Raw genomic sequence first — 90,522 nt, 5'->3', positions numbered from 1 at the left:
CACGTTCGCCGGAATACGCAAACACTTCCACGCTTGAGGTCAATTGGTTCTTTGGCGCTAGCTCGATGACTGATTGCAGTTGCTTTAGCTCTGCTTTGACCGTTTTGAACTCGTCAATGGCCAATACAAATGCGCGCTTGAAGTCCAGCGGCGAACGTCCTACCGGCTTGCCCTCGAACATGGCCTCGACTTCTTTAACGCTTAGGTTCACGACTAGGCCGATCTGTGACAATGCCCCCAGCAATAAACCTTTGCCCCAATCGGTCGAAGCGAACAGCCACAAATAAGCCTTTTTCCGATCCCCTGCAAAGCGGGCCGCAACTAGCAGTTCAATAAATGCGTCTAGCTTTGGGAAGTGCTGAAGGTAGTCCGCGACGATTGCGGCATGATCGGCAGGCCGTCGCGGCAGCTTCAGCGGCTTGTGAGTGAGTACGATTCGCGCCTTATCCTCTTGAAGCTCCAGGCGGCTGAACTTGGCGAACATATCCACGCGCCACTCCACGCTTTCGCGCTGGTTTGCATATTTCAAGTGGTCGAGGATAGCTGTCAGGGCAATAGCCATGCAGCCGCTTATAAACTTGGCTCTGGCGCTTTCCTCGGCAGCGTCTGAAGTGCATCCAAACGCCAGCGATTTAGCCAGATCCGTGACTGCCTGTTTGTCGATAATGGTGCCAAAGGTGCGGCACAGGAACTTATAAGCATCAGTTTCCTTGAACTGCACCAATGACTCGTCATGGTTGAGCAAAAAAATCTTGCTCTTGGTCCCAGACCAGAACGCGCCATTGATCATCCTGGTGATGTTCTCGCCATTAGGTAGAAGGCTTTCGGCTGCGTCTGGGTCATCTGCGGGATCAATGCCAAAGCGCTCCAGCAATTGCTGGTGGATATAGTCAGCAATTTTCTGCGCTTCAGGCGTGACCGATGCGCCGAACTGGTCAATGGTTTCTTCTCGCGCCTTCTCCTTTGCGTACTCTTGTCGCCTGCGCTTCTGGCCATCTGGATCTAGATCATCAGCGAAAGCACGCACAGCCCGGCTAAAATCTCCGCCGTATTTCAGGGCTACCAGAACATCAAACAAATCAAGCGAATGACCGTCGTGATTGAGGTTCGATAAAGGGTCCGATTCCCCGTGGTGGCTATACAGTCGCTTTTTGCCGTCTGGGCCTGTCAGGATATGAACGCCAGCACTCCCGGTTGTGCTGTTTGGTGACAGCCATGCGCGACCGATACGGCGATAACCTTCAGCCTCGATTACGCTGTCGATGTCATAGGCGGCAACAGCTTTATCAATGACGCCAGCATCCTCTGCTCTAACGCTGCGGGGCTTTGGCATCGCTGGGCGTGCCTCTGCTTCGGCTGTTGCTTGCGCGTCCTCCAGCGCCGTCAAGGCCGCTTTGGTGAGGGGTGCATTGTCATCGCTTGCATCAAGCAAAGGGCTATCGGTACGGTCTATATATTCATAGGCTGCGCCAGCCTCTATGACGTTGGGCGCATAAAAAACCTGCTGTACTCTGGCCTGCGCTCTATCGGCATTCCCAAGCATCGCAAGCCCGTTGCAGATTGTGCCGTACCTGCTTGAGTCAATGGGTGTCAGCAACGGAATGACTACTTTCCAGCGGTTCGCTGTGACGCCTTTTTTGTTTTGCTGGTGACTGCTTGTGGTGAAAGCCAGCCATGCACAGCCATAGCTGTCATATATCGCGCTGATTTCTTCGCGGTCGCGGCTGTCATCGTCATGATCACAGACTAAAGCCCAATACGACGATTCGAGTGCATAGGGCTTGGTCTTGCCTTCTGCATCAAACGGCGTCAAGCAAGCGGCCTTGTCCTTTGGCCTGGTGGTGGGGTTCATCGCCATCGTGAGAAGTGTAGTCAGGCTAATGTGTTTAGCCGGGCTGTTCTCATTGTGCGAGGCGTACAGGGGCAAACGGAATGCGGCGCTCATAATTTCACCTCCGCACGAATGCGGCAGACACAATATGCAACTAGGAAAAGAGTAAGGGTCAGAGTGTTCATATTTTACCCCCTGCCAACTTCACCAGTACGCGAACAGATGCCGAACGCGCAGTATTACCCGGCATTTCCCGATTCTGATATTCCAGCAGACCATCAGCCACTAACTCGTTTATGTGGGTGATAACTTCCTGCCGGGTGTATCCTTGATTGCGAAAAATATCTTGCAAAGTGGCAAAGAGAATCGCATTTCCCCGATGCTGCATATCTTGATAGATAGCAACTTTCAGTTGATCCAAATGTGGGTTAAACTTGCCGTGTGATGTTTTGGGGCTGCTCTTCGGGGTGGCCTTTTCTTTTTTCATGTTATGCGGCCCCCTGCAATTGCTTGATTTGATCCAAGCGCCAGCGGGTGCAGCCGGGGGAAAGTTTTAGGGGTTGAGGCAGAATCCCGGAAGCGGCCCAGCGCCAAATGGTTGCGCGGGAAACGCTGAATATCTCAGCCAGTTGAACGTCTGAAATGTATTGAGCGACCATATCGGTTGTGATTTTCATGACATTACTCCAGTGCAACGAGGTGTAATGCCAACTTGAGCTTGGGCACATCCTTGGCCTTTGCCATCGGCGTGACTAACTGCGCTTGCCTTATTCATGCTGAACCGTCCTGTACTTGATTGCGACGGTTCGGAGTTATCTGACGTGTGCATCAGTCTCGCGCATACTGCGGAGGGTGTTACTAGTGTTGCTTGCTTGTTCATTGGTTGTGCCTCTTGCAATTGAATGACACAACCCATTTTTCACACGCGGTATTAGTTGCGGTTAGCGCAATCCCGCTTTTCTTATCCAGCCTCGCACTGTGCTTTCCTCGAAACCCATACGCTGGGCAATAACCGCCACACGCTCACGCTCGGGCCTACCATTAGCCGCTAGTTCCACCCAAATAGTTTTGGCCGCTTCAATATTGGCGCTCGCGCTTGCCTTTGATTCTATATTGCGTTTTTCTGCCGCCTTTCTGCGGCCATGCTGAACTGCGATCCCATGCGGCACATAAGGCTCTAGGCTTGCTCTGTGTATATGCATGCTGGCCGCTTGCCTCATATCCTCGAACTCTGGCAAGTGAGACTCGGGCGAGTAATACCAGCGCAAAATGGCAAAGTCGATTAGGGGCGCTATGTGCTCCGGGGCAATGGTGCCGGTCCAGCCTAAAAGCGCCCCGCCGATATCTAACGGGTTCTCGGGCAGGTCTAGCCGAACCTTCATTATTTCATCAAAGCTCAGCCCGGTTAATTTCATCGCGTGTTTGGTTATCGGGTCTTCTCGCAAGGCTTGCTCTGGCGTTTTCATTGGCTGGCACCTCCAATGCTGACAACGTTGTCACCGCTTACTTTTGCGCCCTTGCCGTTGCAGTAGTCGGCCCAATCATTCATCAACAGACGGCGCTTGTTCAGCAGACCATCACGCGCATAGGCGGCGCGGGTCTTGTCGCTGTTGACGTGCGCAATAGCTAGCTCCGACACCTCGTCTGGGTAGGCGGTATGCAGCCTGGCCCAGTCTTTGAACGTGGATCTGAAGCCGTGCGCGGTTACGTTGTGGCCCAATGCCTTGGGCACCTTGGAAACCATCACATCCGATATTTGCCCACCACGGCCACCAGTGAACAGGTATTTACCAAGGCGCGGTGTTTGCTCTAGTAGATTGATAGCATCAGCGGTCAGGGGTACGACATGAACTTTTTTCCCCTTCATGCGCTCGGCGGGGACGGTCCAGGTCTTTTTGGTGAAGTCGATTTCATCCCATGTTGCGCCCCGTGCTTCACCAGAACGGCAAGCGGTCAGGATGATGAATTGTAGCGTTCTGGCACCCATGCCTCTGGCCTTTTGCAGCTTGGCCCAAAAGGTGGGCATATCGTCCACAGCCAGAGCGGCATGATGCGTAACCTTGGACACCTTGCCCGGCGCTGGCAAGCTGCTGTGTTCTAGCACTCCTTTCCACTTTGCCGGGTTGTTCCCGCTACGCTTTTTGTCAGCAATGGCTATGTCTAGGATCTTCTCGACACTGAGCCGAACGCGGGTGGCGGTCTCGGTCTTGGTTTCCCATATAGGCTCAAGCATCGCGACAACGTGTGCCATTTCAATGTCAGAGACCAGCATTTTGCCAAGGTAGGGCAGGGCGTAGCGTTCCAGGTGTCCGGCCAGCTTTTGAGTCTGCTTTGCGGTCTTGAATTCTTTGCTTTTGCGCTGAGTATAAACCTGCGCCAGATCCGCAAAAGTAACGGCTTTACTCTGTTCGCGGATCAATGCCGAGCGGTTGGCTTTGCGCTGCAATACCGGATCAACTCCCTGCTGAATCTGTTCCTTGATCTCGCGAGCTTTTTCGCGGGCTGCCTTCAATGGCACATCAGGAAAGCCACCAAGGCCAATATCTCGGCGTTTCGCGCCCACCATTGTGCGCAAGATCCAGGAACGCGCTCCAGCCGCTGATACTTGCAGCAAAAGCCCAGCGGTTCCTCCTACCGCGTGCAAGCCGGGCTTGCTCAAGTTGCGAACCTCGGTGGCGCTTAGCTCTTTGGCTTTCTTCGGCATAACATCCTACCCAACATAAACAATGTCATTGGATGTTAAGGCGTGCGACAGGTTAAGGCAAGGTAATTGTGCTGAAGCCCAGTAATAACGGGCGTTTGGCGAAGGATTGCGACAGGGTGAGACGGGAATATGGGTTAGGCTCCGGGCACCATTCGAGTAGCGAGCTCCGCTTCATTTCATCAGCGCATTTCGCAGATTTCTCGCTTCTTCGCTTCCCCTATTTTTTTGCCATGCGCAAAATGAACACCCCCATTGAAAGTGTGCCCATCCACTCGGTTAATTTCCATGCCGTGACTGGATCAGGCAGTGATGCAACGGTCACTAACTCCAAGCGGCAAAAAAATCGCCCCGGCACCTTGTGCTCCGGGGCGTTTTCGTTTCAGCCGCGACCATAGGCCTGAAGCCTTTTGACCAGATATCACTGCAAGGAGTCTGCAGCCCCAGGTTGCGCTAACTGCGGATGGAAAACATTAAAACGACAATTTGCTTTTATTTTCGAATCAAAGTCGAAAAATAGGCAGAATTGTCCGCGAAATAACGTCAACACACGCCATCCTGTAGCCGGCCGGATTTGACGCTCGTCAAATCCGCCAGCTCAATTGAGGCCTACACTAAGCCCAAACCCCGCAAGCCATCTCTTTAGCACCCGGAGCCCCGTTAGATGACAAACCCAATCAGTGCTGTATGGGTCTGCAGAGCTATTTTCTGCATTGTCCTAGCGCTGGGCGCTATGCAGACGGTGCAGGCTCAAGATCATGCTGAGCTTGTGCAGCAGCGAATTGACGCCGCATTGCCTGCTGCTGATAGCGTTTCCGAGCCTGAGGGCGAGTACAACGTCAGTACTTTGTATGCAGGCGAAGAGGTGGTCGGTTATGCCTACGAGAGCATTGACGTCACTACCATTCCTGCCTATTCAGGCAAACCCATCAACCTCCATGTGATCCTGGATCCGCGAGGCGTGATCCGTGATGCCTATGTGCTGGAGCATCATGAACCCATCCTGCTGATCGGTATTCCTGAGCATAAACTGCATGACTTCACCGCCAAGTATGACGGCATCTCCGTCAATCAGCGTGTTGTGGTCGGCCGGTCGAGGGATGAGAACGCGGTCACTGTGGATGCGGTGAGCGGCGCGACTGTGACCGTCATGGTGGTCAATGAAATCGTCATGGGTACTGCTCATACTGTGGCGGTATCGCTGGGGCTGGTCGAAGAAACAAGTGGTGTTGGAACCAGGCCGGCTATCGTACGGGATGATGTATACCAGGAGGCAGACTGGGCGACTCTGACCGGGAATGGTTCAATTCGCCGCCTACACCTCACCCATGGGCAGATCGATGAAGCCTTCCTCGGTACCGAGGCAGAGGGAATAGACGAGGCGGCCCCTGATCAGGTCGACGCAACGTTTATCGACTTGTATGCAGCACATCTCAACCCGCCGACCATTGGTCGCAACCTGATGGGTGACAACCAATACCGATTTCTGATGGAAGACCTCGAACCTGGCGAGCACGCCATCGCGGTAATGGGCAGTGGAGACTATTCGTACAAAGGTTCCGGCTATGTACGCGGCGGCATCTTCGATCGGGTGCAGTTGCGGCAGTTTGGCGAGATGATCAGCTTCCGGGATATGGACCATGATCGGTTGTCGGACGTGTTCGCAGCCGGCATGCCCGCCTTTAATGAAATGTCGATCTTCATTGTGCGCGAAAACCATCGTTTCGATCCGGGTACACCCTGGACCCTGGAACTGCTGGTTCGCCGTCAGACCGGTCCGGTCAGCAGCATGTTCACCAGCTTTGAGCTGCCATACCAACTGCCTGAGGATTACCTTGAGCGGCCAGAGCCTACTGCGCAAGAGTTGGCCGCCATCGAAGAAGCCAACCGGCCAATGTGGGTGAATATCTGGTATCAGCAAAGCTGGAAGATCGGCGTTGTCGTAACAGCACTGCTGGTGCTGCTCGGCATCCTGTTCTTCCAGGACAAGCTCACCAAGCATCCGACCCTGTTGCACTGGCTGCGTCGCGGCTATCTGATCTTCACCGTGGTATTTCTCGGCTGGTATGCGCTGGGGCAGCTGTCGATAGTCAACGTACTGACCTTCGTGCACGCGGTGTTCGACGACTTTCGCTGGGAGCTGTTTCTAACCGATCCAATCATCTTCATCCTGTGGGTCTTTACAGCAGCCAGCATTCTGCTTTGGGGGCGAGGGGTGTTCTGCGGCTGGCTATGCCCCTTCGGCGCTCTACAGGAGTTGATCAACGAAGCAGCACGTAAGTTGAAAGTGCCGCAGTACGAGCTACCTTTTGCGGTCCACGAGCGTCTGTGGGCGGTCAAGTACATAGTGCTCATGGTGCTCTTTGCCATATCGCTGGAATCCATGTCTGTCGCCGAGCAGGCGGCTGAGGTAGAGCCGTTTAAGACGGCCATCACCCTGAAATTCGATCGTCAGTGGTGGTTTGTGTTGTATGCGGTGATCTTGTTAGTGATCAGTATCTTTACGCGCAAAGTCTACTGCCGCTACATCTGCCCACTCGGCGCCGCGCTGGCTATTCCCTCAAAATTTCGCCTGTTCGACTGGCTGAAGCGCCGTAAAGAATGTGGCGACCCCTGCCAGCTATGCGCCAAGGAATGTGAAATTCAGGCTATTCATCCAGATGGCCATATCAATCACAACGAATGCCATTACTGCCTGGACTGCCAGATGACTTATCACAACGACGAAAAATGCCCGCCCTTGATTCTCAAGAACAAGCGCGCCCGAAAAAGCAAAAGGGAGCCCGTTCCCGAGTTGATCCCAGTACACGTGGTTGAACCCTGAACGACCGTATACCGGCACGTTCAATATCCGAGTCAGAAGTTGAAGCCGTATCCAAGGAGCTAGAATATGAGCGACAAAGAAAAGAAAACCACCGAAATACTCGAGGCCAAAGGGCTAAGCCGTCGCGGCTTCCTCGGCGCGAGCGCCATGACGGGTGCAGCGGTCATGGGGGCTACGGCGCTGGGTAGTTCGATCATGAGCCGTGAAGCCTTTGCCCAGGCCGCCAAGGAAACCAAGTCCAAGATTCATGTCGGGCCGGGCGAACTGGATTCCTACTACGGTTTCTGGAGCGGCGGGCACCAGGGTGAGGTCCGGGTAATGGGGGTTCCGTCCATGCGCGAGCTGATGCGCATCCCCGTGTTCAACGTCGATTCGGCAACCGGCTGGGGCTTGACCAACGAAAGCCGGCATGTCATGGGTGAGAGCGCCAAGTTTCTGAACGGCGATTGCCACCACCCGCACATCTCCATGACCGATGGTAAATACGACGGCAAGTATCTGTTTATCAACGACAAGGCCAATAGCCGCGTGGCGCGGATTCGCCTGGATATCATGAAGTGCGACAAAATCACCACGATTCCCAACGTTCAGTCGATTCACGGTCTGCGCCTGCAGAAAGTGCCGCACACGAAATACATCTTTGCCAACGCTGAATTCTTTATTCCGCACCCGAACGACGGCACCAGCTTCGGTTTGACCGGCGATGACGTCTTCACTATGTTCAACGTGATTGATGCTGAAAGCATGGAAGTCGCTTTCCAGGTGATCGTGGACGGCAACCTGGACAACACCGATGCGGACTACACGGGCAAGTACGCAGCGTCTACCTGCTACAACTCCGAAGAAGCGACGGATCTGGGCGGCATGATGCGTGCCGAGCGCGACTGGGTTGTGGTTTTCAATATCGCTCGCATCGAAGCAGCGGTCAAAAAGGGCGAATTCACCACCCTGGGCGACTCCAAAGTGCCGGTTGTTAATGGCCGTGCTGGCTCAAAGTTGACACGTTACATCCCCATTCCGAAGAATCCCCACGGCTGTAACACTTCCCCCGATGGCAAATACTTCGTCGTGGCCGGCAAGCTGTCGCCTACGGCCAGCATGATCGCTATCGACCGGCTCGATGATTTGTTCGACGACAAGTTCGAGGATCCACGTGAAGCGGTTATTGCTGAAGTTGAACTGGGCCTGGGACCGCTGCACACAACCTTTGATGGCCGTGGTAATGCCTATACCACCCTGTTTATCGATAGCCAGGTGGTCAAGTGGAACATGGCAGATGCAATTCGTGCTTATAACGGCGAAGACGTCAACTACATCAAGCAGAAGATTGATGTGCATTACCAGCCCGGACACAACCATGCATCGTTGGCTGAATCATCCGAAGCGGATGGCCAGTGGATGGTAGTACTCAGTAAGTTCTCCAAAGATCGCTTCCTGCCGACCGGACCGCTACACCCTGAGAATGACCAGTTGTTTGACATCTCCGGCGATGAAATGAAGCTGGTGCACGACGGTCCTGCGTTCGCCGAACCTCACGACTGCATTCTGGTGCGCCGTGATCAGATCCGTACGAAGAAAGTCTGGGACCGCGATGATCTATTCTTTGCCGAAACGGTCAAGAGGGCGGACAAGGATGGCATTAATCTGACTGCGGATAACAAGGTGATCCGCGACGGCAACAAAGTGCGCGTCTATATGACTTCCTTCGCACCGGCTTTCGGTCTGACCGAGTTTACCGTCAAGCAGGGTGATGAAGTCACTGTGACCATCACCAACATCGACCAGATCGAGGACGTAACCCACGGCTTCGTTATGGTTAACCATGGTGTGAGCATGGAGATCAGCCCGCAACAGACCTCTTCCATTACCTTCACGGCCGACAAACCCGGTGTGTATTGGTACTACTGCAGCTGGTTCTGCCACGCATTACACATGGAAATGACCGGCCGGATGATGGTCGAGCCTGCCTGATAGAAGTGTTGTCAGTCCTTGTGACAACCCGGTGAATCTCGCCGGGTTGTCTTCCATAAGTATCCGAAGAAGGTAACAGCAGTGCTTAAAAGACCGGCGAGAGCGGTATCGCGCCTTAGTGCAGCCTGTGCCTTACTGTATTTTTCAGGAGTTGCCCAGGCGGCTCCGCAGAACATCACCGAGCTGCCATTGTCTGCCGAGAGTGACAACCGTTGGTCTATCCCCGCAGGGGAATATCAGGGCCAGTTTCTCATTGACCAGCCTATCCATCTGCGCTGCGAAGACGGCGCGATATTGAGTGCGCAGGGCACAGGTCACGTTGTTGAGATAAAAGCGCCAGACGTTACCCTCGAGAACTGTAGCTTGCTTGATTGGGGACAGAACCTGACAGATCTGGATTCAGGGATTTTCATTCACCCGCAAGCCGAACGGGCGACGCTGCGCGGCAACAGTCTGCAGGGACCGGGTTTCGGAATCTGGATCGATCGCGCCAGTGATGTCAGCGTGATCGGCAACAACATCCAGGGCGATGAGAATCTCCGCTCGCAAAACCGAGGCAACGGCATTCATGTATTCAGTACCAAAGGCGCGCGGATTGTCGACAACCATGTGCGTCATACCCGGGACGGCATCTACATCGGCAATGCCAATGGCAACCAGATCGAGGGCAACACACTAGAAGATCTGCGCTATGGCGTGCACTACATGTTTTCCCATGACAACACGGTCATCGGCAATATCACGCGTAACACCCGTACCGGCTATGCATTGATGCAAAGCCGCCAGTTGACGGTGACGGGCAACCGCTCCGAGCACGATCAGAACTACGGCATTCTGATGAATTACATCACCTATTCAACGGTCAGCGATAACTTCGTTACCGATGCACATCAGGGGTCCACTGGTGACGCCATGATCTCCGGCGCTGAAGGCAAGGCGCTCTTTATCTATAATTCCCTGTTCAATACCATTGAAAATAATCATTTTGAAAACAGTGGCTTGGGTATTCATCTTACTGCTGGTTCTGAGGATAACAAGATCAGCCGTAACGCCTTTGTCGGCAACCAGCAGCAGGTCAAATACGTCGCCACGCGCACCCAGGAATGGTCGGTGGATGGGCAGGGTAATTATTGGAGTGATTACCTGGGTTGGGACCGCGATAACGACGGAGTCGGCGACGTTTCCTACGAACCAAACGACAATATCGACCGCTTGCTTTGGCTTTACCCGCAGGTGCGCTTGCTGATGAACAGTCCCGCGATTGAATTGCTGCGCTGGGTGCAACGTGTTTTCCCAGTGATCAAATCGCCGGGTGTACAGGACAGTCATCCGTTAATGAAACTACCGGCCGACAGTCCGGCGCTGGCTCAGGAAACCACCCGATGAATGCAGTAGAAATCCACCACCTCACCCAGCGCTACGGCGCCTTGACCGTACTCGAAGACCTTAGCCTTACTCTGGGTAAGGGCGAAGTGCTTGGCTTGTTCGGTCACAACGGTGCCGGCAAGACCACCACGATGAAACTTATCCTCGGCTTGCTCAATGCGACTGAAGGCCAGGTGCGCGTACTGGGTCGTGAGCCGAATGATCCGCAGGTGCGCCGCACGCTCGGCTATCTGCCGGAGAACGTGACCTTTTATGCACAGCTTAGCGGCCGCGAAACACTCCGGCACTTCGCGCGCTTGAAGGGCGCCGCGGTCAGCCAGACCGAACAGTTATTGGAACAGGTCGGTTTGAGCCATGCGGCAGATCGCAAGGTGCGTACCTACTCAAAAGGTATGCGCCAACGTCTGGGGTTGGCGCAGGCACTGCTGGGCGAGCCCCGACTGCTGCTGCTGGATGAGCCCACGGTGGGCCTGGACCCGGTCGCCACTGAGGACCTGTATAGCCTGATCGATGGGCTGCGCCAGCAGGGTTGCAGTGTGATCCTTTGTTCCCACGTACTGCCGGGGGTCGAGCGGCTTATCGACCGTGGCGCCATCCTTGCCGGGGGGCGCTTGCAAGCGGTGGGCACGCTGACCAGCTTGCGAAACGAGGCGGCACTCCCCGAGCGTATCCGAGTCAGCGGCGTGGTCGACCGGGAGTCCTGGATGCAACGTTGGAACGCTGCCGGGCATAGCGCCACGCCGCTCGGCAAAGACGGTATCGAAGTGGTCGCACGGGGTGATCAGAAGCTTGATCTATTGCGCGAGTTGCTGGCCGGAGAAAGACTGACTGACATCGAAATCCACCAGCCCTCGCTTACCGACCTGTATCGCCACTACATGGACCAGGCCAGCGAGGTACCGGCATGAAGCAGATCTGGAATATTGCCCGCAAGGAGCTCAGCGACGGCCTGCGCAATCGCTGGTTGCTGGCGATCAGCCTGGTGTTCGCACTGTTGGCCGTCGGCATAGCCTGGTTTGGCGCTGCCGCGTCGGGGCAGGTTGGCTTTACCTCGATTCCGGCGACCATCGCCAGTCTCGCCAGTCTGGCAACCTTCCTCATGCCGCTAATCGCGTTGATGCTGGCCTACGATGCGATCGTCGGCGAGGAGGAGGGCGGTACGCTGATGTTGCTGCTGACCTATCCGTTGGGTCGCGGGCAGATCCTGCTGGGCAAGTTCTTTGGCCATGGGCTGATTCTGGCTCTGGCCACACTGATCGGGTTCGGCAGCGCCGCGCTGGCCATCGCAGCGCTGGTCGAAGACGTCGAGCTGAGTCTGTTGGTATGGGCGTTCGGACGTTTCATGCTCTCTTCGACGCTACTGGGTTGGGTGTTTCTGGCGCTGGCCTATGTACTGAGCAGCCTGGCTCGGGAGAAATCCACCGCAGCCGGGTTGGCGCTTGGTCTGTGGTTTCTGTTTGTGCTGGTCTTCGATCTGGCGTTGCTGGCTGTGCTGGTCATCAGCGAGGGCAAGTTCAACCCTGACCTTCTACCCTGGGTATTGCTCTTCAACCCCACCGATATCTACCGCCTGATTAACCTTTCAGGCTTTGATGTTGGCAGCAGCGCCGTCGGCGTACTGACGTTGGGAGATGATCTGCCGATATCGGGCTGGCTGTTATGGGTGTGTCTGGTTGTCTGGGCGAGTATTTCCTTGCTTCTGGCTTATTGGTTGTTCCGTCGACGGGTCGTGTGATCCTAAGGATGTTTAGATGATGAATTGTTTTCAAGAGCGCGGCGTGCGTCTGGTCGCAATCACCCTGATGAGCTTGGGTCTGTTGGCCTGCGGCAAAGAGCAAGAGACGCAGGTAGTGCGTGAGCCGGTGGCCTTCCATCCTGATGACGAATGCCATGTCTGCGGGATGGCAATCACGGAGTTTGACGGTCCTAAAGGCCAAAGCGTCGGTAATGCTGGCGTGCGCAAGTTTTGCTCAACTGCCGAAATGCTCGGTTGGTGGTTGCAGCCGGAGAACCGTATCAGCGACGTTTCGCTGTTCGTCCATGATATGGGACAAAGCGAATGGAGCGCACCGGATGACGCGCACCTGATCGACGCGACCACTGCTTATTATGTCACCGGCATTTCGCTGAAGAGCGCTATGGGAGCGAGTTTGGCCAGCTTCAAAGATGAGGCCGCAGCGCAGGCGCTCGCCGACGAGCACGGTGGACGAGTGTTGCGCTTTGAGGACATTGATCAGGAACTATTACAGCAGGCCGCGTCCTCACAGCACGGTCATGGCATGCATTGATCCTGCCGCATCCAGGTCAGTCATAAAGCTACGCGGAGGTTGGCTTAAGCCCCCGCCTCATGGCCGCGCCAGTAGAAAGCTGGCGATGGCCGGCGACACCCGCTGTATATCAAATTGCTGGTAATGCACCTCACCGTTCTTGCTTTCCACTGTTAGCCAGATGCCGTCGTTGAGACTGATGGCGTCGGGTAGCGAAATGATAGCGGTCTTCTCCCGCCCCCTGCCGTCAAAGGACGTTCCTGCGGCGCGCAGAGAACGGGGCTTTCTTACTTTAAGATAGGCGGTACGAATATCCTGATCACAGCCTTCGCAAAAACGAATGACGAAGGCTTTGAGTGGGACGCCCATGGCGACAATCTCTGGCGGCTTCTGATCCTTTTCTGCCAGGGAAAATGCCCAGGGCCCTATCTGGCCGTGAATGGCGTCCTCGCGTAACAAGGGTGCTTGCGGAGCGCCAAGCAGCTGCCAGGTAAAGGCAGACAGCGGTAAAAGCAGGGCCGCAGCGGTGAACCCGGCACGGAGCAGAGTGGCGCGGCGTGATCGGATTGCCGGTGGTGCTGCTACAGCATCGCCGTTGCGGAGCTTTTCCCTGCGCGGGCTGCTCGGCCGAGTTTGCGGTTGCCAAGGCCATTTGGGCAGATAGAAGACCAGTCCCAGGCCGGCCACGCTTAGCCAGCCAAACCAGACAACAGAGCCCATAGCAAACTGCCATTGCGCTATCGCCAGGCCCAGAGCCACTGCTAGCAAGCACCAGCCCAGAATACGAAGCAGAAACCGTCTGGAGTCGGGCAGCGCTTTGCTTATCAAATGTTTGCTGTGCTTAGGCATGGCCAGCGCCAAGGCGACAAACCCTGCGAGGCTGGTGGTGAAAACCGAGAGACTCATCCAGGTCATAGCGTGCCCCCGGGGACCGCGCCCGGCAGCAAAAGCCAGCATAGTGCCGTGCATACAGCCGTTGTCAAAATCAGGCCCAGCCACACTACCCACAGCCGCCGTGCGGCAAAGACCCATACGATAATCGCAGCATACAAAGCAAAGCTCAGCATGGTACTGGCCGCCAGCGCGTAGGCTTGGGGCAGAGGCCAGGTCAGCGCCAGCAATACTGTCAGGGCCGAGGTAAGGAGGTAACCGCCTAGCGCTGCAGCCGCTATCCGGGATGCCACCATCCAACGGTAGCGTGCAGGATCCTTGAGCAGCGCGATCATGCCATCTCTCCACTGGGGCTGCCGGCATGTGCCGGCGATTCCTCTGCGGCTTTTTTCAACCAGATTCTTTTGATCCTGAGGGCCAGATAGGCAAAAGCCAGCCCCAGAGCCAGCATGCTAAGATCAAATCCCGCCAGCACCCAGTCGCCGACGGCCAGGCTGGCACCGAGATGTTTGTCGGTGGTGAGGGCGTTAAGTATGGGCAGTAATAGAAAAGCGGCGGCGGCAAGCCATGAAAGCTCTACCCAGGCCTTGCGGATGTCGCGGAAAAAGGCATAGATCAGGGTTTCGCCCCAGACCAGAAAGAGGACATTGGCTTCCCAGTTAGCACGGTCGGCAATGTCCAGTGGTAGCAGACGGTTGGCCCAGAAGTAGGCCGCCACCGCTGCCGGTAGACCGACAATAGTCGCCACATTCAGGGCCTCGACCAGCCTCAGACCGAAGTGCCCACCCGTCGCATCATGGTTTCTACGACGCTTGATCGTCCAGAGCACCAGACCGGTGCCGATCATTCCGCAGCCGAGGATTCCAGCTATGAAGTACAACCAGCGTAGCCATGGATCGGCAAAGTGTCCCTCGTGCAGGGCAAGCAGCGTCTGGTAAGTCTCGACCACGGCGTGATCGCCTGGTTTGGGCGGCAGGAGCTCGCCGGTGTGGGCGTGAAAGCGCATTGTTTCACCTTCACGCACTCGCAACTTGGTGCTGCTTACCTTGCCGATCTCGACAAGGGGCTCCTGGCCCACTTCGTGCTCCAGCATCAGCGAGCGAACCTGGCCCTTGCCCCAGACGTCTTCAGCGTTGGCAAGCATTGTGGGTACGGATGCCTCGGGGCGGCTGACCGGCTCATGCTTAGGGTCACCCAATAGCTCGTTGAAAAAGCGCATCTGGCTTGGCCTATCGACACCGTAAAGGGTGGCGATACCGGCGGGCATGTAGGACGCGGCGAAGAACACCAGTCCGCTGTAGGTAATCATCAAGAAGAAGGGGAGCGCCATCACACTGATCAGGTTATGGGCATCCAGCCAGGAGCGCTGGCCCTTGCCCGGCCTAAAAGTAAAAAAGTCCTTGAAGATCTTTTTATGGGTGATCACCCCACTGACCAGAGCCACCAGCATCAGCATGGTGCAGATGCCGACCAAGTAGAACGCCAACTGACGGTCGATGTAATGCAGTGAGTAGTGCATGCGGTACAGCAGCCTGCCACCGCCCGTTTCACGAGGCTCTATTTCGGTGCGCAGGCCGCCGGTATGCGGGTCCACTTTTTCACTACCCCGAACACCGCGCTCATGACGTTCCAGCGGCATGGTTTCCCAGCTAATCTCGAAGTTCTCCCAGCTCCGCGAGGCTTGCGAATGGTGGGGCAGGGTGATGTTCCATGACCTGGCGCCAGGCGCAACCTGTTCCAACCGCTGCAGGGCCATGTCGGCCAGCGCCCCATTGTCGTACTCGGGTGCAGCCCCCAGAAATGGGCGTTCCGGCTCCATCCAGCGGGTGATCTCGAAGGTAAAGTAGCCTGCCGTGCCGGTGACGAACACGAAGAACAGTACCCACCCCACGACCAGGCCGCACCAGGTGTGCAGCCAGGCCATACTCTGGCGAAAACCTTCTTTCATCAGTAACGATCCTTCAATTCAAACAGCTCCCTGCAGAGCCACAGGGGAGAGGGCGAACTGCCTTATGGCGGTAATATCAACTTACAGGATACGAATGTTAATGCTTATCAGATAGTTCTGCAAAGAATGCTTGGCAGATCATGCCGGAGCGTTCTGTGATCCCGGCCCGCGCAGCGCAAAACCTGCTCTATCTCGCATCTGAGCTCCTGTTAACGTAACCTTTTGATAACGAGTGCTGGGCTGTCCGTTGAACTCAGCATGTAGCGCATCGCTCAAAAGCGACTGATCCGTCAAAAAGGATGAGGTATGAAGTATCTGGGGTTGCGTGGTGTAAAGCCGTTAACGATTGCAAAACGAACCGTCAAAGAGTTTGACGAAGACGACATGTCTACCTACGCCGCAGCGCTGGCGTTTCGTGCGCTGTTGTCACTATTCCCGTTCCTGCTGTTTCTCACAGCCACGCTGACCTTTTTCAACATGCCCGAATTCTTCGGTTGGCTGCGTCAACAGGCGGCGCTGGCTCTGCCGCCCATGGTTGTTGAGATGATCAATCCGATCATTGATCAGTTGCAGGAGGACGACAACAGCGTTCTCTCGGTCAGTATCGTGCTGGCCATTTGGGTGTCGGCTACCGGCATGCGCTCACTGATGAATGCCATGAACAATGCCTACGATGTCCGCGAGTCGCGACCTGCATGGAAGCTGTTCCCGCTGTCCATCCTGTATACGCTGGGTATCGCACTGATGTTGATTGCGGCTGCAGGTCTCATGCTGCTAGGGCCAACAACATTACAATGGCTGGCAAACACCGTAGGTATGAGTGGGCTGGCAGACCTTTCCTGGGACTGGTTGCGCTGGCCGGTAGTGGTACTGCTGCTGATGTTTGTGGTGGCGATGATTTACTACGTAACGCCTAACGTGGAGCAGACGTTCCGCTTCATAACACCCGGATCGGTGCTTGCCGTGATCGTCTGGGTGGCGGCCTCGTTGGGCTTCGGTCTGTATGTGCGCAACTTCGGCAACTTTCAGCTGTTCTATGGCAGCATCGGCGCGGTCATCATTCTGCTTCTGTACTTCTACATTTCAGCGTCTGTACTGCTGTTCGGCGCCGAGCTCAACGCGGTAATTGAGCATGCCTCCACCGAGGGCAAGGATCCGGGCGACAAGACCATCTAAATCAACACTGGCATATTCAGCAACTTGCCAGGCCCCAATCCAGGGCGGCGATGCGGTATGCTTAAGGCTAATATTCGCGTAAGGCATACATACGATGAGTCAGTACGATTTTGATCTTTTTGTTATTGGCGCCGGATCAGGGGGCGTACGGGCCAGCCGTATGGCAGCGGGCTTCGGGGCCCGCGTAGGTGTGGCTGAGGATCTTTATCTGGGTGGCACCTGCGTGAATGTGGGCTGTGTACCGAAAAAGCTATTTGCCTATTCTGCACACTACTCAGAGGACTTCGAGGACGCCAAGGGCTTCGGCTGGAAGCTGCCCGAAGCTGTTTTTGATTGGCCTACGCTGGTACGCAACAAGAACCAGGAAATCGAGCGTCTCAACGGCATCTACCGCAATATGCTCAAAGCATCGGATGTCACCATCATCGATGCGCGCGCGCAATTTATTGATTCTCATACACTTCAGGTCGGCGACAAGCAGGTCACGGCTGAACGTATTCTGATTGCGACCGGTGGCTGGCCACATATCCCCGATTTCCCCGGCAACGAGCACGTGATCAGCTCAAATGAGGTTTTTCACCTCGAGAGCTTACCCAAGCGAACGTTAGTGGTGGGCGGTGGGTATATTGCGATTGAGTTCGCCAGTATTTTCCATGGCATGCAACGTGAGGTGAGCTTGCTCTATCGCGGCGAGATGTTCCTGCGCGGGTTTGATAGCAGCCTGCGCGAGCATATGGCGGCGACCATCAAGCAGAAGGGCATTGACCTGCGCTTCAATGCCAACGTCAAGGATATCCAACGCCAGGCGGACGGCAGCTTGCAGGTAAACCTGACGGACGGTACTGCGCTGGAAACCGATCTGGTGCTCTACGCTACTGGCCGCAAGCCCAACCTCAGGGGGCTTGGGTTGGAGAACACGGCTGTGACGCTGGATGACAAAGGCTTTGTAGCGGTTAATGGCGACTACGAAACCCAGGATCCCAGTATCTACGCCATTGGCGACGTCACCGATACGCTGCAGTTGACGCCGGTTGCGCTGGCTGAAGGTATGGCGTTGGCCCGCCGGTTATTCCGGCCAGATGACTATGTACCCGTGGATTACCGCGACATAGCTACAGCCGTTTTCTGTATTCCGAATATCGCTACACTGGGGCTAACCGAAGAACAGGCTCGGGAAGCGGGTTATGGCTTGAAGGTCTACGAAAGTCGTTTCAGACCCATGCGCAATACCCTCGCAGGGCGGGGCGAAGAAAGCTTGATGAAAATGATTGTCGACAAGGTCAGCGACCGAGTGCTCGGCGTGCACATGATTGGCCCGGATGCCGGCGAAATCATCCAGGGGTTGGCCGTCGCGCTAAAGGCCGGAGCGATCAAGGCCATGTTCGACGCAACCCTAGGCATTCATCCCACTGCCGCTGAAGAGTTTGTTACCATGCGTACCCCAACGCGGACCGACTGATTCCGCAGCAGCTCGGAGAGGGACGGCATGACCTGGTTTTATGCTTTTGATCTGTTTGGTGTGGCGGTCTTCGCCATTTCTGGTGCGTTGGTGGCGGGTCGTAAATCCATGGATCTGTTTGGTGTCCTGGTCATTGCCATCATCACCTCATTGGGCGGCGGTACGCTGCGTGACACGATTCTAGGTCACCATCCGGTCAGTTGGATCAGAAATGATATCTATATTCTGGTCGCGGTACTGGCTGCGATAGCGACCATCGTCTGGGTTCGTTTTACTCGGCCGATTCATGAAACAGGTCTACTGGTGGCCGACGCTTTTGGTCTGGCGATTTTTACCGTCATTGGCACTCAGGTTGCCATGCAACATGAAGTGCCAATCAGTGCAGCGGTGATTATGGGGATGATGACGGGCGTGGCCGGTGGCGTGATGCGGGATGTCATCTGTAATGAGATTCCGCTGATTTTTCACAAAGAAATCTACGCCACAGCCTGTATTGCGGGATCACTGGTCTATATCGTTTTGCATCAATTGAACACGACGCCCAATCTGGACGTCACTGTCGCGGTGTTAACGGTGCTGGTCATTCGTCTTGCCGCCATTCGCTGGCATCTCGGGTTGCCCCGATTCCATCTTCTGGACCGGGAGCCGCCTGACCGCGATTAATGATGGTGCCCGCTCTTTTCCACCGCGGGCGCATCTTCTTCAATGGCTATTTCCACATCTACCTGTCCAGCCTGCTGGAAGTAAAGCGTCAGCGGAAAGCGTTCGCCAGCTGTCAAGGGCTGCTTCAGATTGAATAGCATGATGTGATAGCCGCCAGGCTTGAAGCTAACACTCTCACCCGCAGGCAAAATCAGGTTTTCGACCTGCTGCATTTTCATCAGACCATCTTGGTGAATGTGCTCATGGATTTCCGCATGACCTGCAACAGGGGTGCGCACATCTGTCAGTGTGTCAGCCCGTTCGCCGCGATTTTCAATTATCATGTAAGCCGCGCCGGTCGGCGCCACGGGGGGGAGGGCGCGAGCCCAGGGATGGATGATATGCAGGTCGGCAATATCATACTCGTGGGCAAAGCTCTGGCCGGCGAATAATGTGCCCAGTAGGGTAGCGCAGAGAGCTAAGGTCCGTGGTTTCAGCGTCATATCAATGCTCCTGATTACAAAGCAGCCAGATTACCTTGCGGCAGGACCGCGTGCCATAGCGGTAATGGCAGCAAAGGTAGATAATGGTCCGGCTACCGGTGATATTAAAACGATACTATCGATTGAAGCAGTAACAGTGATCCTGTAACCGCGTCAGTAATGGCTGTAAACCAACATGTATTTTCAGCAGACTGTCAGGACGGACATGTCATAAGACGTTAGGGATGCATCCTTCAGTTAATGAGCCAACTATGTATGAAAAGCGGCGGCTGGAACGGCACAAAATAACTACCAGCCTTGAAGTCTATGATCTGGATAGTGGCCAGCATCTGGGCCGGGTAGTGGACCTGCATGCTGAGGGTCTGATGTTATTGAGTGAACAGCCTATGGAGCTGTTCAGACGTTATGCGCTGCAGGTAAGCCTACCGATGATCCTGAATGGCATGACAGAATTTTTCGTTGACGCCGAAAGCTTGTGGCAACGTGAAAGCATTGCTGGCGGCCAACATTGGACCGGTCTGCATTTTGTGCGGTTGCCGGATGAGGCGAAGCAGTGCATTGACAAGATGGTTGCCAGCCGCTGAAGCCTAATCAGCAGCTGAGCGCCGTTAGGTGGTTATCCCAACGCAGTTTCTCTGCACTGAGATGAGTAACAGCCAATGTGCGCTCATCAATATGATAGATGCCACCGACACCGGAGGTGACCAAAAATCCGCCCTGGTCAGCCGCCAGTACACCTGCGGCATCAGGCAGTTCTATATCTTGCACATAGCGCCCCTGCACATAATCGACTATCACTACACGGTTTCCACGCGGCGCGGTGATGGCTGCCAGCGACCCACCAGGGCTGATAGCCACACTGGCTACGTAATTTCTCATCGCAGCCTGACGATCTAGCGGCAACTCAATTTCGCTGAACCGTCCTGACGTCGTGTCCAGCCGTGCAATCAATGGCGGATGCTCCCAGGCAGGCCCTTCAAACTGATAACCCGCTATTACGATGCCGTCAGAGCTGATTGCCAGGTGGTGGCAGCTCAGTTGATGGTGCGACGGTTCGTGCTTCTGCTCTAACGCCCCCGTCTGGCTATTCATTAGCACCAGAGCAGGGCGCATGCTGTCCAGATTCAGCTTGATTCGATCATAATCAGGGTGGGTGAGGATGCCGCCCATGGCGATCACCAGCGTTGTGCCGTCAGGGTGCAGTCGCAGTTCGTGCGGATCCATACCGCCCACCGAAAAGTCCGCAATCCAGCGATATTGCTGCTGGGCGTCATAAACCCGAATATGCCCCTGTCCATCACTGAAATGATTGGCGGTGGCATACAGGTACTGCCCATCCTGACTGAACACGCCATGGCCGTAAAAGTGGTGTTGCTCGCCGGAGCTCAGTTGATGTTGCAGGGTGCCATCCTGGCTATCCAGGATGTACAACGCACGGCCGGGACGTCTTGCGAACACCGCCACCTGAGTGGAGCCCGGCCGGATGCAGCCGCCATGGCAGCGCTCGGCTACTGGCACGCTAGCGAGAATGCGTCCTTGATTATCGGCCAGCATAATGAAGTGCCGACCATCTACCGTGTCGACAGCGCTGAGAAAACGCTGAGGCTGATTTCCTGCTGGCAAGACAGCACAGCCCACCAGCGGGCTAGTTAATACCAGGCCAGCGAGACTAAGCTTGATGAAGTGACGCCTGTCCATCAGTCACCGTCGCTGGAATTGAAGCCCTTAACGATCCCAAGCTCGCTGGCAATCGGGCCTTCGAGCAGGCTGGCGAGACGATCAATATCGACGAATAACAACTGCAGACTCCTGTAACCCGAATCGTTGTTCAGCGACTCTGACATGCCAGCAGGCAACTGCTCCAGTCTATCCAGGCTCGCGGCCAGCGCGTGCTCGAACTGAGTCAGTAACTGATCCTGACCGGCCGCATGCATCAGTGTTGCAAAGCCAGGAAGAAAATCGCTCTGCAATCCCTGCAACGATGCCTTGAGGGTGGTCAGCGATTGTTCGCTTCGCCATGCATCAGCCAAGTAGGGATTACGACGCTTCTTGCCCTGCAATCCCATCGGCGCACCCAGCCGTGCGTTACGCAGAATATCCAGAGCGTGCATTGCTGCACTGATCGTAGTGAAGTCGTAACTAGCCTCGGTGAGGTAATGCGGTTTGAAAGCAGCCCATTGGCTGGCCACAGCGGTTGCATTGGCGCTGATCTGGCCGCTGATGGCCACCAGCAGGTCGCACACCCGCGGGGCAGCGCTGGTGGCGTTCTCATCAAAGAGCAGATATTCCATCGCCGGAAAACCCTTCACGGCGACGCTAGCAGTAGCGAGCGTTTGAGCCGACAGTGAACCCGTATCCTTCAGCAGGCCATCGACCTGGCGAGCAATCAAGTTTTTGCTGTCAGGCCAGAATTGAAACTGCCAGGCCATGCTGTTCTGTTCGATCGGTCCAAAGTCGATAAACCGGATCCTTTGCCAGGCCAGAAACGCGGTCAGCCAGTCGTTCCGCAATGCCTTTAACGCCGGCCCTTTGTCCGCATTGTCGGCAGTGCAGTGCTGTACAACCTGTTGGTGCAGCGCGCTGCTGGTCTGCGCCAACGCGTCATAACCCTGGGTCAGCTGCGCATGCCATTGCTCGCGCGGCGAGTCTGCCTGGGCTGCATTGGCGCACAACAGCAAGAGCAGTCCGCCGGACTGCAACAGCGCACGCCACCTATACCGATTTAAAAAAGGCATCAATACTCTCCGCTCATAGGGATTCCAGGAAAAGAATCAATGCCCCGCGTTGCTCGTTGGACAGCTGCCGATAATGCTCGACAGCTTGCTCAGCTTCACCGCCGTGCCAGAGAATGGCTTGCTCCAGCGTCTCAGCCCGACCATCGTGTAGAAATCCCGCCCGAGGATTGATCTGTTGTGCCAGCCCGATACCCCAGAGTGGCGGAGTACGCCATTCATTGCCGTCGGCCAGGAATTCGGGCCGGCCATCGGCCAGTTCGGGGCCCATGTTGTGCAGTAGCAGATCAGTGTAGGGCCAGATGGTCTGGTTGCTCAGATCCGCGCGGCCGGCCACCTCGCCGGTCACATGGCGTGGCGTATGGCATCCAGCGCAGCCGCTCTGATTGAACAGCTGCGCCCCCCGGGTTACGTCTGCGTTATCCAGGTCCCGGCGCGCCGGAACCGCAAGACTGCGGGCATAGAACGCAACAAAGTTGGCCACCGTATCGCTGACTTCCGGCTCACCACCGTGGGCAAAGCGCCCGCAGTCCTGCACTGCGGTGCAGTCGGTGTGCGGGACCAATGTGGACGTCAGGCCCATATCGCCAGCGAAGGCCCCCATGCTTTGCTGCATGACATTAGGCTCCGCGGCTTTCCAGCCAAAGCGGCCCAGCACGGTGGTTTCTGTTGCTCTGTTCCAGACATAGTTTGCGCGTCCGGATATCCCGTCTGCGTTGCTGTCATCCGGATCAACAGCAGCAAGAATGTCTGCCTCGGGGATCGCCTCAAGCAGGCCAAGACCAATCATGGGCGGCGCGACCCGGGGTGACACCAACAAGTTCGCGGGCAGAGGTCCGTAGGCTGGGTTTTCGATACGGTAGGTGGGCTCGCGTAAGCTGACGCTAGTGCCATCAGCTAGCATTTTTTCACGTTCAGCCCATTCGATAATCAGATCTGCCTCAGGCTGCATGCCGGGAATAGCGGCGGTTTGCAATTGGCTGCCATAGACAGGGGCCGGCAGGAAGCCATGTTGCTTGAGAATCAATGCATCCGCTTTGGCGTCGGCAGGTACCGACAAGCGCAAGAACAGTGACACGGCCGTTTCACCGCGGGCAGGTGGATGGCCGCGGCCATCCTTGATATGGCAGCCTTGGCAGGAGTTGGTATTGAACAGCGGGCCGAGACCATCGCGCGCATCAGTACTGGAAGGCGCTATTACCCAGGGATTGCGGAAAAAACTATTGCCTACGCTAAAATCCAGGCGGCTGGTCATGGGCAAATTCGATTGGGGCAGGGAGTAGGCGTTGTGGTCGGCCTGTTCAACCGTGCCTTCGCCTCCCGTATCGGGCGTAGTTTGCAATGGGTATTCGACCGATGAATCGCAAGCAGTCAGCAATAGCTGTATTGCCAGCAACAAGCAAATAGCGCCGGGGCAAGTGAATGGCTTCATGAACGCCTGTTTATGTCACGGGTGAAACCAACGAAAGCCCGACCTGGCGGGCGGGCTTTCAGCGTATTAGTTACCAGTAACCATCGGTTGCTGGTAGTCCTGTGTTTACCGCTTAGAACGCATGGCCAGCATCATCAGGTTCCAGTGACGCGAGGCCTAACTCGCCAGCTACTTTCTCGATGGAGCCCGTCTGGATAACCAGCGCGTTGATTGCTGCATTGATGATCTCGTGTCCTTGCTGGTTGTCCGGCGCGATCATCATATCGAAAGCCATCGGATTGTCCTCAGCTTCAGCGGCATCCTTCATCGCTTGTACCGCAGCCATAGTGCTTTCCAGCTCGGCGCGTAGTTGCTGATCCAGTTCGGGATTGCTCTGGGCAACCAAGGCCGAGAGGGAAGGGCCAGTCATCACGTTGCCACCGGTGGGCTGATATTCACCGAGGTAAACATTCTGAATGCCCTTGGCGTTATAAAAGTGCGAGTTATGCGTGTTGTCACTGAAGCAGTCATGCTCGTCTTCGTAGGAGTTGGCTTCCAGCGCAACCTTCATGCGCTCGCCTGCCAACTCACCCAACGACAACGAGCCCATACCGAATAGCATTTTTTGCATGACGTCCTCGCTGGGCATGGCCAGTAGTTCGGCACGGTAGTTACCAGCAGAGTTACCGGACTGATCTTCCGCCCACTGCTCGGTCATCCATTGCAGATCAGTGACCAGCAGGTCCGTCACCGCATCCAGATATTCGGCGCGTCGATCACAATGTCCATTAGTGCACGCGTCATTGCTTGCATAATCAGTAACTGGGCGTTCACCGCTGCCCGCAGCGTAGCCGTTCAAATCCTGGCCCCATAGCAGGAATTCGATGGCGTGATAACCGGTCGCTACGTTGGCCTCCGAACCACCTATTTCATTCAAGTCGGCCAGCAGCTCCGGGGTCAGATCAGACACATCCAAGGTCTCGCCACCGATATTGATACTGGTATTGGCAATAATATTCGCGGTGGCGCCTTCGTTACCCATTTCGTGCTGGTAATCGTCGGCAGCCACGTAATCGATCATGCCTTCATCCAGAGGCCAGGCGTTAAGTTGACCTTCCCAATCATCAACTACCGCATTGCCGAAGCGAAACACCTCAGACTGCTGGTACGCAACACGCGCATCCAACCAAGCCTGTTTGGCGGCTGCCAGATTGGCTTCGGTGGGCTCGCTAATCAGCGCATCGACAGCCTCATTCAGCGCTTGGGCTGTTGTCGCCGCATCCTTATAAGTAGCATGCGCAAGATCGGCATAATGCTTAGCGACCGCCGCGCTGTCCACGCTGGCTGCAGCGCTAGCCTGACTTTCGTTGTCATTTTCTACGGCTTCAACCACGGCCTCGCCAGCAGCCTGTTCTGCAGGCGCTTGGGTTTGCACCTCGTCACTGTTATCGCAAGCAGTCAGAAATAAAGCAGCGGATAGCGCAAGGGTCAACGCCTTGAGAGGGAAGTGAACGACCATGTAGTTGAACTCCTGATTACCGTAGAAGAATGTAATGATACTGATTTGCGTTCACGATTATAGGCTTGTATCGAGATATTGCAACGCCCAGATGGCGGTGGAACTTAGCAGGCCATCTTGTGCCTTATGAATAACGTTCATAAAAAGGAGCACGACATGTCGGATCAGCATGTGTACAAGAAGGTTGAATTGGTTGGATCGTCTACCGTCGGGATCGAAGATGCGATCAATAACGCTATTGCCGAGTGCGCAAAAACCGTCAAGAACGTTGAATGGTTTGAAGTGCAAGAGACTCGTGGCCATGTGGTAGAGGGCAAAGTTGCGCATTACCAAGTGGTCTTGAAGGTCGGTTTTCGTATTGAAAGCAACTGACAGGTCCTAGCCGTCGCGACCAGACTGGGGGCCAGCGTGGCCTCCACGTCGCTAAACGCATGCCAAGCCTGCCATTGATGAATATCGCCTCGCGCCCCCCTTAAAGTCTGAACCCTATCCGGCAGCCTGCTGGATCGCGTGTCTGCTATCTTATTGTGAATACCAGTCAGGCAGCCGTCTTGGCTACCGAAGCCATGACTAACCGGAGCGCAAGAACGTGCAAAAGGAACATTCCTTATTAGCTAGCCCGGTGCTGCTACCGGAAGGCATTTGCCTGATCAGAAACCAGCATGGCCGCGCATTTCTGCAAATTGAACACCCTGCCGTCAGCGCCCGAATTGCCCTGGAGGGCGCGCATATTACCCACTGCCAACCAGCGGGGCAGGGGCCGTTATTGTGGATGAGCCCCGATGAACCAGAACTACCTGGCAAGGCATTGCGTGGAGGCATTCCAATATGTTGGCCCTGGTTTGGCAGCAAAGACACCAGGCCAGTACATGGAATAGCACGCACCAGTCTGTGGGAGCTAACAGCGGTAACCAGTGAAGGAGCTCAGGTAAGTGTTTTTATGAGCCTAACTGCCTTGGTGCTCGAGCAGGCCCTGCCAGGCGAAAAGTGGCAGCTGGATGTGGAGTTTGTCATGGGCACCGATCTGCTGGTGACATTAATCACCCGTAATATCGGTACCAGACCCCAAGCGTTGAGCCAGGCGTTGCATAGCTACCTGCCGGTGTCGAATATTGATGAAACGGTGATTAAAGGGCTGGAAAATTGCAGTTATTTTGATCAGCTAACCGGCCGGCAGCAGCGACAGCACGGCCCGCTGCGCTTCACTATGGAAACAGACCGAATCTATTTCAACCACCCAGGCAAAGTCAGCCTGCTGGACGGCACCGAGGCAGCGCTGATACTCCGTCGGGAGGGTAGCGAGTCGTTGGTGGTGTGGAATCCCTGGATTGAAAAGTCACGCACGTTGGGCCACTTTCCGGCTGATGGCTACCAGACCATGCTCTGTCTTGAGTCCGCAAACGCTGGCCCGGACGCCCGCGTGCTCGATCCAGGTGAAACACACAGGCTGAGCAGCAGAATCACGCGGGTCAATAGTTTAAAGCTCAATAGCGCCGAGGCCTGACCGCGGCAATCAACAGACAGACCAGGGTGGACGCTAGCAGTGCACCGGCAAACGGGGCCAGAGTCGGAATGCTGCCAGGGAACGACGCAGCTAGGACGCCACCGGACAAACTCCCGGTAGCCCACCAACCGGGCAGTATCGCGCCGAAGATACCTGCCAAAGAGCCGCCGATGGCGGCGCCGGTACCCATGCGCGACCACAAACCCAACAAGACCGGCACAATCGCTGTAGCGCAGAGCAGGTCGGCAATTAGAAACAGACGCAGCACCGAAATGCCTTGCAAGGCTACGAAGATGACCGGGATCATCAACAGGCAGGTTATCCAGCGTGCGGCTGACAAAGAAAGACTGCTGCTTTCGGTGACTGCCAGGGAGGCAAGCGCGTTCTGCAGCGTATCTACAGACGACGCCACCAGCGTCATCGCCAGTACCAGTGCAGGAATAGTCAGCCACGCGGGGGCGTCGGCGAGTAGGGCAAAAAAGGGAATGGGTGGGCTACCCAGATTCGTTCCACTCATGGCTGCAATGATTCCCAGACCGCCAACCACCGCTACCACCAGAATAGTAATCAGCCCGCCGAACATTGCGCCACGCCCGAGGGCCTGACCGTCGCGCGCAGCCCAAATACGTTGCCAATAGCCCTGATGGAACAAGTTGGCAGCGGTCACCGCAATGATCAGTGTCAAGGCGATGGACAGCGAGCTGCCCAGAGGCATAGAGGGCATTGGCTGGCTATGGGTAGCCAGATTCGGCAACCGCTGCAGCGCCACCCAGCCCACCACAATGAGCAGCACCAGTAACAGCCATGCCTGCCACCGATCCGTGATCAGGCTGGCTCTGAGCCCGCCCCAGGCGGTGTATAGCAGGGTGGTCAGGGCTACGGCGATGATCACCATGTTGCCATTAACATCAGACAGCATGCTGGTGATGGCGCCAATTGCGGTCAATTCGGCAATTAAAAAGCAGAGCATGTAGAGCAGCGATATCAACGCCACCCACCGGCGTACAGCCACGCCGTAACAGGCCTGGGCAAACTCACCGATACTGCGACCTTGCGGCAGATGGCGGCGTATGGCCGGGCCACACCAGGCAAATACCATGAACGGCAAGGCAGCCCCTAGCGCGTAGCCGACAAGCGCTACGGGGCCGGCAAATGCGCCTATTTCTGGCGGCGCAAAGAGGATCCAGCCACCCATGCCCGAGGCCAGAAAAGACAGCCCAAGCGCCTGAGCACCTTGACTGTTACGTGCCGTGCAATAATCGTCCAGGCCAGTAGCCGACTGGCGTTCACGCAGCCCAAGCCAGGCAAACAGCAACAGCGCAGCCGCCAGCACGGCCAGAGTCAGGTAAAGCATGTCGCGCTTCCTCCGCCGGTATTATCCGGATCAGGTTCCAGGGTTTACGCCCGCTGAAAACAGCAGGCGATTCTCAGTCCGGTGGGGGACTCCCCTGGCGACGTATGGGTAAGGCCAGCAATAGTGCCAAAAAAAACCAACCTTGCCTATGATTGGGTGTGAGGGGGAGAGTGATGTTAGGCCGCTACGGGTGCGGTCTGCTTGGTATTAGCTGGCTTGGCCGCAAGGTCAGGCGGGTCGAACGCCAGAATGCCGTCCTCCAGGCTTTCCTTCAGCATTTGTGAATCCTTGAGGTAATCGTTCAACACCTGCCAAGGGCGGGTCTTGCCCTGGCGCGGCAAAACGCTGTTGGCTCGTTGCACATATCCAGCCTCCAGCGAGCCCATAATAGAGGAGGGCAGCGCACTCTCATCGTCGCCAAGGGGAACGGCTACCTGATAGTTGTGCTGATCCATGTGTTTTAGCAGGCGGCATAGATACTGCGCTGCAATGTCCGCCTTGAGCGTCCAGGAGGCGTTGGTATAGCCGAGAATCCAGCCCAAGTTCGGCAGGTTCTGCACCATCACTGCTTTGTAGGTCATCTGTTTCTGTATGGCAAAAGGTGTTCCATCCAGCGCCAGTTGCATGCCACCTAGCACTTGTACCTGCAGGCCGGTAGCGGTGACGATGATGTCCGCTTCTATTTCCTTTCCCGAGCGCAATAGCAGACCTTTCTCGGTAAAAGTCTCGATCTGATCGGTTTCTACCGAGGCCTTTCCCGCATTGATGGCATGGAACAAATCCGCATCCGGAACCGCACACAGGCGCTGGTCCCAGGGCATGTAGTCCGGGGTAAAGTGACGCATATCATCTGGATTGTTCAGCTGTTTACGTACTTGCTTGAGCAGAAAATCACGCGTGCGATTGGGCCAGCGTTTTGCCGCGCGGTACATCCAGCGTTGGATGCGAATATTGCGCTGCCGTGTGAGGTGATAGACCCAGCTGTCCGGCATTAGTTTCTTCAGAAATCCGGCCAGTGCGTCACGAGAAGGCACCGAGAAAATGTAGGAGGGTGAGCGCTGGACCATGGTGACATGCGCCGCCGTATCGGCCATCGCCGGCACCAGGGAAATAGCCGTTGCACCGCTGCCGATGATCACCACTTTTTTGCCACGGTAATCCAGGTTTTCAGGCCAGGATTGCGGATGAATACAGCGCCCCTTGAACCGTTCTGCGCCGGGGAACTCCGGCAAGTAACCCTGATGATAGCTATAGTACCCTGTACAGCTGATCAGGAACCGGCAAGTAAACTGCCGAGTCTCGCCTGAACTGAGCTGCGTAGCTGTCAGCGTCCAGCGTTTGTCTGTACTCGACCAATTGGCCTGGGTAATGTCCAAACCGAAGCGAATCTTCTCGTTGATCCGGTACTCGGCAGCGGTATCACTGATGTAACGCCGAATGGACTCGCCATCAGCCAGTACCTGCAGATCGTTCCAGGGCCGGAACTGGTAACCGAAGCTGAACATGTCGGAGTCAGAGCGCACACCGGGGTAACGGAACAGATCCCAGGTCCCGCCAATGGCGTCACGCCGTTCAAGAATAGCGAAGCTGTGGTCAGGACAAGTTTGGGACATATGGCAGGCCATGCCGATGCCGGAAAGGCCAGCGCCGATAACGATAACGTCTAGGTGTTCTGCAGGCATTTTATTATTCTCTTCAGGTGAGCTTTCTGCACACCTGTAGACTGCCTGTTTAATTCTGCACTGCGACTGCCATATCACGTCAATTAGTGATCAATTAATGCCATTTGTTTTCAGTGTGCATGGCAGGCGGGGCTGACTAGGTGATTCTAAGGTCATGGTTTCTAGTCAGCCTAAAGCCAAGTTCATTGATCAGCGGTTGCTGCCCTTACCATCGCCTGGCATACCTCCTTGGCCCATCCCGCTTCCTTGGCCCATGCCACCTCCCTGGCCTTGCCCCATGCCGCCGCGCGCAGGCAGTTCTTCCGGCAGGGTGATGCCTCGTTCGAGAGCTCGCTCACGCATCTGTTCATGATGCTGACTGCGTATTTGCTCTCGCTCCTGCTGGGTGGTCGCCTGGCGCATGCGGCTGCGAAACTCCGTGCGTTCCTGCTGGGTCATGATCTGCGAACCGTAGACGGGCTCGTTGTTGTCTTCGGCCGGTTGTGCCAAGGCTACGCTAGACAGCAGCAGCGCACCGAAAGCAAGAGTCAGGGTCATCTTTTTCATCTGTAAGTCCTCGTGGGTGTATACCGCTCAGGATCTAAACTAACTTGGGCTACCGTTATCGCATTGATCAAAGTCAAGCAACCTGTTGTTGCAGGCTAGTTGGTGTCGCGTCAGCCATGTTCCCAAAGCTGCCATGTCAGGGCAGGCTATACTGTAAACATCCATCCTATTTAACATAATATAGATTATGCGAACTTATGTGCCAGACAACATCCAACCGCATGTGCTCTGTTTCTGATCTAAATCAAACAACCTGCGTGGTCGCTCCCGTACAAAGTAACAGTCAACCTTCGCACCATCGAATCGTTGATGGTGTGCGTTCGTAGTTTGCACTCTACCTAGGAGGAGTAATGAGATGAGCAACTCTGAGAAAAAAGTGTCGGTAACTACCGAAGAGAAAACCAACCAGCATCCGGCCGTCGCTGACATTTGGCGTCCCTTTGAAAAATTGCGGCAACAGGTCGATCACCTGTTCGATGAGTTCAATCGCGGCTCAGGGCTTTCACCCTTCAGCCGAGGGCTGTTCGATGTTGAGCCACTGTGGGGCCGGGAGCTGAAGAGTCGCGGCATGCCTGCCGTGGATATCGCCGAAAAAGACAAAGGCTACGAAATTACGGCCGAACTGCCCGGTATCGAGAAAAAGAACATCGAGGTCAAACTGTCCAACGGCAGCCTGATCATCAAGGCCGAAAAGAAGGAAGACAAGGAGGAAAAAAGAAAAGGCTATTTCCTGAGCGAGCGTCACTATGGTTCCTTCGAGCGGGTATTCACCCTGCCTAAAGGGGTCGACGCAGAGAAGATTGAAGCTGGCTTCAGCAATGGCGTGCTCAGCATCTCGTTGCCGAAAAAACCCGAGGCCATGAAAGCGGATAAAGTTGTACCAATCAAAGCTGATTGATGGCCCGCCACCCTGCCCCAGGCCGATAACCGGCCGGGGCTTTAGGGGAGTGGCTTGACGATAATCAGACTGCAAGGCGCTTGATTCAACACCTGCTCGGTGGTACTACCAAGGTACCTGCCGGCCGCATGCTGGTAAGCCGTGCCCAACACCAATATGTCGAAAGCCTGCTGTCGTGCGAAATGGATTAGCACCTGGTGCGGAACGCCGACCAGGTGATGTCGACGCTTTTTCTCGATTTCATAGCGTTCGGCAAGCACACCGAGCGCCTCGTCCTGTACGTCATTGACCGCGTCTCTCAAACTGGTCTGTAGTGTCGATGTTGGCACACTCGTTCCGTTACCGCCCAATACGGCCCAGGCGCTGACGTTGAGCAGGTGCAATGCTGCGCCACAGCTGGCCGCCAGCGTCGAAGCCACATCAAGAATTCGATCATTCAACCCTTGAGAAAGCTCTTCCAGGTGAGACAGATCAATAGCCGCGAGGATCTTCAGCGGTTTCGGGTTTTTGCCATCGGTAACTAGATGCAAGTGAGCGGGACAGTCGCGCAATAACAGCCAGTCTAAGGTGAGATGGAAGTCGCGCTCGGGCGCAGGAACATATTGACTGTCCTTAATCACCATGTCGGCAGGAAAATCACGCACGCGCTTGGGCACACAATCTAGGGTAGATCTGGGTTCTATCACTTCCACCGTAGGCTGTAACCCGAAGCCTTGTTGATGCCGCGCTTGCTGCTCCAGCCAGTGCCTGTGCAATTGCACGAATGGGGACGAACGCGGCTGCGCTTGAGTCTGCGCCTCGCTGCGAAACCGTTCGGATCCCGCCTGCGTGTGGGTATTATCTAATGCCATGATGTGCAACATCGCACCGGTAGCGCTGGCCAGTGCATCCGCCCGATCAAAGGCTGGGGTACGGGTCATCTCGATGGGAGCGATTAATAGAAGGCGGTTGAATTTCGACATCTCACTAGCCTCGGCCTGACAATGCTGACCTGTCTTGCTGTAAACACGATAAGTATCCATGCCCCTCGCGCTTGCGCTCTGATTTTTGTCAAATAATACAACCTGACCCACTTTGGCGGGGCTCAGCGTAATCCAGGTCTTTTCCGCCCCTACTCCCCCATGAGCTACACTGAGAAAACAAACTGTACATCAAGGCTGATTGATACGTGGATTGACAGGATAAGCCCCCTGCCCTCACTGGCTTTAGAGCTCTGCAAATTCATTGACCAGGTCTTTAGGCGTGTCTGCGGCTTTTTGTCGGCTCGTTGGCACTAACATGAACAATTGTGGTCGATCGGTTGTGGACTAGGAAAGTAATCAACCAACAGGGCGCGTGGCATGTCGTATACAGGATTGTATCAGAGCCAACATCTCAGGACTGCCTGTTCCAACTGCAGCGTCTCGGAGTTATGCCTGCCATTCGGTCTGACCGGTCCGGAAATCCAGCAGCTGGACAAACTGATCGTGCAACGTTTCAAGGTGAAAAAAAACCTCGCCCTTTACCGCACGGGCGATCCGTTGCGCTCGCTGTACGCGGTCCGTATCGGCTCATTCAAAACCAATGTGATCTCAGTCAATGGTCGTGAACAGGTTACCGGGTTCCAGATGCCTGGCGAGCTGCTCGGTCTTGACGCCATCAGCACCGAAATCCATGGCTGCAATGCCTTTGCCCTGGAGGACAGCGAGGTGTGCCCGATCCATTTCGCGCACCTGGAGAAGCTCGCTGGGGAGTTACCATCATTGCAGCATAATTTGAACAAAATACTCAGCAGGGAGATCGTTCGCGATCACGACATGCTGATGACGCTGGGTAACATGAACTCGGAAGAACGCCTGGCGGCCTTCCTGCTGAACCTATCGCAACGCTTGAGCATGCGTGGTTACTCGCCCACTCATTTCTTATTGAAAATGCGTAGGGAAGAAATCGGCTCCTACCTGGGGCTGCGCTTGGAAACCATTTGCCGCAGCATTGCGCACCTGCGGGATCGTGGACTGGTTGAAATATCAGGCCGAGACGTTGAAATTCATAACCTGAAAGGGCTTAACCAATTAGTTGCAGGCTGTCATCGCCTGCGGCTCGGCTAATACCCAGCCACCCTGATAGTCGCCATTCTTACCGTGATGGAGGTGTGGCGCACTCGCCTTTCTCTTTGACAAATATCAAGCCCTCCTTCCCGGTTGCTAGCACAATAGGAAGCTGAATTTCACGCCCCTTGTACCGCTGCCATTGCTTGGTGCACTTGAACGATTCTCTATTGGAGGTTTGTCATGTCGGCACAGTCGCGTTTCTTGTTGGTTGCCTCGCCCTTAATGGACTGCAGTTGCGCTTTCGATCGAGCCACAGCGATGGCCAGGGCGCTGGACGAGACCCTGCATAGGGTCGCGTTTGATTACCTGGAAAGCCTGGCCACCCCGCGGCTGGTTAACTTTCCCGCACTGGAGCAGATACGCCTGAGCTATATCGAGCGTCATCGCCGTTGGCTAGAAATGTAGGTGTGTCCATTGCTCAGAATCGGATGATGCTTATGCACACACCTGCTCACGTGGCTTCCATCGATGCACTGCTAAGGCAGTTCGCTGAGCCTCTGCCAAAACTCAATTCACCAGCATTTGGTGAAATGTTCGACCGCTACGCAGATGCTCAAGTGGTCGTGATTGGGGAAGCTAGTCACGGTACCAGCGACTTTTATCGGACTCAGGTAGCGATCACCCAAAGACTGATCGAACAGCACGGATTCATTATTGTCGCGGTTGAAGCTGACTGGCCTGATGCAGGGCACGTTGACCGGTATGTCCGCAGTCTGGTGCCCTCAGTGTGCAAGCGCCACATCTCAGGAAGCTGGAATCAGAAGACGATACCTTTCCGTTTGGTCTGTGAGGCAAGCCAAGTGGGCTTCAGTCATCCTTATCCCGGCTGCGGGCTTCTCGCTGCCAGGCCCGCTGCAATAGATCGATGACCTGTCCATCCGAGGTCTGGGAAAAATTCTCGTACCAGTAACCAATCGACATCAACCACTGCGGAGCCAGCGGGCAGATTATCTCATCAACTTCGAACTGCAATTGCTCCATCGTGTCGCGTGCTGCCACCGGAACGGCTACGACAATGCGCGACGGTGAGTACTCGCGCACCGCCCGAATTGCAGCCATCATCGAGGCGCCTGTTGCGAGGCCGTCGTCTACCAGTATCACCACCTGATCCTTAAGCATTAAGGGCCCGCGGCTTCCCCGGTACACCTGCTCACGCCGCTGTAGTTCTCGTGTCTCTCGTGCCACCACACTGTCGAATGTGGCCTTATCAATCGGGTGAGCACGTAACACCTCGTCATTGCAGACTTGTATGCCCCCACTAGCAATGGCGCCCATAGCAAACTCTTCGTGGCCCGGCACGCCAAGCTTGCGTACCAGCATCAGATCCAAACGCACATCCAGTGCAGTCGCTACCTCATAGGCTACCGGAACCCCGCCCCGGGGCAGCGCCAGGACAATCACCTCCGATCTATTGGCGTACTTTTGTAGCGGTTCTACCAAGCGTTGACCGGCATCAACCCGGTCGCGCAACATAGTGTACGTTGACGGGTTGCGATCCATTTATCCCTCCTCGAACTGAACTGCCAGTACATTGCAAGGCACCTGGTACAGAGTGTGTTCGATGGTACTGCCAAGAAACTTTTCCACACCATGGTATTGCACCCTGCCCATCACGATCACATCCACGTCGTGCTCTTCGGCGAACTCGCTGAGTGCCGAAACGGGATGCCCTGTGACGAAGTGCCGGCGATCAGAGGACACACCGAACCGACCGGCTAGCTCAAGAAACGATTTCCCCCTCTCTTTGCGCACCTGCTCAGTCAATGCGGAGAGTGTTTGTCCATCGATATCGGCCAGATAGGCGGCCGACGTATTGCAAACATGCAGCAAGTGCAATTCGGCATCACACTGCAAGGCCAGGCTGGAGGCCTGCTGGATGATACGGTCATTAAGTTTGCAACTATAAGGTCCGGTATCCGACACATCAACCGCCGCCAGGACCTTGCGTGGCAGGGCATGGCCACTGGCGCCGACCATATAGACCGGTACCGGGCAGCGGCGTAACAGTTGCCAATCCAGTGGCGTAAAAAAGGCGCGCTTTAACGCTGACTCATGCTGAACTTGCTTGATCAGCAGATCAGGATGCAGCTCCGCAACGTGATCAAGGATCTCCTGCTGCAGATCATCGGCCCACGACACTTCCGCCGTCACCTCCAAGCCTTGAATACGGATCGTTTTAACCAGATTGTTTAACCAATCTCGATGCTCCTGCCAGTAACTATCGAGGGCCTTTCCCCGATCAGCCGGGTTCAGCACGGAGAGAACCCCCAACGGTTTCATCAAGGCGGCAATATGCAAGCTTGCTCCGCTCACCTTGGCCAGGGCTGCAGCATGATGTATTGCGTGGGAGTCGCGCAAAAGCGGGTTGATGATAAGTAACAGGCGTTGATACTGGCTCATGTTCTGCCTCCGGAAAGATTGCTGGCTGTCAGCGCTCTTTCAGACTGCTCCATTGGCATTATTTGGCGTTGATTTATGTCAAATGCATGGATAAACCCTGCGCCGAGCGTGTTAACCACGCACACCTTGGTGATTTCCGCTACTGCAGTTGATCAATATCAATCAGGCCGGGCACTAACTGGGTATGTTGGGCTAGGTGGGCAGGGCTAAAGCGTCAGGCTAAAGAGTTTAATACTCGCCGGTGACCTGTTGATGTTATGCCCGACATTGCTCTCCAGCATCAATGGGAGATATCTATGCCGATACGGCTCCAAAGTCAGCGGTTGCGCCTGTACGACAGTGATGAACTCGACCAGGTGCTGCAAGCCATGGCGCGCCAGGCCGCCGCGCTTTTGCCGTCCGAGCACGTGGCGCTAATTGGCGTCCAACGCCGCGGCGAACCTCTGGCACAGCGTTTACAGCAATACCTGGCGCTTCAAACCGGTAAGCCAGAACTACCGCTCTATCCGCTGAAGGTCAAGCGCTATGCCGACGACCTCAAAGTGTTGCATACGCTCACAGAGTTGACTGAGAACCCCATTTTAGGCGATTTGCGTCTGGCCAACACCACAGTGCTAATTGTCGATGATGTGCTTTTTGAAGGCCATTCGCTGTTACGTGCCTGTGCGTATCTGGCTCAACTCGGCGCGCGTAGGGTTTGTACTGCCGTTTTGGTTGATCGGCATGTCAGTCAGCAGCCGATCCACGCCGACATTGTCGGCGTGCATCTGCAAGTTGCTGACAATGACATAGTCGAATGCAACGTACCGCCCTATGAAAAAGACTTTTGCATCGAGATTGTGCGTCATGGTGCCGTGTGATGATCGGGTCACTGCCAGCCTGTTAACTGAAACCGGCTCTTTTGATGCCGCCAGACATATCCTAAATATCGTTTTTCCCGATATGTTCGCGCGGTATTTTGATTTTTTTATCGCATAAATCTGATGCATGATGACTCTTCATTTGGGCTTAGCACCAACTTTCCCTTCATCACCCAATAGTAAGGAGTCTTACTCATGGTCAAGGTACTTGTGCTTTATCACTCCATGTACGGTCACGTAGAAACCATGGCAAAGGCCGTCGCGGACGGCGCCGCAAAAGTGGCCGGGGTCGAGGTTGCCATCAAGCGTGTTCCGGAAACCATGAACACCGAGGCTTTCACGGCCGCTGGCGGCAAGGCTGAACAGGATGCCGCCATTGCTGCGCCAGCTGAGCTGGCTGACTACGACGCGATTATTTTTGGCGTACCTACGCGTTTCGGTAACATGTCCGGCCAGATGCGTAACTTCCTGGATCAGACTGGCGGTCTGTGGGCCAAGGGTGCATTGTTTGGCAAGGTGGCCAGTGTCTTCGCATCAACCGGTACCGGCGGTGGCCAGGAAATGACTATCACTTCCACCTGGACGAGCCTGGCCCATCACGGCATGACCATAGTGCCGATCGGTTACGGCACTCCCGAACTGTTTGATATATCCCAGGTCAGCGGTGGTACGCCTTATGGCGCAACGACCCTGGCAGGCGGCGATGGGTCGCGGCAGCCGGACGAGCGCGAGCTGGCTATCGCCCGCTTTCAGGGTGAGCATGTGGCCAAGATCACCGCTAGCCTCAAAGGCTGATATCGGGCCTGGTTCGCATGTTCTGACTCACTCAGTATCGGAAACGAAGAAGGCGCCAACCGGCGCCTTCTTGCTGTCGGTTGAGCTATCGACTATCAGGAAAGCGCTGCCAACGCCTGGTCGTAATTTGGCTCATCGCCAATCTCGCCAACCAACTCACTGTGCAGCACGGTGTCATTTTCGTCCAATACGACTACCGCACGTGCGGTAACGCCTGCCAGCGGACCGCTTTCGATGGCTACTCCGTAGTCCTTGAGGAACTCGCTGCCGCGCATGGTGGACAGGTTGATCACGTTATCCAAGCCTTCAGCACCGCAAAAGCGTGCCTGGGCAAATGGCAGGTCGGCAGAAATGCACAGCACAACGGTGTTATCCATAGCGCTGGCCTTACTGTTGAAGGTTCGCACGGAAGTCGCACAGGTAGGCGTATCGATGCTCGGGAATATGTTCAGAACCTTGCGCTTGCCGCTAAAACTGGCAAGGCTCACGTCAGACAAGTCTTTGCCAACAAGCTTGAAAGCCGGCGCCTTGTTGCCTTTTTGTGGCAGCTCGCCACCGATGGTGATGGGATTACCGCCTAGATTAACGCTGGACATGGAAACTCCTTAAATCATTGCAGGGAAACGCGCAGTCTTTGCGCGGGACAACATAATGCAGTCAGAAATCAATACGGTAGAAGAAATCCAACGAACTGGCAAAGCCGCTGACGGCCTCCAGATATAATCTTCGCGTTAAATCGTAACGAAGGGCCAATTGGTTAGCGGGCTCAAATACGCTAACACCATACCTCAAGCTGATTTTGTCCGTAATATAACCTGCAGCCACCACTTGGGTGCCTACGCCCACCCCTTCTGTTTCAAGCTGAAAACCTTCAATACCCAAGCTGCTAGCGATATTACCCGCAATAGGGGCACTGCCTGCCAGCCCAAGTGCCAGGGCAGCCTGCCCGACCATATTGTTATCGCCACCGTCACCGCCAAGTGGGCGGCCGAGGATCAGATAAGACAACGCTTGTTCCTGCGCCATGCCCGGCTCGGAAAATACTTCTGACTGCGGTGCCTCCGCTCGCCCGGTAAGGCGTAGACCAGCTACCACGTAATCCACACGACGGATGGCTTCAATATCCAGAAAGGGCTGCGATATCGGACCGGCAAACAGGATTTGAGCGCGACGCAGGCTTAGGCGTTGGCCATAACGGTTGAAGCGGCCATCAAGAATATTCAGGTTGCCGCTGGCGTTCATGTTCTCCTCCACTTCAATCCGCCCGCTCAAGCGGCCGGTAAGGCCAAAGCCGGAGAATCGTAATTGGTCACCAATCAATAGCTGCACGCGGGCACGAATATCCAAGGGTATTTGCTCTTCCTTCATCTCCTCACCGACGATGACAACATCAGGAGAGAGTCTGACGGCCTGCTCTGGTAGCTCGCGTACCGTAATATCCCCTTCGGGGATCGCTATTTGCCCCGTCACTTGAAGACGATTGTCGGCCAGAGCGATATTCAGGTTCGGGCTGACGCTCAATGCAGCGTAAGGCTCTACCGTTACGGGCAGCGCATCACCTTGCAGTGTCAGATCAAGGTCGAGTTCAGGTGCCCAGATAACAGCACCTCGCAAACTGCCCTGCCCTTGCTCGCCACTACGCCATTTGCCGTCTATCTCCGCGCGCTGGCCGGCGACCAGAATATCAATGCTCAACTGTTCCAGGCTGATGGGTAACGTGGGCCCGCTGACATGCCCTTCTCTTAGGCGGAGGTCGCCAGTCACCCTTGGTTCTGCCAAGGTGCCGCTCAGGCTGCCTCGCCCGCCCACCTCACCGCGTAATTCCTCCACCTGGGTCAGGAAGGGTCGTAAAATATCCAGCTTCAATTGTTCGATGCGGTACTCGCCAGTGAGATTTCGCTCGCCGGCGGGGTCATCGATACGCGCCTGCACGTCCAGCCTCCCCAGACCTTCACTGGCGAGCAACAAACGCGTATTAGCCTGACCTGCTTCAAGTAATGTATTGAGCTGCAGGCTTTCATAAGGGAATGCCAAGGTCTGGTCGAGGTTGCGGACGTTGATGACCCCGTTCAGGCTGGAAATATCTACCCGAGCGACGGGCTCGCCACCCACCGCTTGAGTGAATTCGATATCAGCATTAAGTATGCCGTCCCAGGTGAAATCCTCAGGCAATACGCCATCGAGTGTCTCCAGCGCAAAGTCGTTCAGCGCCAGGCTAAGTCGCCGATCTGGCAGTAAATGCTGCTCTCCGGTAAAACACAGGCGGGCGCCTTGCTGTTGCCAGCAATGCGCTGCCATGCGCAATCTCGCAGGCTCCAGACGATAATTAAAGGCGGCTTGATTAACCAGTCGCCAAATCATTTCTTCATAGGCAAGCTCGGCCGCGTTGAGTTGCCCCTGCCAGTTATCCGCAGACAACTGGCCGGTCAATTGCGCCCGCAGGTCGATGATGCCCCGGTCAAGCGTCAGTGTCAGATTATGCTTGGCTTTGTTGCCACCTAAGCTCAGCTCCAGGTCACCCAGTCGCGTTTCACCATTGCGTATGCGTGTGGTGCTGAGTGTCAGCTCACCCGGCAGGCTGTCGGTCAGGCTCACCCTGCCCTGCAAATTCAGCTCGGCGATGCTCAGCTCTTCCAGCCCAACGCGACGGCCGGTCAGATTAAGGGCAATTACCGGGGCAGAGGGGTTGCCGCTGGCGTTAACTGCGCCTTTTATCTCGCCAGCCAATCCTGGCCATAGGGTATTCAGACGGGGCAAGTTGATATCCATCTTGGCAGCAATCTGCTCGCCCCATTGCAGCCCGCCCGCAATGCGATTCTCGCCCTGGCGCAGCAGTAAATCGTTGACCAGCCAGGTGTCAGTCTGTTTGTCCAGGGAGCCAGAAACAGCCAGTGGCTGTGCCCGCAATGATCCATCCAACGCCCACTCTGCGGTCATTTGCAGGCTGTCACCGAGACTCCCTTGGCTGCTAATTGGCCCGTTCAGTTCACCAGGCAACTGAGCGACGAATACGCCGGGATTGAGCTTTTCGAGAAGCAAGCTGACGTTCCATGCCAGAGTTTCACCCATATCGATAACCGCTTCGCCAGAGGCTTTGCCTGCCTCGGTTTGCAGCTCGAATGGGGCAATACGCACTGATTCTTGATTGCCATTGGCGGTCATCGCCAGCTCGACCGTTTGCCCGGCCACGCCAGATAACCGCGCAACCAACTCGCTGCTGACCTCCAGATCACGGAGGCTGGCAGTCATTGCCAACTCCTCAAGCTGGATGGCTCCGACGTCCTGCGGGTACAACCATTGCCAGGGGAAGTGCTGCAAATCCAATGTCGCGTCGGCCAATAGCTGCTCTTCCCAACTCGCATCTGCGGCGAGCCGCAAGCGCCGATCTGGAGCCGCCGCGACGCTGAGCTGCAACACCAGCTCGCTGATGCCGCTCAGGCCGGCCTGAGCGTCCAAGTCGAGATCGATGCGCCCGCCTGAGCCGGGAAAATGGGCATTTCCTTGCAGCACAAAACCGCTGTCCAGGTTGCCGCTGAGCTGTAGGCGCAGATCGTTCAGAGTTAAGGTCTCCGGCCACTCTTGAAGCGGCAGGAAAGCTTCGCCTTGCCAGGCCAACATGAGGGGCAGTTCCGCTTCCAGAGGGTTCCCCCTGGCACTCAAGATGCCCTCCAGATAGCCGCGGCTGAACGCCTTGATTTCCAGATCGTTCAGACTACCATCCAGTCGAATGTCAGCAGACCAGTCCCGCTCATCCACGGGCGGCAAGGTCACTGCGGCATTAATCTGCAACGGCCAATCACCGGTCATCCGCAGGTCGCCATCCAACTGCCAATCCAGATCAGGGCCATTGCCGGTAAAGCGTTGAATAACCAATTGATCGCCGCGGCTATAAGCTGACAGATACATATCGGTCAGCAGCGGCTGTTCATTATTTAGCCACAGGCTGCCAATACGGATGCGCTCAAGCTGAATGTCGATCGGCAGGTTCAGTTCCGGAAGCGTCACCGCTTGGCGCTCAGGGGCTGGGTCCTCACTGGGTTTGGACTGAATATGAATGCTCTCGATATCCAATTCATCTATGCACAGACGCGTCTTGAACAGGCAGTCCGGCGACCAGGCAACGCGCACCTGATCGATAACCACCTCAATACCCTCATCACGCCAGACAACCTGCTCGAACTGCCAGCCGCGCCACAGTTGCCCTTCAGACAGCTCCAGATGCAAACGCGGCTCCTGGTCCATTACCTTCTGGAAAAGCCAACGGTTGACAGTCTCGCTGGCAAGCAGAAAGCCGAGGATTACCGGCAGGCACAGAAGAACCAACAACCCCAGCAGCAGATACTTGAGAACGGGCCTGATCACAGTTCAGGCCCCATGGAGAAGTGAACGCGAAAACCTTCATCGGGTTCGGTAATAGACCGGGCCAGATCCACACGGATCGGTCCTACCGGAGAGACCCAGCGCACCCCCAAGCCAAGACTGGTTTCACGCGCATCCGTCAGAGAATCCATCGCGTTACCGTGATCGACGAAAGCAGCGCCACGCCATTTGTCGATAAACTCGTATTGGTATTCCAGGCTGGTCGCCACCAGGTAACGGCCACCGATTCGCTCGCCAGAGTCGTCGGTAGGCGCCAATGTGCGGAAGTCATAACCTCGCACGCTTTGATCCCCACCGGCGAAAAACCGCAGCGAAGGTGGCAGTTTCTCGAAGCTTTCGCTGGCAATAGCGCCGACATTGGCGCGCGACAGAAAACGATGCCGCTCAAAAATCGTATACAAGCCTTTCGCGCTGGCATTAGCTCTGAAAAAATCAAAATCGGCAATGACGCCTTCCTTCGCACCTTGCAGCTCCAGCATCAAGCTATAGCCTTTGGCCGGGTCGATGCTGTTGTCGCTGATGGTGCGCTGCAGCGACAGGCTGGGAATCAGCAGCGTACTGCGGCCCGATTCGGTGCCCACCGAAAAGCGCTCCTGCTCCAGCCGTAGCCCGATTACCCGGTCCCAGCCACTGTCCAGGGTGCGCAGTAGCTGTGCACCTACGGTCAGACTGCGGGTCTCAACATCGTCTATTTCTTCATCCTGAAAGCCGGTAAAAAACCGCAAAGAATGACTTTGGGGTGGGTCCAGGGGGATCTGATACCAGGCGCTAAGCTGCTGGCGCGGAGCCGAAATCTCCAGATCGGCTCCGCGGGAGTGCCCCTGCGGGTTGATCCAGTGCTGTGTCCAGTTGGCCTTTGCCCGCGGCCCCACATCGGTCGAGAACCCGCCACCAAAACCCAAAGAATGCTTGTTACGCTCGCGTATTTCTACGCTAACGGGTATCAGTCCGTCTTCTGCGCTGTTTGCGGGGGCAGATACCTGAACCGTTTCGAAGTAGCCGCTAGACAGCAAATCCCGATTGAGCTCCGCCAGAAGATCCGCATCGTAGGGCACGCCGGTACGAAAACGCACCATCCGCTGCAACAGATTTTCATTGAAGGGCGTATCGGAGAACGCAACATCACCGAGCCGGAACCGGTCTCCTGACTGATACACCAGGGTGATGTCTGCCTGGTAGTTGTTCACGTCAACCCGCAATTGCTGTTGCTCGAAGCGGCCAGCGAAATAGCCGTAACGCAAAGCCTGATTGGTGATCAGCGTTTTGTAGTTCTCGTAGTGGCCATGATTGAGAACGGCGCCTTGTCTTAACCTTGCGCTGGAGGGCAATTGAAATGCTTCGCTGCCCTGCCCCGGCCCTTCAACCCGAATGTCCACCTTATTGAGTAGTACCGGCTCGCCGAGAGTCACGTTCAGCACCAGGACCGGCGCATCACGGGGGCCTGTCACGTCGGGGCGAATACGGGCTTGGTAGAATCCCAGCGCCTGAGCAGCTTTATTGGCCTGGTCGCTACTATGCCGTGCCAGGCGCCACATGTCCCGACGAGTGTTCGCCTGCAGCGGCCCGATAAAAGCCTCGATGTTGTCTTTCACCCGGTTGTTGCGGGGCTCTACGATCACCTGTAATTGAGCCATGACTGCCGCGGGAATGAACAACAGGCAAATCAATATAAAAAAACGGCCCATGTGATCCTTCCGGGGTTAAATTGGCATTGAGAATGCTAACATGTCCCATCAGCCAGTCCGGCAAAAAATACATTTGCTTACAGACGCAGCGGCAGAAAATGACCGCAAGACAGGACAAGAAATGAAAATCGTCTCTTTTAATATCAATGGATTAAGAGCAAGACCTCACCAACTTAAACAGATCGTGGAAAAACACGATCCTGATGTTATTGGTCTCCAGGAGACTAAAGTTGATGACCTGATGTTTCCACTTGCCGATGTTCAGGCTCTGGGTTATCACGTGCACTATCATGGTCAAAAGGGCCATTATGGTGTCGCCTTGCTAACGCGCGCCGAGCCACTGTGGGTGCGCAAAGGATTGCCAAACGATACTGACGAATCACAAAAGCGCATGATCTGTGCGGCCATCCCTGTGGCTAGTGGAGAGCCGCTGATTGTTTTTAATGGTTACTTTCCACAAGGTGAGAGCCGTGACCATCCGATCAAGTTCCCTGCCAAAACACGTTTCTACGCAGATCTTCAGCGTCATCTGCAGGATGACTACCGTCCCGAGCAAAGACTGGTGGTCATGGGCGATGTGAATATTTCACCAGAGGACCTGGATATCGGTATTGGCGCTGAAAATGCCAAACGCTGGTTGCGCACAGGCAAATGCAGCTTCCTGCCCGAGGAGCGCGAATGGATGGGCAAACTCAAGGGATGGGGGCTGACCGATACCTTCAGGCACCTGAACCCGGATGTGGATGACTGTTTCAGTTGGTTTGATTATCGAAGCCGTGGCTTCGAAGACAATCCAAAACGGGGGCTGCGGATCGATCTGGTGATGGCCAGCAAGGGCCTGATTGACCAGTGCACGGGCAGCGGGATCGACTATGACATTCGCGGCATGGAAAAGCCCTCAGACCACGCACCGGTCTGGGCACAATTCAAGCTCTGATCAGCCGATGCTTGAACAGCTGATTTGACTGAAACAGCGACAGAGCGGGCAACCCCTGCTCTGCCGCGCCTACCTGTCAGGCCATCTCTTCCTCAAGCACTTCCAATACCAACTCATTGTCACGCAGGCTGATATGCGCGGTACCCCCGTGTTCGGCCAGATCGCCGAAAAGAATCTGTTCCGCCAGCGGACGCTTGAGTTTCTCTTGGATCAATCGTGCCATTGGTCGTGCACCCATCAACGGGTCGTATCCGTGCTCGGCTAACCAGTCCCGCGCGTCCTCATCGACATCCAACAGCACGTGTTTGTCCTCGAGCTGGGCCTGCAGTTCGGTAAGGAACTTGTCGACCACAAACTTGATGCTGTCGTGACTCAGGCGGCCGAACTGGATAATAGTATCCAGGCGATTGCGGAATTCCGGGGTGAAGGTTTTCTTGATCACCTCCATCGCATCGGTACTGTGATCCTGTTGGGTAAAGCCAATCGAGGACCGCGCCATGGATTCAGCACCAGCGTTCGTGGTGAGCACAATAATCACATTGCGAAAGTCTGCCTTGCGGCCATTGTTGTCGGTCAAGGTGCCGTGATCCATTACCTGCAGCAGCAGGTTGAAAACCTCCGGATGTGCCTTCTCGATCTCGTCAAGCAGCAGCACGCAATGGGGATTTTTGGTCACAGCCTCGGTGAGCAGACCGCCCTGGTCAAAGCCCACATAACCAGGAGGCGCCCCAATCAGGCGTGACACCGTATGGCGCTCCATATACTCGGACATATCAAAACGCAGCAGCTCTACACCCAAGCTCTTAGCCAGTTGGCGAGTAACCTCGGTCTTGCCGACACCGGTCGGCCCAGAGAACAGGAAAGACCCGACCGGCTTGTCGGCCGACTTCAGCCCTGCACGTGAGAGCTTGATGGCGGTGGCCAGCGCATTGATCGCGTCGTCCTGGCCAAATACCACCAGTCGTAGATCGCGTTCCAGGTTCTTCAGCAACTCTTTGTCGCTGGTTGATACGTGCTTGGGAGGTATGCGCGCAATCTTGGCAACAATGGCTTCAACTTCGGCCACATCGATAATGGGTGCACGCTCGGCGATAGGCTTGAGCCGCTGGTAGGCACCAGCCTCATCAATCACATCAATCGCCTTATCTGGCATATGCCGATCATTGATATAGCGCGAGGCAAGCTCTGCAGCAGCCTTGAGCGCTTCATCGGTATAGCCGATGCCGTGGTGGTCCTCAAAGCGGCTTTTCAGACCCTTGAGGATCAGGATAGTGTCTTCCACTGACGGCTCGACAATATCGACCTTCTGGAAACGTCTGGCCAGCGCGCGGTCTTTCTCAAATATGCCACGAAACTCCTGAAACGTGGTTGAACCGATACAGCGCATCTCACCGGATGTCAGCAGTGGCTTGAGCAAATTGGAGGCATCCATCACCCCGCCGGAGGCTGCACCAGCGCCGATAATGGTATGAATTTCGTCGATAAATAGAATGGCATGTGGGCGTTTGCGCAGGGCTTTTAGCAGTGCCTTGAAGCGCTTCTCGAAATCACCGCGGTATTTGGTCCCTGCCAGCAGTGCGCCCAGATCAAGCGAATAGACCACGGCTTCTGAGAGGATATCCGGGACTTCACCATCGACAATGCGCTTGGCCAGGCCTTCGGCTATAGCGGTTTTACCCACCCCAGCCTCGCCCACCAGCAGCGGGTTGTTCTTGCGACGCCGCATCAGTATCTGTGCCACCCGTTCGACTTCTTGCGCGCGACCCACAAGCGGATCAATACGGCCCAATCTGGCTTGCTCGTTAAGATTGCTGGCATAAGCATCCAAGGGGTTGGTGGACCCCACAGCTTCGCCGCTTTCTTCGTCGATGCTATCCTGATCCGGCTGCACCTGCTCAGCATCACCGCCTACTTTGGAAATGCCGTGGGAGATGAAGTTGACGATATCAATCCGCACTATTTGCTGCTGCTTAAGAAAGAACACCGCCTGGCTTTCCTGCTCACTAAATATGGCTACCAGGACGTTGGCACCGCTGACCTCGCCCTTGCCAGAACTCTGTACATGGAATACCGCACGTTGCAATACGCGCTGAAAACCCAGCGTCGGCTGCGTCTCACGTTCGTGATCCTGCTTGGGGATAAGCGGTGTTGTGGAGTCGATAAATTCGGTCAACTCACGCCGCAGGCGCTCCATGTCGGCACCGCACGCACGTAACACATCGATGGCTGCATGGTTGTCCAGCAGAGCCAGCAAAAGGTGTTCAACGGTCATGAATTCGTGACGTTTGTTGCGGGCTTCCTTGAACGCCAGGTTCAGGGTGATCTCGAGATCTCTATTGAGCATGGTGCCACCTCGTCGTGCGACTTGAGTCGCTTGATTACGCTTCCCGTTCGATTTGACACATTAACGGGTGCTGGCATTCCCTGGCATAGTCATTGGCCTGTGCGGCCTTGGTTTCCGCAATGTCTCTGGTAAAGACACCGCATACTGCCCTTCCTTCAGTATGGACCTTTAACATGATCTGTGTAGCGGCTTCCCGATTTAAAAAGAAAATGCTTTCGAGAACTTCCACGACGAAATCCATCGGCGTGTAGTCGTCATTCATCATGACGACCTTGTAACGCGACGGCGGCTTTAATTCCGGCTTGCTGGTCTCGACGGCCAGGCCGGCGTCATCGTCAAATTCGGGCTCGTCAGGCCGCTGGTTCAAGGTTAGTTGAAAACGCTTTAGTGCAAACATGGGAAACATCGCTGCTTTCAGGGTGTCAGAAGATTGAACTGACAAAATGTGCGCTACAGCACAGCTTGCCAGAGGCTAACTTGACTTACTTTGATTCAGTGTTAAAAAGTGTAAACGAGCGTTGCATGGCGGTCATCTGTTTAAGCACATGCCGGGCTAATTTACTAACCACCGGAACACCCCCGGGTTGGAAACTAAGAGGGATGTAGTATGCAAAACGGCAAAGTCAAATGGTTCAACAATGCCAAAGGCTACGGTTTCGTCGTGGCTGAGGGAAGGGATGAAGACCTCTTTGCACATTACTCGGCTATCCAGATGGACGGATACCGTACGCTTAAAGCAGGGCAAGCGGTCAAGTTCGATATCATTCAGGGCCCCAAGGGTTTGCACGCAGTGAATATCCAGTCTGCCGATCAGACAGCTGCTGCTCAGCCAGTTCACCTCAACGTGGGCGAAATAGAGGAAAGCCACCACTGATCGCGCCCTACTCGATGTGCAGATATAACAAGGCCGGCATTAGCCGGCCTTGTCAGTTCTGGCTTGATACTCAGCTCATGCTGGCAATCAGGTCATCACCAAACTCGGAACATTTGCGCAGGCTTGCACCTTCCATCAAACGCTCGAAGTCATAGGTTACGGTCTTGTTGGCAATAGCGCCTTCAGTCCCTTTGATGATCAGATCAGCTGCTTCCAACCAACCCATGTGACGCAGCATCATTTCTGCGGACAGAATCAGCGAACCGGGGTTCACCTTGTCCTGACCTGCATACTTGGGTGCCGTGCCATGGGTCGCTTCAAACATGGCAATGGAATCCGACAGGTTAGCGCCGGGAGCGATACCGATACCGCCCACTTCTGCCGCCAGCGCATCGGACAGGTAGTCACCGTTCAGATTCAGAGTTGCGATCACATCATAATCAGCCGGGCGCAGCAGGATCTGCTGCAACATAGCGTCAGCGATCACATCCTTGACGACAATGTTTTTGCCAGTCTTCGGGTTCTTGAACTGCATCCAAGGGCCGCCATCCAGCAGCTCAGCACCGAAATCGTCACGTGCAACTTCGTAGCCCCATTCCTTGAAGGCACCTTCGGTGAACTTCATGATGTTGCCCTTGTGCACGATGGTGACCGATTCGCGATCGTTATCCACGGCGTACTGCAGCGCTTTTTGTACCAGGCGCTTGGTACCTTCAAGGGAAACTGGCTTCACACCAATACCGCACATGTCGCTAAAGCGGATCTTGGTAACACCCATTTCTTCCTGCAGGAACTTGATCACCTTGATCGCTTCCGGCGAGCCGGCTTTGAATTCCACACCGGCATAGATGTCTTCGGAGTTCTCACGGAAGATCACCATGTCCACATCACCCGGCTTCTTGACGGGGCTAGGTACACCGGTAAACCAACGCACGGGGCGCTGGCACACGTAAAGGTCGAGCTGCTGACGCAGGGCTACGTTCAAGGAGCGAATTCCGCCACCGACGGGGGTAGTCAGAGGGCCCTTGATGGAGACCACATATTCTTTGACCGCATGCAGGGTTTCTTCTGGCAGCCAGGTGTCCTGGTCATATACCTGGGTCGCCTTTTCACCAGCGAACACTTCCATCCAGGAAATCTTGCGCTTGCCGCCGTAAGCTTTTTCTACTGCTGCATCAACCACCTTCATCATCACTGGCGAAATGTCCACGCCAATACCATCACCTTCGATATAGGGAATGATCGGGTTGTGCGGCACATTGAGGGACAGGTCGGCATTTACAGTAATTTTGTCGCCGTTAGCCGGCACCTGAATCTTTTGGTATCCCATTATTGACTCCGTTTACGTTGTCGTTGTCATGAATGGCTACGGATGGTAATCCGTAACCAGAAATACGTTAATGCTGGTGTGCGTATTGTTGTAGTTTTCCTACAAAATGTCACGCGCTTTCATCTATTGCAGGCTGTTTTGCCTAGATCTATACCGATCAACTTCGTTTCAAAATCTGTCTATAACTCATTATGTAGTATCACTACATAGGCACTACATAGGTACTAGGTAGTTACTAAAACAGCCACTAAATAAGCGCCCTAAAGAATCCTAGCCTGTTTTAACACCAAATCCACTGCGGATAGGGCCAATTGCGACGGATAGAGTTCACCCGGCAGGCGCTTTGAGCTACCCTATGCACCCTGCCCAGGAGCCATCCATGCGTTTTTTGCCCCATGTCACTGTCGCCACTATTATCGAAGAGCAAGGCCGCTTCTTGATGGTGGAAGAGTACCGTGACAACCGCCTAGTTTTAAATCAGCCAGCGGGTCATGTGGAAGAAGACGAAAGTCTTATCCAGGCCGCCCTGCGCGAAGCGCTGGAAGAGACTGGCTATAGCGTGAAACTGTCTTCGGTGGTCGGTATCTACCTGTTCAAGGCCGATAATGGCGTCAGCTATCAGCGCAGTTGTTTTGCCGGAAAGGCGATACAGCACCACCCACAGCGGCAACTGGATGATGGCATAGCCCGCGCCATATGGTTGACGCTGGATGAGCTCAAACAACGCCGTCAGGATCTACGCAGCCCTCTCGTCCTCGCTTGCATTGAGGACTACCTGAGCAAACCCCACTATTCACTGGATTTGATTCGCTGACATGACATTCTCGAACAACAAAGCGCCGGACCAGACCCGAGTCATCGTTGGTATGTCCGGCGGTGTTGATTCCTCCGTATCGGCGGCCCTGTTGCTAGAGCAGGGTTATCAGGTCGAAGGTCTGTTCATGAAGAACTGGGACGAGGACGACGGCACTGATTACTGCACCGCGATGGACGACCTGGCCGACGCCCAGGCTGTCAGCGACCGCCTGGGCATCACGCTGCATACGGCCAACTTTGCAGCGGAATACTGGGATAACGTGTTCGAGCATTTTCTTGATGAATACAAGGCTGGCCGCACGCCGAACCCGGACATCCTCTGCAACCGCGAGATCAAATTCAAGGCATTTCTTGATTACGCACTCATGCTCGGCGCTGACCTGATAGCCACGGGGCATTATGTACGCAGAGCCGAACACGAGGGCCAGACAGTGCTATTGCGCGGCCTGGATACCAATAAAGATCAGAGCTACTTTTTGCATGCTGTGGCTGCGCCTCAGATTGCGCGCACGCTATTTCCTGTGGGCGAGCTGGAAAAGCCGGCAGTTCGCCAGATCGCCGAGAAATATCAACTGGCCACTGCCAAGAAAAAGGATTCCACCGGAATCTGCTTTATTGGCGAACGGCGCTTCAGCGACTTTCTCAAACAATATTTACCCGCCCAGCCTGGCGATATGGAAACCACCGATGGCCAGGTGATCGGGCGCCATCATGGCCTGATGTACCACACCATCGGCCAGCGTCAGGGCCTGGGGATCGGCGGCATGAAAGATGCCAGCGACACACCCTGGTATGTACTGCGCAAGGATCTTGCACGCAACGTACTGGTGGTGGGCCAGGGCAATGAACACCCTTGGCTGTATGCGAGTGCCTTGACCTGCTCGTCGCTCTATTGGGTCAATCCCTTTGAAGTGACCCGGGCCATCCCTCTTACGGCCAAGGTACGCTACCGGCAGTCCGATCAGACCTGTACGATTGAACCCAGCTCCGAAGGCTACCTGATTCGTTTCGAGCAGCCCCAGCGAGCCGTTACCCCCGGCCAATCGGTCGTGCTCTACCAGGGCGAGATCTGTCTGGGTGGCGGCGTAATTGAAACGGCTATTCCCGCATTTGACGAGGATCCTGCGTGACTCAGGCTGAAGAACAAGTAATAGCGCTCGGTGCGATATTTCAAGCGGCGATCCTGGTCGACAAATTGGCGCGCACAGGACAAATGAGTGAGGCTCCGGCCTCTTGCCTATTGAACAGTATCCTGGAGCGCTCACCCGACGACGTGCTGCAAATTTATGGTGGCTCGGTCTACTCCATTCGCCAGGGCGTTCAGGCGCTACAGGCGATGTTGGAACGGGATACCGCCAGCCTTCAGCGTGATGCCCTGCGCTACAGCATGAATCTGCTGACGCTGGAGCGGCAACTGGCCAAGCGCGACGATATGCTCAGCGTACTGGGCCAGCGCCTGGAACAAGCCAGTAACCAGGTCGAGCATTTCGGCATACTGCATGACAATGTGACTGCCTCCTTAGGCAGCATTTATCAGGATACGCTCAGCACGCTGCGCATGCGGATTCAAGTGCACGGCGATATGCGCTATCTGCAACAGCCGGATACCGCTAACCGCATACGCGCCCTACTGCTTGCCGGCATTCGTTCAGCGCGCCTGTGGCGTCAATTGGGTGGGCACCGCTGGCAACTGCTGATATCCCGGAAAAAACTGCTGGATGCAACCCGGTCCGTACTCAATGGTTGAGTTGGTCCGGCTGGACCAGCCGCGCAAGGGTGCGCTGCTGCTGGCGACCTCGGCATTGCTCTTTGCGCTGATGGGCATCCTGATCCGCGAAGTGTCAGTGGGTGTCAATAACGAGAATGTAGTGTTTTTTCGTAACCTGCTCGGGGTCGTTTTTTTCCTGCCGATGATCATGGTCAAGGGCCTGGCCCCCTTCCGCACCCAGCGTCTTGGGCGGCACTTCATGCGCACCTTTTATGGCCTGGGAGCGATGTATTGTTTTTTCTATGCCATTGCTCATTTACCCCTGGCTGATGCCATGGTTTTCACCTATGCGGCCCCGGTATTTACCCCGCTACTGGCATGGTGGTGGCTGCGCGAATCGCTGACGCCACGCATGATGTTTATGGTGCTGCTCGGGTTTGCCGGGGTGTTACTGGTCGCCAAGCCCAGCGGCGCATTGTTTGATCCTATCGGTGTCGTCGGCATCGCGGCGAGTTTGCTGGCGGCCTGTGCGTTTGTGTCGATTCGCGTCATGAGCAGCACGGAGCCTGCGACGCGCATGGTGTTCTATTTCGCCTTTTTTTCCACACTACTTTCCTCCATACCGCTGTTGTGGGCCTGGCAACCGTTGACGGCAGAGCAGCTCGGCATGCTGGTCAGTATTGGCTTGATCGCCACCGTCAGCCAGCTGATCATGTCCAAGGCGTATACCGTGGCACCTCCAGGCAAAATCGGGCCACTTAGCTATCTGGCGATCGTCTTCTCGGGTCTATTCGCCTGGTTTTTGTGGGATGAAGTACCGGATATTTCCTCCTGGATCGGCGCCGGCCTGATTTTCGCATCCACATTGATCAGCATTGCAATGCCCGGCACGCAGGTAAAGCCGCGCCAATCTGGTGTATGATTTCACCCTTTTCCGCCCTACTTCTTTGACGAGACCGCCTATGCAACTGTCTTCTCTGACCGCCGTATCCCCGGTTGATGGCCGTTACGGCAGCAAAACCGCCAGCCTGCGCCCTATTTTCAGCGAGTACGGATTGATCCGTTGCCGCGTTCAGGTCGAGGTGCGCTGGCTGCAGTGTCTCGCTGCACATCCTGGGATACCCGAGATCGGACCCTTTTCTGATGAAGCGAACGCGCTGCTTAACCGGCTGGTTGATGATTTTCAGCTTGAGCACGCCGAACGCATCAAGGAGATTGAACGCACCACCAATCACGACGTCAAGGCAGTGGAGTACCTGCTGAAAGAGCAAGTTGCCGGGCTCCCTGAGCTACAGGCGGTCAATGAGTTCATTCATTTTGCCTGTACTTCCGAGGACATCAATAACTTGTCCCATGCCCTGATGCTGAGCGCCGGGCGTGATCGGGTGATGCTGCCACTGATGCATCGCGTGGTAGCAGCGTTGCGCGCACTGGCCGTAGCCCATGCCGATGTACCCTTGCTATCCCGTACCCATGGCCAACCCGCCTCCCCCACCACTATGGGCAAGGAACTGGCCAACGTGGTTTACCGGCTAGAGCGGCAGATCAGCCAGATCAGCGCCGTGCCTCTACTGGGCAAGATCAATGGCGCCGTGGGCAACTACAACGCGCATTTGTCTGCCTACCCGGATGTTGATTGGGAAGCCAATGCGCAAACCTTTATCGAGCAAATTCTCGGCCTCGATTTCAACCCGTACACCACCCAGATCGAACCGCATGACTATATTGCCGAGCTGTTCGACGCGGTAGCCAGATTCAACACCATTCTGATCGACTTTGATCGGGATATCTGGGGCTACATTTCCCTAGGCTATTTCAAACAAAAAACCATCGCTGGCGAAATTGGTTCCTCGACCATGCCGCATAAAGTTAACCCTATCGATTTCGAGAACTCTGAAGGCAATCTTGGTATTGCCAATGCTCTGCTCCAGCACCTGGCCAGCAAACTGCCGGTCTCCCGTTGGCAGCGGGACCTTACCGATTCCACTGTATTGCGCAACCTCGGCGTTGGCTTCGCGCACAGTGTTATTGCTTACGAGTCCACTCTGAAAGGAATCAGCAAGTTAGAGCTTAATTCTCAACGTATTGCTGAAGATCTGGACAACTGCTGGGAAGTCTTGGCGGAGCCGATCCAAACAGTCATGCGCCGTTACGCGGTGCCAGATGCCTACGAGAAGCTTAAAGAGCTGACCCGCGGAAAGGGCATAACGCCTCAAGCCCTGCAGGCCTTTGTTGATACCCTGGAGATTCCCGCAGAAGCCAAGCAGGAACTCAAAGCGCTCACACCAGCCAACTATATCGGTAACGCCTCGCAGCAGGCCCAACGGGTCTGATACGGGCTACCTCCTGAGCGACTCTGCTGCCTTATAGCGCCCATTCATTGGCAGGCAACAAGTCGCTACAGGTAAACCCACTACGTTCTTATCTTTCATTCCGGGCTGAATGAAGCAGCCCGCACCCTTTCAGAGGCTCTCATGTCCGATACCCCAGCGTCTGCGCTTGGCGATCTCTCCCCCGAGGTATTCCTGCGTGATTACTGGCAGAAAAAGCCGCTGCTGATTAGGCAGGCCTTTGCGGGATATGAAAGCCCCCTTTCTCCCGACGAGCTAGCTGGCCTGGCATTGGAAGAGGAGGTTGAATCGCGGATTATCCTTACTCACGGAAAGACGCCCTGGGAGCTTCGCCAGGGCCCCTTTGGCGAGGACGATTTTAAGACTCTACCCGAGCAGGATTGGACGCTGTTAGTCCAGGCGGTAGACCAGTTCGTGCCAGAGGTAGCCGAGCTAAAGTCTGCCTTCCGCTTTTTGCCGAGTTGGCGTATTGACGACATCATGATCAGTTATGCTGCGCCGGGTGGTAGCGTAGGTCCGCATTTCGATAATTACGATGTTTTTCTGCTGCAGGCCCACGGCCGCCGGCGCTGGAAAATTGGCCAGCATTGCACCCCAGAAAGCCCGTTACTGGCACATCCGGACCTGCGCATACTGCAGGACTTTGAACAGCAGCAAGAATGGGTGCTGGAGCCAGGCGACATGCTTTACATACCGCCTGGCGTGGCTCACTACGGCATTGCTGAAGACGAGTGCATGACCTATTCCGTTGGTTTTCGTGCCCCCAGTCATCAGGAAATATTGCTGCACTTCACCGATTTTCTTGGTCAGTATCTCAATGATCAGGATCGTTATAGCGATGCCGGCATGCCGGTGCCGGCCCACCCTGCAGCCATTGATGATGCGAGTATTGAGCGCCTGCAAGGTATTGTGCTGGAGCTGGTTCAAGACAAGGCAGCGTTAGCGACCTGGTTCGGCCGTTTCATGACCGAGCCGCGCTACCCTGAGATGCTTCAGGCTCAGGAGTTTGAGTCGCATTTGCTGCAAGAAGAGCTGGATAACGGTTACGGGCTGACGCGCAACCCCAATGCGCGCCTGGCTTACCGTGAGGAGGGTGAGGAGCATGTGATGCTTTTTGCCACTGGTGAGCACTGTTTGCTGCCTGCTACTTTGTTGCCCCAGGTTCAGCTAATCTGTGAACAGGAGTATCTGGAGCCTGAAACGCTACTGAGCTGGCGGCAAAATCCAGAAGCCTGGACACTGCTGGAGCAACTCCTGGCCAAGGGAGACCTTCTGCTGGAGGGAGAAGATGAATGAAATCGACGTCAGCGTGGTTGACTGGCTAACTACTGCAGCATTGCGGGATATCCGCACTCAGGTGTTTATAGATGAACAGGGCGTACCCGAAGCCCTGGAGTGGGATGCCGACGATCAGTCTGCCACGCATTTTCTGATGTGCGCCGAGGGTGAGCCGCTGGGTACTGCCAGACTGCTCGATGACGGGCATATCGGCCGGGTGGCTGTTCTACCTGCCTGGCGAGGAAAAGGCTTGGGTGAGCGCCTGATGCGGGAAGTCATGGCATATGCACAGGGCCGCGGCATGGACACCCTGCTGCTGTCCGCCCAGGTTCAGGCTCAGGGACTCTACCAGCGCTTGGGCTTTATCAACTGCTCGCAACTTTACATGGAAGCAGGAATTCCCCATATAGCGATGCGTTGGCAGGCCGAAACACTCGCCATTTCAGAACTGCCAGCCATAGAATTCAGCTCTCCGGGCACCTATCCTATCCACAACCCACCGGCCGAGCCGCGTACGAATCGAGCAATTGACCTGCCCTATCAACTCGGCGATCAGCGTGAGTTGGTTGAAGTCAATGAAAGCACCGCACTTGATCATGTGTGCCTCATGCTTTCCCAGGCGCAGCGCCAAGTGATCGTCTACGCTGCAGATCAGGCGGTCTGGATGTTCAATCGCCGCGACGTACTCAACGCACTCGAGCAACTCATAGGCCGCCAGCCCAAATGCCGGATCAGAGTGCTTTTGCAGGAAGCCGGAACACCTTTCCTCCAGGGGCACAGCCTGGTTAACCTGATGCATCGCTTCCCGAGTCTCGTGGATATCCGCAAGCAGCACCCGGATCGAGAAAAGGAGCCACATGTCTATATGCTGGTGGACAACAGCGGCGTGCTGATGCTGCCCAAGGCAGCGCATCGCCAAGGCTTCGCCCGCTATCATAGCCCCGATCAGGTCAGGCGCTGGGGCAGGCATTTTGACGAGCTCTGGGCCACTAGCCAAAGCGATTCTGCCATTCGGAGATTTCTACTATGAACAGGCCCTGGCTAGCCAAGTTGTTACTGTTGCTGGTGCTTGGTTATGGCGGTTCGGCACAGGCCGCACCGACCACCGAGATTTTCCATCTCGGCTACGGTATGGCTGAGAACATGATTCCCGCTATTGAGCCCATGCTCAGGGATGACGAGCGTGTGTCTGCTTATGGTAGCCAACTGATCGTACGCGCAGAGCCGGAGCGCCTGGAAGAGATACGCGCGCTACTGGCCGAACTGGATCGCCAGCCAGCACAGTTGCGCATCAGCGTTGCCAGCTCGGGAGAGGTTCTTAGCAGTGAACGCGGTTATCAAGTGGACGGACGTTTAAAGACTGACCCTGCTGATATCGTCATAGGTGACCCTCGCAACGGCAACCAGGCGCGCGTCATTCAGCGCAGCACGCGCGGCCAGAATGATGGCATGCGCCAGATAACCGCCAATGAAGGCTACCCGGTGCTGATTCAAACGGGTCAGTCGGTCCCGCTGCAGTCTTACACTACTGATGTTTACGGCCGGGTAATAGAAGGGACTCAGTACCGGGATGTGACCCAGGGCTTCTACGCCACGGTGCGTTTGAATGGTGACTTGGCAACTATCACCCTCAGCGCTAACCATGACAGCGTCAATCGTAATGATAGCCGGGTCATTGATGTCCAGCAGACCGACACCGTGGTTACCGCACGCCTCGGAGAGTGGATCACAGTGGGCGGTATCGGCGATAGCGCACGCAGTAGCGGTACTGATATCGGCCGCAGCACCAGTACCCGCAGCCAAAATGACAGCAGCATCCGGCTCAAGGTGGAGCGGGCAAACTAGCGCAATCGAGCTAGCCAAACTGTCCCGGGCGGAAAGTGTAGTGGCATCAAAAAAACACTACATGCGCATTGACTTATTGCCGATCAAGTCGCATTATTGCGTCGCTCCCGCTAGCCAGGGGGTCCGAAAGGGCTCTCCGGATCGGATCCATGAACCATTGGATCGATCAGTGTCTCAACAGCTCATAAGGCCGTTCGACGAGGTTGCGACTGGAACGAAGTTGTCCTGAGGGACGGGGAAGCGATTTAACGTCAGTCTGAATGATTGCTAGATTCACTGCTCTACCTGCGGATATATCTATGTCCAGGGTACGCATGACACAGATCATGCTCGGCAGTTTCGGTCATTCACCTGCTCATGCCCCCTCCCCCTGTGGATTCCTTTCTTCCAGTCCTGTTAAGACACGCTGCGGTGCACCGTCCATGCATAACCTTTAGCAACTGGGTTTTGGCTGGAAATTCGTGCTCAACCAAACGCAAACCTTGAAGGATTGACCATGTCAGCTTATCAAAACGACATCAAAGCCGTCGCCGCTCTGAAAGAATCTGCCGGCAACAGCTGGAGCGCTATCAACCCCGAGTCCGTCGCCCGCATGCGCGCTCAGAACCGTTTCAAGACCGGCCTGGATATCGCCAAGTACACTGCTGCCATCATGCGTAAAGACATGGCCGAGTACGATGCCGACTCCTCTGTCTATACCCAATCACTGGGTTGCTGGCACGGCTTCATCGGTCAGCAAAAGCTGATTTCCATCAAGAAGCACCTGAAGACCACCAACAAGCGTTACCTGTACCTGTCCGGCTGGATGGTTGCTGCGCTGCGTTCCGATTTCGGCCCGCTGCCTGACCAATCCATGCACGAGAAGACTGCTGTTTCCGGTCTGATCGAAGAGCTGTACACCTTCCTGCGCCAAGCCGATGCCCGTGAACTGGATCTGCTGTTCAGCGATCTGGATGCGGCCCGCGATGCTGGCGACAAGTCCAAGCAGGATGAAGTTCAGGCCAAGATCGACAACTTTGAAACTCACGTTGTGCCGATCATTGCCGATATCGATGCTGGCTTTGGTAACCCTGAAGCCACTTACCTGCTGGCCAAGAAAATGATCGAAGCGGGTGCTTGCTGCATCCAGATCGAGAACCAGGTATCCGACGAGAAGCAGTGTGGTCACCAGGATGGCAAGGTTACCGTTCCTCACGAAGACTTCCTCGCCAAGATCAACGCTGTTCGCTACGCGTTCCTTGAGCTGGGTGTTGACGATGGCGTGATTGTTGCCCGTACCGACTCCCTGGGTGCCGGCCTGACCAAACAAATCGCCGTAACCAAAGAGCCAGGCGACCTGGGCGACCAGTACAACTCCTTCCTTGATTGTGAAGAAGTGTCTCCTGCTGACATGAAGAACGGTGATGTTGTTCTTAACCGCGGCGGCAAACTGCTGCGTCCCAAGCGCCTGCCAAGCAACCTGTTCCAGTTCCGTGCTGGCACGGGCGAAGATCGCGTCATCCTGGACTGCATCACTTCCCTGCAGAACGGCGCCGACATGCTGTGGATCGAGACCGAGAAGCCCCACGTTGGTCAGATCGCGGCTATGGTTAACCGCATCCGCGAAGTCATTCCGACCGCCAAGCTGGTTTACAATAACAGCCCGTCCTTTAACTGGACACTCAGCTTCCGTCAGCAAATATTCGATACCATGACGGCTGAAGGCAAGGACATGTCCGCCTACGATCGCGCCAAGTTGATGAGCGTTGATTACGACGAAACCGAACTGGCTCAGATTGCTGATGAGAAAATTCGCACCTTCCAGGCCGACGGTTCACGTGAAGCGGGCATTTTCCACCACCTGATCACTCTGCCGACTTACCACACTGCCGCGCTGTCTACCGACAACCTGGCCAAAGGTTACTTCGCAGAGCAAGGCATGCTGGCTTATGTCAAGGGTGTTCAGCGCCAGGAGCTACGTCAAGGCATCGCCTGCGTTAAGCACCAGAACATGGCTGGCTCCGACATCGGTGACAACCATAAAGAGTACTTCGCTGGTGAAGCCGCTCTGAAAGCTGGCGGTAAAGACAACACCATGAATCAGTTCAGCTGATAGCTGAGTAGGCTGGTGTTTGAAAAGGGCCACCTTCGGGCGGCCCTTTTTTTTGCTCCAATTATTGGCTCTTACTGTCTGCCTGCGGCTGTCTCAAGTACAATGCGCCCTCCCTCACGCCTGCCCCCACCTTTTTTATTGTTACGGGAGATATAGGGCAGCTTTAACGTCGCAACAGGTTTATTAGCATGGCACGCCTTACCCTTGAGTTCCCTGAAAACCAGTTTTACTTCACCACCCAACTTACTGTGCGAATTACCGATATCAATGCGGGCAAACATCTAGCCAATGATTCCATGGTCTCGATGATCTCCGAAGCACGCGCCCGCTTCCTGTATCAATTCGGTATCGAAGAAGTCAGCGATAAGGACACAGGCATCATCGTTACCGATCTCGCCACCACCTACAAGCGGGAGGCTTTCGCACGGGACGCCCTAGTGTTTGAGGTAGGTATGATGGATCTGAACAAGTACGGCGGGGATATTATCTTCAGGATCAGCAAGGCAATCGGTGGCGAGCTGGTCGCGCTGGCCAAGTCGGGCTTTGTTTTTTACGACTTCACCACGTCCAAGGTGACGCCCATGCCGGACGATTTTCGCTTGCGCTTCCCCGGGGTGAATTACATCCACAGCAGCTGATATAACAGCGTATTTTCTGAATAGCAGACATAAAAAACCCGGCCGAAGCCGGGTTTTTTAAGCTAAGCAGTCGCTATTAACGAACTTCTACTTCAGCTTCTACTTCAGCTTCAACGCGACGGTTCATGGCACGGCCACTATCAGTCTCGTTATCAGCGATCGGGCGAGACTCGCCATAACCGGCAGAGCTAACGCGCGAGGAGTCTACACCTTCGCTGATCAGAGCTTCACGTACCGAATTGGCACGACGCTCGGACAGGTTCTGGTTGTAGCTGTCGCTGCCGACGGAGTCAGTGTGACCTTCAACAGTAGTAGTTACTGAAGGGTAGGTCTTCATGAACTCGGCCAGGCTCTGAATGTCCTGACGGAACTCAGGGCGGATGGTGTCACGATCGAAATCGAACTTGACATCCAGCTCAACACGGACTGACTGCATTTCTGGCTCTGGCTGGGGAGCTGGAGCAGGTGCAGGGGCCGGTGCGGGAGCAGCTTGAGCAACTGGGGCAGCAGCGCCACCGAAGTTCAGACCCAGGCCAACGCCAGCGGACCACTCGGTGTTCTTGCTATCGATGCCGTACAGCGCATCAACGCCAGCTTTAACAAAGAAGTTATCGCTCAGGTAGTTCTTGATACCAACGCCGGCCATAGCCATGGTGGTACGATCGCGCTGGCTGGTGCCAACCTGATCCAATTCCTGGTGACCGAAGCCGCCGGAAACGTAAGGACGGATGTTGCTCTGACCAAAGTGATAAACAGCTTCGATAGCCATCAGGCGACCGTCGATGTCTTCGCCAGTGGCGTCGTCTTCAAGATTCGTGTATTTGCCCAGGTTAACGTTCAGCAGCACATCATCGGTCAGGAAGTAACCAATACCGCCACCCACCAGAGCACCGTCGTTCATGTCGCGGTAGCTGTCTGTGAAGTAGCGATCTGCAAACGCTTCAACTTCAACGGAACCGGCGCTCTGAGCCATGACTGGCAAGGCAGAAGCAGCGACAACGGCACCGACAACAATACCCAAAGTGTTTTTCAATTTCATCTGTAAATCCCCATCAAATCCATATTAGGACGTTAACTTGCGCAAAACTCCGGGTAAGTATAACAGAAAACCTGAAATGCAAGCATAGGTATTTAAAAAATCCGCTAGAAGGGGTTGTCTATGCTTTTACGTAATTTCTCGAGCGCCCTCTTATAACGCATTTTCGTAGCGCTAAGACCCATATGCATAATGTCGGCTATCTCTTGAAACTCCAGCTCCGCCACAAAGCGCAGTACTAGAATCTCGCGGTCCACCTGATTTACATGCACCAGCCAGCGATCAAGACTGGGCCGATCAGCGACAATATTGGTGGAACTATCTACAACTTCTTCGGTCTCGTCTTGGTCCAGACTTAATGCGTCCATTAAACGCCGCTTGCGCTTCTCTTTGCGGTACTGGGTTATACATTCATTGTAAGTAATGCTGTAAAGCCAAGTCTTGAACTTGGCTTTACCTTCAAACTGCCGCAAGCCGTGTAATACCTTAAGCATCACTTCCTGACATACGTCATCGGCATCGCGGTCGTTGCCCAGATAGCGCGCACAGACATTGAAGAGCGTGCGTTGGTAGCGGCGCATCAATTCTTCGTAAGCAACAGTGGTATGAAACAACTCCCGATTGGCTCTGGCCACCAACTCCTCGTCCGACAGCTCGGCAGGATTGTAACGGGTCGTCTGATGTGGGCTAGTCAAGGTACGGGATCACCGAAATAAGCAGAGACTGGCACCTTCAGCGGGAAACGCGGCTGGCTATCAGGGTGCGGTTCGATATGGAGACGATCTGGCCCTGATCATCCAACAGCTGGGTCTTGACCGTGCCGATCTCCTCAATCACACCTTCCAGCTCATCCACTCTGATACGGTCCCCTACCTGATAGAGCTCGCGCACATATATGCCGGCAATAATCTGGCTAACCATTTCCCGGCTCCCCAGGCCTAGCGCCAAGGCAGCCGCCGCGCCAAAGGACACCAGTACGATGGCTATCACCGTATTGAGCAACGCTGTCTCGATCTGCAACTGACCAATAGCCAGGGATACCGTAATAATAACCAGAAGGCCCTGTACGAAGCGGCCCAGACCGCTGGCGTAATCTGCGCCGATACTTTCAGCTGCGCCGCGCACCACACCGTTAACCAGATGAGACAGCAACAAGCCTGCCAGCAGAATAAGGGCAGCACCCAGGACCTTGGGCAGATACAACGTAAAAGCGTCCAGCGTGGCCGACACTCGACCCAGCCCGAGGGACTCGGCCGCAGAGACAATAAAGGTCAGCACGACAAACCAATAGACGACTTTACCAATGACAGTCGACATCGGCGCATTGATACCAATGCGCTTGAGCATCTTGTTGACGCCGGCGCCAGCCATCAGTCGATCAAGACCAAGCTTGGCCAGGCCTTTGCTCAGCAACGTGTCAACGACTTTGGCAATTACCAGCCCGAGCAGCACGATAAACAAAGCCGCAACCAGATTGGGAATGAAGGCGGCAACCTTATTCCATAACGTCGCCATTGCGCCTACAAAGCTCTGACTCCAGATATCCAGTTCCATGCTTAGTTCATCTCTTTTGATTCAGGGCTAACAGAAAGGGATTCATGCGTCGACCTGCGGCTAACCGGGCGGGAATGCTTCAGTGCCCGCGACCCGCCCTCGGACAAGACCCAGCCCCAGCGCGCAAACAGGTTAATCAGATCAAAAACGCCTGCGTGCATATGCGCCTTGTGCAGCACCCGATCGAGGCGATGATCCTCGACCGGGGTCGATTGGTTGGTTTCAGCGCGCATCAATTCACGCAGCCGGCTTTCGATAGGGTCTTCCATCATCACCTCCGCAAGGTCGAGTTACCTGGATTGGACGCACGGAGGCGGCTGAATGTCACCTACCACCACGGCAGGCGACAAAAGCACTCAGGCAGGCATTTCCAGCGCCTGGGCAGAAACGATAATGCCGTTGTTATCAGCAAAGACAAACTCACCGGGCCGGAAGGTGACTCCAGCAAAGGCGACAACAACGTTCAGATCGCCTCTGCCGCGCCTGTTGCTCTTCATCGGATGACTAGCTAAGGCCTGAATCCCGAGCGGCGTCTGCGCCAGTATATCGACGTCACGAACACATCCGTAGACGATGATTCCTTCCCAGCCATTCTTGGCCGCTTTCTCTGCCAGCATGTCGCCCAACAGAGCGCAGCGCAATGAGCCGCCACCATCGACGACCATCACCTTGCCGCGGCCATCCTGCTCGACATGCTCCTTGACTACGGAGTTGTCTTCAAAACACTTGACCGTGACAATCTGACCACCGAAGGAATCGTGGCCGCCGAAGTTGCTGAACATCGGCTCCAAAACGGACACATCCGGGTAGGCATCACATAGATCGGGGGTAACATAGTGCATATCAGCTCTCCTCCACGACATTTTCAGACAGGAAAAACCAGGTATCCATTACCGAGTCCGGGTTCAAGGACACACTCTCGATACCCTGCTGCATAAGCCAGCGAGCCAGGTCGGGGTGATCGGACGGGCCCTGGCCGCAAATACCGATGTACTTGTCGGCAGCCTGACAGGCCGAAATGGCCATAGCCAGCAACTTCTTGACCGCCGCGTTACGTTCGTCGAATAGATGCGCGATGATCCCGGAATCCCGATCCAGACCGAGCGTCAACTGAGTCAAATCGTTGGAGCCAATAGAGAACCCATCAAAGTGCTCGAGAAACTCCTCGGCCAGCAGGGCGTTGGCCGGCAGCTCACACATCATAATCAGGCGTAGTCCATTGTCACCACGCTTGAGCCCATTCTCGCCGAGCAGCTCTACAACCTGTTTGGCCTCACCCACGGTACGCACGAAGGGCACCATTATCTCGACATTGGTCAGCCCCATAACATCGCGCACATATTTCATTGCGCGGCATTCCAGCTCGAAACAGTCACGGAAGGAGTCGCTGATATAGCGTGATGCGCCGCGGAAACCGAGCATCGGATTTTCTTCTTCCGGCTCGTACAATCGACCGCCGATCAAGTTGGCGTACTCATTGGACTTAAAGTCAGATAGCCGAACAATCACCTTCTTAGGCCAGAACGCGGCCGCCAAGGTGCTTATGCCTTCAACCAGCTTCTCGATGTAGAAGCCAACCGGGTCATCATAGCCGGCGATACGCTTCTCGACGCTGTCACGCACGTCTGCAGGCAGGCTGTCAAAATTCAGCAGCGCCTTGGGATGCACACCAATCATCCGATTGATGATGAATTCCAGACGCGCCAGGCCAACACCTTCGTTGGGCAAATTGGCAAAATCGAAGGCGCGATCCGGATTGCCGACGTTCATCATGATCTTGAACGGCAGGGCGGGCATTGCATCAACACTATTGGTACGAATATCGAAGGACAGTTGTCCGGCGTAAATCGTGCCCGTATCGCCTTCGGCACAGGACACCGTTACTTCCTGGCCGTCGCGTAGCTCTGAGGTGGCGTTGCCGGTGCCGACTACCGCGGGAATACCCAGTTCTCGAGCAATAATCGCAGCATGGCAGGTACGCCCGCCGCGGTTGGTGACGATGGCGCTGGCGCGTTTCATAACCGGTTCCCAATCCGGATCGGTCATATCTGAGACCAGCACATCACCCGGCTGAACCTTGTCCATTTCAGTCACGTTGTGAATGATGCGCACCCGCCCTGCCCCAATACGCTGACCGATCGCCCGGCCTTCTACCAGTACTTCGCCCTTTTCCTTGAGCAGGTAGCGTTCCATCACATTGACGTTGTTGCGGCTCTTTACTGTTTCGGGGCGGGCTTGAACGATATACAGCTGGCCGTCATCACCGTCCTTGGCCCACTCGATATCCATCGGCCGGCCGTAATGCTTTTCGATGATCAGCGCCTGGCGGGACAGATTGGTAACCTCGTCGTCACTCAGGCAAAAGCGCGAACGTTCTTCCTTGTCGACATCCACAGTTTTAACCGAGCGCCCGGCGCTGGCCACTTCGCCATACACCATTTTGATCGCCTTGCTACCCAGATTGCGGCGCAGAATCGCCGGGCGGCCTGCTTCCAGGGTGGGTTTGTGTACATAGAATTCGTCAGGATTGACCGCGCCTTGCACAACCGTCTCACCCAAGCCGTACGCACCGGTGATAAACACCACATCGCGGAAGCCCGATTCGGTATCCAGGGTAAACATGACGCCAGCGGTGCCCGTTTCGGAACGCACCATGCGCTGCACACCAGCAGACAGGGCAACCAGTTTGTGATCAAACCCCTGATGCACGCGATAAGCAATGGCCCGGTCATTAAACAAGGACGCGAACACTTCCTTGGCGGCGCGGATGACGTTATCCACCCCACGAATATTCAGAAAGGTTTCCTGCTGGCCGGCAAACGAGGCGTCTGGGAGATCTTCGGCAGTTGCGGAGGACCGCACCGCTACAGCCAGGTTGTCATTACCGTTGGAGAGCTCGGCAAATGCTGTACGGATCGCCTGATCCAGCGCCTCAGGGAACGGCGCATCCATAACCCATTCGCGGATCTGTGCGCCGGTGCGGGCCAGCGCATTCACATCCTCCACATCCAAGGCGTCGAGCGCTGCATGGATACGTTCGTTTAGACCACTTTGTTCCAGAAATTCGCGGTAGGCTTCTGCCGTGGTAGCAAAACCGCCGGGGACGGAAACACCGGCGTGGGCCAGGTTGCTGATCATTTCGCCAAGGGAAGCGTTCTTGCCGCCTACCCGCTCGACGTCATCAACGCCCAGATGCTCGAAGGACACTACGTACTCTAACAAGGTGATCTCTCCGTAAATCAATGAATTTAGGTCCGCCGCAGGGCGGATATCTGGCCTGTATGAGACAAATGCGCGACAATGCGGCCACAGAGGCCAGCGGGGCATTCCAACTGCCAGCCGCCTCAGCCACCGACATATTAAGGCTTCACGCATGAAACGCACCGCTTTTTTCATTTCCGACGGCACGGGCATCACTGCCGAAACATTGGGTCAGAGCCTACTTTCGCAGTTTGAGAACATCGAGTTCTCCAAGCTCATCAGACCCTATGTTGATACCGTCGAAAAAGCGCGAGACATGGTACAACAAATCAATGCAGCTGCCGAGCGCGACGGTGAGCGCCCGATCATTTTTGATACCGTGGTCAACCGTGAAATTCGCTCCGAGCTCGCCAGTTGCAACGGGTACATGATTGACATCTTTTCGACGTTTCTCGCCCCCCTTGAGCAGGAATTGGGAGATGGATCGTCTTACTCGGTCGGCAAATCCCACTCTATCCAGCACAACCATCACTACCAAGATCGTATTGATGCAGTGCATTTTGCGATGGATAACGACGACGGTGCGCGCACTCAGCAATATGACAATGCCGATATCATTCTGGTTGGCGTGTCGCGCTGCGGCAAAACGCCCACCTGCATTTATCTGGCATTGCAATATGGCATCCGCGCGGCCAATTACCCGCTGACCGAAGACGATATGGAGCGCCTGCAGCTGCCGCCCGCACTCAAACAGCACAAAGAAAAGCTGTTTGGTTTGACCATCGAACCCGAGCGACTAGCCAGCATTCGCGACCAGCGTCGGCCTAATAGCCGGTACGCCAGTTTCGCTCAGTGCGAGTTTGAAGTACGCGAGGTAGAAAACCTGTTTCGTCGGGAGAACATTTCCTTCGTCAACTCCACCACCTTCTCTGTGGAAGAGATATCGGCAAAAATACTGGTGCAGATGGGGATCGAGCGCCGGCTCAAATGAGCTGTCAACGGGCCACTTTAAGCGGGCTCTCGCCAGGCATCAGGTACCGCGTCAAGTAACCAGCTCTGCAAGGCCGAGACTTTTTTCGCTGGGTGACCATAATTGCACAGCAAGGTGACCGGCAGGCTTGCTGGTTGCCAGTCTTTCAGGCACGCCTCAAAACTACCTGGATGCGCTTGCTCATAACGTTGCGCATACCAGCTAGGCATCACCCCCACACCCTTACCGCGCACCACCGCATCAGCCTGCAATACCAGGCTATCGACTTTCATTCGTGAGGCCGGCGGTTGAAACACATACTCGCCCTCCTGATCATGTAGAAGCACTACAGGCTGGCGTCCTGCCTCGAGAACATCTACCCAAGAACGATGCTTGAGGTCGGACGGATGGGTCGGCGATCCGTGCTCGAGGGCGTAGCCCGGGCTGGTATATAAGCCCGCTTGCCAGGTACCAATAACCTCGGAACGCAACCCGCTCGCCTCAACCTCACCCAACCACAACCACAGATCTCCGGCACTTTCCTGCTCGAAAACAGGCGCCCTGGAGCTGACCTGCACATCAAGCAGGATGTCGGAATAGCGCTGCAGAAAGGCATCCAGCACGGTTGGCAGCCAACCCCTTTCAAATGCATTGTGAACATGCAATACCAGCCGACCACTGGCCTCCTCACGCAATTCGTCAAGGGCTTGCTGGCTTTGCTCGGCTAAGTCGATCAACTGCTTGCAGTACTTATAGAAGAGATTACCTGCTTCGGTAGGGGTCAGACGGTTGGAATGCCTGAGTAGCAGACGCTGGCCTACGCGGCTCTCAAGTTGACTGATACGTCGGCTTAATGTCGATTTCGGCAAGCCCATATTAGCCGCTACCGGCGTTAGACCACCCTGCTCAACCACTGCTGCAAATACAGTCAACTCGCTGAAATCGTGATTTACCACTGGCTAACCACTCCTGACCATCAATACGTGCAACGGACGATTGTCGACTAGTGCGCAGCACTACGACGATCTAGCCTATCAATCGTGCAGACAATGGGAAGCGTTGTCAATTGCGAAACAATAGCATCCGTTGCGTTTTTCTCAACCTCGCGTTGCGCTAAAGATTGTGGAACTTTTGCCACTCGCTGAATAAAATCCACGCCCGTCAAATGATAATTATTCTTGATCGCATTCAAGGGTAAATTGTAAAAGCGCGCTAATGGCGCAGCCAGGAGAGCAAACAGCATGATCTGCAAAGCCAGCCGAACCTTTTTTAAATCAGGGCTGCCAACCGGAATCGTTACCGGTTTGTCGCTATTGGCCAGCAGCATAGTGGTCGCCAATGAGGACCGCGTCCGGCTGGCCGATACGGTGGTAACCGCGTCGGGTTTTGAACAAAAGATTACCGACGCGCCTGCGAGCATCAGCGTAATCAGCAATCAGGACTTGCAGCAGAACCGTTACGCCAATCTGGCCCAGGCGCTGGATGGGATTGAGGGTGTGGACATCCGTCAGGGCACAGGTAAAACCGGTGGGCTGAACATCAGTATTCGCGGTTTGCCCAGCGAATACACGCTGATCCTGATCGATGGACGCCGTCAGAATTCAGCTGGCAACGTTACGCCAAACGGTTTCAATGAAACCGCCACCAGCTTCATGCCACCCCTGTCGGCCATCGAGCGCATCGAAGTCATCCGCGGACCGATGTCCACATTATATGGTTCTGATGCGATGGGCGGCGTAGTCAACATCATTACCAAAAAGGTCGGGACGCAATGGGGCAGCTCGATCACTGTCGATCACACCATCCAGGAAGACAGCGATTACGGCGCCAGCAGCAATGCCAGCCTTTACTCCAGCGGCCCGTTGATTGAAGGCCTGCTGGGTGTTGCACTACGCGGCAGCATTTATGACCGGAAGGAATCGGACCTGACCTTTGACGATGACAGCAACGTCAGCAAACGCGGCGCCTCCCCTGTTGAAGGTCGCAACTATACCGCGGGTGTGCGCTTGAACCTGACGCCAACCGCCGACCACGATCTCTCGCTGGATTTGGATCGTAGTGTGCAGCGCTATGAAAATGACGATTGTCAGCTTGGAACTCTGGACGGGCGAAGTGGCGGCAGCGCTGTTACCGGGTGTAGCGCCGCGGCACCAACCCGCGCCAATGGTTACCGTGATGAGCTACGCTTTGAGCGCGAACAAATCGCCCTCAGTCACCAGGGCCGTCTGAGTTTTGGCACCACCACCAGCAGCTTGACGCATAGCACGACCGAAACACTCGGCCGGACCATTCCTGGTACCCCCATCGGTGATAGCTATGACGGGTATCCGCAGATCGTGGTTGGTGACGACCGTGAGCTGGAGTCCCGCGACCTGGTCTTCGATACCAAGCTCGTCGCCCCGCTCGGTCAAGCGCATATCGCTACCCTGGGTGCCCAGTGGTGGGATGCTGAAGTCACTGACGGTATTGCCGATGATACTTTCCAGCAGACCTCTTGGGCGTTTTTTGCTGAAGATGAGTGGCGTATTCGCAATGACTTGGCGCTGACGCTGGGTGGCCGTTACGAAGATCATGAAGCATTCGGTGGCAACTTCAGCCCGCGCGCGTACCTGGTATGGAATACCACCGACAGCTGGACCCTTAAGGGTGGCGTCAGTAAAGGCTACAAGACCCCTACTCTGAACCAGTTGCACGACGGGATCAGTGGTGTGACAGGCCAAGGTGCCACGCTAACCATTGGCACCCCCGACCTGGAGCCGGAAACCACTACCAATACTGAATTCGGGGTGTATTACGACAATCTAAACAATTTCAGCGCTAATGCTACCGTATTTCATAACAAATTCGAGGATAAGATCGACGACGGTACGGCCATACCCAACTGCTTTTCGGCGGACGCAGGTGTACCCGCAGGCCAGCCTGGGTGTATTGAATTCGGCCCCGGATTTACCCAAGGCAGCTTCGCCCAGAGCACCAACATCGGCAAGGCAGAGACTCAAGGTATCGAACTGGGCAGCCGCTGGCAGTTCGCCCCGGCCTGGAGCCTGAGTGCCAATTACACCTATACCGACAGCGAGCAAAAGAGCGGTGAAAACAAGGGTGCGCCGCTGACCAATACACCGGACCACCTGCTATTCGCGCGCTTGAACTGGGCCGCCACGCAACGGATCAACCTCTGGTTCAAGGGCGAGTACCGTAGCGAGCGAGCACGCTTTACTGACAGGTACGAAAACCTCAGCGCTGCCAATCAGGCATTGCAAGATTCAGCGGGCGACTTGAAAGCCTATGAAGTTTTCCATCTTGGCGGCTCCCTGCAGGCGACCGACGATCTGACCTTCAATGCCACGATTTATAATGTGCTTGGGAAGGATTTCACCGAAGGGACCTACTACACCACTAACACGGGCGCTACCGGCTGGGCCTCGGACTATGTCCAGTCCGCGCAGTCAACCGCAGGCACTCTGGAAGAAGGCCGTCGCCTCTGGTTGTCAGCTACCTATCAGTTCTAAACTGCAAGTCCTGGCAACACCCCGCTTAACCTGGTTAAGCGGGGTGTTTTTCGTTCAGGCCAGCCGACCTGGAACCTCGCTGGGTAATAGGCCAGTCCAGCGTTTGAAGGACCGGCGGAAGTTGGCCTTGTCATTAAAGTTCAGATAGGCCGCTACTTCGTCGCTGCTGAAGCCTTTGCTCAGGTACAGATCCAGCGCCACATAGGTTCTTACCTGATCCAGTTGCTGCTGGAAATTGGTCTCGTGGAGTTTCAGCTTGCGCTTGAGCGTGGCCGCACTCATACCCTGTGCTTCAGCTAGGCGTTCAAGCCCCAGCGGCTGGCGAACATGCTTGTGAATGTAGTCAAATAGCGCTTCAAGCAGGCTGGGAACCATCTCGTTTGCGCCGGCCAGCTCATCGAGACTGGCTTGCTCTGCTACCTGACCCACAGTCTGTGATGCATGTGGCCACGGCTTGACCAGATATTCACGCGGTAAGCGCATCAGGTTCTGCGGGCAGCCGAAACGCACCTCCTCACTCAGGTGCACCCAGTACTGTTCGATATAACCGGGTTGTTGATGCCGCAGCTGGTATTGCCAGGGCAAAGGGCCGCCAGACAGCCAGCGACACATTGCGGTCACGGCGGTCATCGATGCTTCCATCAAGAACACTTCCCGCCCGCCCGCGCCACAGCTGTCAAACCAGTGCAGGTATACGAATCTGTCATCAAGCCTGATGCGTGGCGTCAGCAAGGGCGTCAGGCGCCGCCGCAGCAAAACCAAGCGTTCCAGCGCCTGGTGCAGATTCTGTGCGTGGCGCAGTGCATGACTGGCATGACCGTAGTGGCCCGGCAGCAACTGCTGACCAAAGAGAAAACTGCAGTCGTCACCGCCCTGCAGTTGCCGAACGTTGTCGATCAATCGCAGGAACTGCTCGGCACTGATCAATTGCCGACCGCCGAGAATATCCTGATAAAACAAGCCCGTACCGCGCAACACTCGATGACTCTCTAGCCCTCGCGCTAGAGCCTGATCTATCAGGCTGGCAGGTTGATAATGCGCCGAAATAAAGCGCGCTTCCCGCTCGTACCACGCCCTTGGCCGGCCTCCACCAATGCTCATGCGCTGTGAGCCAGGGGCGCTTGCTTGGCCCGCGCCAAGCTCATGTTCAGCCTTTCCAGCAAACGCTCCGCACCTTCCTGCCTGGCCATGACGGCGACGGTAGTGGCGCTCAACATCAATCGTTCACCCTGCTGGGTCGTTCTATAGGCCAGATGCGCTACTGACAGAGCCAATTCATTGGCAATCACCGTAGCTTGGGATTCCAGCGTATTAGGTAGCACGATAACGAAGCGGTCACCTGCCAGACGGCACAGTAGATCGTGTTCGCGCAGGTTCAACAGCACCAATTGGGTGACCACTTGCAGCAACCGGTCACCCTCGGCTTGGCCGTGATCGCGATTGATCGTACTGAAAGCATCCATATCCAGCATGATCAGCGACAGAGGTTGTCGCTCTGCCGTCGCCTGACTGATGTGCATTTCAATCTGGTTTTTCAGGTAAGTTGCCCCGCCCAGGGACGTCAGCGTGTCAAAGTGAAGGTGGTCACGATACAACCGCTCCCGATTGCGCATCTGCGCACTGATTGCCAACTGTTCCCTATGCCAGTGATAGATACCCAGCGTAAGCAGGATAAAACCGACCGGCATGGGTCCTGATTCCAGCCAGGCGTCCCATTTAACGCTGTCCGGCAACCTCACAAATTCATCAGTGACATCCATCCACAGAGAGAAAAAAAGGCAGGCAAGACCGGTGAAAAGCAGGTCCGTTACCCGCCCTGCGGGGCGACTTTTCAGCAGCAGAAATATCCAGGCCAAAATCAGCACGGCAGAGCCGCCCTCACCCGCCACATCCAGCCAATCCCATTCAGCTTGCGACTTCATATCGCCAGCGGACAGGTGCAGCATCAAACCGAAGTTCGACGCTAATAGCAGGACCAGCAGTTTCACACGGTGCAGCACAAACAGGGAGGGCATAGTGGTCTCCGACCGGAAGATGTGACACAGAACAACAGATGCAGATGACAGTGAGATGGCAGTGCCGGGGTCAATTTGGCTCAGGCGAATTGAACGACTTTTGCTGAAACAGGGCAATTACTGAACAACAATACCGTCAAGGCGCATAAAAACGTGCTGCGCAGCTCCCCTCTGCGGGTCAAATAAGCTCAAAACCGCTGACAAGGTCGGCCAAATACCGCTGAAACCGGGGTCTTGCGGGATATCTGTCACCAAAGTGACATGAACGGCCCCTAAGGTCCGTTGGCAGCAAGCTGAACACCACAGGTTCAGTGGCAAGCCACCAGGGGAAAGGACCATGTCAGAACACAGGTATGCGATTAGCAGAAACGGATTCAGAGTCAGCCTGATGGCGATTGCCATCAGTGCGTGTAGCCAGTCTTGGGCGGCCGATAGCCAACCGGAGATTGTTGAGGTCATTGGCCAGGCAGCACAACTGGAACAGGCCCTCGAAGAGCAGCGCCAATCCAGTTCGATCAAGAGCGTCGTGCATGCCGATGCCATTGGTCAGTTACCCGATGACAATGCAGCCGAAGCCCTGCAACGCGTGCCAGGCCTTTCAGTTGAACGTGACCAGGGCGAAGGACGTTTCGTGCGAGTGCGCGGACTGAGCTCTGACCTCAACAGCGTGACCATCAACGGCACACTGGTACCGGCTCCTGAAGATGACCGCCGAGCTGTTGCGCTGGACGTGTTGCCCAGCGAGCTTATCCAGTCACTTTCCGTAGTCAAGACGCTGACCCCTGACATGGATGCCAACTCGCTGGGTGGCACCATCGAGGTGGAGAGCCTGTCCGGCTTTGACCATGACGAGCTGTTCTATAGCCTGAACGCTGAAGGCAGCTACGACGACAATACCAGCCAAACCAGCCCCAAGCTATCAGGGTCGTTTAGTAATCGTTTCAGCCTTGGCGACGGGATTGACAACTTTGCCGTGGCTGCAGCCGTCAGTTGGCAGGAACGGGATTTCGGTTCGGACAACGTTGAAACCGGTGGTGCCTGGGACTTTGATAACGGCCCAGCGCTGGAAGAGATGGAGCAACGCCGCTACGACATTACCCGCGAGCGGTCCGGTGTGGGTCTCAACTTCGACTATCGCCCGGATGAAGACAGCGAGGTCTATCTGCGCACGCTCTACAGCCGCTACAAGGATGATGAAGTTCGCCAGGCCAGCGTGGTTGAATTTGCTGACGCCCAACAGCCGGGTCAATTGGGTGAAGCCGAGGCAGCACGGGAACTGAAGGCGCGTGAGGAGACCCAGGAAGTCAAAAGCCTGGTACTCGGCGGCAAGCGCCGCTTGGGCGATTGGACTCTCAGCGCCCAGGGCGGATATAGCCAAGCCAGCGAAAAAAGCCCTGAAGGGCTGGCCAATGCTGCCTTTGTTGGCAATGACGACTTTATTGATGCTGGATTCAGCAGCACACGTAAACCCCGCTTGAATATTGAAGAGGGTTTTTATAATCCCTCCAACTTTACCCTGGAAGAGGTGGAGCTGGAAAAACAGACCACCACCGATACCGAGCGCAACATTCGCCTTGATCTGACGCGTGACTTCTATATCAACGCAATGCCTTCTCAGCTGCAATTTGGCGGCAAGGTCAGCCGGCGCAAAAAAGATAATGATCTGGATGTCTGGGTCTATGAGGACTTCGCTGACCTCGGTTTCACCGACGACCAACTGAACATGACCAACTTCACTCGCGGGGATGTCAGCAGTGGTCTCGGGCGCTTCGGGCCCGGGGCGTCTGCGCAGGCCGTACATGATTTAATTGGCGGGTTGGACCGTGACAGCTTCTACGACGAAGAAGAGTCGCGCATCAACGACTTTGAAATAAAGGAAGACATCAACGCCGCCTACATCATGAATACGTTGGATATTGATGCCCTACGTATCATCGCAGGTGTGCGCTACGAAGGTACCAAACTCGATGCGCGCGGAACCGGTTTGAACGAAGGCGAGTTTGAAGCCAGCAGAACCACCAACGATTACCATCACTGGCTGCCCGGGCTGCACGGCATTTATCAGTTGAATGCGGACACCCAAATTCGCGCTGCCTGGACCAACACCGTGGTTCGCCCCACCTTTGGCCAGCTGTTCCCGGGCTTTGTGCTTGACGGTGACGAAGCAGAGTTCGGCAATCCGCAACTCGACCCGCTGGAATCCAGCAACTTTGACCTGGGTATCGAGCACTACATGGGCCGTGCTGGAGCCGTGTCTGCCTTTGTGTTCTACAAAGACATCGAGAACTTTATCTATGCCGCTGACGTCGCCGGCACGGGCGAGTATGTCGGTTTTGATGAGGCCTTTACTTCGGTCAATGGCGACAAGGCCAAGGTATACGGTCTGGAGTTAGCCTATTCGCAAAAATTCAATTGGCTGCCGGGCCCGTGGAGCGGACTGCTGGTCAGCGCCAATTCGACCTTCACGCGCTCCAAGGCACGCATCGAACAATTTGATCAGGATCTGGGCACTGAACGGGGCCGCAATATCAGCCTGCCCGGACAGTCCGATATTACCGGCAACCTGACCCTTGGCTGGGAAAACGACAAGCTCAGTCTGCGTCTGTCCAGCAACTACAAGTCCGATTACCTCGATGAGGTGGGCGATGTGCTCGACAAGCGCTACGACTATCAGGTTGATGATCAGTTGTTCGTCGATTTCAGCGCCAGCTATTTCCTGACCGACAACCTGCAGGTGTTCTTTGAAGCGCAGAATCTGACAGACGAGTCCTACTACGTCTATACCGGCAGCCGCCGCTTCAATGCCCAATACGAAGAATACGGCCCGACTTACAAGGTCGGACTGACCCTCAGCCGATTCTGACCAGCGGCCCCAGCCCTCACCGGCCGGGGCCCAACCCTATTTTGCCGAGAGATACCCATGACTCACCGCTTTACATTCACCCTGGCTGCCTCTCTGGTGGCCTGCGGATTATTGCTCAGTGGCTGCGGCCCAGCTGAAAGCCAGACTGGCAAAGCGCCTGTACCTGCCGCCAGCGCCGTTGACAACCACCCAGCCAGCGCAGAAAAAAACCAACTGATCTTGAGCGGCTGGCAGCCCCAAGCCGGCCAAAGCGCGGAAAGCTGGCAATGGCTGCCTACCGGCAGCGACTTCGGTCAAATTGAACGAGCTGCAGCCGATAGCCGCGGGCTTTGGCTACTGAGTGCCCAGGGAGAAGTGCAGGCGCACCTGCCGGGGCGTTTTGCCACTCTGGATCTGCGACCTTCCAGTAACGGCTTGACCCTGGCCACGGTAGACAGCAGCACCGGGCGGCCCATGCTCGTGCGGCTAAACCGCGAGGACCTGAGCTTTGGCGAACCGCTGTATTTGCCGACGACCGACTACAAGGTAGAAAACCTTTGCCTCTACCGTGACGAGGTGCAAAACCTATTCGTTTTTCTGATAGGAGAAGAAGGCATTGGCGAGCAATGGCTGGTAGCCAGCAACCAGCGGCTGCTGGAAAGCGGCTTGCCGGTCCGGCGCCTGAGTTTGCCGCCAGAAAGTGAGTTCTGTGCGGTGGATGATCAGCAGCACTTGCTGTACGTCAATGAAGAATCCGTCGGTGTCTGGGCCTATGGCGCCCATCCGGAAGCCGAGTTAAGCCGCACACCGATCGACATGGTGGCACCCTTTGGCGACATCACCGGAAGCGTAGCAGGTTTATCGTCCATCCCTGGTGGCCTGTTGGTGCTGGATGCCGAGAGTGCGCAGCTGCACCGTTATCAGCAAATTGAAGATGGTTGGTCTGCCCTGCCCGCCATTGCCTTGAGCGGCCTTGAGGAGCCAGAGCGCATCAGTGCTAGGCCAAGCGCCAAGAGCGTTGAGCTGCTGCTGGTCAACGATGGTGCAATCGCCCTGCATACAGGCGAGCTGCACTGGCAACCAGAACAGCTGACCAGGCCCACCGCGTTGCCCGTGCTGCTGCCCCTGGTGCATACCGACCCCGTACCCACCACCGGCGATGCGGCTGATGACCCTGCCATTTGGGTCAATCCCGCGCAACCTGAGCTAAGCCGGGTACTGGGCACGGATAAACGCGCCGGGCTCGGGGTATATGACCTGCAGGGCAAGGAGTTGCAGTTCCTCCCAGTGGGGCGCTTGAACAATGTCGATCTGCGCTATGACTTTGCCTTTGCCGGCCAAACCGTCGACCTGGCCGTCGCCAGCAATCGCGACGGAAACAGTCTGCACCTGTTCGCCATTGACCAGTCCAGTGGCGAGTTGACCGACATCGGGCAAATTCCGACGTCCCTGGATGAGATTTACGGCTTGTGCATGAGTCAGTCGCCCCAGGGCGAGATCTACGCCATCCCCAACGACAAGGATGGCCGTTTCCAGCAATACCACATCACTGCCGAAGCAGACCAGGTGCGCGGCGAGCTGGTGCGCGAGTTCGCCACCCAGACCCAGCCTGAAGGCTGCGTTGCGGATGATCAGCGGCAAACGCTGTTTATCGGTGAAGAGGACGTGGCGGTATGGGCGCTGGACGCCAGCGCCGATGCGCCAACAACCCTGCACAAAGTGGTCGGCATCGGTGGCCTGGTCAAAGACGATATCGAAGGCCTGGCTTTCTATCAGCACGCCGAGCACCCCTATCTGGTGATCTCCAGCCAGGGCAACGACAGCTTCGTGGTCTTTGATGGCCAGGCCCCGTATGCCCTGCGCGGTGCCTTCCGCGTCGGCCTGAACGCCGAGTCCGGCATTGATGGCGTCTCTGAAACAGACGGTCTGGAGATCAGTTCAGATGATCTCGGCGGCCCTTGGAGTCGCGGCCTGCTGGTGGTTCAGGACGGGCGCAAGCGCATGCCGGAGGGCAACCAGAACTACAAGTATGTGGCCTGGCAAGACATCGCTGAGGCACTGAATCTGGATTGAAGCAACCCTCAAAACGTCACCCGATCATCTTTCAATAGCTATTTGGGGTCACTACTGGCCCCCACAGGAGCAACAAAATATGCCTACCGCAGTAGACAGTATGTCCATTTGGGGACTAATAGAAGAAGCCAGCGTGCTGGTACAGATCGTCATGCTGATTCTGGTCGCAGCATCCCTCGCGTCCTGGTTCGTCATCGTGCAGCGTAGCCGCCTGATGGCTTCAGCCAGGCGCTCGCTGCAACGCTTTGAGGAGCAGTTTCGGGCTGAAGGCAGCCTGGATCGTCTGTTTAACCAGACCTGCGGGCAAACCAGCGCAGCTGAGCAGGTATTCCGCAGCGGCTTCAGCGAGTACCAGCAACTCAGCCAGCATGCCAGTACCGAATCGACAGCCGTTATGGAAGGTGCCCAGCGCGCCATGACCGTCGCCATCGCCAGGGAAGAGAAGCGCCTGGAGAAGAACCTGCCGTTTCTCGCCACTGTCGGCTCGGTTAGCCCCTACATCGGCTTGTTCGGCACTGTGTGGGGGATCATGAACTCCTTTATCGGCCTGTCCCAGGTCCAGCAGGCCACCCTGGCGGCAGTCGCTCCAGGGATCGCCGAGGCACTGATTGCCACCGCAATTGGCCTGTTTGCTGCCATTCCCGCGGTCATTGCTTACAACCGCTTTGCCGCAGGCAGTGAGGACCTGATCGCCAGCTACTACACCGTGGCAGACGAGCTGGCTACCCTGCTGCATCGTCGCCTGCACACCCCTGGCCAGAGGTAACCGGCATGCGTCCAGTCAGGCACAAACGCAAACCCAAGGCAGAAATGAACGTGGTGCCCTATATCGACGTCATGTTGGTGCTGCTAGTGATCTTTATGGTGACCGCACCGATGCTGACCCAGGGCATTCAGATTGAACTGCCGAAAGTCGCCGCCGAAGCACTGCCCAGTGACGATACGCAGTCCATCGTCACGCTCTCGGTCGAGGCCGACGGGACCTTCCACTGGAACCAGGGCGAGACAGTAGACACTGAGCGTTACAGCCACAGCGCCGACAACCTGCAGGACATGTCCGCCCGGGTAGCCAGCCTGGTCGCGGACAACCCCGATACCCAGGTCTTTATCCGTGCCGACAGCCAGGCCGGTTACGGGCTGGTCGTCGCAGGCATGGCTGCGCTACAGCAAAGTGGTGTAGCCCAGCTCGGCCTGATTACGGAGGCTCCCTGAGACAATGACTGCCATGCTGCCACCGACCACCCCCTCGCTGGAATCGTCCGCACCGCCAGCCGAAAAGCTCGGCCATTTTCTCTGGCCAGCCGCCGCTACCCTGGTGCTGCACGGGGCAATCATTACCCTGCTGTTGGGCAATTGGTCACCGAGCGCACCCGCCGTGGCGAGCGAGAAAGTGCTGAGGACGCAACTGGTGACCATCAGTGTGGCGCCGACACCAGAGCCAATCCCTGTGCCAGTTCCGCCACTGGTGATCGAAACTCCGCCGACCACATCTCCACCCCTGCCGCCACCCGCACCGGTAGTGGAGCGACCACCGGAGCCGGTCAAACCGCCGATTGATCATGCAGCCATCGCCCGCCAGCGCGCCATAGAGCTCGAGCAGCGCGAGCAGGCACGTGCTGAGGAACAACGCCGGATAGCCGAGCAACAGCGTCAGGAGCAAGAGCAGAAGCAGCGCGAGCAACAGCAGCTTGCGGCTCAGGCGGCTCAGGAAGCGGAGACGCAACGACAACGGGTTGCAGAGGACAGGCGCAAAGCGGAAGCCGCCAGCCTGAGCCAATACCAGCCGATCAGCAAGAACCCACCAGCTTATCCAAAACGCGCCCTGGATAAGCGCACGGAAGGCGATTGTACTGTGGAATATACCGTGACCGCCCAAGGCAAGGTGCACAACCCGGTGGTGGTAGAGGGCGGCTGTGACGACCCGGTGTTCGCCCGTCCGGCGCTATCGTCCGCCAAGAGCTTCCGTTACAAGCCGCGGATGGTCGATGGCGTGGCAGTAGCCGTGCCAGGCGTGCGCAACACCTTCCGCTTTCGTTTGGAGCAATAAACATGCGACAAGAACACCAGCAGTACCACGCCGACCTTCAAGCGGCGGACAATCACAGCATTAACCCCAGCCAAGCGCCTTCGCTGAACAGCCTGGTCAATCAGAGTCGACGCAACCTGCTCAAGGGCAGCCTCGCCATGGCCGCCTGTGGTTTTTTTGGCGGCAAGCTGCTTTGGGGTGCAGAGGCCTTTGCCAAACAGGGCTCGCTGCTGGGATTCACCGGCATAACCGCGCAGACATCCGCCAGTTTTGATCAGGTCATTGTGCCCCCTGGCTATACGGCTAGGGCCTTTTTCAGTTGGGGCGATGCGGTACTCGACGGCGCTCCAGCCTGGCAGCCAGATGCATCAGACAACTGGCAAGCACAGTTGCAACAGGCCGGCGACAACCATGACGGCATGCACTTTTTTCCCTTTGCCGATGCCCCCAACAGCCATGGGCTGCTGGTGATCAATCACGAGTACATTAACCCGACCCTGCACCCAGGCGGCCTGACCTTCGTCGACGATGGCAATGGCTTCAAGCAGCGCCCGCTGGAGCAGGTGCGCAAGGAACAAGCAGCCCACGGCCTGAGTATTATCGAAGTACGCAGAGATCGGGATGGCGCCTGGCAAAGAGCGCCTAAGTCAGCCTACAACCGTCGAATCAGCGCCCTGACAGATATTGAACTGGCCGGACCGCTGCGGGCAGATCCGCGCATGAAAACCGCCAGTGATCCCAGCGGTAGCCGGGTCATAGGTACTCTGAACAATTGCGCCATGGGCGTCACACCCTGGGGGACTTATCTCGCGTGCGAAGAAAATTTCCACAATTATTTTGTCAATCGCGACGCCGCCGACTACCAGCAGCGCGTGGAACATCGACGCTATGGAATAGGTAACGAGAAGAACAGTCGCTACTACGCCTGGGAGTCGGTCGACGCGCGATTTGACGCTACCCCCAACGCTGAACAGCCGCACCTGGGCCACTGCAATGAGCCCAATCGTTTCGGCTGGGTGGTAGAAATCGACCCCTTCGATCCGGCGGCCACCCCGGCAAAGCGCACGGCAATGGGCCGCCTCGGACGCGAGTGCTCGGTGCTCTCGCTTGGAGATGGTGGACGTATGGCGTATTACTCCGGGGACGACAGCCGCGGCGAATATGTTTACAAATTCGTACCCGAAGGCCGCTTTGATCCCGCTCAGCCGGCCGCCAACCGTCGTCTGCTTGACGCCGGCACGCTCTACGCCGCGCGTTTTAATGCAGATGGCTCAGGTTTATGGCTACCGCTGGTCTGGGGTGAAAATGGCCTGACCGCAGAGAACGGGTTTGCCGACCAGCAAGCAGTGCTGCTTAACGCGCGCGGCGCTGCTGATCTGCTCCAAGCCACGCCCATGGACCGACCGGAATGGGTGGCAGTGCACCCGCAAACCCGTGAGGTCTACGTTACGCTGACCAACAACAGCGAACGCGGCACCCGCTTCCCGTTGGATGCAGCCAACCCGCGTGCCGACAATCTGCATGGCCAGATTCTGCGCTGGAACGAAACCGCCGCCGACCCCACCGCAACTACCTTTACCTGGGAGATTTTCCTGCTGGCCGGGGATCAGCCCGGCGCGCTGGACGCCGCAGGTCAACCGGTCAGCGAGAACCTGCTCGGTACCATCAATGGCGATATTTTTTCATCGCCTGACGGCCTGGCGTTTGATGCCAGCGGACGCTTGTGGATTCAGACCGACTCAGACGAGCAAGCGAGCCATACGGCGAACACCGGATGCAACCAGTTGCTCTGCGCCGACCCGCACAGTCGCGAAGTTCGACGTTTCCTGGTAGGCCCCTGGGGCGCAGAAATCACTGGCATCACCTGGACCCCGGATTACCGCAGCATGTGGATCAATGTGCAGCACCCGGGCATCAGTTATCCCGCTAGCGATGGGCAGACCCGCCCACGCAGCACCACGGTGCTGGTTACTCGGGAGGACGGCGGCGTAATAGGCACCTGATTGCCGACTTCAGCTAATCGCCCTCACTTAACCAGCCTAAACAACCTACAGCAATACAAATTAAAACATGGAGTTATATGAATATCTTTACTTTATTTAGAGGTTATTTTGTCGCCTTTTTGCTGGTGATCGCCCCGATCACACTGCAGGCCAGCCCAATCGAAGGGTCCCAACCCGTATTGCGTTTTGCCGTGCTGGGCGACGCCGAACCCAAGCCGCTGGCTGAGTTCCCGGGCCTGGCCAGCGCTGTCGATCACGTCAATACCCTGGCTGCAGAGCAATCCATGGACTTCGTTATTGGTGTCGGCGACATTGCTCACAAGGGCACGCTGATCCAGTACGACAATGCCAGCCTGGAACTGGAGCGTCTCAGCCTGCCCTTCTATCCGATCATGGGTAACGAAGAGCACCACGCCAGTGTTGCCCGCTTTCTGCAGTATGCCAATCGCTGGAACGCCGATAAGACCCATATAGGCAATGCCCGTTATGTCGTGGAGCGGGAACAGGTTGCGTTGGTCTTTGCTTCGCCAGATCACGGCCGTGACTTTGACGACAGTGGCGTACAGTGGATGGCTGAACAGATCGACCGCCTGCATCCAAAACCGGTGTTCCTGGTAGTGCATGGTGCCCAGGTCGGTGTCTTCCCAGAGAATGCAGACAAGGGGATCACCAATTCTGCTTTTGAAAGGATTACCAACAAGGAGAATCTGGCTGCAATCATTTCCGGCGACCTGCACATGGATATGGATCGCACCGAGCACTCGAAAAAGATTGGCCATGTGCACTACCTGCACATTCCCGCCCTGGAACGCACCAAAATCCCTGATGAGACCCAGCATAACCCGATGTTTCGCGTGGTTTCGCTGCACGCCGATGGCCAGGTAGTAGTGGACACCTATGAAGCCGGAGCGGGCAACACGCCCCTTGAGCGGCATGACTATCGCTTTTCCCTGCACGATTAACCCACCACTGCACGTGCCGTCTCGCAACTGTTGCGACACCTCAGGATCTGGCTGTACCTCAGCCAGATCCTCTGACTAGGCTATCCTTCACCGCATCGATCCTACCCGGCACCATTTACCATGCGTCCGTTCAGTCCACTCTCGTTCCGCCCCCCTAGGGTCTTGCGCGACTCCAGCCTTTCTACCCTGACGGCCGGCTTTGTCGCCATGCTTACCGGTTACAGCAGCTCCCTGGTGCTGATGGTACAAGCTGGCCAAGCCGCAGGCTTGAGCACCGAGCAAATCAGCTCATGGATATGGGCGTTATCCATAGGCATGGCCATCTGTACGCTGGCACTCTCCCTGCGCTATCGCATCCCGCTCGTGGTGGTCTGGTCTACATCCGGCGCGGCGCTGCTGATAACCAGCCTGCCGGGCGTTACCTACAGCGATGCTATCGGCGCTTTCATGTTTTGCGGGCTGTTGCTGCTGCTCAGCGGGATCAGTTCAACCGTTGCCCGGCTGATGCGCCTACTGCCGGCGTCCCTGGCGGCAGCACTATTAGCCGGGATTCTGTTTCGCATCAGCAGCCAGATTCTTCAGGCTGCACAGAGCCAGCTTGGCCTGGTGTTGATCATGTTCGTCAGTTACCTGCTGGCCAAGCGTTGGGCACCACGCTATGCCGTTCTGCTGGCGCTGCTGTGTGGCACCCTGATTGCCTGGCTGAACGGCATGCTGGATCTACCTGATGTGCAGTGGCAACTGACACTTCCGGAATGGACAACACCCAGCTTTTCCCTGAGCGCGATGATCAGTATCGGATTGCCGTTATATATCGTTGCCATGACCTCTCAGAACCTGCCCGGGCTTGCCATACTCAAATCCGACGGGTACGAAGTAGACCCGGCGCCGATACTGTCTCTGACTGGTTTGATGTCGGTGCTGTTGGCGCCTTTTGGTTCACACGGTCTGAACCTGGCGGCGATCAGTGCCGCCGTGTGTACCGGCCACGAAGCGCATGCCGATCCGGCGAAACGTTATACAGCGGCGTTATTCTGCGGCGCGTTATTCGGCGGCATTGCATTATTTGCAGGCACCCTGACGGTGCTGTTCATGGCGTTGCCCGAAGCGCTGGTTATCTCTATTGCTGCCCTGGCGTTACTGGGCTCCATTGTAGGCGGCTTGACTAAAGCAATGGAAAGCCCCGGCGAGCGTGAGGCAGCGCTGATCGCCTTTATGGTGACGGCCTCCGGTTTCACACTCTTCTCAATCGGGTCTGCTTTCTGGGGTCTAATTGCGGGAGCGCTAACCCTGTTCATATTGCCCAACACCTCCAAGTCATGAACTCAAAAGCAACAACCGAGGGGGAACAACAATTGCCGTGAATACCTTAGAGGTCATCGCACGCCGTTAAATCAGCCTTCGATCACAGGCTGCGCCGCAGTAACTTGCGCAGCTTTTTCAATCTCTTACGCGCACGACGTGCCCTTCGATCAATCTGCATTTGCCAGTAAACTCTACAGCAGCGCAGATCGGACTCGTGTTCAGACACCATCAGCCACTGCAGATTGTCATGCCATTCGCCTAACTCATCCTGGGCGTTTTTCAGCGTTTTAGTCATTATAGAACTTGGCTGGAGATATTCAGGATAAGCTTGATATAGATATCGTAATCTTTTGATTTTTATACGTATATCATGCATGTCCTGATGGGGATTTTGCAGTGCTCCAACTAATTTTCGGCTCATATTCTGCGCGTAGTCGGCAAGCCTGATCGGATCGATATGGTATTCGGCACCACCAGCCACAAGTCGATTCTGCAAAGTGATAATTGCCAGCAGAAGCAAATCAAAGCGGCGGTCGGAACCGATCAATCCGAATCCAGTAAGCATCCCTTCCTTACGGGCCAAGGTCTGGTAGTGCAGGCCCCGCTTTTCCAGCTCTTGGATCAGAACCTGTCTATCACGTAACTGGCTAGTATTACGGCCCAGCTCACCAGCGATATGGTCTACTACAGCGAACCATTCTGCCTGCTCTCTCCAAGGCCGCAACAAGCTGCGCAGACTGCGCATCGCTATGCGTGTTTGATGCAAAGCGTGCGCTGCCAAAGGGTCGGCCAACTGGCCTATATGCTGATCTAACGCGCGATACTGGTCCGCCAGTGAAGATTGCAAGTGATGCAGTACATTCTCGCTCATTCGGTCGCACTCCAAACGCAGATCATTTAGTACAAGAGACTGGCATTCTACCCAGCATGGAATTGCCCGCGGCCCTTAGACGACGTAATCTAGAGGAAACTACGGAGTAACCCAATGAAACCTCTAGTTGCATCGATTGCACTGACCGCCAGCCTTCTGGGCTCAACGCTTCAAGCCGCTGACGTGGTGACGATCGACGTCTATCGCGATCCCAGCTGCGGATGCTGCGAAGCCTGGATTGAGCATCTGCAGGGCAACGGTTTCAGCGTAACAGACCACCTTGAGAAAAACATGACCGAGGTCAAGCGGCAGCTTGGCGTTCCCCAAGAACTAGCTTCATGCCATACCGGCGTCGTGGAGGGTCGATTTATCGAGGGTCACGTGCCAGCTGCTGATATTCTGAATATGCGCAAGCAGCCGAGCATTATCGGCCTGGCCGTACCCGGAATGCCCGCAGGCTCTCCCGGTATGGAAATGGGCGACAGAACCGACGCGTATCAGGTGATCAGTGTTGACCAAGAAAACACCACATCGGTGTTCAATTCCTACCCCTGACAGGTCCAAACCAGCGTTCCAGGGCTTGTCAGGAGCGCTCTTTAATCTCATCGTCGACATACAGCAACACGAGCCCAGTGCAACGACCAAAGCGCCCAGATCATGCGAATGACTGATAACCGGAATTCAGTCTTTGGGACTGATGATATGGCAATTACGACCGAGCTCTTTGGCCTGATATAAGCATTGGTCAGCTTCATGCATCCAATCATCGCTATTGGCGTGCTGATGCAGCATGCAGCCACCAATAGATACCGTCACCGGGCCATGGGATGTTTGCAACTGCTCTGCCACACTGCAACGAATGTGACTGGCGGCCTGCTCAAGCCCTTGGCGGTCGACCATCGGCAACAGGAGCACGAACTCCTCACCGCCCATGCGAAATAGTCGATCGGACTGCCTGCAACTTTGCTTGACGATCCGGGTAAACTCGGTCAACACCAGGTCGCCGGCCTTGTGCCCGTACAAATCATTTACTTCCTTGAACAGGTCCAGATCGAGCACCAACATGCCGTAAGAGTTGGCATGACGTTGATAATCAGCCATGGCGATGTCCAGCTCGCTGTCCATCGCCCTACGATTGCCAGCGCGTGTTAAAGGATCCAGCGTAGCCAGCTCAATCAGCTGTTCGCGTTGCCGACGACCGCGATAAGCAAATACCGAGGCAAACAGGCTGGCAATCAAGCAGGTCACGGCAAAGGAGGTCATCTGGTAATGGCTTTCGAACACTAACCCAGGATTCAGGTAGCCGTAGGTGCAGACCACGGTTAGAGCAGCCACGGTGGCCACCGCACTCTGTACCGGCGGCACTACAAAGAAGTTGAACAGGATGAGTGTGTAGAACCAGAACAGCCCGTTTACGCCGAGATTAATCGAAACCAGCACCGCACCGGCAGAATAGATCAGGGCAAGAAACTGCCCAGGCTTGATGGTATCGCCGGTACGCCAGGCATAGACAACAGCGAACCCGGTGCCAACCACCAGAAAGGTGTCCACCAGCCCTACCCACAGGTTACCTTCCAATAGCCGAAAGACGATATAAGGGGTAATACCAATCAGCGAGCACAGCCCGACCAGGGTAATGATGGATAACTGAAAGTCTTCTCTGAGACGTATCAAGATGCTCTGCATGGAATCCTGTATAGAACTCTCAAGTGGCTCTGTTATTATTATGTCCGAGGGCTTTTCGCCCGAAGCCGCACTTTATAGTCCGCTGCCGTTACCCACAATAGCCTGACGCCAGCATGGCACAATTGCCTGCCCATCAATGCGTAAAAGTCCGGAAATCAAGCCGCCGCAGTAGCCTGAATACGCTTAACCATGGCCCGCAAACCGTTCCCTCGGGTAACGCTCAAATGCTTGATCAGATTCAATTGCCCGAAATAGTCTTCAATATCGAATTCAAGGATAGCCGTGGGCGTTTTGCCGTTATAAGCCGCCAGGACCACAGCGAGCAAGCCCTTGACGATAAAGGCGTCGCTGTCTGCGACGAAATAGAGGCGCCCGTCACGCTCTTCACTGGCTAGCCAGACCTGGCTCTGGCAGCCACGCACGATGTTTGCTTCGGTGCGCTGGCTGTCATCCATTGGCGGCAGCTCGCGGCCCAAGTCGATGATGTACTTATAGCGATCTTCCCAGCTGTCGAAGAAGGCCAACGTATCGACGATGTCCTCGCTGCTGATGTCGGTACCAAACTCGCTCATGCAACTATCACCTTAAAGAATCACCTTGAAAGAGCCACTTTAAAAGAACATTCCGGTTTCCAGTTGAGCCTCTTCGCTCATCATGTCGCGGCTCCAGGGCGGATCGAACACCAGCTCGACCTTGACCAGGTCCACGTTGGGTACACGGCGCACACGGTACTCAACATCGCCCACCAACACTGGGCCCATGCCACAGGCCGGTGCTGTCAGGGTCATACTGATATCCACACGCTTAGTCGATTGATCAATCGCCACCGAATAAATCAAACCCAGATTCACCAGATCCACCGGAATTTCCGGATCGTAAACCGTGCGTAAAGCTTCCCAAACCTGCGCCTCGTCTATCAGGTCATCAACCGGAGGCGGAAAACTCAGCAGCTCCGGCTCCAGGCCCAGATTGGCCGCGTCAGTACCATCCACACGGACCATCTGCCCGTGATAGGTCACCGTGTAGTTACCACCCAGTGCCTGGGTAATGGTTACAAAAGTATCCTTGGGAATGGTCAGCGGTGTGCCGTCCGGAACCCGGCGCGCAGGACAATCAGCCTGTGCGACCACCATACGTCTTTCCATGTCAGCTCACACTAAAGCTTTCGCCACAACCACACTGGTCTTTGACGTTGGGATTGATAAACCTGATTTGACGGTTGATACCCTCGTTAACCAGGTCAATTTCGGTGCCGGATAATACCGCCAAGCTGTCGCGATCAACCAGCAGTTCAACCTGCTCGTCGAGATGGTAATGCAGATCGCTCTCCGCGCCCTGCTCGACCATATCAATCACGTACATAAAGCCCGTGCAGCCGCTTTTCTTCACGCTCAGACGCACTGACTTGCCCACCTGGGAAACCAGTTGCCGGCGAAAATGCTCCAGCGCCGCAGGGGTCACAGTGACCACTTGACTGCCTGGATCGAAGGATTCAACGCTCATGCCATGACTCCTCTTGGATTGCAGAGACTGATCACAGAAACTGCCTGACCTTGGTCAGGGCTTCAAACAAACGATCAACGTCTGCGAAAGTGTTGTAGATACTGAAACTGGCCCGCACCGTACCCGGAATGCCGTATTGATCCATGATCGGTTGCGCGCAGTGGTTGCCCGTACGCACGGCCACGCCCTGCTGATCGAGCAGCATGCCGACATCATGCGGGTGCGCACCTTCCAGCAGGAAGCTCATCACTGCGGTCCTATTCGCCGCCGTGCCTACCAGCGTCAAACCGGGTGTGGCGCGCGCCTTGTCTTCAGCATAAGCCAGCAAAGCCTGCTCATGTGCTGCTGCGCCAACGCGGTCATAACTGTTCACGTAGTCCACCGCAGCGCCGAGCGCGATCACGCCAGCAATATCCGGCGTACCAGCCTCAAATTTATACGGCAACTGGTTGTAGGTGGTGCCGGCAAAGCTGACAGTCTCGATCATCTCGCCACCGCCCTGATACGGCGGCATGGCCTCAAGCAGTGCGACCTTGCCGTAGAGCACGCCCAAGCCAGTCGGACCGAACAGTTTGTGCGCAGAGAATACGTAAAAATCACAATCCAGCGCCTGCACGTCGACCGCCCAGTGGCTGATCGCTTGAGCGCCGTCAATCAAACACAGAGCGCCTGCTTCATGAGCCAGACGAATAATGTCTTCAATCGGATTAATAGTGCCGAAGGCGTTGGATACATGCCCACAGGCGACCATCTTTACCCGCTCATCGAGCATTGCGGCATAAGCCGCCATATCGATGGTACCGGTCGCATCGACCGGGATGGCCTCTACGGTGGCGCCCCTCTCCGCCGCGACCATTTGCCAGGGCACTATATTGGAATGGTGCTCCATGGCCGATACCAATACCCGATCACCGGGCTTGAGATTCGCCCGACCCCAGGTCGCGGCCACCAGGTTAACGCCTTCGGTAGTGCCCTTGGTCCAGATCACCTGACGCGATTCGGCCGCATTAATGAATGCAGCGACCTTGCTGCGAGCGTTCTCGAATTTCTCGGTCGCGCGCTCGGCCAGCGCATGCGCGCCGCGGTGCACATTGCTGTTGTCATGACGGTAATAATCAACGATCGCCTGAATCACCGCTTCGGGTTTCTGCGTGGTCGCGGCATTGTCCAGATACACCAACGGATGCCCGTTAACCTGTTGCTCCAGAATCGGAAAATCCGCGCGGATACGCTCGGCATCAAAAGTCGGCAGATTTTTCAGCGCCTGCTCACTCATAGGCCAGTTGTCCCAGTTCAGTGTCTTCACGCCCAAACAGTGCAGCCAGACGCGGACGCAGATAATGCTGAATTGCTGGCTCTGGCACCTCGTTGAGCAGCTCGTTGATAAAGCCGAAACTCAGCATGCTCATCGCATCGGCCTTGGATACGCCGCGGCTCTGCAGATAGAACAGCGAAGTCTGATCCAGTTGGCTGATGGTTGCGCCGTGGGCACAACGTACATCGTCAGCGTAGATTTCCAGTTCGGGCTTGGTATTGATCTCGGCTTGATGCGAGGTCAGCAGGTTTTTGTTGCTTAGCTGTGCCAGGGTTTTCTGCGCCTGCGGATGGATATGAATCCGCCCGTTGAATACCGCCTTTGAAGCATCGCCAACGATGCCGCGGAACACTTCATTGGTGGTGCAATGCGGTACGCAGTGCTCGACGTTGGTGTGATAATCGATCAACTGCTTGTTGCGCGGCAGATAGACGCCATGCAATTCCAGATGCGCACCCTCGCCGCGGTGATTGACCTGATAGTCAATACGTTTCAGGCGGCTACCCTGCGCCAGGGTAAAACCGTAGAAACGTGAAGAGCGATGCAGGTCGACGTGTACGCCGCCGACGTGCAGCAAATCTTCCTGCTCCAGGTTGATCCGGTAGTGCTGCACCTGCGCGTTCGCACCCACTACCACTTCGGTCAGGGTATTCACGAAGCCGTTCTGCTGCTCTGCACTGGAGAGAAAGTGTTCGATCACCTCGGCCTGACTATTGTCATCCAGCACCATCAGCAGGCGCTGGTTGCTGACCGCAGGCTCTGCTTCAGGCGTAGACACATTCAGCACATACAGCGGCTTGCCGAGCTTTTGCCCCGCAGCCACATGCACCAGAATACCGTCGGCCGCCCAGGCGTTGCTCAGCGCGGCAAACAGATGGCGCTCGGCATCCACTACCTTGCCCAGATGCTGTTTGATCAGCTCACTCTGCCCGGCATTGGCGTCGGCAAAGCGTACCACCGCCTCAGGCAGGGCACTGGAATGCTCAGCAGAAAACTGGCCATTGATAAAAACCAGTCGCGTGGCATCCAGCTCCTCGATCGGCTCAATACCCTGCTGCCAGTCGCCGTTCGGCTTTACCGCCCATTGGCTAGGGCAGGTATTCTGCAGCGGCGTCAGAGGGGTGTATTTCCATAACTCCGTCTTGCGCGTCGGCCAGGCAGCGGCGGCCCATCGGGCGGCACCCTGCTCTCGCAGCGGCGTAAGCCACTCGGGGCTAGTCTGCTCTTGAGCTAAGGTCAGCGCCTGTCGTTGAAAATCTGTCATAGGTTCAAGCAACCTCGTTTTCCAGCCAGCCGTAGCCTTTGGCTTCCAGCTCCAGAGCCAAGCTCTTGTCGCCGGACTTGACGATGCGACCACCGGCCAGCACGTGTACGTAATCCGGCACGATATAGTCAAGCAAACGCTGGTAGTGGGTAACAACGATAAAGCTGCGCTGACCGTCACGCATGCTGTTGACGCCATCAGCGACTACCTGCAAGGCGTCGATATCCAAACCGGAGTCGGTCTCGTCGAGAATGCACAAAGACGGCTCAAGCAGCATCATCTGCATGATCTCATTGCGCTTCTTCTCGCCACCGGAGAAGCCTTCATTGACACCGCGCTTGAGGAAGCTGGCATCCAGGTCCACGCGCTTGCTGGTTTCACGCGCTAGTTTCATAAACTCTACGGACGACAATTCCGGCAAGCCGGCGTGCTTGCGCTTGGCATCCAGAGAGACCTTGAGGAATTCCATATTGCTGACACCAGGAATCTCGACCGGGTACTGAAACGCTAGAAACAGCCCTTCGCGGGCCCGCTCTTCAGTATCCAGTTCCAGCAGATTCTGACCCTTGAAAGTGATAATGCCGGCGGTGGCTTCATAGCCTGGGCGGCCGGACAATACATTGCCCAGGGTACTCTTACCGGAGCCGTTGGGGCCCATGATCGCGTGCACTTCACCCGGCTTGATGTCGATACTCAAACCCTTGAGAATATCTTCATCC

General features: G+C 55.8%; 80 protein-coding genes, 3 pseudogenes and 1 riboswitch (1 of these 84 running past the window's edge). Of the genes and pseudogenes, 41 read left to right on the top strand and 42 right to left on the bottom strand.

What is annotated here, in order from left to right; all coding sequences use genetic code 11:
* The 4 genes and pseudogenes from K787_RS0109805 to K787_RS22720 form a co-directional block, all read right to left on the bottom strand.
* A pseudogene (locus tag K787_RS0109805) lies at positions 1-1,945 on the bottom strand (hypothetical protein); the annotation flags it as partial.
* A 67-nt stretch (positions 1,946-2,012) separates the two neighbouring features.
* Entirely contained in the window at positions 2,013-2,318 is a 306-nt protein-coding gene (locus tag K787_RS0109800) for a hypothetical protein (RefSeq protein ID WP_022962628.1), read from the bottom strand.
* Between the two features lie 454 nt (positions 2,319-2,772).
* A complete protein-coding gene (locus tag K787_RS0109790) occupies positions 2,773-3,297 on the bottom strand; it encodes a hypothetical protein (RefSeq protein WP_022962626.1) in 525 nt (174 codons plus the stop codon).
* Positions 3,294-4,535: a tyrosine-type recombinase/integrase gene (locus tag K787_RS22720; RefSeq protein WP_022962625.1), complete on the bottom strand. Its 1,242-nt coding sequence runs from the start codon at positions 4,533-4,535 to the stop codon at positions 3,294-3,296. Before K787_RS22720 ends, K787_RS0109790 begins: the two co-directional genes overlap by 4 nt.
* Before the next feature lie 730 nt (positions 4,536-5,265).
* Here K787_RS22720 and nosR point away from each other — a divergent pair.
* The 6 genes from nosR (at position 5,266) to K787_RS0109755 (ending at position 13,001) form a co-directional block, all read left to right on the top strand.
* Positions 5,266-7,356 carry a transcriptional regulator NosR gene (gene nosR, locus K787_RS0109780; RefSeq protein ID WP_370736727.1) on the top strand — a complete coding sequence of 697 codons (2,091 nt, stop codon included), beginning with the start codon at positions 5,266-5,268 and terminating at the stop codon, positions 7,354-7,356.
* Positions 7,357-7,422: 66 nt separating this feature from the next.
* The gene (gene nosZ / locus K787_RS0109775) at positions 7,423-9,327 is read left to right on the top strand and encodes a TAT-dependent nitrous-oxide reductase (protein ID WP_022962623.1); all 1,905 of its coding nucleotides are present in this window, start codon (positions 7,423-7,425) and stop codon (positions 9,325-9,327) included.
* Positions 9,328-9,408: 81 nt separating this feature from the next.
* Entirely contained in the window at positions 9,409-10,713 is a 1,305-nt protein-coding gene (locus K787_RS0109770; protein ID WP_022962622.1) for a nitrous oxide reductase family maturation protein NosD, read from the top strand.
* Positions 10,710-11,621 (top strand): ABC transporter ATP-binding protein, encoded by a 912-nt coding sequence (locus K787_RS0109765; protein WP_022962621.1) that lies wholly within the window; start codon positions 10,710-10,712, stop codon positions 11,619-11,621. The genes K787_RS0109770 and K787_RS0109765 overlap by 4 nt, the downstream gene beginning before the upstream one ends.
* Positions 11,618-12,448 (top strand): ABC transporter permease, encoded by an 831-nt coding sequence (locus K787_RS0109760; protein WP_022962620.1) that lies wholly within the window; start codon positions 11,618-11,620, stop codon positions 12,446-12,448. The genes K787_RS0109765 and K787_RS0109760 overlap by 4 nt, the downstream gene beginning before the upstream one ends.
* A gap of 19 nt (positions 12,449-12,467) precedes the next feature.
* Complete coding sequence (locus K787_RS0109755) at positions 12,468-13,001, top strand: nitrous oxide reductase accessory protein NosL (protein ID WP_028614797.1); 534 nt, start codon at positions 12,468-12,470, stop codon at positions 12,999-13,001.
* Positions 13,002-13,058: 57 nt separating this feature from the next.
* On the opposite strand, the gene K787_RS0109750 is transcribed toward K787_RS0109755, so the two are convergent.
* The 3 genes from K787_RS0109750 to K787_RS0109740 are packed head-to-tail and all read right to left on the bottom strand — an operon-like array spanning position 13,059 to position 15,819.
* Positions 13,059-13,895, bottom strand: coding sequence for a DUF3325 domain-containing protein (locus K787_RS0109750; RefSeq protein ID WP_022962618.1), 837 nt, complete (start codon positions 13,893-13,895; stop codon positions 13,059-13,061).
* Entirely contained in the window at positions 13,892-14,206 is a 315-nt protein-coding gene (locus K787_RS0109745) for a hypothetical protein (protein WP_022962617.1), read from the bottom strand. Before K787_RS0109745 ends, K787_RS0109750 begins: the two co-directional genes overlap by 4 nt.
* The gene (locus K787_RS0109740; RefSeq protein WP_022962616.1) at positions 14,203-15,819 is read right to left on the bottom strand and encodes a PepSY-associated TM helix domain-containing protein; all 1,617 of its coding nucleotides are present in this window, start codon (positions 15,817-15,819) and stop codon (positions 14,203-14,205) included. The genes K787_RS0109745 and K787_RS0109740 overlap by 4 nt, the downstream gene beginning before the upstream one ends.
* A gap of 306 nt (positions 15,820-16,125) precedes the next feature.
* On the opposite strand from K787_RS0109740, the gene K787_RS0109735 reads away from it, so the two are divergent.
* From K787_RS0109735 to K787_RS0109725, 3 genes are all read left to right on the top strand, one after another.
* Positions 16,126-16,995 (top strand): YihY/virulence factor BrkB family protein, encoded by an 870-nt coding sequence (locus K787_RS0109735; protein WP_022962615.1) that lies wholly within the window; start codon positions 16,126-16,128, stop codon positions 16,993-16,995.
* Positions 16,996-17,089: 94 nt separating this feature from the next.
* The gene (gorA, locus tag K787_RS0109730; protein WP_022962614.1) at positions 17,090-18,454 is read left to right on the top strand and encodes a glutathione-disulfide reductase; all 1,365 of its coding nucleotides are present in this window, start codon (positions 17,090-17,092) and stop codon (positions 18,452-18,454) included.
* 27 nt (positions 18,455-18,481) lie between these two features.
* Positions 18,482-19,117 carry a trimeric intracellular cation channel family protein gene (locus tag K787_RS0109725; RefSeq protein ID WP_022962613.1) on the top strand — a complete coding sequence of 212 codons (636 nt, stop codon included), beginning with the start codon at positions 18,482-18,484 and terminating at the stop codon, positions 19,115-19,117.
* Here K787_RS0109725 and K787_RS0109720 read toward each other — a convergent pair.
* Positions 19,114-19,599 (bottom strand): copper chaperone PCu(A)C, encoded by a 486-nt coding sequence (locus tag K787_RS0109720; protein ID WP_022962612.1) that lies wholly within the window; start codon positions 19,597-19,599, stop codon positions 19,114-19,116. The two genes, K787_RS0109725 and K787_RS0109720, sit on opposite strands and share 4 nt — an antisense overlap.
* A gap of 251 nt (positions 19,600-19,850) precedes the next feature.
* Between K787_RS0109720 and K787_RS0109715 the strand changes: the two genes are divergently transcribed.
* Positions 19,851-20,183 (top strand): PilZ domain-containing protein, encoded by a 333-nt coding sequence (locus K787_RS0109715; RefSeq protein ID WP_022962611.1) that lies wholly within the window; start codon positions 19,851-19,853, stop codon positions 20,181-20,183.
* 7 nt (positions 20,184-20,190) lie between these two features.
* Here K787_RS0109715 and K787_RS0109710 read toward each other — a convergent pair whose 3' ends face one another.
* The 4 genes from K787_RS0109710 to K787_RS0109695 all read right to left on the bottom strand — a co-directional run bounded on the left by K787_RS0109710 (position 20,191) and on the right by K787_RS0109695 (position 25,261).
* Positions 20,191-21,297: a DUF1513 domain-containing protein gene (locus K787_RS0109710; protein WP_022962610.1), complete on the bottom strand. Its 1,107-nt coding sequence runs from the start codon at positions 21,295-21,297 to the stop codon at positions 20,191-20,193.
* Complete coding sequence (locus K787_RS0109705; RefSeq protein ID WP_022962609.1) at positions 21,297-22,334, bottom strand: imelysin family protein; 1,038 nt, start codon at positions 22,332-22,334, stop codon at positions 21,297-21,299. Before K787_RS0109705 ends, K787_RS0109710 begins: the two co-directional genes overlap by 1 nt.
* A gap of 13 nt (positions 22,335-22,347) precedes the next feature.
* Entirely contained in the window at positions 22,348-23,763 is a 1,416-nt protein-coding gene (locus K787_RS0109700; RefSeq protein WP_022962608.1) for a di-heme oxidoreductase family protein, read from the bottom strand.
* Positions 23,764-23,875: 112 nt separating this feature from the next.
* On the bottom strand, positions 23,876-25,261 hold the full coding sequence (locus K787_RS0109695; protein ID WP_022962607.1) for an imelysin family protein: 1,386 nt from the start codon (positions 25,259-25,261) through the stop codon (positions 23,876-23,878).
* A gap of 156 nt (positions 25,262-25,417) precedes the next feature.
* Here K787_RS0109695 and K787_RS0109690 point away from each other — a divergent pair, with 156 nt between their 5' ends.
* Entirely contained in the window at positions 25,418-25,633 is a 216-nt protein-coding gene (locus tag K787_RS0109690; RefSeq protein WP_022962606.1) for a dodecin, read from the top strand.
* 217 nt (positions 25,634-25,850) lie between these two features.
* Positions 25,851-26,765 carry a D-hexose-6-phosphate mutarotase gene (locus tag K787_RS22715; RefSeq protein ID WP_084672000.1) on the top strand — a complete coding sequence of 305 codons (915 nt, stop codon included), beginning with the start codon at positions 25,851-25,853 and terminating at the stop codon, positions 26,763-26,765.
* Here K787_RS22715 and K787_RS0109680 read toward each other — a convergent pair.
* From K787_RS0109680 to K787_RS0109670, 3 genes are all read right to left on the bottom strand, one after another.
* Positions 26,746-28,119, bottom strand: a complete 1,374-nt coding sequence (locus tag K787_RS0109680; protein WP_022962604.1) for an SLC5/6 family protein — start codon at positions 28,117-28,119, stop codon at positions 26,746-26,748. The two genes, K787_RS22715 and K787_RS0109680, sit on opposite strands and share 20 nt — an antisense overlap.
* Positions 28,109-28,225: riboswitch (TPP riboswitch) on the bottom strand. (Overlaps the previous gene by 11 nt.)
* Positions 28,226-28,295: 70 nt before the next feature.
* Positions 28,296-29,801, bottom strand: a complete 1,506-nt coding sequence (locus K787_RS0109675) for a flavin-containing monooxygenase (RefSeq protein WP_022962603.1) — start codon at positions 29,799-29,801, stop codon at positions 28,296-28,298.
* A gap of 189 nt (positions 29,802-29,990) precedes the next feature.
* Complete coding sequence (locus K787_RS0109670; RefSeq protein WP_022962602.1) at positions 29,991-30,347, bottom strand: hypothetical protein; 357 nt, start codon at positions 30,345-30,347, stop codon at positions 29,991-29,993.
* A gap of 355 nt (positions 30,348-30,702) precedes the next feature.
* Between K787_RS0109670 and K787_RS0109665 the strand changes: the two genes are divergently transcribed.
* A complete protein-coding gene (locus tag K787_RS0109665) occupies positions 30,703-31,245 on the top strand; it encodes an Hsp20/alpha crystallin family protein (protein WP_022962601.1) in 543 nt (180 codons plus the stop codon).
* Positions 31,246-31,286: 41 nt separating this feature from the next.
* Here the strand turns inward: K787_RS0109665 and K787_RS0109660 are convergent, their stop codons facing one another.
* Positions 31,287-32,207, bottom strand: a complete 921-nt coding sequence (locus tag K787_RS0109660; protein ID WP_028614791.1) for a universal stress protein — start codon at positions 32,205-32,207, stop codon at positions 31,287-31,289.
* Positions 32,208-32,585: 378 nt separating this feature from the next.
* Between K787_RS0109660 and fnr the strand changes: the two genes are divergently transcribed.
* The 3 genes and pseudogenes from fnr to K787_RS24680 all read left to right on the top strand — a co-directional run.
* Entirely contained in the window at positions 32,586-33,332 is a 747-nt protein-coding gene (fnr, locus tag K787_RS0109655; protein ID WP_022962599.1) for a fumarate/nitrate reduction transcriptional regulator Fnr, read from the top strand.
* Positions 33,333-33,515: 183 nt separating this feature from the next.
* Positions 33,516-33,734 (top strand): annotated as a pseudogene (locus K787_RS0109650) (universal stress protein); the annotation flags it as partial.
* A gap of 29 nt (positions 33,735-33,763) precedes the next feature.
* A pseudogene (locus K787_RS24680) lies at positions 33,764-34,078 on the top strand (erythromycin esterase family protein); the annotation flags it as partial.
* A 64-nt stretch (positions 34,079-34,142) separates the two neighbouring features.
* On the opposite strand, the gene K787_RS0109645 reads toward K787_RS24680, so the two are convergent.
* Both K787_RS0109645 and K787_RS0109640 read right to left on the bottom strand, forming a co-directional pair.
* Positions 34,143-34,835, bottom strand: a complete 693-nt coding sequence (locus K787_RS0109645; protein WP_022962597.1) for a phosphoribosyltransferase — start codon at positions 34,833-34,835, stop codon at positions 34,143-34,145.
* Positions 34,836-35,735, bottom strand: coding sequence for a universal stress protein (locus K787_RS0109640; RefSeq protein ID WP_022962596.1), 900 nt, complete (start codon positions 35,733-35,735; stop codon positions 34,836-34,838).
* A 296-nt stretch (positions 35,736-36,031) separates the two neighbouring features.
* On the opposite strand from K787_RS0109640, the gene K787_RS0109635 reads away from it, so the two are divergent.
* Positions 36,032-36,595, top strand: coding sequence for a bifunctional pyr operon transcriptional regulator/uracil phosphoribosyltransferase PyrR (locus tag K787_RS0109635; protein WP_022962595.1), 564 nt, complete (start codon positions 36,032-36,034; stop codon positions 36,593-36,595).
* Between the two features lie 195 nt (positions 36,596-36,790).
* Positions 36,791-37,390, top strand: a complete 600-nt coding sequence (wrbA, locus tag K787_RS0109625) for an NAD(P)H:quinone oxidoreductase (RefSeq protein WP_022962593.1) — start codon at positions 36,791-36,793, stop codon at positions 37,388-37,390.
* Between the two features lie 95 nt (positions 37,391-37,485).
* Here wrbA and tpx read toward each other — a convergent pair whose 3' ends face one another.
* From tpx to K787_RS0109610, 3 genes are all read right to left on the bottom strand, one after another.
* The gene (gene tpx / locus K787_RS0109620; RefSeq protein WP_022962592.1) at positions 37,486-37,986 is read right to left on the bottom strand and encodes a thiol peroxidase; all 501 of its coding nucleotides are present in this window, start codon (positions 37,984-37,986) and stop codon (positions 37,486-37,488) included.
* 61 nt (positions 37,987-38,047) lie between these two features.
* Entirely contained in the window at positions 38,048-41,752 is a 3,705-nt protein-coding gene (locus K787_RS0109615; protein WP_022962591.1) for a translocation/assembly module TamB domain-containing protein, read from the bottom strand.
* Entirely contained in the window at positions 41,749-43,455 is a 1,707-nt protein-coding gene (locus K787_RS0109610) for an autotransporter assembly complex protein TamA (protein WP_022962590.1), read from the bottom strand. The genes K787_RS0109615 and K787_RS0109610 overlap by 4 nt, the downstream gene beginning before the upstream one ends.
* Before the next feature lie 121 nt (positions 43,456-43,576).
* On the opposite strand from K787_RS0109610, the gene xthA reads away from it, so the two are divergent.
* Positions 43,577-44,392, top strand: a complete 816-nt coding sequence (xthA, locus tag K787_RS0109605; RefSeq protein WP_022962589.1) for an exodeoxyribonuclease III — start codon at positions 43,577-43,579, stop codon at positions 44,390-44,392.
* A gap of 76 nt (positions 44,393-44,468) precedes the next feature.
* Here the strand turns inward: xthA and clpA are convergent, their stop codons facing one another.
* Positions 44,469-46,736, bottom strand: a complete 2,268-nt coding sequence (gene clpA / locus K787_RS0109600) for an ATP-dependent Clp protease ATP-binding subunit ClpA (RefSeq protein WP_022962588.1) — start codon at positions 46,734-46,736, stop codon at positions 44,469-44,471.
* Positions 46,737-46,770: 34 nt separating this feature from the next.
* On the bottom strand, positions 46,771-47,133 hold the full coding sequence (gene clpS, locus K787_RS0109595; RefSeq protein ID WP_022962587.1) for an ATP-dependent Clp protease adapter ClpS: 363 nt from the start codon (positions 47,131-47,133) through the stop codon (positions 46,771-46,773).
* 210 nt (positions 47,134-47,343) lie between these two features.
* Between clpS and cspD the strand changes: the two genes are divergently transcribed.
* Positions 47,344-47,610 (top strand): cold shock domain-containing protein CspD, encoded by a 267-nt coding sequence (gene cspD, locus K787_RS0109590; RefSeq protein WP_022962586.1) that lies wholly within the window; start codon positions 47,344-47,346, stop codon positions 47,608-47,610.
* Positions 47,611-47,680: 70 nt separating this feature from the next.
* On the opposite strand, the gene icd is transcribed toward cspD, so the two are convergent.
* Positions 47,681-48,940 carry an NADP-dependent isocitrate dehydrogenase gene (icd, locus tag K787_RS0109585; RefSeq protein WP_022962585.1) on the bottom strand — a complete coding sequence of 420 codons (1,260 nt, stop codon included), beginning with the start codon at positions 48,938-48,940 and terminating at the stop codon, positions 47,681-47,683.
* A gap of 379 nt (positions 48,941-49,319) precedes the next feature.
* On the opposite strand from icd, the gene K787_RS0109580 reads away from it, so the two are divergent.
* The 10 genes from K787_RS0109580 (at position 49,320) to K787_RS0109535 (ending at position 59,668) form a co-directional block, all read left to right on the top strand.
* The gene (locus K787_RS0109580; RefSeq protein WP_022962584.1) at positions 49,320-49,754 is read left to right on the top strand and encodes an NUDIX hydrolase; all 435 of its coding nucleotides are present in this window, start codon (positions 49,320-49,322) and stop codon (positions 49,752-49,754) included.
* A gap of 1 nt (position 49,755) precedes the next feature.
* Positions 49,756-50,886: a tRNA 2-thiouridine(34) synthase MnmA gene (mnmA, locus tag K787_RS0109575; protein WP_022962583.1), complete on the top strand. Its 1,131-nt coding sequence runs from the start codon at positions 49,756-49,758 to the stop codon at positions 50,884-50,886.
* The gene (hflD, locus tag K787_RS0109570) at positions 50,883-51,503 is read left to right on the top strand and encodes a high frequency lysogenization protein HflD (RefSeq protein WP_022962582.1); all 621 of its coding nucleotides are present in this window, start codon (positions 50,883-50,885) and stop codon (positions 51,501-51,503) included. Before mnmA ends, hflD begins: the two co-directional genes overlap by 4 nt.
* Positions 51,496-52,386: a DMT family transporter gene (locus K787_RS0109565; protein ID WP_022962581.1), complete on the top strand. Its 891-nt coding sequence runs from the start codon at positions 51,496-51,498 to the stop codon at positions 52,384-52,386. The genes hflD and K787_RS0109565 overlap by 8 nt, the downstream gene beginning before the upstream one ends.
* 40 nt (positions 52,387-52,426) lie before the next feature.
* Positions 52,427-53,797 carry an adenylosuccinate lyase gene (gene purB, locus K787_RS0109560; protein ID WP_022962580.1) on the top strand — a complete coding sequence of 457 codons (1,371 nt, stop codon included), beginning with the start codon at positions 52,427-52,429 and terminating at the stop codon, positions 53,795-53,797.
* Between the two features lie 141 nt (positions 53,798-53,938).
* Positions 53,939-55,111 carry a ribosomal protein uL16 3-hydroxylase gene (locus K787_RS0109555; RefSeq protein ID WP_022962579.1) on the top strand — a complete coding sequence of 391 codons (1,173 nt, stop codon included), beginning with the start codon at positions 53,939-53,941 and terminating at the stop codon, positions 55,109-55,111.
* Positions 55,104-56,123: a GNAT family N-acetyltransferase gene (locus tag K787_RS24675; protein WP_022962578.1), complete on the top strand. Its 1,020-nt coding sequence runs from the start codon at positions 55,104-55,106 to the stop codon at positions 56,121-56,123. The genes K787_RS0109555 and K787_RS24675 overlap by 8 nt, the downstream gene beginning before the upstream one ends.
* On the top strand, positions 56,120-56,938 hold the full coding sequence (locus K787_RS0109545; RefSeq protein WP_022962577.1) for a secretin N-terminal domain-containing protein: 819 nt from the start codon (positions 56,120-56,122) through the stop codon (positions 56,936-56,938). Before K787_RS24675 ends, K787_RS0109545 begins: the two co-directional genes overlap by 4 nt.
* A 496-nt stretch (positions 56,939-57,434) precedes the next feature.
* Positions 57,435-59,030 (top strand): isocitrate lyase, encoded by a 1,596-nt coding sequence (locus K787_RS0109540; protein ID WP_022962576.1) that lies wholly within the window; start codon positions 57,435-57,437, stop codon positions 59,028-59,030.
* A gap of 188 nt (positions 59,031-59,218) precedes the next feature.
* Complete coding sequence (locus tag K787_RS0109535) at positions 59,219-59,668, top strand: acyl-CoA thioesterase (RefSeq protein ID WP_022962575.1); 450 nt, start codon at positions 59,219-59,221, stop codon at positions 59,666-59,668.
* 76 nt (positions 59,669-59,744) lie between these two features.
* Here the strand turns inward: K787_RS0109535 and K787_RS0109530 are convergent, their stop codons facing one another.
* The 6 genes from K787_RS0109530 to ppsA form a co-directional block, all read right to left on the bottom strand.
* The gene (locus K787_RS0109530) at positions 59,745-60,707 is read right to left on the bottom strand and encodes an OmpA family protein (RefSeq protein ID WP_022962574.1); all 963 of its coding nucleotides are present in this window, start codon (positions 60,705-60,707) and stop codon (positions 59,745-59,747) included.
* Positions 60,708-60,811: 104 nt separating this feature from the next.
* Positions 60,812-61,399, bottom strand: coding sequence for an RNA polymerase sigma factor SigX (sigX, locus tag K787_RS0109525; protein ID WP_022962573.1), 588 nt, complete (start codon positions 61,397-61,399; stop codon positions 60,812-60,814).
* A 37-nt stretch (positions 61,400-61,436) separates the two neighbouring features.
* Entirely contained in the window at positions 61,437-62,258 is an 822-nt protein-coding gene (locus K787_RS0109520) for a mechanosensitive ion channel family protein (RefSeq protein ID WP_022962572.1), read from the bottom strand.
* A gap of 2 nt (positions 62,259-62,260) precedes the next feature.
* Positions 62,261-62,527, bottom strand: coding sequence for a hypothetical protein (locus K787_RS22705; RefSeq protein ID WP_022962571.1), 267 nt, complete (start codon positions 62,525-62,527; stop codon positions 62,261-62,263).
* A gap of 87 nt (positions 62,528-62,614) precedes the next feature.
* Entirely contained in the window at positions 62,615-63,100 is a 486-nt protein-coding gene (gene rraA / locus K787_RS0109510) for a ribonuclease E activity regulator RraA (protein ID WP_022962570.1), read from the bottom strand.
* 1 nt (position 63,101) lies between these two features.
* Positions 63,102-65,480 carry a phosphoenolpyruvate synthase gene (ppsA, locus tag K787_RS0109505; RefSeq protein ID WP_028614787.1) on the bottom strand — a complete coding sequence of 793 codons (2,379 nt, stop codon included), beginning with the start codon at positions 65,478-65,480 and terminating at the stop codon, positions 63,102-63,104.
* 151 nt (positions 65,481-65,631) lie between these two features.
* On the opposite strand from ppsA, the gene ppsR reads away from it, so the two are divergent.
* A complete protein-coding gene (gene ppsR, locus K787_RS0109500) occupies positions 65,632-66,450 on the top strand; it encodes a posphoenolpyruvate synthetase regulatory kinase/phosphorylase PpsR (RefSeq protein ID WP_022962568.1) in 819 nt (272 codons plus the stop codon).
* A 17-nt stretch (positions 66,451-66,467) separates the two neighbouring features.
* On the opposite strand, the gene K787_RS0109495 is transcribed toward ppsR, so the two are convergent.
* Positions 66,468-67,385 (bottom strand): LysR family transcriptional regulator, encoded by a 918-nt coding sequence (locus K787_RS0109495; RefSeq protein ID WP_022962567.1) that lies wholly within the window; start codon positions 67,383-67,385, stop codon positions 66,468-66,470.
* 47 nt (positions 67,386-67,432) lie between these two features.
* Positions 67,433-67,756 (bottom strand): hypothetical protein, encoded by a 324-nt coding sequence (locus K787_RS25045; protein ID WP_169337534.1) that lies wholly within the window; start codon positions 67,754-67,756, stop codon positions 67,433-67,435.
* On the opposite strand from K787_RS25045, the gene K787_RS0109490 reads away from it, so the two are divergent.
* Positions 67,671-69,938: a TonB-dependent receptor domain-containing protein gene (locus K787_RS0109490; protein ID WP_022962566.1), complete on the top strand. Its 2,268-nt coding sequence runs from the start codon at positions 67,671-67,673 to the stop codon at positions 69,936-69,938. The two genes, K787_RS25045 and K787_RS0109490, sit on opposite strands and share 86 nt — an antisense overlap.
* Positions 69,939-69,992: 54 nt before the next feature.
* On the opposite strand, the gene K787_RS0109485 is transcribed toward K787_RS0109490, so the two are convergent.
* Positions 69,993-71,039: an AraC family transcriptional regulator gene (locus tag K787_RS0109485; RefSeq protein WP_022962565.1), complete on the bottom strand. Its 1,047-nt coding sequence runs from the start codon at positions 71,037-71,039 to the stop codon at positions 69,993-69,995.
* Positions 71,036-71,953, bottom strand: a complete 918-nt coding sequence (locus tag K787_RS0109480) for a GGDEF domain-containing protein (protein WP_022962564.1) — start codon at positions 71,951-71,953, stop codon at positions 71,036-71,038. Before K787_RS0109480 ends, K787_RS0109485 begins: the two co-directional genes overlap by 4 nt.
* Before the next feature lie 337 nt (positions 71,954-72,290).
* On the opposite strand from K787_RS0109480, the gene K787_RS0109475 reads away from it, so the two are divergent.
* From K787_RS0109475 to K787_RS0109440, 8 genes are all read left to right on the top strand, one after another.
* Positions 72,291-74,816 (top strand): TonB-dependent receptor, encoded by a 2,526-nt coding sequence (locus K787_RS0109475; RefSeq protein ID WP_022962563.1) that lies wholly within the window; start codon positions 72,291-72,293, stop codon positions 74,814-74,816.
* Between the two features lie 57 nt (positions 74,817-74,873).
* On the top strand, positions 74,874-76,868 hold the full coding sequence (locus K787_RS0109470; RefSeq protein ID WP_022962562.1) for a phytase: 1,995 nt from the start codon (positions 74,874-74,876) through the stop codon (positions 76,866-76,868).
* Between the two features lie 79 nt (positions 76,869-76,947).
* Positions 76,948-77,634, top strand: a complete 687-nt coding sequence (tolQ, locus tag K787_RS0109465; RefSeq protein ID WP_022962561.1) for a protein TolQ — start codon at positions 76,948-76,950, stop codon at positions 77,632-77,634.
* Between the two features lie 5 nt (positions 77,635-77,639).
* Complete coding sequence (tolR, locus tag K787_RS0109460; protein ID WP_022962560.1) at positions 77,640-78,080, top strand: protein TolR; 441 nt, start codon at positions 77,640-77,642, stop codon at positions 78,078-78,080.
* Positions 78,081-78,084: 4 nt separating this feature from the next.
* Positions 78,085-78,915, top strand: coding sequence for an energy transducer TonB (locus K787_RS0109455; protein WP_022962559.1), 831 nt, complete (start codon positions 78,085-78,087; stop codon positions 78,913-78,915).
* Positions 78,916-78,917: 2 nt separating this feature from the next.
* Positions 78,918-80,897: a PhoX family protein gene (locus K787_RS0109450; RefSeq protein ID WP_022962558.1), complete on the top strand. Its 1,980-nt coding sequence runs from the start codon at positions 78,918-78,920 to the stop codon at positions 80,895-80,897.
* 77 nt (positions 80,898-80,974) lie between these two features.
* Positions 80,975-81,859 (top strand): metallophosphoesterase family protein, encoded by an 885-nt coding sequence (locus K787_RS0109445; RefSeq protein WP_022962557.1) that lies wholly within the window; start codon positions 80,975-80,977, stop codon positions 81,857-81,859.
* Positions 81,860-81,979: 120 nt separating this feature from the next.
* Positions 81,980-83,182: a benzoate/H(+) symporter BenE family transporter gene (locus K787_RS0109440; RefSeq protein WP_022962556.1), complete on the top strand. Its 1,203-nt coding sequence runs from the start codon at positions 81,980-81,982 to the stop codon at positions 83,180-83,182.
* An 82-nt stretch (positions 83,183-83,264) separates the two neighbouring features.
* Here the strand turns inward: K787_RS0109440 and K787_RS24290 are convergent, their stop codons facing one another.
* Positions 83,265-84,035 (bottom strand): CHAD domain-containing protein, encoded by a 771-nt coding sequence (locus tag K787_RS24290; RefSeq protein ID WP_022962555.1) that lies wholly within the window; start codon positions 84,033-84,035, stop codon positions 83,265-83,267.
* A 114-nt stretch (positions 84,036-84,149) separates the two neighbouring features.
* Between K787_RS24290 and K787_RS0109430 the strand changes: the two genes are divergently transcribed.
* A complete protein-coding gene (locus K787_RS0109430) occupies positions 84,150-84,590 on the top strand; it encodes a DUF411 domain-containing protein (RefSeq protein WP_022962554.1) in 441 nt (146 codons plus the stop codon).
* A 126-nt stretch (positions 84,591-84,716) separates the two neighbouring features.
* Here the strand turns inward: K787_RS0109430 and K787_RS0109425 are convergent, their stop codons facing one another.
* From K787_RS0109425 to sufC, 7 genes are all read right to left on the bottom strand, one after another.
* Positions 84,717-85,721 carry a GGDEF domain-containing protein gene (locus tag K787_RS0109425; protein WP_022962553.1) on the bottom strand — a complete coding sequence of 335 codons (1,005 nt, stop codon included), beginning with the start codon at positions 85,719-85,721 and terminating at the stop codon, positions 84,717-84,719.
* Positions 85,722-85,876: 155 nt separating this feature from the next.
* The gene (locus K787_RS0109420; RefSeq protein WP_022962552.1) at positions 85,877-86,293 is read right to left on the bottom strand and encodes a SufE family protein; all 417 of its coding nucleotides are present in this window, start codon (positions 86,291-86,293) and stop codon (positions 85,877-85,879) included.
* Positions 86,294-86,332: 39 nt separating this feature from the next.
* Positions 86,333-86,866, bottom strand: a complete 534-nt coding sequence (sufT, locus tag K787_RS0109415) for a putative Fe-S cluster assembly protein SufT (protein ID WP_028614781.1) — start codon at positions 86,864-86,866, stop codon at positions 86,333-86,335.
* A gap of 1 nt (position 86,867) precedes the next feature.
* On the bottom strand, positions 86,868-87,224 hold the full coding sequence (locus tag K787_RS0109410) for a HesB/IscA family protein (RefSeq protein ID WP_022962550.1): 357 nt from the start codon (positions 87,222-87,224) through the stop codon (positions 86,868-86,870).
* A gap of 31 nt (positions 87,225-87,255) precedes the next feature.
* A complete protein-coding gene (locus tag K787_RS0109405; protein WP_022962549.1) occupies positions 87,256-88,500 on the bottom strand; it encodes an aminotransferase class V-fold PLP-dependent enzyme in 1,245 nt (414 codons plus the stop codon).
* Positions 88,493-89,803, bottom strand: a complete 1,311-nt coding sequence (gene sufD / locus K787_RS0109400; protein ID WP_022962548.1) for a Fe-S cluster assembly protein SufD — start codon at positions 89,801-89,803, stop codon at positions 88,493-88,495. Before sufD ends, K787_RS0109405 begins: the two co-directional genes overlap by 8 nt.
* A gap of 4 nt (positions 89,804-89,807) precedes the next feature.
* Positions 89,808-90,522: the 3' portion of a Fe-S cluster assembly ATPase SufC gene (sufC, locus tag K787_RS0109395; protein ID WP_022962547.1), read on the bottom strand. Its footprint extends 41 nt past the window's final position; only the last 715 of its 756 coding nucleotides appear in the window; its start codon lies beyond the right edge, outside the window; the stop codon is at positions 89,808-89,810.

This window comes from Halopseudomonas pelagia CL-AP6, from assembly GCF_000410875.1.
GTDB classification, from domain to species: domain Bacteria; phylum Pseudomonadota; class Gammaproteobacteria; order Pseudomonadales; family Pseudomonadaceae; genus Halopseudomonas; species Halopseudomonas pelagia.
The sequence above is the reverse complement of the archived record's forward strand: the minus strand, read 5'-3'. Positions and strand labels throughout refer to the sequence as shown.

Excerpts from the sequence above, each read along its gene's own strand:
- K787_RS0109790 (WP_022962626.1), bottom strand. The coding sequence starts at position 3,297 with ATGAAAACGCCAGAGCAAGCCTTGCGAGAAGACCCGATAACCAAACAC.
- K787_RS0109690 (WP_022962606.1), top strand. The coding sequence starts at position 25,418 with ATGTCGGATCAGCATGTGTACAAGAAGGTTGAATTGGTTGGATCGTCT.
- K787_RS0109640 (WP_022962596.1), bottom strand. The coding sequence starts at position 35,735 with ATGAGCCAGTATCAACGCCTGTTACTTATCATCAACCCGCTTTTGCGC.
- K787_RS0109695 (WP_022962607.1), bottom strand. The coding sequence starts at position 25,261 with ATGGTCGTTCACTTCCCTCTCAAGGCGTTGACCCTTGCGCTATCCGCT.
- K787_RS0109675 (WP_022962603.1), bottom strand. The coding sequence starts at position 29,801 with ATGCCTGCAGAACACCTAGACGTTATCGTTATCGGCGCTGGCCTTTCC.
- nosR (WP_370736727.1), top strand. The coding sequence starts at position 5,266 with ATGCAGACGGTGCAGGCTCAAGATCATGCTGAGCTTGTGCAGCAGCGA.
- icd (WP_022962585.1), bottom strand. The coding sequence starts at position 48,940 with ATGGGATACCAAAAGATTCAGGTGCCGGCTAACGGCGACAAAATTACT.
- xthA (WP_022962589.1), top strand. The coding sequence starts at position 43,577 with ATGAAAATCGTCTCTTTTAATATCAATGGATTAAGAGCAAGACCTCAC.
- K787_RS0109565 (WP_022962581.1), top strand. The coding sequence starts at position 51,496 with ATGGTTGAGTTGGTCCGGCTGGACCAGCCGCGCAAGGGTGCGCTGCTG.
- cspD (WP_022962586.1), top strand. The coding sequence starts at position 47,344 with ATGCAAAACGGCAAAGTCAAATGGTTCAACAATGCCAAAGGCTACGGT.
- K787_RS25045 (WP_169337534.1), bottom strand. The coding sequence starts at position 67,756 with ATGCTGCTGGCCAATAGCGACAAACCGGTAACGATTCCGGTTGGCAGC.
- K787_RS0109580 (WP_022962584.1), top strand. The coding sequence starts at position 49,320 with ATGCGTTTTTTGCCCCATGTCACTGTCGCCACTATTATCGAAGAGCAA.
- K787_RS0109535 (WP_022962575.1), top strand. The coding sequence starts at position 59,219 with ATGGCACGCCTTACCCTTGAGTTCCCTGAAAACCAGTTTTACTTCACC.
- K787_RS0109735 (WP_022962615.1), top strand. The coding sequence starts at position 16,126 with ATGAAGTATCTGGGGTTGCGTGGTGTAAAGCCGTTAACGATTGCAAAA.
- K787_RS0109760 (WP_022962620.1), top strand. The coding sequence starts at position 11,618 with ATGAAGCAGATCTGGAATATTGCCCGCAAGGAGCTCAGCGACGGCCTG.
- K787_RS0109485 (WP_022962565.1), bottom strand. The coding sequence starts at position 71,039 with ATGAGCATTGGTGGAGGCCGGCCAAGGGCGTGGTACGAGCGGGAAGCG.
- nosZ (WP_022962623.1), top strand. The coding sequence starts at position 7,423 with ATGAGCGACAAAGAAAAGAAAACCACCGAAATACTCGAGGCCAAAGGG.
- K787_RS0109540 (WP_022962576.1), top strand. The coding sequence starts at position 57,435 with ATGTCAGCTTATCAAAACGACATCAAAGCCGTCGCCGCTCTGAAAGAA.
- K787_RS0109455 (WP_022962559.1), top strand. The coding sequence starts at position 78,085 with ATGACTGCCATGCTGCCACCGACCACCCCCTCGCTGGAATCGTCCGCA.
- K787_RS0109665 (WP_022962601.1), top strand. The coding sequence starts at position 30,703 with ATGAGCAACTCTGAGAAAAAAGTGTCGGTAACTACCGAAGAGAAAACC.
- wrbA (WP_022962593.1), top strand. The coding sequence starts at position 36,791 with ATGGTCAAGGTACTTGTGCTTTATCACTCCATGTACGGTCACGTAGAA.
- tolQ (WP_022962561.1), top strand. The coding sequence starts at position 76,948 with ATGCCTACCGCAGTAGACAGTATGTCCATTTGGGGACTAATAGAAGAA.
- K787_RS0109765 (WP_022962621.1), top strand. The coding sequence starts at position 10,710 with ATGAATGCAGTAGAAATCCACCACCTCACCCAGCGCTACGGCGCCTTG.
- K787_RS0109660 (WP_028614791.1), bottom strand. The coding sequence starts at position 32,207 with ATGTCGAAATTCAACCGCCTTCTATTAATCGCTCCCATCGAGATGACC.
- K787_RS0109420 (WP_022962552.1), bottom strand. The coding sequence starts at position 86,293 with ATGAGCGAGTTTGGTACCGACATCAGCAGCGAGGACATCGTCGATACG.
- fnr (WP_022962599.1), top strand. The coding sequence starts at position 32,586 with ATGTCGTATACAGGATTGTATCAGAGCCAACATCTCAGGACTGCCTGT.
- tolR (WP_022962560.1), top strand. The coding sequence starts at position 77,640 with ATGCGTCCAGTCAGGCACAAACGCAAACCCAAGGCAGAAATGAACGTG.
- K787_RS0109410 (WP_022962550.1), bottom strand. The coding sequence starts at position 87,224 with ATGAGCGTTGAATCCTTCGATCCAGGCAGTCAAGTGGTCACTGTGACC.
- K787_RS0109740 (WP_022962616.1), bottom strand. The coding sequence starts at position 15,819 with ATGAAAGAAGGTTTTCGCCAGAGTATGGCCTGGCTGCACACCTGGTGC.
- K787_RS0109490 (WP_022962566.1), top strand. The coding sequence starts at position 67,671 with ATGATCTGCAAAGCCAGCCGAACCTTTTTTAAATCAGGGCTGCCAACC.
- mnmA (WP_022962583.1), top strand. The coding sequence starts at position 49,756 with ATGACATTCTCGAACAACAAAGCGCCGGACCAGACCCGAGTCATCGTT.
- K787_RS0109470 (WP_022962562.1), top strand. The coding sequence starts at position 74,874 with ATGACTCACCGCTTTACATTCACCCTGGCTGCCTCTCTGGTGGCCTGC.
- K787_RS0109710 (WP_022962610.1), bottom strand. The coding sequence starts at position 21,297 with ATGGACAGGCGTCACTTCATCAAGCTTAGTCTCGCTGGCCTGGTATTA.
- K787_RS0109520 (WP_022962572.1), bottom strand. The coding sequence starts at position 62,258 with ATGGAACTGGATATCTGGAGTCAGAGCTTTGTAGGCGCAATGGCGACG.
- K787_RS0109725 (WP_022962613.1), top strand. The coding sequence starts at position 18,482 with ATGACCTGGTTTTATGCTTTTGATCTGTTTGGTGTGGCGGTCTTCGCC.
- K787_RS0109705 (WP_022962609.1), bottom strand. The coding sequence starts at position 22,334 with ATGCCTTTTTTAAATCGGTATAGGTGGCGTGCGCTGTTGCAGTCCGGC.
- K787_RS24290 (WP_022962555.1), bottom strand. The coding sequence starts at position 84,035 with ATGAGCGAGAATGTACTGCATCACTTGCAATCTTCACTGGCGGACCAG.
- clpA (WP_022962588.1), bottom strand. The coding sequence starts at position 46,736 with ATGCTCAATAGAGATCTCGAGATCACCCTGAACCTGGCGTTCAAGGAA.
- rraA (WP_022962570.1), bottom strand. The coding sequence starts at position 63,100 with ATGCACTATGTTACCCCCGATCTATGTGATGCCTACCCGGATGTGTCC.
- K787_RS0109700 (WP_022962608.1), bottom strand. The coding sequence starts at position 23,763 with ATGAAGCCATTCACTTGCCCCGGCGCTATTTGCTTGTTGCTGGCAATA.
- K787_RS22705 (WP_022962571.1), bottom strand. The coding sequence starts at position 62,527 with ATGGAAGACCCTATCGAAAGCCGGCTGCGTGAATTGATGCGCGCTGAA.
- K787_RS0109405 (WP_022962549.1), bottom strand. The coding sequence starts at position 88,500 with ATGAGTGAGCAGGCGCTGAAAAATCTGCCGACTTTTGATGCCGAGCGT.
- K787_RS0109635 (WP_022962595.1), top strand. The coding sequence starts at position 36,032 with ATGCCGATACGGCTCCAAAGTCAGCGGTTGCGCCTGTACGACAGTGAT.
- K787_RS0109755 (WP_028614797.1), top strand. The coding sequence starts at position 12,468 with ATGAATTGTTTTCAAGAGCGCGGCGTGCGTCTGGTCGCAATCACCCTG.
- K787_RS0109555 (WP_022962579.1), top strand. The coding sequence starts at position 53,939 with ATGTCCGATACCCCAGCGTCTGCGCTTGGCGATCTCTCCCCCGAGGTA.
- K787_RS0109480 (WP_022962564.1), bottom strand. The coding sequence starts at position 71,953 with ATGCCCTCCCTGTTTGTGCTGCACCGTGTGAAACTGCTGGTCCTGCTA.
- purB (WP_022962580.1), top strand. The coding sequence starts at position 52,427 with ATGCAACTGTCTTCTCTGACCGCCGTATCCCCGGTTGATGGCCGTTAC.
- K787_RS22720 (WP_022962625.1), bottom strand. The coding sequence starts at position 4,535 with ATGCCGAAGAAAGCCAAAGAGCTAAGCGCCACCGAGGTTCGCAACTTG.
- sufT (WP_028614781.1), bottom strand. The coding sequence starts at position 86,866 with ATGGAAAGACGTATGGTGGTCGCACAGGCTGATTGTCCTGCGCGCCGG.
- K787_RS0109450 (WP_022962558.1), top strand. The coding sequence starts at position 78,918 with ATGCGACAAGAACACCAGCAGTACCACGCCGACCTTCAAGCGGCGGAC.
- ppsR (WP_022962568.1), top strand. The coding sequence starts at position 65,632 with ATGAAACGCACCGCTTTTTTCATTTCCGACGGCACGGGCATCACTGCC.
- K787_RS0109440 (WP_022962556.1), top strand. The coding sequence starts at position 81,980 with ATGCGTCCGTTCAGTCCACTCTCGTTCCGCCCCCCTAGGGTCTTGCGC.
- K787_RS0109680 (WP_022962604.1), bottom strand. The coding sequence starts at position 28,119 with ATGCTTTACCTGACTCTGGCCGTGCTGGCGGCTGCGCTGTTGCTGTTT.
- K787_RS0109545 (WP_022962577.1), top strand. The coding sequence starts at position 56,120 with ATGAACAGGCCCTGGCTAGCCAAGTTGTTACTGTTGCTGGTGCTTGGT.
- K787_RS0109715 (WP_022962611.1), top strand. The coding sequence starts at position 19,851 with ATGTATGAAAAGCGGCGGCTGGAACGGCACAAAATAACTACCAGCCTT.
- K787_RS24675 (WP_022962578.1), top strand. The coding sequence starts at position 55,104 with ATGAATGAAATCGACGTCAGCGTGGTTGACTGGCTAACTACTGCAGCA.
- K787_RS0109445 (WP_022962557.1), top strand. The coding sequence starts at position 80,975 with ATGAATATCTTTACTTTATTTAGAGGTTATTTTGTCGCCTTTTTGCTG.
- K787_RS0109610 (WP_022962590.1), bottom strand. The coding sequence starts at position 43,455 with ATGGGCCGTTTTTTTATATTGATTTGCCTGTTGTTCATTCCCGCGGCA.
- K787_RS0109530 (WP_022962574.1), bottom strand. The coding sequence starts at position 60,707 with ATGAAATTGAAAAACACTTTGGGTATTGTTGTCGGTGCCGTTGTCGCT.
- clpS (WP_022962587.1), bottom strand. The coding sequence starts at position 47,133 with ATGTTTGCACTAAAGCGTTTTCAACTAACCTTGAACCAGCGGCCTGAC.
- K787_RS0109475 (WP_022962563.1), top strand. The coding sequence starts at position 72,291 with ATGTCAGAACACAGGTATGCGATTAGCAGAAACGGATTCAGAGTCAGC.
- tpx (WP_022962592.1), bottom strand. The coding sequence starts at position 37,986 with ATGTCCAGCGTTAATCTAGGCGGTAATCCCATCACCATCGGTGGCGAG.
- K787_RS0109720 (WP_022962612.1), bottom strand. The coding sequence starts at position 19,599 with ATGACGCTGAAACCACGGACCTTAGCTCTCTGCGCTACCCTACTGGGC.
- sufD (WP_022962548.1), bottom strand. The coding sequence starts at position 89,803 with ATGACAGATTTTCAACGACAGGCGCTGACCTTAGCTCAAGAGCAGACT.
- gorA (WP_022962614.1), top strand. The coding sequence starts at position 17,090 with ATGAGTCAGTACGATTTTGATCTTTTTGTTATTGGCGCCGGATCAGGG.
- K787_RS0109745 (WP_022962617.1), bottom strand. The coding sequence starts at position 14,206 with ATGATCGCGCTGCTCAAGGATCCTGCACGCTACCGTTGGATGGTGGCA.
- K787_RS0109800 (WP_022962628.1), bottom strand. The coding sequence starts at position 2,318 with ATGAAAAAAGAAAAGGCCACCCCGAAGAGCAGCCCCAAAACATCACAC.
- K787_RS0109750 (WP_022962618.1), bottom strand. The coding sequence starts at position 13,895 with ATGACCTGGATGAGTCTCTCGGTTTTCACCACCAGCCTCGCAGGGTTT.
- K787_RS0109645 (WP_022962597.1), bottom strand. The coding sequence starts at position 34,835 with ATGGATCGCAACCCGTCAACGTACACTATGTTGCGCGACCGGGTTGAT.
- K787_RS0109670 (WP_022962602.1), bottom strand. The coding sequence starts at position 30,347 with ATGAAAAAGATGACCCTGACTCTTGCTTTCGGTGCGCTGCTGCTGTCT.
- K787_RS0109430 (WP_022962554.1), top strand. The coding sequence starts at position 84,150 with ATGAAACCTCTAGTTGCATCGATTGCACTGACCGCCAGCCTTCTGGGC.
- K787_RS0109425 (WP_022962553.1), bottom strand. The coding sequence starts at position 85,721 with ATGCAGAGCATCTTGATACGTCTCAGAGAAGACTTTCAGTTATCCATC.